The sequence below is a fragment of the Chryseobacterium sp. UNC8MFCol genome (assembly GCF_000482305.1).
GTDB classification, from domain to species: Bacteria; Bacteroidota; Bacteroidia; order Flavobacteriales; family Weeksellaceae; genus Chryseobacterium; species Chryseobacterium indologenes.
Genome location: NZ_KI535291.1, coordinates 1 through 115,343, shown reverse-complemented (window position 1 = coordinate 115,343; position 115,343 = coordinate 1). Strand labels below are relative to the sequence as shown.

The 115,343-nt window shown below is 38.2% G+C and carries 93 protein-coding genes, 1 rRNA gene, 2 pseudogenes and 1 riboswitch (1 of these 97 running past the window's edge); of the genes and pseudogenes, 15 read left to right on the top strand and 81 right to left on the bottom strand.

Going from position 1 to position 115,343, the window contains the following annotated elements; genetic code table 11:
• The 4 genes and pseudogenes from M030_RS24480 to M030_RS0118260 form a co-directional block, all read right to left on the bottom strand.
• Positions 1-471 (bottom strand): annotated as a pseudogene (locus tag M030_RS24480) (TraG family conjugative transposon ATPase); its annotated part reaches 1,493 nt to the left of the window's first position; the annotation flags it as partial.
• Positions 472-479: 8 nt separating this feature from the next.
• Positions 480-836 (bottom strand): DUF4133 domain-containing protein, encoded by a 357-nt coding sequence (locus tag M030_RS24475; protein WP_034722851.1) that lies wholly within the window; start codon positions 834-836, stop codon positions 480-482.
• Between the two features lies 1 nt (position 837).
• Positions 838-1,677 carry a DNA adenine methylase gene (locus M030_RS0118265; protein ID WP_051585167.1) on the bottom strand — a complete coding sequence of 280 codons (840 nt, stop codon included), beginning with the start codon at positions 1,675-1,677 and terminating at the stop codon, positions 838-840.
• A 26-nt stretch (positions 1,678-1,703) separates the two neighbouring features.
• Entirely contained in the window at positions 1,704-2,012 is a 309-nt protein-coding gene (locus tag M030_RS0118260; protein ID WP_002981486.1) for a DUF4134 domain-containing protein, read from the bottom strand.
• 563 nt (positions 2,013-2,575) lie between these two features.
• On the opposite strand from M030_RS0118260, the gene M030_RS0118250 reads away from it, so the two are divergent.
• Positions 2,576-3,775 carry an alcohol dehydrogenase catalytic domain-containing protein gene (locus M030_RS0118250; protein WP_027374817.1) on the top strand — a complete coding sequence of 400 codons (1,200 nt, stop codon included), beginning with the start codon at positions 2,576-2,578 and terminating at the stop codon, positions 3,773-3,775.
• Positions 3,776-3,890: 115 nt separating this feature from the next.
• Here M030_RS0118250 and M030_RS0118245 read toward each other — a convergent pair whose 3' ends face one another.
• The 12 genes from M030_RS0118245 to hxlB form a co-directional block, all read right to left on the bottom strand.
• Positions 3,891-4,796, bottom strand: a complete 906-nt coding sequence (locus M030_RS0118245; protein ID WP_034722849.1) for a helix-turn-helix domain-containing protein — start codon at positions 4,794-4,796, stop codon at positions 3,891-3,893.
• Positions 4,797-4,910: 114 nt separating this feature from the next.
• Positions 4,911-5,165: a SemiSWEET transporter gene (locus M030_RS0118240; RefSeq protein ID WP_027374815.1), complete on the bottom strand. Its 255-nt coding sequence runs from the start codon at positions 5,163-5,165 to the stop codon at positions 4,911-4,913.
• A 53-nt stretch (positions 5,166-5,218) separates the two neighbouring features.
• Complete coding sequence (gene uvrA / locus M030_RS24470; RefSeq protein WP_051585165.1) at positions 5,219-7,783, bottom strand: excinuclease ABC subunit UvrA; 2,565 nt, start codon at positions 7,781-7,783, stop codon at positions 5,219-5,221.
• 17 nt (positions 7,784-7,800) lie between these two features.
• Entirely contained in the window at positions 7,801-8,694 is an 894-nt protein-coding gene (locus tag M030_RS0118230) for a bestrophin family protein (protein ID WP_027374814.1), read from the bottom strand.
• Between the two features lie 148 nt (positions 8,695-8,842).
• Positions 8,843-9,994 (bottom strand): iron-containing alcohol dehydrogenase, encoded by a 1,152-nt coding sequence (locus M030_RS0118225; protein ID WP_027374813.1) that lies wholly within the window; start codon positions 9,992-9,994, stop codon positions 8,843-8,845.
• A 290-nt stretch (positions 9,995-10,284) separates the two neighbouring features.
• Positions 10,285-11,931, bottom strand: a complete 1,647-nt coding sequence (gene pgi / locus M030_RS0118220) for a glucose-6-phosphate isomerase (RefSeq protein ID WP_027374812.1) — start codon at positions 11,929-11,931, stop codon at positions 10,285-10,287.
• Positions 11,932-11,994: 63 nt separating this feature from the next.
• Complete coding sequence (locus M030_RS0118215; RefSeq protein ID WP_034722848.1) at positions 11,995-12,870, bottom strand: AraC family transcriptional regulator; 876 nt, start codon at positions 12,868-12,870, stop codon at positions 11,995-11,997.
• A gap of 14 nt (positions 12,871-12,884) precedes the next feature.
• Positions 12,885-13,613: a 6-phosphogluconolactonase gene (pgl, locus tag M030_RS0118210; protein WP_027374810.1), complete on the bottom strand. Its 729-nt coding sequence runs from the start codon at positions 13,611-13,613 to the stop codon at positions 12,885-12,887.
• Positions 13,606-15,126, bottom strand: coding sequence for a glucose-6-phosphate dehydrogenase (gene zwf, locus M030_RS0118205; RefSeq protein WP_027374809.1), 1,521 nt, complete (start codon positions 15,124-15,126; stop codon positions 13,606-13,608). Before zwf ends, pgl begins: the two co-directional genes overlap by 8 nt.
• An 11-nt stretch (positions 15,127-15,137) precedes the next feature.
• Positions 15,138-16,535, bottom strand: coding sequence for an NADP-dependent phosphogluconate dehydrogenase (gene gndA, locus M030_RS0118200; RefSeq protein ID WP_027374808.1), 1,398 nt, complete (start codon positions 16,533-16,535; stop codon positions 15,138-15,140).
• A gap of 131 nt (positions 16,536-16,666) precedes the next feature.
• Positions 16,667-17,296: a 3-hexulose-6-phosphate synthase gene (gene hxlA / locus M030_RS0118195; protein WP_027374807.1), complete on the bottom strand. Its 630-nt coding sequence runs from the start codon at positions 17,294-17,296 to the stop codon at positions 16,667-16,669.
• A gap of 38 nt (positions 17,297-17,334) precedes the next feature.
• Positions 17,335-17,898 carry a 6-phospho-3-hexuloisomerase gene (gene hxlB / locus M030_RS0118190; protein ID WP_027374806.1) on the bottom strand — a complete coding sequence of 188 codons (564 nt, stop codon included), beginning with the start codon at positions 17,896-17,898 and terminating at the stop codon, positions 17,335-17,337.
• A gap of 426 nt (positions 17,899-18,324) precedes the next feature.
• Here hxlB and uvrB point away from each other — a divergent pair, with 426 nt between their 5' ends.
• From uvrB to M030_RS26020, 3 genes are all read left to right on the top strand, one after another.
• Positions 18,325-20,265, top strand: coding sequence for an excinuclease ABC subunit UvrB (gene uvrB / locus M030_RS24465; protein ID WP_228375310.1), 1,941 nt, complete (start codon positions 18,325-18,327; stop codon positions 20,263-20,265).
• Positions 20,266-20,451: 186 nt separating this feature from the next.
• Positions 20,452-21,816, top strand: coding sequence for a Na+/H+ antiporter (locus tag M030_RS24460; RefSeq protein ID WP_316931430.1), 1,365 nt, complete (start codon positions 20,452-20,454; stop codon positions 21,814-21,816).
• Positions 21,813-22,031 carry a hypothetical protein gene (locus tag M030_RS26020; protein ID WP_316931429.1) on the top strand — a complete coding sequence of 73 codons (219 nt, stop codon included), beginning with the start codon at positions 21,813-21,815 and terminating at the stop codon, positions 22,029-22,031. The genes M030_RS24460 and M030_RS26020 overlap by 4 nt, the downstream gene beginning before the upstream one ends.
• A gap of 119 nt (positions 22,032-22,150) precedes the next feature.
• Here the strand turns inward: M030_RS26020 and M030_RS24455 are convergent, their stop codons facing one another.
• The 7 genes from M030_RS24455 to M030_RS0118145 form a co-directional block, all read right to left on the bottom strand.
• Positions 22,151-22,945: a hypothetical protein gene (locus M030_RS24455; RefSeq protein ID WP_051585163.1), complete on the bottom strand. Its 795-nt coding sequence runs from the start codon at positions 22,943-22,945 to the stop codon at positions 22,151-22,153.
• Positions 22,946-23,072: 127 nt separating this feature from the next.
• Complete coding sequence (locus M030_RS0118170; RefSeq protein ID WP_027374805.1) at positions 23,073-24,278, bottom strand: hypothetical protein; 1,206 nt, start codon at positions 24,276-24,278, stop codon at positions 23,073-23,075.
• Between the two features lie 28 nt (positions 24,279-24,306).
• Entirely contained in the window at positions 24,307-24,708 is a 402-nt protein-coding gene (locus tag M030_RS0118165) for a hypothetical protein (protein WP_027374804.1), read from the bottom strand.
• A gap of 46 nt (positions 24,709-24,754) precedes the next feature.
• Complete coding sequence (locus M030_RS0118160; protein WP_155860275.1) at positions 24,755-25,324, bottom strand: hypothetical protein; 570 nt, start codon at positions 25,322-25,324, stop codon at positions 24,755-24,757.
• Between the two features lie 49 nt (positions 25,325-25,373).
• The gene (locus M030_RS24450) at positions 25,374-25,670 is read right to left on the bottom strand and encodes a DUF3408 domain-containing protein (protein ID WP_051585161.1); all 297 of its coding nucleotides are present in this window, start codon (positions 25,668-25,670) and stop codon (positions 25,374-25,376) included.
• Between the two features lies 1 nt (position 25,671).
• Positions 25,672-26,079, bottom strand: coding sequence for a DUF3408 domain-containing protein (locus M030_RS0118150; RefSeq protein ID WP_027374802.1), 408 nt, complete (start codon positions 26,077-26,079; stop codon positions 25,672-25,674).
• Between the two features lies 1 nt (position 26,080).
• A complete protein-coding gene (locus M030_RS0118145; RefSeq protein WP_027374801.1) occupies positions 26,081-26,848 on the bottom strand; it encodes a P-loop NTPase in 768 nt (255 codons plus the stop codon).
• A 695-nt stretch (positions 26,849-27,543) separates the two neighbouring features.
• On the opposite strand from M030_RS0118145, the gene mobA reads away from it, so the two are divergent.
• Both mobA and mobB read left to right on the top strand, forming a co-directional pair.
• Positions 27,544-27,972, top strand: coding sequence for a conjugal transfer protein MobA (gene mobA / locus M030_RS0118140; protein ID WP_027374800.1), 429 nt, complete (start codon positions 27,544-27,546; stop codon positions 27,970-27,972).
• On the top strand, positions 27,969-29,240 hold the full coding sequence (gene mobB / locus M030_RS0118135) for a conjugal transfer protein MobB (protein WP_027374799.1): 1,272 nt from the start codon (positions 27,969-27,971) through the stop codon (positions 29,238-29,240). Before mobA ends, mobB begins: the two co-directional genes overlap by 4 nt.
• 183 nt (positions 29,241-29,423) lie before the next feature.
• Here the strand turns inward: mobB and M030_RS0118130 are convergent, their stop codons facing one another.
• Together M030_RS0118130 and M030_RS0118125 are read right to left on the bottom strand one after the other, a co-directional pair.
• Positions 29,424-30,110: a hypothetical protein gene (locus M030_RS0118130; protein WP_027374798.1), complete on the bottom strand. Its 687-nt coding sequence runs from the start codon at positions 30,108-30,110 to the stop codon at positions 29,424-29,426.
• A 199-nt stretch (positions 30,111-30,309) separates the two neighbouring features.
• Complete coding sequence (locus M030_RS0118125) at positions 30,310-30,564, bottom strand: hypothetical protein (RefSeq protein ID WP_027374797.1); 255 nt, start codon at positions 30,562-30,564, stop codon at positions 30,310-30,312.
• A gap of 181 nt (positions 30,565-30,745) precedes the next feature.
• On the opposite strand from M030_RS0118125, the gene mobC reads away from it, so the two are divergent.
• Both mobC and M030_RS0118115 read left to right on the top strand, forming a co-directional pair.
• Positions 30,746-32,725, top strand: coding sequence for a conjugal transfer protein MobC (mobC, locus tag M030_RS0118120; RefSeq protein ID WP_027374796.1), 1,980 nt, complete (start codon positions 30,746-30,748; stop codon positions 32,723-32,725).
• Positions 32,726-33,004: 279 nt separating this feature from the next.
• Positions 33,005-33,706 carry a hypothetical protein gene (locus tag M030_RS0118115; RefSeq protein ID WP_027374795.1) on the top strand — a complete coding sequence of 234 codons (702 nt, stop codon included), beginning with the start codon at positions 33,005-33,007 and terminating at the stop codon, positions 33,704-33,706.
• A gap of 50 nt (positions 33,707-33,756) precedes the next feature.
• Here M030_RS0118115 and M030_RS0118110 read toward each other — a convergent pair whose 3' ends face one another.
• The 6 genes from M030_RS0118110 to M030_RS0118085 form a co-directional block, all read right to left on the bottom strand.
• On the bottom strand, positions 33,757-39,096 hold the full coding sequence (locus M030_RS0118110; protein ID WP_027374794.1) for an N-6 DNA methylase: 5,340 nt from the start codon (positions 39,094-39,096) through the stop codon (positions 33,757-33,759).
• Positions 39,083-39,520 (bottom strand): DUF1896 domain-containing protein, encoded by a 438-nt coding sequence (locus tag M030_RS0118105; RefSeq protein ID WP_027374793.1) that lies wholly within the window; start codon positions 39,518-39,520, stop codon positions 39,083-39,085. The genes M030_RS0118110 and M030_RS0118105 overlap by 14 nt, the downstream gene beginning before the upstream one ends.
• 174 nt (positions 39,521-39,694) lie before the next feature.
• The gene (locus M030_RS0118100; protein WP_027374792.1) at positions 39,695-41,779 is read right to left on the bottom strand and encodes a type IA DNA topoisomerase; all 2,085 of its coding nucleotides are present in this window, start codon (positions 41,777-41,779) and stop codon (positions 39,695-39,697) included.
• A gap of 5 nt (positions 41,780-41,784) precedes the next feature.
• Positions 41,785-43,170 (bottom strand): DUF3945 domain-containing protein, encoded by a 1,386-nt coding sequence (locus M030_RS24445; protein WP_051585160.1) that lies wholly within the window; start codon positions 43,168-43,170, stop codon positions 41,785-41,787.
• A 71-nt stretch (positions 43,171-43,241) separates the two neighbouring features.
• Entirely contained in the window at positions 43,242-43,541 is a 300-nt protein-coding gene (locus M030_RS0118090) for a helix-turn-helix domain-containing protein (protein ID WP_027374791.1), read from the bottom strand.
• A 240-nt stretch (positions 43,542-43,781) separates the two neighbouring features.
• Positions 43,782-44,624: an RteC domain-containing protein gene (locus M030_RS0118085; RefSeq protein ID WP_027374790.1), complete on the bottom strand. Its 843-nt coding sequence runs from the start codon at positions 44,622-44,624 to the stop codon at positions 43,782-43,784.
• Between the two features lie 481 nt (positions 44,625-45,105).
• Here M030_RS0118085 and M030_RS0118080 point away from each other — a divergent pair, with 481 nt between their 5' ends.
• Together M030_RS0118080 and M030_RS0118070 are read left to right on the top strand one after the other, a co-directional pair.
• The gene (locus M030_RS0118080) at positions 45,106-45,708 is read left to right on the top strand and encodes a Crp/Fnr family transcriptional regulator (RefSeq protein WP_228375281.1); all 603 of its coding nucleotides are present in this window, start codon (positions 45,106-45,108) and stop codon (positions 45,706-45,708) included.
• Positions 45,709-46,334: 626 nt separating this feature from the next.
• Positions 46,335-47,312 (top strand): DUF6602 domain-containing protein, encoded by a 978-nt coding sequence (locus tag M030_RS0118070; protein WP_027374788.1) that lies wholly within the window; start codon positions 46,335-46,337, stop codon positions 47,310-47,312.
• An 816-nt stretch (positions 47,313-48,128) separates the two neighbouring features.
• Here the strand turns inward: M030_RS0118070 and M030_RS0118065 are convergent.
• The 30 genes and pseudogenes from M030_RS0118065 to M030_RS25790 form a co-directional block, all read right to left on the bottom strand.
• On the bottom strand, positions 48,129-49,706 hold the full coding sequence (locus tag M030_RS0118065) for a recombinase family protein (protein WP_027374787.1): 1,578 nt from the start codon (positions 49,704-49,706) through the stop codon (positions 48,129-48,131).
• A gap of 501 nt (positions 49,707-50,207) precedes the next feature.
• Entirely contained in the window at positions 50,208-50,624 is a 417-nt protein-coding gene (locus tag M030_RS0118060; protein WP_027374786.1) for an EamA family transporter, read from the bottom strand.
• Positions 50,625-50,627: 3 nt separating this feature from the next.
• Positions 50,628-51,200, bottom strand: a complete 573-nt coding sequence (locus M030_RS0118055; protein WP_034722844.1) for a phosphatase PAP2 family protein — start codon at positions 51,198-51,200, stop codon at positions 50,628-50,630.
• Positions 51,201-51,216: 16 nt separating this feature from the next.
• On the bottom strand, positions 51,217-51,915 hold the full coding sequence (locus tag M030_RS24440; protein WP_042723208.1) for a phosphatase PAP2 family protein: 699 nt from the start codon (positions 51,913-51,915) through the stop codon (positions 51,217-51,219).
• 3 nt (positions 51,916-51,918) lie between these two features.
• Positions 51,919-55,032 (bottom strand): efflux RND transporter permease subunit, encoded by a 3,114-nt coding sequence (locus M030_RS0118045; protein WP_027374784.1) that lies wholly within the window; start codon positions 55,030-55,032, stop codon positions 51,919-51,921.
• Positions 55,029-55,949, bottom strand: a complete 921-nt coding sequence (locus M030_RS0118040; RefSeq protein ID WP_157761370.1) for an efflux RND transporter periplasmic adaptor subunit — start codon at positions 55,947-55,949, stop codon at positions 55,029-55,031. Before M030_RS0118040 ends, M030_RS0118045 begins: the two co-directional genes overlap by 4 nt.
• 7 nt (positions 55,950-55,956) lie before the next feature.
• Positions 55,957-57,243: a TolC family protein gene (locus M030_RS0118035; protein ID WP_027374782.1), complete on the bottom strand. Its 1,287-nt coding sequence runs from the start codon at positions 57,241-57,243 to the stop codon at positions 55,957-55,959.
• A gap of 53 nt (positions 57,244-57,296) precedes the next feature.
• Positions 57,297-57,722, bottom strand: coding sequence for a PepSY-like domain-containing protein (locus M030_RS0118030; RefSeq protein ID WP_050009682.1), 426 nt, complete (start codon positions 57,720-57,722; stop codon positions 57,297-57,299).
• Positions 57,723-57,785: 63 nt separating this feature from the next.
• On the bottom strand, positions 57,786-58,538 hold the full coding sequence (locus tag M030_RS24435; protein WP_034722842.1) for a membrane protein: 753 nt from the start codon (positions 58,536-58,538) through the stop codon (positions 57,786-57,788).
• A gap of 55 nt (positions 58,539-58,593) precedes the next feature.
• Positions 58,594-60,420 (bottom strand): LTA synthase family protein, encoded by a 1,827-nt coding sequence (locus M030_RS0118020; protein ID WP_228375279.1) that lies wholly within the window; start codon positions 60,418-60,420, stop codon positions 58,594-58,596.
• Positions 60,421-60,618: 198 nt separating this feature from the next.
• Positions 60,619-61,896 (bottom strand): sensor histidine kinase, encoded by a 1,278-nt coding sequence (locus M030_RS0118015; protein ID WP_042723206.1) that lies wholly within the window; start codon positions 61,894-61,896, stop codon positions 60,619-60,621.
• Positions 61,884-62,558, bottom strand: a complete 675-nt coding sequence (locus M030_RS0118010) for a response regulator transcription factor (protein WP_027374778.1) — start codon at positions 62,556-62,558, stop codon at positions 61,884-61,886. Before M030_RS0118010 ends, M030_RS0118015 begins: the two co-directional genes overlap by 13 nt.
• A gap of 95 nt (positions 62,559-62,653) precedes the next feature.
• Complete coding sequence (locus M030_RS0118005) at positions 62,654-63,004, bottom strand: DUF190 domain-containing protein (RefSeq protein ID WP_157761371.1); 351 nt, start codon at positions 63,002-63,004, stop codon at positions 62,654-62,656.
• Positions 63,005-63,014: 10 nt separating this feature from the next.
• Positions 63,015-64,319: a voltage-gated chloride channel family protein gene (locus M030_RS0118000; RefSeq protein WP_027374776.1), complete on the bottom strand. Its 1,305-nt coding sequence runs from the start codon at positions 64,317-64,319 to the stop codon at positions 63,015-63,017.
• A 32-nt stretch (positions 64,320-64,351) separates the two neighbouring features.
• A riboswitch (Fluoride riboswitch) is annotated at positions 64,352-64,417 on the bottom strand.
• Positions 64,418-64,437: 20 nt separating this feature from the next.
• Complete coding sequence (locus tag M030_RS0117995; protein WP_027374775.1) at positions 64,438-64,902, bottom strand: hypothetical protein; 465 nt, start codon at positions 64,900-64,902, stop codon at positions 64,438-64,440.
• A 29-nt stretch (positions 64,903-64,931) separates the two neighbouring features.
• On the bottom strand, positions 64,932-65,897 hold the full coding sequence (locus M030_RS0117990) for a YncE family protein (protein WP_027374774.1): 966 nt from the start codon (positions 65,895-65,897) through the stop codon (positions 64,932-64,934).
• A gap of 61 nt (positions 65,898-65,958) precedes the next feature.
• Positions 65,959-66,945, bottom strand: coding sequence for a YeiH family protein (locus tag M030_RS0117985; protein ID WP_027374773.1), 987 nt, complete (start codon positions 66,943-66,945; stop codon positions 65,959-65,961).
• A 75-nt stretch (positions 66,946-67,020) separates the two neighbouring features.
• Positions 67,021-67,914: a LysR family transcriptional regulator gene (locus M030_RS0117980; RefSeq protein WP_027374772.1), complete on the bottom strand. Its 894-nt coding sequence runs from the start codon at positions 67,912-67,914 to the stop codon at positions 67,021-67,023.
• A gap of 8 nt (positions 67,915-67,922) precedes the next feature.
• Positions 67,923-68,546 carry a class I SAM-dependent methyltransferase gene (locus tag M030_RS0117975; RefSeq protein WP_027374771.1) on the bottom strand — a complete coding sequence of 208 codons (624 nt, stop codon included), beginning with the start codon at positions 68,544-68,546 and terminating at the stop codon, positions 67,923-67,925.
• A gap of 6 nt (positions 68,547-68,552) precedes the next feature.
• The gene (locus M030_RS0117970) at positions 68,553-69,251 is read right to left on the bottom strand and encodes a VIT family protein (protein WP_027374770.1); all 699 of its coding nucleotides are present in this window, start codon (positions 69,249-69,251) and stop codon (positions 68,553-68,555) included.
• 5 nt (positions 69,252-69,256) lie between these two features.
• Positions 69,257-69,730, bottom strand: coding sequence for a DUF305 domain-containing protein (locus M030_RS0117965; protein WP_051585158.1), 474 nt, complete (start codon positions 69,728-69,730; stop codon positions 69,257-69,259).
• A gap of 128 nt (positions 69,731-69,858) precedes the next feature.
• The gene (locus M030_RS0117960) at positions 69,859-72,147 is read right to left on the bottom strand and encodes a multicopper oxidase domain-containing protein (RefSeq protein WP_027374768.1); all 2,289 of its coding nucleotides are present in this window, start codon (positions 72,145-72,147) and stop codon (positions 69,859-69,861) included.
• Positions 72,148-72,161: 14 nt separating this feature from the next.
• Complete coding sequence (locus M030_RS0117955) at positions 72,162-72,617, bottom strand: heme-binding domain-containing protein (protein WP_027374767.1); 456 nt, start codon at positions 72,615-72,617, stop codon at positions 72,162-72,164.
• A 1-nt stretch (position 72,618) separates the two neighbouring features.
• A complete protein-coding gene (locus tag M030_RS0117950) occupies positions 72,619-73,272 on the bottom strand; it encodes a DUF3347 domain-containing protein (RefSeq protein ID WP_027374766.1) in 654 nt (217 codons plus the stop codon).
• Positions 73,273-73,278: 6 nt separating this feature from the next.
• Positions 73,279-75,399, bottom strand: coding sequence for a heavy metal translocating P-type ATPase (locus M030_RS0117945; RefSeq protein ID WP_027374765.1), 2,121 nt, complete (start codon positions 75,397-75,399; stop codon positions 73,279-73,281).
• Between the two features lie 17 nt (positions 75,400-75,416).
• Positions 75,417-76,295: a DUF3347 domain-containing protein gene (locus M030_RS0117940; protein ID WP_027374764.1), complete on the bottom strand. Its 879-nt coding sequence runs from the start codon at positions 76,293-76,295 to the stop codon at positions 75,417-75,419.
• A gap of 137 nt (positions 76,296-76,432) precedes the next feature.
• On the bottom strand, positions 76,433-76,825 hold the full coding sequence (locus M030_RS24430) for a hypothetical protein (RefSeq protein WP_034722840.1): 393 nt from the start codon (positions 76,823-76,825) through the stop codon (positions 76,433-76,435).
• Between the two features lie 130 nt (positions 76,826-76,955).
• A pseudogene (locus M030_RS24425) lies at positions 76,956-77,345 on the bottom strand (arsenic resistance protein); the annotation flags it as partial.
• Between the two features lie 1,214 nt (positions 77,346-78,559).
• Entirely contained in the window at positions 78,560-78,817 is a 258-nt protein-coding gene (locus M030_RS0117920) for a hypothetical protein (protein ID WP_155860274.1), read from the bottom strand.
• Between the two features lie 189 nt (positions 78,818-79,006).
• A complete protein-coding gene (locus tag M030_RS25790) occupies positions 79,007-79,168 on the bottom strand; it encodes a hypothetical protein (RefSeq protein WP_185097400.1) in 162 nt (53 codons plus the stop codon).
• 68 nt (positions 79,169-79,236) lie between these two features.
• Here M030_RS25790 and M030_RS0117910 point away from each other — a divergent pair, with 68 nt between their 5' ends.
• Positions 79,237-79,461 (top strand): hypothetical protein, encoded by a 225-nt coding sequence (locus M030_RS0117910; protein WP_027374761.1) that lies wholly within the window; start codon positions 79,237-79,239, stop codon positions 79,459-79,461.
• 32 nt (positions 79,462-79,493) lie between these two features.
• On the opposite strand, the gene M030_RS0117905 is transcribed toward M030_RS0117910, so the two are convergent.
• From M030_RS0117905 to M030_RS0117895, 3 genes are read right to left on the bottom strand one after another with little or no spacing between them, the layout of a single operon-like run.
• Positions 79,494-80,312 carry a GLPGLI family protein gene (locus tag M030_RS0117905; protein ID WP_027374760.1) on the bottom strand — a complete coding sequence of 273 codons (819 nt, stop codon included), beginning with the start codon at positions 80,310-80,312 and terminating at the stop codon, positions 79,494-79,496.
• A 48-nt stretch (positions 80,313-80,360) separates the two neighbouring features.
• A complete protein-coding gene (locus M030_RS0117900) occupies positions 80,361-80,540 on the bottom strand; it encodes a bacteriocin-like protein (RefSeq protein ID WP_138403009.1) in 180 nt (59 codons plus the stop codon).
• Positions 80,541-80,583: 43 nt separating this feature from the next.
• Positions 80,584-80,829 (bottom strand): helix-turn-helix transcriptional regulator, encoded by a 246-nt coding sequence (locus M030_RS0117895; protein WP_027374758.1) that lies wholly within the window; start codon positions 80,827-80,829, stop codon positions 80,584-80,586.
• Between the two features lie 502 nt (positions 80,830-81,331).
• Between M030_RS0117895 and M030_RS0117885 the strand changes: the two genes are divergently transcribed.
• Positions 81,332-81,748, top strand: coding sequence for an EamA family transporter (locus M030_RS0117885; RefSeq protein WP_027374757.1), 417 nt, complete (start codon positions 81,332-81,334; stop codon positions 81,746-81,748).
• Positions 81,749-82,067: 319 nt separating this feature from the next.
• Here M030_RS0117885 and M030_RS0117880 read toward each other — a convergent pair whose 3' ends face one another.
• The 9 genes from M030_RS0117880 to M030_RS0117840 form a co-directional block, all read right to left on the bottom strand.
• Positions 82,068-82,700: an MgtC/SapB family protein gene (locus tag M030_RS0117880; protein WP_027374756.1), complete on the bottom strand. Its 633-nt coding sequence runs from the start codon at positions 82,698-82,700 to the stop codon at positions 82,068-82,070.
• Positions 82,701-82,834: 134 nt separating this feature from the next.
• Positions 82,835-83,680 carry an SH3 domain-containing protein gene (locus tag M030_RS0117875; RefSeq protein WP_027374755.1) on the bottom strand — a complete coding sequence of 282 codons (846 nt, stop codon included), beginning with the start codon at positions 83,678-83,680 and terminating at the stop codon, positions 82,835-82,837.
• A gap of 18 nt (positions 83,681-83,698) precedes the next feature.
• Positions 83,699-84,526 (bottom strand): 50S ribosomal protein L11 methyltransferase, encoded by an 828-nt coding sequence (gene prmA / locus M030_RS0117870; RefSeq protein WP_027374754.1) that lies wholly within the window; start codon positions 84,524-84,526, stop codon positions 83,699-83,701.
• A gap of 359 nt (positions 84,527-84,885) precedes the next feature.
• Positions 84,886-85,599 carry a 3-ketoacyl-ACP reductase gene (locus M030_RS0117865; RefSeq protein WP_027374753.1) on the bottom strand — a complete coding sequence of 238 codons (714 nt, stop codon included), beginning with the start codon at positions 85,597-85,599 and terminating at the stop codon, positions 84,886-84,888.
• Between the two features lie 341 nt (positions 85,600-85,940).
• The gene (locus tag M030_RS0117860) at positions 85,941-87,530 is read right to left on the bottom strand and encodes a calcineurin-like phosphoesterase C-terminal domain-containing protein (protein WP_027374752.1); all 1,590 of its coding nucleotides are present in this window, start codon (positions 87,528-87,530) and stop codon (positions 85,941-85,943) included.
• Between the two features lie 43 nt (positions 87,531-87,573).
• The gene (locus M030_RS0117855; RefSeq protein WP_027374751.1) at positions 87,574-89,019 is read right to left on the bottom strand and encodes a SusD/RagB family nutrient-binding outer membrane lipoprotein; all 1,446 of its coding nucleotides are present in this window, start codon (positions 89,017-89,019) and stop codon (positions 87,574-87,576) included.
• Between the two features lie 10 nt (positions 89,020-89,029).
• The gene (locus M030_RS0117850) at positions 89,030-92,002 is read right to left on the bottom strand and encodes a SusC/RagA family TonB-linked outer membrane protein (RefSeq protein ID WP_027374750.1); all 2,973 of its coding nucleotides are present in this window, start codon (positions 92,000-92,002) and stop codon (positions 89,030-89,032) included.
• A 486-nt stretch (positions 92,003-92,488) separates the two neighbouring features.
• A complete protein-coding gene (locus M030_RS0117845; protein WP_027374749.1) occupies positions 92,489-93,235 on the bottom strand; it encodes a glycerophosphodiester phosphodiesterase family protein in 747 nt (248 codons plus the stop codon).
• Between the two features lie 141 nt (positions 93,236-93,376).
• Positions 93,377-96,472: a TonB-dependent receptor gene (locus M030_RS0117840; RefSeq protein ID WP_027374748.1), complete on the bottom strand. Its 3,096-nt coding sequence runs from the start codon at positions 96,470-96,472 to the stop codon at positions 93,377-93,379.
• 240 nt (positions 96,473-96,712) lie between these two features.
• Between M030_RS0117840 and ligA the strand changes: the two genes are divergently transcribed.
• From ligA to M030_RS0117825, 3 genes are all read left to right on the top strand, one after another.
• Positions 96,713-98,719, top strand: a complete 2,007-nt coding sequence (gene ligA, locus M030_RS0117835; protein WP_027374747.1) for an NAD-dependent DNA ligase LigA — start codon at positions 96,713-96,715, stop codon at positions 98,717-98,719.
• Positions 98,720-98,810: 91 nt separating this feature from the next.
• Positions 98,811-101,522 carry a T9SS type A sorting domain-containing protein gene (locus tag M030_RS0117830; protein WP_027374746.1) on the top strand — a complete coding sequence of 904 codons (2,712 nt, stop codon included), beginning with the start codon at positions 98,811-98,813 and terminating at the stop codon, positions 101,520-101,522.
• A gap of 262 nt (positions 101,523-101,784) precedes the next feature.
• Positions 101,785-104,400, top strand: coding sequence for a T9SS type A sorting domain-containing protein (locus M030_RS0117825; protein WP_027374745.1), 2,616 nt, complete (start codon positions 101,785-101,787; stop codon positions 104,398-104,400).
• Between the two features lie 178 nt (positions 104,401-104,578).
• On the opposite strand, the gene M030_RS0117820 is transcribed toward M030_RS0117825, so the two are convergent.
• The 8 genes from M030_RS0117820 to rrf form a co-directional block, all read right to left on the bottom strand.
• Complete coding sequence (locus M030_RS0117820) at positions 104,579-106,294, bottom strand: ATP-binding protein (RefSeq protein WP_027374744.1); 1,716 nt, start codon at positions 106,292-106,294, stop codon at positions 104,579-104,581.
• A 5-nt stretch (positions 106,295-106,299) separates the two neighbouring features.
• Positions 106,300-107,409 carry a histidine kinase gene (locus M030_RS0117815; protein WP_027374743.1) on the bottom strand — a complete coding sequence of 370 codons (1,110 nt, stop codon included), beginning with the start codon at positions 107,407-107,409 and terminating at the stop codon, positions 106,300-106,302.
• 57 nt (positions 107,410-107,466) lie between these two features.
• Positions 107,467-108,516 (bottom strand): porin, encoded by a 1,050-nt coding sequence (locus tag M030_RS0117810; protein ID WP_034722838.1) that lies wholly within the window; start codon positions 108,514-108,516, stop codon positions 107,467-107,469.
• A gap of 93 nt (positions 108,517-108,609) precedes the next feature.
• Positions 108,610-109,167 (bottom strand): potassium-transporting ATPase subunit KdpC, encoded by a 558-nt coding sequence (gene kdpC / locus M030_RS0117805; protein WP_027374741.1) that lies wholly within the window; start codon positions 109,165-109,167, stop codon positions 108,610-108,612.
• 11 nt (positions 109,168-109,178) lie between these two features.
• Positions 109,179-111,218 carry a potassium-transporting ATPase subunit KdpB gene (gene kdpB, locus M030_RS0117800; RefSeq protein WP_027374740.1) on the bottom strand — a complete coding sequence of 680 codons (2,040 nt, stop codon included), beginning with the start codon at positions 111,216-111,218 and terminating at the stop codon, positions 109,179-109,181.
• Positions 111,219-111,391: 173 nt separating this feature from the next.
• Entirely contained in the window at positions 111,392-113,086 is a 1,695-nt protein-coding gene (gene kdpA, locus M030_RS0117795; RefSeq protein ID WP_027374739.1) for a potassium-transporting ATPase subunit KdpA, read from the bottom strand.
• A gap of 438 nt (positions 113,087-113,524) precedes the next feature.
• Positions 113,525-114,847, bottom strand: a complete 1,323-nt coding sequence (locus M030_RS0117790; protein WP_027374738.1) for a sigma-54-dependent transcriptional regulator — start codon at positions 114,845-114,847, stop codon at positions 113,525-113,527.
• Positions 114,848-115,185: 338 nt separating this feature from the next.
• Positions 115,186-115,293: ribosomal RNA gene (gene rrf, locus M030_RS0117785) — 5S ribosomal RNA — on the bottom strand.
• Positions 115,294-115,343 lie beyond the last annotated feature (50 nt).

Sequence of the window (115,343 nt, the reverse complement as noted above, 5' to 3'; positions counted from 1 at the left end):
CTGGCTCACCAATTCCAGAAAACGCCGCATTCCTTCCTTATCCTTTATTTCTTTGTGAACAAGATTACCTTTGCACAAGCTGCTAAAATTACTCTGGGACTGCATCCGAGCCTTTGTCGTTTTCGTCAGAAAAATATAGGAGTAGTGGTTCAGAAACGGCCGCTCATTAAAGTGAAGCTGAAAAGAACGCGATAAAAAACTATGTTCACTTTTTTCCAGATCCGGCTGATAGTTTTCCTTTAGATACCAGTCCTGTTTGTGCAGGATACTATATTCCGGCAAAGTCTTGATCGCTTTACTCCAGGAGGAATGAATTGATTCGTACACATCCGTGCCCACTGTAAAAATTTCCGGTAGCCTTAGACGGAAACACACCGTAAGGTCTCCCTCTTTCGAAATGATGCAATCATTCTCAATTGCAAGGAGGGGAAAACGGCTTTCCAACGTAGTTGTTTTAGAGATATTTCTCATGATAACCATTAAGATTTAGTGTTAAAATTTTGATTTTTCTTACCTCTCGCAGCTGGGTAATTTAGGTAAGATTGCACGGGTTTACGGGTGATGATATATTGTGGATGCTTTCTTTTTGCACCTAATTTCATCAGTCCATGTTCACCGTATTTGTTGTTCAGGCTGAAAGTTTTCCAGATGTTCAGGGAAGCGGAAATAAATCCTACCGAAAGACAGACATACATATTTACATCCGCCATATACAGCACCATGACAAGGATAAGTACCAGTAATAGCCCACCGGCAAATCCAAAAAGATACTGGGCTTTCAAACCTTTGAATTCAACTGTACAGCCGATACCCTTATTTATATTCCAGGTCCTCATTTCAGTATGATTTAAAATTTAGCGTTCCTTGCACGATATCCAGGTCATAGTTGGCGGTAAGTACTTCGATCTTTTTCTTGGGTACTTTTCCCGAATGTTTATCGACCAGCACTTCTTTCTGCATTTTGACAGTGTGCCAGTCAAGATCGCGGCTGAATTTGTTCAGGATATCACTCGGGTAGCTGCTCAAAAGAAACTTTCCCTTAGCATGGGATAGACACAATAGCAGAGATTCAAAATCATGTTTGCTATACCCATCGTAATGACCGCAGTCACTGTTAAAATAAGGCGGATCACAGTAGTGAAAAGCCTTTTCGTGATCACGTGAATTGATGATCCTAATGGCATCCGTATTTTCGATCTGAACATTTTGAAGGCGTATCGCATAATCTTCACAGAATGACGCACGCTTATTGCTCAATCTTTTGGAAGAGGTATGCTCCCGTACATCGTAACCCCATGAATCGCCGATTTTTGCGCTGAAAGACTGGTTACATAAAACCCAGACTGCCCAGGCCCGTTGTAATCTGTCAAAGAGATGGGGATTATTATAGATCACATGCGCATCACTATGGAGCGACCTGCTATGTAGTGTGATCCTTATCATTTTTTCCAGTTCAACAAACTGATTTTTCACCATCTCATAGAAGTTGATCAGCTCCCGGTTGTAATCGTTGATCACCTCAACCTCAGACCTTGGTTTCGACCAAAAAATTGCGCCTCCTCCCACAAACGGCTCTACATAGGTATAATGGGGTGGAATAAGGGGAATAATGATCTTCGCAAGCTGTTGCTTTCCGCCATAATAGGTCAATGGCGTGGCCATCTTATTATTTGCCATAATTGAAAAAATTTAAGAGGGTTAGCCTAAAGGAAAAATGATCTTAAGATGGTCGCTGCAACGATCAGGAAGATACATGCGCCGAACCAGCTTGCCGCTGTCTTTGAGGTATCGGGGTCACCCGAACTGAATTTGTTGTACACTTTCACACCGCCGATCAGCCCGACCACAGCACCGATCGCGTAGATCAGCTTGGTGGCGGGATCAAAATAGCTTGTAACCATCTGTGTGGCCTCCTGAATACCTGCAGCGCCATTTCCCTGCGCAAAAGCCCCATTGCTGATAAGCGAAATAAACAGCAACGCCAGCAGAATTTTTTGTCTTGATTTTTTCATGTTTCATTACATTTTAAGTTTGTAATACCCGCCTATGCGGGCTTGGAAACAAAGGTGTTGCAGATAGTATCAGAGTTGGGGGCTGGTGGTATGAGAGGTACTAAGTTTGCCGTTGTTTTCCTAATGTGAGTACCGGGAAACAAAAAAACCGTCAGGCTTTAGAAGCTGGCGGTTATGCATTTTTTTGAAAATGATTCCAGTAATTTCTTTTACTGATTCATATCTTACTTATTCGCGTTTAGTATTCATTACAGATTTGGTTTATCCCAAAAATAAAATTCTGGTAAGTCATTATTCCCAAACATTACTGGATAAATTTTATACTAAAATCTTACAAAAATAGGTCTCGCTCCATAAATTATAAGTGCTTTAAAAAGCAAGGTTTCTACTATTCTCATCATAACTGGATCACAGAACAATAGAACGATCCTTGATATTAGAATAAGCATTCTCCGTTACTGAGTTCAACATGTTTTATCGGACTAAATATTGCTTAATTTTAATATATAATCCTCACAGAATGAGGGAATACAAACATTTATAAACCATCAAAATAAAACATTATGGCTAGTAACAGAGGAGTGGTCTACAAAGGCCCATGGAACTTAGAAGTAAATGAAATTGCCTATCCCACATTCCAGAACCCCAAGGGAAAGGACATTCATCATGCGGTAATCATTAAAGTGGTCTCCACAAATATTTGTGGCAGTGACCAGCACATTTTTAGGGGACGTTTCTCAGTACCTGTGGGACACGTATTGGGTCATGAAATCACAGGCGAAGTAGTTGAAATTGGAAAAGACGTAGAATTCATCAAGGTAGGTGACATCGTTTCAGTCCCTTTCAACGTTTCCTGCGGACGGTGCAGAAACTGTAAAAATGGAAATACCGACGTCTGCGAGACCGTTAATCCGGATGCTCCTGTTGGCGCTTATGGGTTTGACCTGGGAGGCTGGTTAGGTGGCCAATCTGAATATTGTCTTATCCCCTATGCTGACTTTCAGCTCCTTAAGTTTCCAGATAGAGAACAAGCGCTGGAAAAGATTTTAGATCTCACATTAGTATCTGACATTCTCCCAACAGGATATCATGGCGCGTATGCTGCTGGTGTTACAACAGGATCTACTGTTTATATTGCTGGTGCTGGACCAGTGGGACGCTGTGCTGCAGAATCAGCAAAGCTTCTTGGAGCTTCCTGCGTTATTGTGGGAGATATGAACAAGGAGCGGTTGGAACTTGTCAAACAGGCGGGAATGGAAACTGTTGATCTTACCCTTGATGCCAGTGTAGCAGAACAGATCGAACAGATTCTCGGAGTACCGGAAGTGGATGCCGGTGTGGATGCCGTAGGTTATGAGGCACATGGACATGGTGATGAAGACTACAAAAAAGAAAATCCCAATGCAGTTATCAATGATCTTTTCGATGTTGTCCGCGCAAGCGGAGGTATAGGGATTCCAGGTATCTATACTCCTTCTGACCCAGGAGGACGTGATGAGAACGCTAAGCACGGTAAACTGACTGTCGACTGGGGAAAAGGTTGGCTTAAGTCATTGCATATTCAAACGGGAATGGCTCCAATTGGACGTTACAACTATCAAATTATGCAGGCCATTCTATGGGGCCGTATCTCGATGAAAACGATCATGAACCCGCAGGTTATCAGTCTTGACGAAGCACCACAAGCCTATAAAGACTTTTCGGATGGTTCAAGCAAAAAGTTTATTATCGATCCACATGGCATGATAAAAAACCGTTCGTAAACTCATGTAGAGCGAAAATAAAAAGTAAAGGTGGGGCATCGAATAAATGTCCCACCTTTTTTTAATTTCTCAGCTTAACCAATTACATACCTATTTAACGCGCACTTTGCGTTAATCAGTGTCTATATTGGCCCGGAGAAAGCCCCTCAAGCCTTTTAAAAATTTTAATGAAATGATTCACATTATTAAAACCTGATGCATAACAGGCTTCGGTCACAGTAACGGAACTGTCAGCCATTATTTTTTTTGCATGGTCTATGCGTGTACGCAGAACAAATTCCAGTGGAGTTATGCCCAGTATATTTTTAAAATATTGATAAAAAGATGATTGGCTCAAACAGCATTCTCTTGCCATCTTTTCAACAGTTATTTTTTCCGTAAGATGCTTATGCACATAATTGATTGCCGGTTGAATTCGATTGTCATACATTGATTGATTGCTGTTCACTGACAAACGGTTCTGGGTCTGAAGAAGCCTTAATAGAAGTACTTTAAGAGACAGGTCCGCAATTGCCTCTTTTGCAAAACCTTCCTCCATACTAAGGTTAACAAGCTTATTGAGACTTGCTACCAGCTCCATGCTATTCTCGAAATGCTGATGCGAAAAATCAAGTTTCCATTCAAAAGGTGCCTGATGATTTGAATATCTCTCATTTAGATAGTCAAGATTTTTGTGAACAGTATTCCAGTCCAGTGTAAGAGTGATACATTGCACGGGACGATTTTCATCTGCGTCTGGAAAACCTACATTCATGGTTAGTCCGTCAGGAAGGATCACACTTTGACCGGGCAGAAAGTCAAATGCCTCCTGACCCTCCACGGACATCACTTTTTTACCTCTCATCATACTTGAAACCACCAATCCACCACTATATGAAAGTATTACATTGTCACTTTTATGAAATGTTTCAAATATGTTGAGCTCACAGTTCGGAAGATTAAAAGTCCTCCGGTGCTCCAGTCTGGAATCCAATTTAGAACTGTCGCTTAAATTTACGGGAGTTATCCGATAAGATTTCATACTTAAGTCTTTATATATTTACTATTGACCAAATAAAATTTACTTAATCCCAATTTTCGCAGCCGCCAGATTTGATCGCAGTGTGCCATACATTTCGGATCTGCACCTGTTAAATCACTTTCTGGAAATAATACAGTAAGCCAGGAGGGATAAATTGACCAGAACGGCAAAGGCATTCGATAGGATGATCTGCCAATCTTGTTTCATGATTCCATACCAGACCCACAGGGAAAGGCCTGAAAGTAAAACAATAAGTGTTAAGATTGAAATGTCATCCGCATTTCTGGTTCTTATCACCTTTATCAATTGGGGCATCATTGCAAATGAAGTTAAGACACCTGCAATGAGTCCAATTACGTCTGTATTCATACGACATATTTATTTTGTTAATAGCGGACATTTCGTCCTTTAATTTTCATTTTTTAAACATAGGCAGCCAAATATTTAGCTGTTTTGCTTTGCTTATTCTTAGCTACATCCCTGGGAGCTCCTTCAGCAATTATCTTTCCGCCATCTTTACCCGCACCGGGTCCCAGATCTATAACCCAGTCACTGGAAGCCACAACATGCATATCATGTTCAACCGTAATCACCGTATTTCCGGCATCAACCAAAAAATTCAGCTGACCTATCAATTTTTCCACATCAGACGGATGCAGTCCTGTCGTTGGTTCGTCCAAAACGTACAAGGTTTTCCCTTTTTGCGTACGCTGCAGTTCCGATGCCAATTTGATACGCTGTGCTTCTCCCCCGGATAATTCTGTGGCCGGCTGTCCAAGACGTATATAACCCAAACCGACCTGTCTGAGGACTTCAAGACTTTGCCTTAAAGACCTGTCGCTGCTGAAAAAATCCCAGGCCTGATCCACAGTCATGTCCAAAACTTCGGCAATATTTTTATCGTCATACTTTACTTCCAGTGTTTTGTCATTATACCGGGTTCCCTTACAGGTCGGACATGGTGTATAAACACTGGGAAGGAATAACAGTTCTACCATAACAAATCCTTCTCCTTTGCAGTGTGCACATCGTCCCTTGGCTACATTAAAAGAAAAACGTCCCACATCATACTTCCTTTTTTTGGCTAGCTCAGTTTCAGCAAATAATTGCCTTACCCTGTCAAACAGCCCCGTATAAGTTGCCAGATTTGAACGTGGTGTTCTGCCAATTGGCTTTTGGTCAACTCGTACCAGCCGTTTGATGTGTTCCATGCCGGTTGTGATAACGCCTGAAGTATGAATATTGGTTTCCTGTGATAGTTCAGGCTGTTCATCACTACTTTCCTCCATATCCTGTCCCAAATAATCCGATATCAGCTCTACCAGTGCCTGACTTACCAGACTGCTTTTACCTGACCCTGAAGTACCTGTAATACTGGTGAGAACGCCCAAGGGAATTGACACGTCCAGGTTTTGGATATTATTTCTGGTGACATTGATCGCACGCAGCCAGTGTTCAGCTTTCCTGACAACCTCTTTGGTGACAGGAACCGGATCAATATAATGACGGGTTACCGACCTTTCTACAGATTGCAGTCCTTCCAGGGGACCGCTATATAATATTTCCCCGCCATTGGCTCCCGCCTGTGGCCCAACATCCACAACCCAGTCACAATGCCGGATAATGTCCACCTCATGCTCTACGATAAACATTGAATTGCCTGCATCTTTCAATTTTATCAAAACAGCCAACAAGGCTTCTGTATCTGCAGGATGAAGACCCGCAGAGGGTTCATCCAGAACGTAAATTACGCCAAACAGATTTGAGTGTACCTGTGTCGCCAGCCTTAACCGCTGTAACTCGCCGGGGGAAATACTTGGCGTGCTCCGCTCCAGCGAAAGATACCCCAGACCGAGATCAATCATGATTTTTAGCCGTGCAACGAGATCGATCGCAATATTTTGGGCAACGATAGCTTTCTCAGGATGTTTATCCTTATCTTTAGATAAAAATCTACCCTCCGCATATGGGGTAAAAATGGCCATCAGCTGAGATAACGACTGATTGGATAGATCAGCGATGTCGAATCCCTCAAATTTTACAGCCAAAGATTCTTTTTTTAATCTCTTTCCGTGACATTCCGAACATTCCGTATTCAGCATATACTGTGATACCCGCCTCTTCATCATCTGACTGTTGGTATTTGCAAATGTTTGCAGAACATAGCGTTTGGCACCGGTAAAAGTTCCCATATAACTTGGCGGCAATTTCATTTTCACTGCCCGGTTTACCTCCGCTGCAGACAGCCCTGAATAAACGGGTACTGTAGGTGTTTCATCGGTAAACAGGATCCAGTCCCGTTCTTTTTTCGGCAGATCCTTCCACGGCTTATCGACATCAAATCCTAAAGTCATCAAAATCTCCCGGAGATTTTGCCCTTGCCAAGCCGAAGGCCAGGCAGCCACAGCCCGTTCACGTATTGTCAGGGAATCATCCGGTACCATCGATTTTTCTGTGACATCGTAGATGCGTCCGATACCATGGCATACAGGACATGCTCCTTCCGGCGTGTTGGGAGAAAATCCTTCTGCATAGATGATAGACTGTTTGGGCGGATAATCCCCTGCCCGGGAATATAACATCCTCAATAAATTGGAAATAGTCGTTACACTTCCCACTGTAGAGCGGACGGTAGTTCCTCCCCTGCTCTGTTGCAGGGCAACAGCCGGGGGAAGTCCATGAATGGCACTGACTTCCGGAACATTCATTTGATTAAATAAACGTCTTGCATAGGGTGAAACTGATTCCAGATATCTTCGCTGTGCTTCCGCATAGATCGTACCGAATGCAAGAGAAGATTTACCGGAACCCGATATCCCCGTAAACACGACAAGTTTATTTCTCGGAATATCGACATCAACATCTTTTAGATTGTGTTCCTTGGCTCCCCTGACACGTACAAAACCCTCGGAATTCTGTTCGCTTGGACTTTGATCTGAAAGGCCTCTCTTATTAGAGCCTTCTGTATTTTTACCAAAAATTTTCATAAAATAATGCTTTAAGGTTACATAAGATAAAATCCCTGCGGCTCAATCGGATCTGGGATTTCCTTCTCATTTAATAGTTGACGGATATTGATCTTTATCGTTCGTGAAAGTGCGGTCATAGGCGTATCCGTAGGGCTGTTGCTGAAAGGATCCTGAAGCCTATGCGCTAGCATTTCCAAGAAAAAAAACATCATCGAAACCGAAATAAGAATGACAACCTGCAGCACAATGTTTAAGTGGAACGAGGATGACAGACTCAGAAAAACGGCAAACAAATAGATGGCGGCATGCAATATCTGCCCAAATGTGGGTGGAAAAACGGTATTTTTAATCCGCTCTGCCCTCCCCATCGATGCTACCAGATCATTTAATGTTTTTTCTATCTGAAGCAGAGCAAATTCATTCAGCAGGTTTTCATCGTAAAGTTTTTTCAAGCATCCATTCTGTAATTGACTGATCGCAAGGGGAACATTTGAATGTTCTCGGAGCTTTTTAATTTCCTCTTCGCTGAGCAAATCTTCCAGAACAGGCCAAATTTCCTGCCGCCTCAATGATCTTTCTAAGGCTCTGCACCAGCCAATCTGATAATGGGAAATTTTAGCCACATCTACGTTTTCAGTTTTCACATAAAGCTGGAGCTGCAGGATCAGAGAACGGCTGTCATTTACGATTGCTCCCCAGATGGTACGGGCTTCCCACCACCGGTTATAGGACTGGTTGATTTTATACGATAACAGAATCGAGATCGCAATACCCAATGTTGTCGCTATCTGAATGGAAATATCCGGCGCATAATCTGGTAAATAATATGGTAATAGACCAAAAGTAACCCCCAGAAGGGCAACTGTAAACAATTGTACCTTAATTTCATTTAATAGAAATTTAAATGGAACTCTGCGGTTTATTATCATGGGACTTTCTATTTAACATTATTATTACTATACAATTCAAAATAAGAATTTCCGATTCCAATTTAATAAATATAGCTCCAAAATATCAAATGGAGGAAAGTGATCCACCCTAAATTAAAGGGTAAACCACTTTCTTCATCAAACTTGTTTAATTCTGATAGATATCGCCTTCAAAAGAAGCATTGTAAAGATCTTTTAAGTCCTGTAAAGTCGGTTTACGCGGATTGAAACCTGTACATGGATCTTCTAAAGCATTTTTGCTGATGAAATCCAGATTTTTCTCCCAGTCTTCACGGGAAATACCGAATGCTTTAAGTGAACCTATGTTGTTGACGGACGCTCTAAGTTTCTCAATTTCCTGAGCCAGCTCCTCTGCTGATGTCCTGCCAACAATTTTGGCCAGATCAGGGTATCTGTTTGTTGCTGTCTGATTGTAACGGATCACATTTGGAAGGAATATCGCGTTGGCTGCACCATGGGGAATACCATAAAGGGCACCAACTTGATGCGATAATGAGTGTACAATACCCAACCATGCATTATTAAAAGCTAAACCTCCCATAAATGAAGCATCGTGCATGTTTTGACGAGCCTTGATATTGCCCGGATTATTCACCGCTTCTTCCAGATTCTGAAAAACAATTTCCAGACCTCCTTTTGCCAGTACATCTGCATAGTTGTCTTCAATATTCGACACATAGGCTTCCACACAATGTGTCAAAGCATCCAGCCCCGTATTTGATGTGATGTGAGCCGGCATTGAAGCACATATTTCTCCATCTACAATTGCAATATCCGGAGTTAGCTCGTAAGAAACGATCGGATACTTCACCCCTTTTTCTCTATCAGTGATAACCGCCAGACCTGTTGTTTCTGTTCCGGTACCACTTGTAGAAGGGATCGCTACAAATTTAGCCTTCTGGCGTAATGTCGGAACAGTGAAAGGTTTTGTCATTGCCTCAAAATCGGCATCGGGATATTCATAGAAGACCCACATCATTTTTGCCGCATCGATTGCAGAACAGCCCCCAAGACCAACAATCCAGTCCGGTTCAAAATCACGCATCACTGCAGCTCCCTTAAGACTTGTTTCCGAAGACGGATCTTCTTCAACACCGTCAAAAACAGCAGTTTCAAGTCCTGCTTCGTTTAAATAGGAAAGTGCTCTATCTAAGGTCCCACTTCTTTTCATTGATTGTCCACCAGTTACAATGATCGCTTTCTTTCCTGAAAGGTTCTTTAATTCTGATAAACTTCCAGCTCCGTGAAATACTTCGCTGGCAACAAATAACTTGCTCATATTTTATTTTAAATTTCTTATACAAAAGTACTGCAATGACAGACGCTGATGTTATACATTGAATATTATATGATATACATTTGCTCCCTTATGAATAAACAACTGAAATTAAAACAAAAAGGCAGACAACAACCATTATTCTATTCAAAATCAAATACTTTACACTGAGCACAACATTCATTTTTATACATTTAATCACTGACATACAGCATATAGCGTACTGTATTAAGTATAAAAAGCAGAAGTTTATTACTTCTGCTTTTTATACTCGGAGTAAAACCTATCCTGAATCAGCGCCAGGACTTATATTGATTGATCAACCCATTGGTAGATGAGTCGTGGCCCTGAACCTGGTGATCCTCCTGAAGTTCAGGTAAGATAGCATTAGCTAATTGTTTACCAAGTTCAACACCCCATTGATCAAAGCTGAAAATGTTCCAGATGACTCCTTGCACAAAAATTTTATGTTCATAAAGAGCGATCAGTTTACCCAATGATTTTGGCGTTATCTTTTTCAGCAAAAATGAATTTGTCGGACGGTTTCCCTGAAATACCTTGTATTTACGCTGCTGCTCGATTTCATCAGCCGATTTTCCTGATCCCTGCAATTCGGTTATCACTTCCTCCGCTGACTTTCCGTTCATCAGTGCTTCGGTCTGCGCAAAAAAATTGGACAATAGTATTTTATGATGTTCTCCCAGCGGATTTAAACTCTGAGCAGGCGCGATGAAATCCGAAGGTATCAGCTTAGTCCCCTGATGAAGTAACTGATAAAACGCATGTTGTCCATTGGTACCGGGTTCGCCCCAGACTATAGGTCCTGTCTGATAATCAACTACATGACCGTTACGGTCGATATATTTACCATTGCTCTCCATATCCCCCTGTTGAAAATAGGCCGCAAAACGGTGCAGGTATTGATCATACGCAAAAATACCCAAGGTCTCAGCACCATAAAAATTGATATACCAGATCCCCAAAAGAGCCATGATTACCGGAATGTTCTTTTCAAAGGGAACATGCTGAAAATGCTCGTCGGCCTCATGGGCACCCTCCAATAACGCCTGGAAATTATCATATCCTATTCCAAGACTGATGGATAGTCCTATTGAGGACCATAATGAATATCTGCCCCCTACCCAGTCCCAGAACACAAACATATTACGCGTATTGATTCCGAACTTTTCCACCTCAGCTTCATTCGTACTCAGCGCAACAAAATGTTTTTCGATATCTTTTATTTCAGCCCCCGCCTCAAGCAGCCAAGAACGCGCACTATGGGCATTGGCCATGGTTTCCTGGGTGGTAAATGTTTTGGAAGCAATAAGAAAAAGTGTAGTTTCAGGATTAACATGCTTAAAGACCTCAGAAATGTGCGTACCATCGACATTCGATACAAAATGCAGATTCAGAGGCGTTTTATATGCTTTTAAAGCCTCCGTTACCATGACGGGGCCGAGATCTGACCCACCGATCCCGATATTGACAACATCAGTTATCGCCTTTCCCGTATATCCGGTCCAGCTTCCCGAAAGTACATCCTGTGTGAAATTTTTCATCTGGTCCAGTACTTCATGAACCTGGGGTATGATATTCACTCCATCAACAGTAACTACCGCATTTTTTGGCTGGCGCAGTGCTGTATGCAGAACAGGCCTGCCCTCCGTTGCATTGATCTTGTCTCCAGCGAACATTTTATCAATCGCCTGGTCTAGTTTCACCTCTTTTGCCAGCTCCAGCAAAAGGTTCAGCGTCTCTCCAGTAATTCTGTTTTTTGAATAATCAAACAGTACATCGCCCCATTGCACTGAAAACGTGGAGAAGCGATGGGGATCTTCTATAAACAAATTGCGGATCTGCACATCTTTTATCATCTGGAAATGTGCCGTAAGCTTCTGAAAAGCCGCTGTATCTTTTAAATTAACCGTTGGTAACATATGCTTAAGATTTATGTTACAAACCTAGTTCAATTCTCCGGCGGTCACGCAACCAACTTATACCTATGTCTTATACATTTGCGCCAATTGCTGCTGCAGGTCCGTGGGTGTTTCATCAAGCTTAGCCTTAACAAACTTATTAAGTGCAGCGGGTGAGTTGAAGCCAAGTTCGAAAGCAATTTCTTTATGGGAATAGCTGGAGAGCAGCAACAGCTGCTTGATCTCATTCATGATCCTTGCGTGGATGGTTTCGATCGAGGTCAGCCCCGCGGTTTTCTTGGTGATCTCATTTAATTTTTTGGGTGAAATCAGCAATTTTTCCGCATACCAGCTTACTGTACGTTCTGTCTTGTAATACCGCTCCAGTAATTCTAAAAATTTCCCATAGAGTTTTGTATTTTCATTGGTCAGTTTATTCTTGTCCCACTTCGTGTGGACAAACTCGACCAGCTTAAGTAACGTTATCTTGATGTAAAACCGTGCCTGTTCTTTCTTTACCGATGTTAGGTCATGGTATAGTTTTTCTATCTGATCCAACAGCAACTCTACTTCCTTGGTCTCCGCTACGGGCAGTTCAATATGATTGAGTTTGACAGAAATGTTGTGATTGTAAATACTCAGCTCATTTTTAAGGATATCCGAACAGAACAGCACTTCATCAAACAGGATCATCTTGCCCTCAAAGTTGCTGCTGATCTGTTCTTTTGATGATAGCTGTCCAGGAAATATAACACAGATGTTATTTTCCGTCACATCGTACCGACGGTCCTCTACCTGCATTTTCATTTTGCCTTTTTTAACAAATAATAGACAAAAATGGTCTTTTGTATGCGGTTCCCTATATTCCTCCAGTGCATTCCTGTCCAATTCAAAAATATGAAAGGGCGTGATTGCCCTTTCAGAATTATGCTGAATATCTTTCAGATGATGTGTGATCATATTTATTTTTTATATTAAATATTGCCGTGCAAATATTTTGCTGCTTTTTTGTCTACCAAAAATAATAATTCTCCCTGAGATGGCGCAAGCAATTGTGCCGGGTATATTCTGGGGTTATAAGGTCCCTCGATAACCTCTTTGAGAGCTTCCGCCTTCGTTTCTCCAAAAGAGATCACGAGTAGTTTTCGTGCCCTGTTAAGAAAAGGGGCCGTCAGTGTAATCCTGTACATCTGCTGCTGTTCCAGATAATACGCAGTGACCCAATTTTCTGTTTCATCCAACGCCTCGGTTCCCGGAAACAACGAGGCAGTATGCCCATCTTGTCCCATTCCAAGAAGGATGAGATCCATTCTGCCATCACTTCCCAGCATTTCTTTTAATAATACATTATATACAGCAGCAAAATCCTCTGCTGTTATACCGTCCCGGTACATGGGAAAGACATTGACCGGCCGAACAGGCACTCTGTCCAAGAGCTGCTCATAGGACATCCTGGCATTGCTCAGGTCATTGTCAAGTGGCACCCACCTTTCATCTCCCCAGAAGATCAGTACTTTGGCCCAGTCGATCTGGTTTTTATACTGATCTTCCGATAATAACCTATACAGGCCTTCCGGTGAAGATCCGCCCGTCAGTGCAACAGCAAAATATCCTTTCTGCCTAATCGCTTCATTTGCAGAACTGATAAAAACCGCTGCAGCTTCTTTGAAAATTTCTTCTGTGGTCGCAAATATATTAAGCATCTTGTTCCTTTTTAAATTTTTCGGCAGAAGTAGATAACCAGTGATGCCCCTGTCTCTTCAATAAATCATCCGCAGCTGCAGGCCCCGCACTTCCAGCAGCATACGTGTCCATCTTTGGCGAATTTCCGCTTTCCCAGGCGGCCTGAATATTAGAGATAACATCCCAGGCCTCCTCCACCTGATCCGAACGCATAAAAAGAGTAGAATCCCCGTCAAGAGCATCCAAGAGTAAGGTTTCATAAGCTTCAGGAGTTTCCGATGAACATTCAAAATAGTCGAATACCATTTCAGCCGGTTTCAGCTTCATGTCCAGACCTGGTTTTTTGGTCATGAACGACAGCCTGACGTCCATTTCTGGCTGGATATTGATCACCAGTTTATTGGGGAACAGAATATTCAGATCATCTCGAAATGTCGTGCACGGGACGTCTTTGAAACTGATCACGATGGAAGATTTTTTTTCCTGCATGCGCTTGCCCGTCCGCATATAGAACGGTACCCCGCGCCAGCGTTCATTGTCAATGTAAAACTTCATCGCAACATATGTTTCGGTATTTGAGTTTGGATTCACTCCGGGTTCTTCCAAATAGCCAGGTTTCTTTTTACCGTCAATCTCTCCCTCGATATACTGTGCTCTTACCGTATAATGTCCGATATCCTCAAGATTCATCCTTCTGACACTTTTGAGCACATCTACTTTACGGTCCCTGATCTCTGACGATTCAAATGCAGCGGGAGCTTCCATGGCAATCATGCAGAGAATCTGCATCAAATGGTTCTGGATCATATCACGGAGAGCACCCGACCCATCATAGTATCCGCCCCGGTCTTCAACGCCGACAGTCTCCGCAACGGTAATCTGTACAGAATCGATATAATTATTATTCCACAATGGCTCAAAAATGGTATTTCCAAAACGGAAAGCCAGGATATTCTGTACATTCTCTTTTCCAAGGTAATGATCGATCCGGTAGATCTGCTCTTCCTTAAAAGTCTGCGAAAGGAGCTTATTGAGCGCTACGGCCGAAGCCTTATCATACCCAAAAGGTTTTTCAATGATCATCCTGTCCTGATCAACATTCTCGGTCAGACCTGCATTTTTTAAGCTATTCGATACCGTTTCAATAAAACTGGGTGCCACTGAAAGGTAAAACAGACGGTTGGATCTGATCCCCAAGTTTACATCAATGGTATCAAGTTCATTTTTCAACCGGATAAAAGATTCCTCCTGTGTTATATCAAATCTGATAAATTTAATTTTCTCACTGAAATTATTCCATTGTTCCTGGGAGAATTTTTGGATTCTTGAAAATGTCCTGATATTTTCAAGGATATAATTCCTGAATTCTTCCTGTGTCTGTTCCGTTCTTCCCAGTGAAAGAACTTCAAATTCCTCGGGAAACCAACCCTCCAGGAACAGATTGAAAAATGCAGGAAATAATTTTCTTTTCGCCAAATCTCCTGTTGCCCCAAAAACTACGATAGAGGTTGGCTTTTTATCATTATTTTTCATTTTATTTAATTTTAAGATTCCCAACGGGTATGGTATACGCCTTCCTTATCAGTTCTTTCATAAGTATGCGCTCCAAAAAAATCCCGTTGTGCCTGAATAAGGTTCGTAGGCAAATTTTCTGCACGGTAAGCATCGAAATATGACAGTGCATTCATCCATGCCGAAACAGGTGTACCATTCTGAATGGCATCCCGAATGATGGACCGGATACCTGCCTGTGATGCATTTAACTTGGCAGCAATCTCCCTGTCAAGCAGAATATTTGCAAGATCCGGCTGTAAAGCGAACGCCTTTCGGAAGTCTTCCAGAAGTGTCGCACGGATGATACAGCCCCCGCGCCAGATTTTACACACGGTCTCCAGATTCAGTCCATAACCATAGGTATCAGATGCCATCCTAAGCTGGGCAAGCCCCTGTGCGTATGTGCTAATAATGGCGAAATAAAGACCGGCCTTCAGATGTTCCAGATCAACAGGATCAACTTTTGACGTATTTTGCCAGGTCAGCAGTTTCGATGCCTTAATCCTTTCCAATTTATATTTAGACATGTCCCGCATATTGACAGCAGCGTCGATCACAGGCACGGGTACCTGAAGATCCATTGCATTTTGAGATGTCCATTTACCTGTCCCTTTGGATTTAGCCCAGTCTGAAATCAGTTCCACCAGGAAAGTATTCTCTTCTTTTCGCTTTAGAATAGCTCCGGTAATTTCAATGAGAAAGGAATTCAGTTCTTCCCTATTCCACTGTTCAAATGATTCCTGTATCACTTCATGCTCCAGATGATAGACATTCTTCATTATATCATAGGTCTCTGCAATAAGCTGCATAATTCCATATTCTATACCGTTATGAACCATCTTCACATAGTTGCCCGCTGAGCCATTACCCAAAAATTCAACGCATGGTGCATCATCAACTTTTGCAGCAATTGCTTCAAAAATGGGGCGTAATCGCTCATAAGCTACCTTATCACCTCCGGGCATCATACTCGGCCCCCTTCTGGCCCCGCTCGCACCACCTGAGATTCCCATACCAAAAAAGTGGATTCCCTTTGACGAAAGCTCCTGATACCTCCTGTCGGTATCAGAAAAATAGGTATTGCCCCCATCGATTATTATATCGCCCTCATCCAGCAAGGGAAGTAAAGTTCCTATTGCCCCGTCAACAGCAGAACCCGCAGGAACAAGGAGCATTATTGCTCTCGGGCTTTCCAGAGATTTAACAAAGGATTCCGGATCAACGGTTGCAAAAATCTGATGGTCTTTCTGTGCTTCATTCTGCAATGAACCGGCCTTCTCCTGATCCATATCCAGCCCGGCCACAGCAAATCCATGATCCGCCATATTGAGCAATAAATTTCGGCCCATCACACCCAGGCCTACTATACCAAAATTATATGTCTTCATTTTCTAAATCTTTAAATATTCTATTTATATCATTCTTCACTACAGTTAAAAGTTGAGCAGATTAGATTTGCAGTATAAAGTCTTCCCTGTTAGTACAGAGAAGACTTCGAAGGATAGTCCGACTTTCTGATTTATGCTGTGATGGCTTCTTTCAGGGCTTTAGCTGCTGCAGCTGGATCCTGGGCACCATAGATGGCTCCCCCGGCAACAGCTACTGCTGCACCAGCAGCCACGACATCTTTAATCGTGTCAAGATTTACACCACCGGCAATCGAAAAAGGAACCTGTGCCTCACGGCCCTCACCGATAAGTTTTTGCACGTTATAACCCGGCTGAGCCTGTTCATCAAGGCCGGCATGCAACTCAACAAATGCCACACCAAAGGCTGTAACTTCTTTGGCACGTTGTACACGGTCTTTTACGCCGATCGTATCAACTACTACTTGTTTACCGGCTTTTTTTGCAGCTTCTACTGCACCTTTGATCGTGGAATCATCAACAGCACCCATTACGGTTACCAGATCCGCACCTGCATTGAATGCCATTTCTGCTTCTAATGCACCTGTATCAGCTGTTTTCAGATCCGCAAAGACCAATTTATCAGGATGCGCGGATTTCATTGCGGTGATCACTTTTAGACCTTCAGCTTTGATTAAAGGTGTTCCCAGCTCGATGATATCCACATAAGGTGATACTTTTGCAGCCAAATCAAGGGCTGCTTCTGTAGTCAATAAGTCAATCGCTACTTGTAACTTAGTCATAATATAAAATTTTAATATTTATTTAATTGTATTTCTCGTTATTCAAGATTGGCATGTTTCGGCCAGAGCTCCTCTTTTGTCAGGCCTGAATCTCTCCACAGTGTCATAAATACAGCATCAAGGACCCAAAGGACAGACTGTTCAAAGAGACTTCCAGCATACTGACGGGACGCTGATTCTCCAAAGTCCGTCTTCACCGCCGCATTAACAAGCACCACATGGTCTGAAAGGCTAGCAATTTTGCTATTCGAATCCGCTGTAATGCCTATTACAGTTGCATATTGTTTTTTTGCCTTTTCAGCGGCGATTACAAGTGTCGGCGTGCTTCCAGAACCGGAGCCTACCAGCAGAAGATCGTTCTCTAAGATTGCGGGCGTAGTTGTTTCACCCACAACATATACATTTAAGCCTAGATGCATAAATCTCATGGCAGCCATCTTCAGTGCTAAGCCTGTACGTCCGGCACCTGCAAAAAATATACGGTCCGCTTTCTTTAAATTGTCTTCCAGTGTCTGTAGCGATACCGGATTCAGCACTGATGAAATCGCTTTAATTTCATCCAGGATTATATTTAAATTATTTATTGAACTATTCTCTTCCATTTTCTGTAGTAAGGATATTTTATCATCAGATCTTCTGATTTGATAATACAAAGGTATGTTGCCTGAGACGCATGATATTATACATATAACATTATATAATATACATTTGCGACCTTCCTGACCACTGTAAAAGAGCGGGTTATATTTTAATAATACTGTATTGTATAGGGAGTGGTGTCGCTGAACTCAGAAAAAAGATAACTGTGCCTGATCAATAACAGTCCGACGCACATTATGGTCTTACCAAACTATTTTATGTCTAGTAGTCAAACATTAAATTCCAGAGCTTTAGTTTACGGATCAATGAAACATTGATTTTCCCGGAACACCGGCAAACCGTGAATTAGTTTTTTAATTATATTTGTGTTACAACTAACTAACAGGAAACTTATGTCAAAAGGCCTTTTTATATTACACTCATAGTATATTCCCGCAGGAGACCAGCCGGATGCTATCGCAAGACTTGTTTCGGGAATTGAATCTGGAGCTACCCACCAGACACTCAAAGGTATCACAGGTTCAAGAAAGACCTTTACAATGGCAAACATTATCCACCAGCTAAAGCGTCCGACCTTGATTCTTGCACCTAACAAGACCTTGACTGCTCAGCTATATGATGAAATGAAGCAATTTTTTCCAGAGAATGCTGTTGAGTTTTTCGTCTCATATTATGATTATTTTCAGCCTGAGATGTATCTGCCCGGCAGTGACCGTTTCGTTGAAAAAGATTCTTCCATTAACGAACATTTGGAAAGACTCCGCCTTTCCACCACAAAATCCCTTATTGAACGCAGGGATACTATTGTTGTCGCATCGGTTTCGTCCATTTATGGGCTTGGAGCACCCAGCGATTATAGCGCATTACAGGTTCGCCTGTCGCTGGGAATGACAGTTCAGATAGACCAGCTGGAGCAGGGCCTGGCACATTTACAGTACAGCCGTACGGAGCGTGCCCTGAAACGTGGTAACTACCGGATCGAAGGAGATATCATAAAAATTTTTCCCGCTGATTCAGAATACAGGGCCATACAAATCGTTCTTAGTTACGGGATAATCACTTCACTAAAGTTTATTGATGCCGCTTCAGGCAAAGAGCTTGAAGATATAACAGCGTATTCAGTTTCGCCCAAAACTCTAATTGCACCTTCAAAAATACAGGCAACAGCAGCAGCGGACCAGATTATGACCGAACTTGATGAGCGTGTTGCACAGCTCAACAACGAAAATAGACTAGAAGAAGCTGACCGTCTTTACCAGCGTATTACCGATGATGTGGAAATGCTCCGTACTGCCGGATACTGTTCTGGTATGGAGAACTACGCAAGCTTTTTTAGTGGCCGTGATCCCAAACTGCCGCCCGTTACCCTTCTGGATTATTTACCGAAGGATGGCCTGCTGTTTATAGATGAATCACACGTTATGATTCCGCAGATTTCGGCAATGTACAAGGGCGATCAGGCGCGTAAAGATACCCTGATAGATTATGGTTTTAAACTTCCTTCATCAAAAAACAACCATCCCCTTAGTTTTGAAGAATTTGAGAAGATCAAACCGCAGACTATCTTTGTTTCGGCCACCCCCGGTAATTATGAGCTGAAAGTTTCAGAGGACCGCGTTGTTGAACAGGTTGTCAGACCCACTGGACTCCTCGATCCCATTGTGGAGGTACGGCCATCAGCAAATGATATTGACGATCTGCTGGGCGAAATAAAAAAATGTGTGGATTCGGGCAACCGTGTTTTGATCACCACGCTGACAAAAGCCGCCGCCGAAGAACTCAGTGGCTATATCCAGAGCGAAGGTTTCCGCGTGAGATATCTACACTCGGATTTTAAGACCTTAGAAAGAACTGAAATTCTCAATGATCTCAGAGCCGGAGAATTCGACATCCTGATAGGTATCAGTCTGTTGCGGGAGGGGCTCGACATTCCGGAGGCTTCACTGATTGCAATACTTGATGCTGACAGGGCTGGATTTCTGCGGTCAGCAAGTGCACTTATACAGATGATTGGCCGTGTAGCACGTAATGTCAACGGAAAAGCTATTATGTATGCCGACAAGATCACCCCGGCAATGAAGGCAGCTATTGACGAAACCGAAAGTCGCCGAAAACGCCAAATTGCTTTCAACGAAGAAAATCATGTTTGTCCCGTTTCCTCCAGCCGTAGACCAAATGCGGAGGAACCCCGCGAAGGAAAAAACTTCACCCACACAGAAGCATTTTGTCAGAATCTTGAGGAGCTCTGCGAAAGGATAACTGAACTGGAACGTCAGCTTGTTGCTGCATCAGACGATCATGATGAAAAACTGACAGATGAAATCCGCCTTAAATTAGACGGTCTCTATAGACAGTTCATCTATATCTAAGTATTCGCATCCGATAGTTTTTAACGATACTGAGGGGCTTAGATCCCGCTAAATATATCATACAAAGATGCAATAACGCTGCACTATATAGAATTGCACATTAAAATAATGTGCAATTCTATATAGTGTTGAATTAGTTGTAGGATCCTTCTACACCATCAAGTTTAGGAATATTATTTTTGCAAAATGGAAGAAAAATTTATTTTTTATCTGATCCTTGCAGTATTGATTACTCTTTTGATTATTCTGGCAAGAAAGATCAGGATCGCTTATCCTATTTTACTAGTATTGGCAGGATTAGCTGTTAGCTTCATTCCCAGTGTCCCGGTTATAACAATTGATCCCGAGCTAATTTTCATTATATTCCTACCTCCCCTGCTCTACGAATCAGCATGGAATATTTCATGGAAAGAGCTGTGGAAATGGCGCAGGATTATCAGCAGTTTTGCCTTTTTGGTTGTATTCTTCACTGCCTTCGCAGTTGGAGTTACCGCTTGGTATTTTATTCCCGGTTTTACCCTGGCCCTGGGTTTTTTATTGGGTGGAATTGTATCGCCGCCGGATGCCGTAAGTGCGGGGGCAATTCTTAAAAATGTGAAAATACCCAAAAGTTCCGCCGCTATTCTGGAGGGCGAAAGCCTACTGAATGATGCCTCGTCATTGATCATATTTCATTTTGCCATAGCCGCAGTAATGACCGGACATTTTGTTTGGTATGAAGCTTTGGGAAGCTTTTTCTGGATGGTGATCGGTGGCGTGGGAATTGGTATTCTGACAGGAAAAATCTTTATGGAAGTACATAAAAAACTGGATACAGATGTTAATATAGATACCATTTTAACGCTCATTGCTCCCTACATTATGTACCTTGCGGCTGAAGAAACTCACGCTTCCGGTGTATTGTCTGTTGTATCGGGAGGACTGTTTCTGTCCTATAACCAGCATAAGTTTTTGAGCAGTTCTTCCAGATTACGGACAATAAGTGTGTGGAACTGCCTGGGCTTTATACTAAACGGTACAGTCTTCATGATGATCGGTCTTGACCTTCCCCAGATTATTGCAGAGCTTGAAAATGTAAGCATTTCAAAAGCTATCGGATATGGTGTCTTGATTACCGGCGTTGTAATACTTATCCGGTTTATCTCTTCTTATGCCGCCGTAATTGCGACATTCATTGCAAGAAAATTTACGACGGTCGCAGCTGCCCAGAACCACGGATGGCAATTCCCGGTTTTCTTTGGCTGGTCAGGGATGCGCGGAGTGGTTTCTTTAGCTGCAGCACTTTCTATTCCGGTTTATATGGATAACGGTCAGCTTTTCCCGGAAAGAAGCCTCATTTTATTTGTCACTTTTGTAGTCATCCTATTAACTCTTGTTGTTCAGGGATTAACTCTCCCCCTTCTCATTAAAAAACTGAACTTACCTTCCGAAGAAAACGAAATGTCCGAAGAACAGATCAGCGCCAGTCTTTTTAAGGAAATGACAGCGGAACTGTCCATTACCTCCAGGACAAATACGGTGATAAAATCCAGGATTATCCCCATGTCATGAACATGGTAGCAAAGTGGGAGAAAAAATATAATGATGTCGAAAATGTATGCCGAACTGCTCCGTCCAAAAATCTCTATATAGATCTTTTGGAATTTCAAAGACGATGGCTGCTGAAAAAAAATGCAGAATACAAAGATCTGGATGAGGATATAATAAAAAAACATCTGATGCGTCTTGATCTTGAAGAAGAAAGACTACAATATTCATCTTTCTAGAATTGTAGTATAGTTGAATATTTATTGATCTTTTAATTGCAGGAATCAGTAAGGCACTGATTCCTGCATTAATTGTCATTCAAGTTTTTAACTTTTCGAGTAAAGTAATAACCTCGTTCCTATAATTTCCGCCTTTTCTTATGTTCTTTCCTTTCATTGTCTTTAACTGCTTCCCTGATCGGCTGTTTAAGTCTATTTTCCGAGATAATTTCATCAATTCCAGATTTATTCCACGACACCAACTCAGCCTTAAAGTCAAGTCTGAGGCCTGTTTCTTTCAAACCTTCCATTTCCTCCCATCCATTTCTTCGGTTCCAGCCCACCGGATCAAGGGTTCTTGAATAAGGAATTTCAACAAAAATTAAATCTATGGGGTAGTCTAGTATTTTATCCCATTCTCGATCTCCTATTTCAAAATTTTTGGGATCGTAAGGAAAGGCATAGACATTTTTATCCTCCACATACCAATCCTCCAGATCATCAAAACGTATACCCATTGTTGATAGAACATCTTTAGGCCTTAAAAGATCAATCCTTGCATCAGCATAAAAGATGTGCCCTCCAATTTCAACCGTTGGAAGTTCTCCATGTTTAATTCTTCTTGTCAGTGCCTCCTGATCGACCATGAGCTCAAAATCGGTCAGCAAAAGAATTTCCTCAACAGCCTTATTATACTTTTCTGCCATCTCCCTAGGGGCAAGCGTTACAAACTGTGGAGGAGTTATAGTTAAATTCTGTCTACTCGTCTTGTCGAAATGATCAAAGCGATATCCTTCTTCCTCCAGATCGATCATATCTTCTAATGTGTAACGGTTTTCGGGGTTGGCCCTTTCCCGAAATTCGAATTTCTCCACATCAACAATAAACTCGATTCCGTAATCTGGATCTGTATAGATCGGTAGTTCTTTTTCCATAACTCAGCTTTTATTATTTTTATTAATTTAATTGCTGAGCTAAATTCTTCCGTAGAGCTAACTTTTGGTGAATTGCAGAACATTGAGGTACCATTTTTCCTGAATTTTCCTATCCAATTCCAAAATTTCAAAATTTTGGCCGCTTTCTTTTCTTGGGATTCTCTATTGCTGATTTTTCATTTTTGATCAATAATTTTTTAGCTTCTATTTGATCTTGCGAATGGTACAGTTCAAGATATTTATTAATTGGAAGAAGCCTGCTCAATATAGAATTACTGGATATATTATTGGCTTTATCGACAAAACAGTCAATATGTTTCATTGCTTCATCTACACCTGACTGCTTCATATTGCTGGCTGAATGTTCAGATAAAGGGATGATCACCTGTGCATTATACGGTTCGTTGTTTTTTTCATAGATTATGGTCAGGTCTTTACCAGGATAGCCAGTGTCATTGCTACTCGCAATAATATAATTTCGGTATTCTTGCAGAGTAAAATCAGGATCATTTTCTGAGATCTGGATCAAGGTCTTCAGATCTGGATTTTTAACCGTAAAATCACTGTTTAGCAAAGCGGCACCATTGATCTGCTGATGTGACGGTTCGGCAATATGAAACATTTTAAGATCCTGGTAATATAGTTCAAGATCTGTGAGGAAATGAAAATTATTGATAACTGCAATTGGATCTAAGTTTGTAAGATCCGGAACTTTAAACTCTATTGAATTTTCGACCGTTTGGTCTCGAAGCAGATCGACGATACGGCCGTCATTCGTATTGCAGTATAAGTAATAGCAACTTTCATCATCAATAAAATAATCATACCGATACGCTGTTAATTTGATACTATCCAAATCGCCGTTCAGTGGTCGAAGTGAATTAGCAATGGCATCTATTTCATAAACTATACCCGCAATATCAATTTTTACGCGTTCACCAGATACCCTTCGTCTGAGGACCTCCTGATCCACGATGATGTCAAAATCAGTTTTATTTTTAATGTCATCCACACTACAGCCGTATTTCCGCATCATACCTTCCGGATCAATCTCAGCAATTCGTGGAACGCTTACTTTTACTGTTGACTGCGCAAATTCTTCCTTACTTTTTTCGGATTCATTAAAAATATCATCAGCGGGACCAAAAGATCTTTCCGTAAGAATATTTTTATTTATTTTACTGTAAAAAAATTCGTAATGGGTAAGATGATCAAGCATTTCGTTGAAAAACAACAGATTATTTGGATCATTTTTTTCAATTAGAACTAATCTATCAATATCAAATTGAAATTTGGTACCGCATAGTTCAATTTCAGGTAGGTTTGCTTCCATACTTTTTTTAATATTTAACAATATATAATTAGATCCCTCTACCCTTTTTCCGGGATTTACTCGGGGACTCAGCCTCATTATTTTCCAACCTTCTCAAAGCGACCTCAGATAAGATCTGGCCCACAATTTCTTTAATCGGCACGGGAACAGAAACAGAGGCATCTTGCTGGAGGTCTTTTTTATTGGTCACTTCTGCTAACCAATCAATATAACTTCTGGCATCATCCATATTAACCGGTTCCATTTTCCTGTATCCTGCACTTTTAGAATCATCAAGTCCGATGTAAAATCCGTAATCGGGAAAATCAAGCTTATCATAAACGATGATAATATTGTTCATTGATTTTTGGGAAACATTATTTTTATGACTGGCTATTATCCGGCCTTTGTATTCTTCGATCATATAATCGGGATCATCCTTTGCTATCATAGCTGCTTTTTTTATTGTTACTTAACAATGCCTTAAAAATTCAGTGTCAGATAAAGTCTCCGATATCAAAATTGTCCAAGGCATTATTCTGGTGCTCTTTCGGAATGTCATTATGCTTTTCCGATAACCTCTTATCCAAAAGCCTGGCAATCTTCTGCGAAGCCCCATCGATGGACTGTTGCATCATCGCAAGAAACTCCGTCCCCTCCATTTTATGGAGGATGTTACTTGTTTCTTTTTCCTGGACTGCATCCAGATTGTCCTGCTTCAACAGGTCCCCAACTTTTGTAAGTTCATCTAAAGAAACTGCCTGCCCAAAACGATCATCATCCGGTGGAATATTCTCGGTGTCGTCAGGTTCCTCATTCTTAAAACTGGAGGCATCTTCTTTTTCCCGTTCATTTCCTGTTGGATCTTCGTTGCCCTGATCCGCCTTATTTGACAACATTTGTCCGATTAACTTTTTCCTGTTGGCAAGCCAGACGGGTGCTTTTTCCTTTTCAGGAATTGTGACCTTACCTATGACATCCGGTTCAGCTATCTGCTCAACCTTTCGAAATATTTTCCGCTGTGGTTTTATGAACCTAACCTTATCGACCAGCAATAGTATTATCACGACAATTAGGCAGAACAATATTACGGTCTGTATTAAAGTTTCCATGATCTTAAAAAAGTGGCTTTGATTTGTCCTTGAACTCCCTGACGAGCATTTCTTCAAAAAGCGTGAAATGATGCCTTAATATATTATCCAGCAGCGCATATAACGGTATTTTATCCTCACCGATCACATTGGCGATCCTGGATAATCTGGTATGATGCTCTCCACTGACATAGATGCTCTTATCGCCACGTTTTTCCATCAAAGTATCTGAAAGGAAAAGCGATTCATAACTCACATTTTCATAAGTTACCTGCTGATGAACTTTAACAGTAACTTCAACCTTTCTATTTTGCTTTTTCATTTTATAAAATGGGTTTAAATTTTTTATTGAAATAGTCAGTAATCTCATCACCATATTCTCGGAAATGATTTTCCAGTATATTGTCTATATAAGAATACAGCGTTATTTTGTCCTCACGTGTCAACTGAACGATGCGCAGGAGCCGTTCGTGATATTCCGATCGGATATATACAACCTTTCCACTCCTTCCGGTTGGAAAACGGTTGACAAGAAACAGTTCTTCATAATCCATTTTTTTACCGGATCTTGGTCTGGACTTCTCAACTTTAGCCGTGGGAATTAAATCTTTATCGGTGCTTTCCTCCGGATTTGCCGCTGGTAAAGGCTCATCGCCACTCATAATGTTCATCAGGTACTCCTCATCTATGATGGGTTTCTCAAAATCTTTACGATCTTTCTTTATTGCCATCTCAGATATGAATTATTTTTAAAAATTCTTTGACAAATTCATCTACACGCGTAGCTTTCAAAGTCTGTAAGTCGGCAGGTAGCAGCGTGGACTTGAAAACATAGCTTCCTGTGTCATCAATTTCTTTCCGAAACCGCTTACTGTCCATGATCCTTGTTGCCATGCTCTTCAGTGATAATCCCTCTATTACAGTTTGATAAGAATCATAAAGACCTGTCTTTTCCCTGCCATCAACCTGATTCCAGAATAGAAAAAGTGATTGTTCAAGGGCATTTTTGTTCTGTGCGGGAAGTTTCAGGAAAACCTCACTGAATGCCAACGTACTCTCAACGACCAGTCGGTCTGCGGTAATTGGCGAAAAAATGTAGTTCATACCCTTTAAAGCACCGATAACGCCCTGTGTATTGGCAGTTCCTGGGAGATCGAAAAAAATAATATCCGGCTGAACGGAGCTGCTTTCACAGTAGTCAAAGGCTTTTTCAAGTGCGTTCTCCGCCTTACACTTTATGATCGGATAAGCTTTCTTATTGATCGTATGGAATTGTTTAACTGCCAATCTTTTATGAAAATCACTATCCATAATGGTACGCTTATCTCTTTCACGCATACCAAGAAGGCTGTGCTGTGGAAAATCGCAATCAAGTACCACGATATTATATCCAAGACGATAATGTAGAACACTCGCAAGAAGAATCGTCATTGTCGATTTACCAACTCCGCCCTTTTGCGCATAAATGCTCACCTTTAAGGTTTCTTTCTTTTTTTCCATATTATATTATTTTATAGCTTTTTAATTTTACAGTTGTATCAAAGAGCAAGACCCTAAGTTTACAGATGCATCGTAAAACAGGTGTATAGTCAGTATTACTGGTTTAAAAAAGACCTTACATAAAGGCTCATATCTTATTTGTAAATCATATGTACTTCTTAAAATATAGTAGGCTGGAAAAAAAACTTCCTCTATTTATGACCTCATATTTTACCAGTTTTATGCTTTTACGCTTTTATAGTTTTATGCTTTTATAGTTTTATGCTTTTATAGTTTTAAAACCTAATGCTTTTATTTTTTTACAATTACTTATTTTGTAAGAGGGTAAATTGACCATAGTTCTTACCGACATGCTCTATGCAAAAGAAGGCAACTGTAGGGGCTGTAAAGCAGAAGCTTTACTACCTTACCTCTTTTTACCTACGGTTTCCGAAAGCTCTTTATGATGCGAGCTTTATTCTATTCTTTCTCATATCTGTTCCCAAGAACAGAGCAAGTTGTGTTTTGAGGCACTCAAAACTCGTTTTGTGCCTCAAAACTACTTGCTCTGCCGAGGGCTGGGCAATCCTCCGAAGTCGGATTTACCTTTAAAATGTTTTAGCTGTTTTGTATGAATTTTTAGGAAAATAAAGGTCTTCTGTAGCTAGCCAATAAAACAATACTTGACTTTATAGTAAGTTCTGAAAAAAAAGGATATGAAAACAAATGGTAAAGGAGGTCGAAAACCTAAACTTGAAAAAGCGATTCATAGATACGTTTTTAGGCTTACGGATAAAGAAAATGTAAAATTTCTTAGCCTATTTGAGCAGTCGGGACTAGATAATAGAGCGAAGTTTATCGTTTCCGTACTTTTTCAAAGAAGGATTAATTCAGTTATTGTAGATCAAGGGGCTGTCGATTATTGCACTAAATTATCGCAATTTTTTGCACAGTTCCGTGCAATTGGAGTCAATTACAATCAGATCGTAAAGATCCTGCACACTAATTTTAGCGATAAAAAAACCGTTCATTATCTCGGAAAGCTTGAACAGCAGACTAGAGATCTGGCCGGAATCTGCCGCGAAGTTTTACTGCTCAGCAAAAAGTTTGAAGCTGAATATCTCACTAAAAAAGATAAACTATGATTGCAAAAATAGGTCGCGGATCAAATATATATGGTGCTTTAAATTATAACCTCTCCAAGGTTCATCAAAATGCTGGTACAATTTTACACCTCAACAATATGTTCGAAACTCCCAGCGGAGATTATACGACTCCGCAGCTACTATCCTCATTCATGGCCAATTTAGCTGCAAATATAAAAACAGAGAAGACGGCAATCCATATCTCGCTAAATCCTGATCCCATTGATATCATATCAGATGAAAATTATGTCAGAATTGCAGAGGAATATATGCGAAAAATGGGCTATAGCGATCAACCTTATGTTGTATTCAGGCATAATGATATCGAACGCAGCCACATCCATATTGTTTCAACAACAGTGGACAAAAATGGAATCAAAATATCCGATGTTTTTGAGAAGAAAAGATCAATGGAAATCTGTCGCAATATTGAAAAAAAATACAATTTAGCAGGTGCCGACGAAAAGAAAAGTTTTAATGAAAGTCTTACTTTCCAACCAGTAGACCATACTAAAGGTAATATTAAAAGCCAAATTTCGGCTGTTGTGAGAAACCTATCCAAATACTATTATTTTCAAAGCCTTGGTAGTTATAATGCATTGCTATCACTATTTAATATCGCCGTCGAACCTCTAAAAAAGGAATATAATGGTGATGTAAAGGAAGGTTTAATGTATTTCGCATTGGATAAAAATGGAGAAAAGGTGACCAATCCCTTCAAAGCATCCCTTTTCGGCAAACAAGCAGGCCTCATAGCACTTCAAACACATTTTATAAAAAGTAAAGAACTTGCTGCAGAAACTAAAGAAAAAAGCAAAAATATCATTGCGCAAGCCATTAGTATAACCCGAAGTGAAAAGGACTTTAAAGAGTATTTAATAGACCACGGGATCAATCTAGTGGTCCGAAGAAATGATCAAGGCCGATTATACGGAATTAGCTTTATAGATCATAATTCGCGCAACGTATTCAATGGCTCTCATCTCGGTAAGGAATTTTCGGCAAATTCATTCAATGCGTTGTTTTCAAGTAGCCAAAGTCCTATAGTAGTAGAATATATAGATGATTCACAAAAAAAAGACACTTCAAAGCAATCAAGATCAGCTAACTATTCGCTCCATCCACTATTCGACTTTATGATAAATAACGAATCTGTTTTTAGTGATTGGGGACTTCTTGATCAGCTTTTACTTCATGGGATCACAGAAGATCCAGAAGAACATCTATTTGAGTTTAACATGAAAAAAAAGAGAAAGCGCAAAAGATAAGCAGCAACATCAAAAATAATCCTTAAAATATGTTGGACGGCCTTGGGCATCCTACTCTATAACAGATTCAAAGCAGTATATTTCTACAAAACTAAAAAAAAGGAAGTCCTAAATTCGGACTTCCTAATTATCTCTATGAAATACTTTTTCTATAAAAAGGAATAGCAAGCAATTGAAAACATATTACACAAAGAACAGACCTTCGGCTTGGAAGCCATTTGGTTGTACAGTCGGCAACTTTTCTAATTCAGCTTTTTCGCCCCTCCTTACATAGTCCCTAATGATGGAATCACCACCTGAACCTTGAACATATTTACCTGTTGCTCTTTCAACCCATCCATGAACTACTACGCCAACAAATTTTTTGTATTCTGTTTTACTTGCAAGAGGGCTGGTATCTCGAAAGTTTTCTCGAGCATTACCTGTAAGATTAGCTTGAGGATGCCTAGAGTGATCATATTTCCACCAAACTGCTAACGATATTTCTCCAAAACTGATCTCTCTCCATATTACGACGCTTTGAAATCCAAACAAATTAACAAAAATGTACCCTTCATCTTCCTTCTTATTCTTGTCAAACTGCAAAAGATTTTTGTTTTGTTTTAGAAGTTCATTTAATCCTGCTATCAATAGATTCCGATAGGGATTCTTTGTCTTTGCGGTTGCCTCCTTTATCTCAGTCATCTCATAAACCAAAGAAGGAACATCAGATTTATTTAATAAATTCTGAAAATGTTTCCAGCTATGAAATCCGTTTTGTTTTGAGGCAAGTTCCAAAGCCTCATGATGAGAAATATTCTGATTTTTTTTAATAGATTTTGCGATACGCTTAATATAATCAGCAGTATGCCCATTTACTTTTTTTTCCATGTTTTAACAATATATCTTGCATAGAAATGATGTCACCTGTCAGCCAAAACCCCTTACAAGAAATTTGTTAAAGTGGTATATAAAGTTAGATACAGTGCTAAAATAGCTTCGCTATGACAAGTGGCAAGCTTCTGTAAAGCTCCAAACAAATATAGCAAAATATTATGGTATTATTTTTCCTTTCAGAGCTACTGCCAAATTAGAATCTATATCTAAGAGCAATCTGACGCCAGATATCTTCGGCTAAATCCTGATCTTCACCATGTTCAAAATTCCATTTGCCGTTTTCCTTTTTTAGTCTCTGTACCAGTCCATCCAAGAGTATCTGAAATTCCGACATATTCTTAGTCAAATCTCTCTTCAATAATAAGACTTGAAAATCACGATTTTTAAAGGTGATTCTGAATACCTGTTTATTAAATTGCTCTTCAAATTGTCCTATAGTATCAAACATAATCCACTTCCGAAATTCAGTCTAATTATAGGAATTTTATCGCAGATAAAAAACTTAATGGCTAATCTAAATCTTACAATATTTTAAAGCTATTGGAAATTATAGGCAAATGTATACCATCTTATGCATTAGCAGAAAAATTGTTCGTCAGGACTAATATCTATGGTGAAACTTTTCATATATGCAAGAAGACGATTTAAGAGGCCTCGCAAAAATTATGGCTTTCATGCGAGCTGTAAGCATTCTCCTAGTTTTAATGAATTTCTACTGGTTCTGTTACTCCTTTTTCTTTGAACAGGGATGGACGCTCGAAATTGTCGAGCGAATTCTCAAAAATTTCCAAAAAACCTCTGGTTTATTTACTAATTCAACATACAGCAAACTATTTGCCCTAATCTTATTGGCACTGAGCTGTTTGGGAACTAAAGGCGTGAAAAACGAAAAAATTAAGTGGAAAAATATCAATACATGTCTATTTCCTGGATCAATTCTATACTTACTCAATTTCCCACTTCTTGAAATATCAGGCGTTCTGTATATCCTTTCTACATCTGCAGGCTTTATCCTGCTTATGGTTGCAGGACTATGGATGAGTAGGCTGCTTAAAAACAAATTGATGGATGATCCTTTCAATAATGAAAACGAAAGCTTCATGCAGGAGACAAAGCTTTTAGAAAATGAGTTTTCCGTTAACCTGCCGACAAAATTTTATTATCGTGGAAAATGGAATGACGGATGGATATCGGTGGTGAACGTCTTTCGCGCATCTATCGTGCTGGGGACTCCCGGAAGTGGTAAGAGCTACGCTATAGTCAACAACTATATTAAGCAACATATCGAAAAAGGATTCTCGATGTACATTTACGATTTCAAATTTGATGATCTTTCAATAATCGCTTACAACCATCTCCTGAAACACAGTGACAAGTACGATGTAAAACCCAATTTCTATGTGATCAACTTTGATAATCCACGCAAAAGCCATCGGTGCAATCCCTTAAATCCTAAATTCATGACCGACATCTCTGATGCGTACGAAGCATCTTACACCATCATGCTAAACCTCAATAAGACGTGGATTCAGAAACAGGGAGATTTTTTTGTCGAGTCACCAATCATCCTACTGGCCGCGATTATCTGGTTTTTGAAAATCTATGATAATGGAAAATACTGTACTTTTCCGCACGCAATCGAACTACTTAATAAAAAATATGCTGATATTTTTACAATACTAACAAGTTATTCTGAGCTCGAAAACTACCTTAGTCCCTTTCTTGATGCTTGGGAAGGCGGAGCACAAGATCAACTACAAGGCCAAATTGCCTCCGCTAAGATCCCGCTATCAAGAATGATCTCTCCGCAGCTCTACTGGGTTATGTCTGGGGATGATTTTTCATTGGACATAAATAATCCGAAGGAACCCAAAATCCTATGTGTAGGAAACAATCCCGATAGGCAAAACATTTATTCAGCAGCATTGGGTTTATACAATTCCCGAATTGTGAAAATGATCAATAAGAAAGGAAAACTTAAAAGCTCAGTTATTATTGATGAACTACCAACCATTTACTTCCGCGGACTAGATAATCTCATTGCAACGGCCCGAAGCAATAAAGTGGCAGTATGTCTCGGTTTTCAGGATTTTTCTCAATTGGTCCGGGATTATGGTGACAAGGAAGCAAAAGTAATACTTAATACCGTCGGAAATATATTCTCAGGCCAGGTCGTGGGTGAAACAGCCAAAACACTTTCAGAAAGGTTTGGAAAGATTGTCCAAAAACGTCAATCGATATCTATCAACAGAAATGATACCAGTACATCGATATCAACACAATTAGACAGTTTGATTCCAGCGTCTAAAATATCTACTCTTTCCCAGGGAATGTTTGTAGGAGCAGTTGCTGACAATTTTGGTGAGAAAATAGAGCAAAAGATATTTCATGCCCAAATCGTAGTAGATACCGAAAAGGTAGCCTTAGAAAATAAAAATTATAAGCCTATTCCAGAGATCCGTTCTTTTATATCAGAAACTGGCGAGGATAGGATGGACAAAGAAATTGATCAAAATTATCGCCAGGTCAAACTAGATATTTCAAAAATTATTGCACTTGAACTTTCGCGAATTCAAAATGACCCTGAATTAAGACATTTGATAAGATAAACGCGATATTAAAAATGTAATAAAGTGAGTAATATTAATCAATAGCCTAAGATAGAGCAATATTTTATTAACCGACAAAATACTCATTGTGTCACTCCGTTTTGAATCTGCAATACATATAATTTAATACAATCGTAAATTATCTAAAGCAGAAGCATTAAGTCGTTATCTTTGTAATGAGTTAGAATTTTCATAGCTGTACTCAAAATTTTACCAATTAAAAAGTACGAAGTTTTGTGCCAAAAATAAATTATTGCTAATCATTAATCAAAAAATAAAATGCTCGATAAACTACTCAATTTGATCAGTGAAAAACCTGAGATTTTAATTTCACTCTCTAGCGGAGTGTTATTGCCAATAGTTTTAATATGGCTAACCAATCATTATAATTTAAAACAAAAAAATAAAGAAAAGGAGCTTGAATTCAAGTATAATGATCTCAATGATTTAAAAGTACAAGAGAGGTTAGTTTACAGCTCCTTATCCAAGATTTTATTCGACGTTCAACAACTGCATGTAGCATTGTCTGGAAATTGCATAGACAATAACTGTATTGATAATGCATTGACAAAATTTGAAGATTCTGTAGCAAGATGTCATGGGGATTTATCTAAAAACCTACTTTATATGCCTTCAAAAGTTATAAATCTCATTTATCAATTTTATAGTAAGATAAGCGATCTGAAAATAAAATTAAAAGAGTTCAATGAATCAAAAAAATATGAAATGGCCCATGTTTCGGTTTATGTTGACTCCCAAGAGTTAGCCGAAACCTTGATAGAAATACAGGAATTAATTGTTAAAAAAAATAATAATACAATAAGTGACTTTGATAAAACCCAACAGGAAATGATGAAGTACTGTTGCGGTAGAAAACCGCCTCAAGATTTATTTGATCAATACGTCACCCAATTAAAGGTGATGAAACCTGAATTATCTGAGCAGGAAATTGAAAAAATGACTAGAAGATGGAAATCGTAACTTTTATTCACTCAATACTAGCTTATTAGTACGGTTAGTCACCTACATAATTATGTTGGTCCTCGAAATTTAAAGTTAGGGCAATTTTTAATATCTATTTTGATTTCTGCCTTAACATCTAGACCTCGATCATTATCTCCTTTTATGTCCAATGATGACTGTATTTTTCTTTCCACACCAGCGAGTTCAGTTTTCAGAGCTGCAAGCACTTTTTCTTTGTTCCAACTGCCATTCACAATATCATTTAATACAATCTGGTCAGCTTTTAGCTGATTTATCTTCTTTTTCTCTTCGTCAATGAGTCCAGGAAGTTTTTGAAGGGCACTAATAAAATTTAAGCTTGCCCGCTCGGGATCGCTTGCCATAATACCATTATTGTGCGTATACTTGATATTTCCTTCACCACAGACGAAGAACCTGTTATCTCTTTGAATAGGGCTAGATTCATCTTTCTCTTTCTGTGTCATTTCCGTTTTTACAAGCACTCTAAAGCCATACAAAGAGCCTATCTCTTGGTAATCACCGCCGGTCCTTGAAGCCGCTGCAAGTTTAGCCAGCTTTGCACCAATTTCTTTAACATCTGGATCCTTGCGCAAGCCATCCAAGACGATCGGGTTCAAAACTTTTCCGTCTTGCGACTTTTGGACACGATTTCGATAGTTTTCCCAGTCTGCATTTAACCTTGCTAACCGGGACTTTCTCCCTTCAAGTTCTTCTTGCAGACTTTCCAATCTTGAACTAGAACTCCATTTTGATCGTAAGAAAGCATGTTTTTCACTTTCAAGAACAGAAATTTTCTTTTCGACTTTCGCTTTTTCCAATAGATCGGTATTACCTGACAATAAAGCCACATACTCGGAAAAATTCATACCCGAAACTTCATCCATTCCCCCTTCATCAAGTATCCGTACTGCGATGGTATTACTCTTTAACTGTCCGATAAAACGCTGCTTATTTGCTAGTGTATTAAATTTGTAAGCATCCAATGATTTTTCTACAGCATAAATAAAAACATCGACCTTATTGTCAGCAAAAAATTTAGCAATCTCATTGCCTTTTCGTACAGCCCGACCGTCTCTCTGCTCCAGATCCGAAGGCCGCCATGGAATATCCAGATGATGCACAGCTACTGCCCTCTTTTGGGCATTTACCCCCGTTCCGAGCATTTCTGTCGATCCAAAGAGGACCCTAATTTTCCCTTCATTGGTAGCTTTGATCAGTTCTTTACGCTGATCCTCCGTTTTTGCTTCCTGAATAAAGCGGATCTCCTCTGCCGGTATCCCATGATCTTCAACAAGTTTCCGCTTAATCTCGCTGTATATGTTCCACTCGCCCGGTTTAAAAGTGCCGAGGTCTGAGAAGACAAATTGAGTGCCTTTTTGCGCATTGAAATTTTTATAATATTTTGCAATATTTGCTGCACAAACAGAAGCTTTGTTTCCTGGATCGTCCGTATACCGCGGAGATATAAGCCGCATATCAAGGGACATTTTCCTTGCAAAATCTGTCGCGATCAACATCTTTGCTTTCTGCTCTGTCGGCGTTAGTGGAGCTCTACCAAGTAACTCAGCATTGCCACTCTTTGCAAACTCCATCAACTTTTTAATGAAAACTTCCTGATCCGGGGTCGGCGGTATATTGTAGAGTATCTCATTTTTTATGGGCCTATCAATTCCGATATCAGCCGCAGTGCGGTAATCGGTGATTTCACTGTAAAATTGGGACAGTTCGGGCACTTTTATAAAATGTCTGAACCGCTCCTTCTGAACGATATTATTGGCAACAGAGAATTCATAATCTATCGATTTACGGGCATAAATAGCAGCCCATGCATCAAAACAATTAATCCCCTGTCTTTCCAGCGCTTTTGGTCTTAAAAATTTAAAAAGGCAGTATAACTCTGTAAGTGAATTTGAAATAGTGGTTCCAGAAAGAAAAGTTGCACCAAGATCTTTCCCATTTCTTTCCTGAATTGTACGGATGGCAAAAAGGAGGTTGAGTGCCTTTTGGCTACCTTGTACATTGCCCAATCCAGCGACGCGCTCATGACGCGTATTGAACATGAGATTTTTGAATTTATGGCTCTCATCAACAAAAATATGATCAATACCCATCATTTTAAAGTCGACGACGTCATCCTTTCGGTTTTCGATATCATGCTCCAGTGTCTTAAGCTTCACAGCTAAGTTTTTCTTCCGGATTTCTACACCTTTCATCATTGCACCAGATACATCTTTCCCCTGACTGCGCAGTGCGTCAAGATTTTGCTCCACAGACATCAGTTCCGCTTGAAGTATCTCTTTCTGCAATTCTGTTGATTGGGGGATCATACCAAACTGGTCATGTGTGAGGATAATGCAGTCCCAATCATTGTTCTTGATATCGCCAAAAATCTTAAGCCTTTTCTGGGGTTTGAAGTCCTTTTTACCGGGGTATAATATCTTTGCGAAAGGATAAGCTTTTCGATAGGTTTCTGCAATCTCGTGAACATTGGCCTTTAGCGCTATGATCATTGGCTTGTGAACTAGCCCCAACCTTTTCATTTCTTGCGCTCCTACACACATAATAAGTGTCTTGCCTCCCCCAACTTCATGATCACAGATACCGCCGTTATTACTTTTAAGCATGTAAATAGCATCTTTCTGACTTTGATACAGATCCTCTATGCCTACTGCCCTGCGGTCAAGCCCTGGAAATGTTTGATGGCTACCATCATAATACGGTCTGACATGACAATTAAAAAGCTCGTTATATCTTCCGGTAAGTTCCCTTTTAAAATTATCGTCCTGCTGATAAAGCCAATCAGTAAATTCATGCCGGATCTCATCAATTTTGCCATTGGCCATCTGGATAGCATCCATATCCTTGACCTTGATGGCATTCCCATCCGCTAAGTACTCAGTTTTGGTGATATCCGGAGTGGTATTAACAAGAGCATGCCGCAGAAGGTTCAAACCATCAAATGTCCGGTTCTCAGATTTAATAGCGTATTTTTCTGAAATCCTAATATTGCTGGATTTTGCATTTACAGAAAAATCATCGCTGCTCTCTGAATAGTAAATCCGTACATCGGTGTCAAAGAGATGGCTTGCGAAACGGTTATAAATTTCTGTGTCGATCCACCGCTCCCCCAAGTTAAAATCTAGCTCCTCAAATTTAATCGGTTCAGGAATGACTTTTTCAAGCGCTTCCAGACTCTGCCGGGCTTCCATGTCTTCTGGATGGTTAGCAAGGTAATCATTCAGTTGCGTCGCTTTTAAAACAACATTTCCAGCAAGAAATTTCTGAGATACTTCCAATTCACCAGATAACGGATTGAAGAAAATTTGGCCCTGCAGATCTTTCCGTAATTCGTTTTCGGAAAGGCCGCTCACCTGAATCATAAAAGCAAGATCTACGGAGCCCGTTTGATTAAGTGAAGCCGACAAAGCCTCTGAAGCGCTGCTTACAGCAACTTCTGCCGTGGAGAAACTAACTGGATGTGTAAAAATATCTGCCTTATGGATGACACCACCAACCACCCGCTCAAGAAAAGGAACTTCATTTCCGGAAGAGTCCATTTTAATGAATCTAATATTTTCGGCTATATTTAAATTTCCATACCGTCCAGTAAACTCATCATATGTCCTATTTAAAAGCTGTCGCCCCTCTTTATCCTCCGCTCTACTTCTAGCTTCAATTTCATACAGCGAATGGTAGCTATCCCTTAGGTTGATATAGCTCTGGATTCGCTCCTGATCCTTTTTGGATAATTCAAGTGGATGAAAAATATAGCTCCCATCACGACGGTTAATTTTTAGTTTCCCGATACTGCTACCCGAAATAATTATAGTATCTTCACGGTAAAATGCCTTCACTTCACCGTCAAAGGCTCTTACCTCATTTTTTAACACCGCATTGTCAGGTAGTTCATGAAATAACGATGCGACCTCTTTAGGTTTCGTTAAGTTTGTTGCTAGAGGCTTTTTTTGCACACTTTCTTTCTGATCCGATCTACTTGCCCGTCGCGGTTTATTATGACTTGTATTGACTTCATCTGCATCAAAAAAGGAAAGCTGCTGAAAATTTGTAATCTTACTTTGGCCTGTGCTTTTCCTACTTTTCTTTGCCTTTTTAACCGATAAATCATCAATAATCTGATCGGAAAAAAGGCTTAGTTGAGTCACTGTTTCAGAATTACTAGCATCAGGTTTTACGCTTTTTGGAGTATTTAGAATTCGTTCTGATGTCAATTTATTACCAACCTCTTTCATGCTGTGTTCATCATAAAGCTCGCGGTTGAAATACTGCAGGAAAGCCTCTGAAAGCTTTAGATGAACATCCTTTGCAATTCCAGCAACTCCACCATCATGCACATGCACCGTTGTCGGCTTCCCATATTGATCAGTATCCTGAAAAGAACGCGTAGCAATAATGTAGTTTGGATTATAAAAAAAGAGGTTGCAGTTTTCTGTAGTCCCCATAAAATCGCGTGCACGAATAGAAAAGGACCGAGGTTGTGTTTTTTTTTGCAGAACAATGAGGTCTGTCCCCACAGACGTACCACTTTCTTCAAATAGATTATTTGGTAACCGTAGCGCAGCCACCAGACTGTGCTCACGCATCAATGCTTCACGGATCGGATAGTTGGAAGGACTGTTCAGAACCCCTTGCGAAGTTATAAATGCTAGCAGCCCTCCTTCGCGCAGTTTATCGGTAGCTTTTAAAAAGAAATAATTATGAACGCTCTGCGCAGCAAATTTCCGGACCTTATCTGTGCCCCTTGAATAAGTTAGATCAAATATTGAAGTAGTTCCGAACGGAATATTACCGATAACGACATCATATCCTGTATCTCCTTCTCCAATATTCTCAAAGCTGTCTATTCTGATTTCAGCATGGGAACCATACAAATTTTTCAGGATTTTCCCCGTTATTAAGTCCTGTTCATAAGCACAAATATTTACATGATCCAGTTCTCTAAAGGGTTCAATAAAAGCTCCTACACCGGCCGATGGCTCAAGCATGCTACCAATATCTATTCCCGTTTCCAGTATTGCCTTTGCTATGCTGCCGCTAATCTCTTTCGGTGTGTAAAATGCATCTAGAATAGAACCCTTAATTTTTGCCACATAGTCGGCATACTTACTTTGATCTTCTGTATTTTCTCTGATGAGCGTAAATAATTCCTGCGTCATCGCAAAATAAGGCCGATCAGAAACCTTCCAGCCATTGATGTCATCCGGTAATGAGACGGGATTTAAGATAAATTTCAAGCCTCCAAATCCCGCAAAATTACGTAGCAGCAGTTTTTCGTGCTCGGTTGCTTCCCGCCCCTCCTTTTCAATACTGAAACTTGTTCTGATGGCATCAATGTTCTGCCGTAAATGGCGTTTCTTATCGAATACCATTTTGCTCAATCCAAATAGCAATAAAACCTGTTAGCTCCGTATACAGCAGATCGTAATCAGTTGTATAGGCGAAATCATCAGTCAATTCATAATGCTCAAAGCATTCCTGGCATTTTGGAAGGATCTTCAGTGCAAAATCGCGATAATCAAGTTCATCAAAAACATCAGAAAATTCGTAGGACAGCACCTCAAACAGAGAATCAAATTTAGAAAAGTGCAATCCCTCATAAAGAATACCGTCGGCGATCTCATTACATTCGTTAATAGGATTGCCTGCCCTAAATGCGCCATCGTATGCGTTTGCTGCCCACCTGGCGCGCTGCTCAATAAAATTTGTATCAGCAGATCTTTCAGGAAAACTTGAATCAATGTGATCCTGCAACTTTAATTTGTAATAGGAATAATCCTGGTTATGCTTTTTCATATCGCTATAATTTTTATAAGTTTTATAGCGGTAAACCTAGCTTGGTTGAGCTGCACTGTTGGCATTGTGTCCTATTCGTTCCTATCCTTGCATCGATATTCCTAAAACCTTATAAAAAAAGAAACCCGGAACCATTTAAGGCTCCAGGCTTCACTAACCAAATCACATCATGAACTATTTGTATTTATGTTTCTTTTTTTCTTCAAATTCAAAAGTGGTCGAACCAGATCCGTCCAGTAAGATATAAGCACTAAATGGTTTCTTATTTCTACCCACCATTTTTTTTATTAAAGGTGTCCGCCGTTTTGTTAAAAGCGCTTCAATTTCTTTGTATTGCAACTGGACGCCGCATATGTTCCGGAATAATTTCCAGCCACAATTCTGATCTGTACATCTGATTATTTTTTCTCCGAGAATTACTGAGGAAGTGCATTTTGGGCAGTTGAGATGTACGGTATTCGATGATTTTCTTTTAATATTCAGCAGCTCATCAGTAACCTGCTGTACCATCAGCTCTACCTCAGCATGAAAAATCCCAGAATCCAGTTCACCATTTTCGATTTTCTCAAATGCAATTTCCCACTGCGCAGTCATTGCCGCATCAGCAATTTTCTTATCAGCTACAATTTCATAAACAAGCATTCCCTTATCTGTAGGGACAATAGCCTTGCTTTCTCTTCTGACGTACCCGCGGTCAATTAAGGTTTCAATCACGGCAGCCCTTGTTGCCGGCGTTCCAATACCTAAGCCTTTGAGCATCTTGCGCTCCTGTTCATTTTCTACCGTAGCGCCAATATTTTCCATCTTATGAAGCAAATCAGCTTCCGTGTATAGCGTTGGAGGCTTGGTCTTCTTTGGAAGTACCTCTAAACTGTCTATTTTAACCTGGATTCCTACTTGCAGATCTGGAAAATCAGTGACCAGATCATCACCTTCCTCATCAAAATCACCGTTAACAACTTTCCATCCTGCAGAAACAATTTTGACAACTTTCAAATTGAAATCATAATGGAGAATACCAAATTTCACATCTGTGATTTCTTTATGGCATGTAGGTGAAACGGCTTCAAGCACGCGCCTGGCGATCATATCATAGAGAGCATCCTCATCAGCGTTCAATCGGGTCGGAATATTTTCCGTAATCAATATACCATGATGGTCTGTGACTTTTACATCATTTACAATGTGTCTGTTGTAGCGTTCCCACTTGATTGTGTCAACAGCATCTTTGCAGGAAGATCGAGAACCTAAGGCTAGAATCAGCGCAGGTATTTCAGGCCAGACATCTTCGGGAATATATTTGGATCCCGTTCGAGGATAGGTTATAAATTTTTTTTCGTAAAGTTGCTGGGCAACTTCCAGGGTCCGCTGAGCAGAGTAGCCGAGCTTTTTATTCGCCTCTTTCTGCAGTCCTGTCAGATCAAATAGAAGTGGCGCTTGACTTGTGCCAGCTTTCTTTTCTACCTGTTTTACTTCTGCCACTCCGACACGTTCCAGGGTCCTCTTTACTGATTCAGCTTTTTCTTTATCTTCAAACTTATCTGTCGAAAGACTCTTAATACGAGCACCTTCTTTTATAGATGAAAGTTCAAGCTGAAAGTAGTTTTTAACCTCAAATGATTCACACGCTAGAAAACGCTGACAAATTAGTGCAAGAGTGGGCGTCTGTACCCTTCCAAGAGAAAAAAGTCCATCACCCAAGGCAACGGTCAGCGCCTGCGTAGCATTTATTCCAACAAGCCAATCGCATTCAGACCGCTGCTTACCGGCCAGAAAAAGACCATTGAAATCACTTCCCGGCAAGAGATTTTTGAATCCATCGATGATGGCCTTTTCGGTAAGGCTGTTAATCCAAAGCCGTTCAAAGGGCTTTGTGCAGCCCAGATATTGGTAGATAAACCGGAAGATAACTTCGCCCTCACGCCCTGCATCAGTCGCCACGATTATACTTTCGCACCGCTTAAATACAGACTCAACTACTGCAAGCTGCCGTTTCGATCCCTCATCGTCAATAAGGCCTTTACCCGACTTTATTTTTCTTCCTATTAATTTGAATCTTGATGGAATAATGGGAAGGGATTCCCTACTGAATCCCTTAATCCCATAATCTTCCGGCATAGCGGGACCTACCAGATGTCCCAGTGCCCAGGTCACCAGAAAACCTCCGCCTTCACAATATCCGTCTTTTTTGTCTGTTGCACCTACGATACGTGCAAGCTCATAAGCTACTGAGGGCTTTTCCGCAATAATTGCTTTCATCAGGATCAATTCATTTTTTGTTTTCTGGTATTTTCCTTCTTCACAGTACCGTTCTGAACCGCATTTTTATTCGCAGAAGTCCCCTCTTTTTCTTTCCCCTGCCCCTGTTTCTGTATCTCTGTCTGTTTTTTAGATTTCTCCTGATTGGGATGATCAAAATCGAATTCTAATCTTCCGCTCTCTTTATTTTGCCAGACATAGCCCGAGTAAAGTTTTGTGCCTTCTTTATTGACAATATCTTTCACATGAATCACTTCACCATCCTGCAAAAGCTTCTTTTCCTTTTCATCCAAAATTTTACCTCTAAATTCATCAGGGATGCCCTCAACCTGCGCCTGTTGTTGGCTCTCCCCCTGTCCGACAAAAACAAGTTTTTTCGCGTCGGCGTTATATTGTAGATGCTGATTGAAGACTTCTCCCGTTTTCGAGTTTACCATACCTTCCACAAGGACCTGTTTACCCTCCAGCAGTTCAGCTTTTTGCTCCGGACTAAGTTTCACACCACCAAATTTTTCACTGATCTTGATCAGATCTACTGGAAAGGACACAACCTCATTGGTTAATTTGTCAATACTGATGAGAGCCTTCACCTTCGAACCGTCGGAATAATTTGTAAGTTCCGCAACGCGCCCCATGTTTCCTGTTTTCTTTAAATTATCCCGATCCTCAGCTGTAAAAGAATGGCCATAAAACTGATTTTTAAGATCTGGTTCCACTCGGACTCCATGAGCCATCACGACAACTTTGTCCTGTACTTTACGTAATGAGAGACGTGCATCTCCTTTCATCACAACACCATCAAAATTCCCTTCAATTCGGTAAATCCCATCAGTTTTATATCCTTTCAGCAGTTTCTCCAGTTGTCCGTTTTTTTCAAGCAGTTCACGATTTAAATTCAGTTTTTCAAGTGATGTCCAGTCGATCTCCTGAGCATTGTACTTTTGAGGTCTACTCTCTGTTGTAGGTGCTGTGCCCTCCGATGTTTGATTTGTTTCCATATTTTTATTATTTAACTTATTGTCATATTTGATTTCAAGCGCATCAAGAAGCTTATTACCCTCGGGAGTGGGATGGTCAATGGCTTTCTGTAGCTTCTTAGCAACTTCATCCAGATTAATTTCAGGTGACCTGAAAAACCGGAATGATAATGGATCATTGAGCCGGCGCCAGAAGTTCGAAAAGAAATTGCTTATAGCGTCCCCCTTATCCACACGCATAAAATCCAGAAGATTTGACTTCTTAGGTGTAGAGGTTTGCAGATTCCCTTCCTCATCCACACCCTTTACCGCCTCGATACGATTCTTTTTTTTATCAAGTACTAAAAGAATATCGGAAAGAGATTCAAGTACTTGCTGCGGCTGGTTTTCTTTAGAAATAGTTTGTTCGTTCATAATAGAAAGTCTTTAAGTGCTTGAAATTATTGGAAGGATTCTAAGAAGGAATTCCGCTCTCTTTTGCTTTCCTACATAGGCGTAAACTTTCCGCCATGGTAACTGTCACGGATAAACTGGTGGACGTCAGAACTCTTGTAGAAAACTTTTCCGCTTATTGTAAAGTATTTGATCTTACCAATGGTACGATAGCGTTGCAGACAACGGTAGGTTATCTTTAACATTTGCAGAACGTCCTGGTTGTCCAATAATTCTTCGCCGTCGATGCTGAGCCTTTTTTTCTCTCTAATTTCGATATCACCGGCAAGGACGTCGAATCTTTTCATGATTCTTTCCATCCAATTCAAAAATTCAACTCTGTCAATATTCATAGCCTTTTGCTGTTTGGTTTACAGAGCCAAAATTGGCCTTGTTTTTCCGGCAAAATCTAACAGTGCACATACCCATATGCTAGTCAGATATAGTTTTTTTTTGCAGGCTTTCTTTGTATGACTGTTGCCTGGGAGAGTGGATTAGAAACATCTACATGGGTAAGATATGACTAGGTATGGGTAAAAAAAAGAAGGATAACCCGTTGGATTACCCTTCTTATATATTAATTCTCTTTCAATCTATAAATCATTGTCCATATATTGTTCAAGATTGTATTTTAGCGAATGTAAAAAACGAGCTCTTTGACCTGCTCTAAATTTCATCTGGTAAAACGCATGATGAATGTCACCGAGACTTACCTCGAATATATCCTCAAAAAGCTGGCTGATCTTTCGAATTCCAACACGGCCATTTGAAACACTTCTTGAAATGTGAAGTGCATAAATAAGCTCAATGAGAGCATTCTTTGAATCAGTCCAAGAAAATTCGGCATCTTCACTGATATCGAAATCATCGTTATTTGTAGGTTCAACTCTGCCAAATTTTCCCGAAAGGTAAGAATGATAAAGATCGTAAGCCTTGATCTGCGCGACCTTATAATCGTAGTAAGTCGAGAAATCCCTGTCAACCTCAAAGAAGAAGCTATCGACTCCATCAAAGTAGTTTATATTTCCTAGTCTATAATAGAACTCATCTTTGTCTGACCTACCGGTACGGTAATAACTGTAGAAATCTGAAGAAGCTATATTTTTTTTATATTCCTTGTTGAGTAACTTAAGCTGCTCCGTATAGTAAGCTTCGGTCAATTCCGAATTTAAAGGGCTATATGCTTCAATTTTTACTACCTTATTGTAAAACATAAGCCTGCCCAGAATTTCGGGCTTTACTCTTTTAAAGAAAGTAATTTCGTCCAAAATACTTTCAAAACCTTTCTGATTGATTTGTGCTTTTAATTCAGATAGAGTTTTATCAAGAAATGAAACCATGTGAAAAGCTTCATTAATTGCACTTTTGGTGCTCCTTGATATATTTATCTCTTCCTTTTCAATAGTTAATAAAATGTTTTTATATGCCTGTTTCATATGATTGTTTTTTAAAGTGATTATGCCCCACACTTTAAAATATATCCCGCTGTGTTGAGATAAAACAAAAATAAATATACACTATAATTTATTTCTTAATCATTGATTATGAAGGGTTTTAATTATTCGCAGTAAGTTAATTATTATCCGCTCGCATCTAACTAAGATTTGAGTACATAACAGAAGTTGCTTAATTTGGCAGATAAGTTTTAGGTATTACAATAAAAAATAATAATACTATAAAGAAATACATATAGCGTATTTGTATTAATTCTAGAAATACAGTGTACTTTTTCTAACAGATCTTTTTCATAGGTCAAAAATTGCAGTGTGGTTTTCATAATAACAAATTAAATACTATTTCCCACTATTTTTTTTGACAAAAAGCAAAAAAAATCAGGTTTAATTGAAATTTTAATCGTAAATTACCTTTATCATTAATAACCACCAATCCAACTTCTACAAAGTGTAAATGAAAAATATGGTAAGTACATTGGAAGAAAATTCAGCAAAAGAAACTCTCTTAAAGTTTCTTGATAGTATTCATTCCATGTCGCCAGAACTCCGAGACGCTTTATTCTTAAATACATATTTGCAAAAAGTAAACAAGAAGCATATTCTACTTAATATCGATGAAATCCAGAAGTCACTTTTCTTTGTTGTCAAAGGTTTAGTACGCTCCTACTACCTTGACAGTTTTGGAAAGGATATGACGTCTTGGCTACTCTTTGAAGGGGATCTAGCAATTTCTGTATATAGCTTTTTCAGTCAGAAACGATCTTTTGAAGTTTTGGAAGCTATAGAAGAAACAAGTTTTCTTGTACTTAGCCATGAGAAGCTCATGCAGCTCTATCAGCAGTTTCCCGAATTCAATTATATCGGAAGAATTCTTACTGAGACCTATTATATAAAAGCAGAAGAGAAGGCCAATGAATTACGTGTTTTTAGTGCAACAGAACGCTATCAGCATTTAATAAGAAAATACCCGAATATCGTTGCCCGCGTCCCTTTAGGTATGATTTCTTCGTACCTCGGAATAACGCAGTCTACATTAAGCAGAATCCGTTCAAAAAAGGTACTTTAACATATTTAGCACATTAATTTTGTTCGCTAAATTTTTTTTTAGGACACTCTAGGAAAAGATAGGTTAGGTTAACTATCACAGGCCGATCTAGTTTGTGACTTTTGTAGTATAGCAATTATTTCTAAAAACGGAACGGATATTATTTTTTATCCTCCAAATATTTATTCTAACGAATTCACTTAAAACTATTTATCAAATTAGTAACATGAAAGTTGGACAGCTAACTTGTGAGATGCTAGAAATACGTTATACCTGTTCACTTACCCAAACCAAAATCTTAAACTAAAATTAAAGAAGATGAAAAAAAGACGTAAACGACCACCACCTAAGTTGCTCAATCCCCGTAGAAGAGAAAATTCAAAACAGTTAATGCCCCACAAATCTGTTAATCTCAACTACACCCGAACCTAATAAGCAATTTGCAAAAATTTAAAAATCTATGGATAAACAATTGAAATATGATCCACAGTTTTTGAAGATAAAACAAAATATAGAGTTGGTCCTTTGCCAACTCTATAAATTCCTTAAATACTACCAAAAGTTAAAAACATGCCATACAAGAGGTAGACAAGATTTTTCAAATTCAAAAAACAAAATTTGTAATTTAGATAGCTAAATATTGAAAAATGGCACATGATAATTCTCCACTAAAGAGCCAGATTCCTAATCAAGGTTGGAAACAATTTCTTATAGCAAGGGATGAAATGCTTTCCGCATATGATAATGCAAAGGAGCACTCCAATAAACGGCAGGTAAAGACAGGTCATGGTAACGTAGCAGAATCAGCGTTCCGCAAATGGCTCACCAAATTTTTACCAAAGCGGTATGGTGTTACAGCCGGTTACATCATTTCGCCTGGAGTACCAAATGCTGAAAATTTTATTCACTATGACGTAATTATATACGACCAGCTAGAATCACCAGTACTGTGGATAGAAAACAATGCCGATTCTTCTGAACTAGGACGATTCATGGCAATTCCTGTGGAATTTGTTCATGGAATAATTGAGGTTAAATCTGCATTCAACAAAAAGGCAGTTAAAAAAGCGGTAGAGCAATTGACAAAACTCAAACCGCTATTAGCTTGTACGGAGCCTGCGAACCACCCCATGAAATTATATCTTCCGCCAAACTTCTTTTTTGCGACGGTCTTTTATGAGCTTCGAAAGAAAGACGAAATGGACTTCGCTGCTCTAGATGAATTAGTTGAAGCCACAGCAATGAGGGGATTTTATGGAGGTTATATACTCCGTGGTGAAACCATAGAAAAATATTATAGCGGCAAATTAATACTGCTTAGAGAGTCTCAAGAAAGAGTAAGAGATAATCAATCTCTTTTGTTTTATGCACACTCGAAAAGCTATAAGGTAGCAGATGGTACTTTTAGAAAAATACAGCTCGATTATGCAGAATCATACTTTTCAGAATTTGCTTTCGATATAATAGCTTTATTAAAAGGAACATATAATCCAAATGTATTGTCCAGTATGTACGGTATGGGATCAACGCAATGGGAAAATGGCAGTGCAGTAGATATAAGATATTTTAAACCCGAAGACGTTAAAAAATTTGACGAAGAAACTGCCAAGTTCTTTAGAAAATAAGAATCATCTTATCTCAAAGCCAGAAAGTGAACTCAACAATTTTATTGTGCTGGTCCAATAAATTTCAAATTTGGCATAGCGCTAAAATTGTATTGGAGTTGCTATAGCAACTCCAATACAAAAATTAAATCATGATTTGATCGTTAAACAAATAACTCTAAAGGATTCGAACTCAAAAATATAAAAATAGTATGCTGTATATCAATACTTTACAATATTTATTACAATTTATGCATTGATAAAAGTTCGAAAAATAAATCCTTTTAACATAAGGCTACAGGATTCGAACACTTTTTTAGAAAAATATAAATACCTATAAATCAAACACATAATCGCAAAATCCAGTTTAAATCCATAAGTAAAGAGTTCGAAGATAATCCTTTCAGGTTCACTTAATGACACCATTAGGACAATTTAGGCCAAATGGTGTCATTTTATTTATAAATCCTTGTTATTCAGTCTATTTATATTACTTTCCACCCTTTTACCTTATTTTTTAAAGCAAAATTTTTTTCTTAAAAAACAAATATTTTATCTTTTTTAGACGATTTTTCGATTAAAGCTCCATATCGTTGCTACGAACCTGACAGGATTCGAACCTTTTCAAAAATATTAAATAACTGAAAATCAACTATATATTAAAATAATTTTGTTTCTGTGGTACAAAAGGTTCGAAAAGTCAAGCCCACAAAGTTATCTGTACAGGATTCCGAACACTTCAAAAGTTCCACAAAAACCTGTTTTCCAGCACTTTATATAAATATAATTTAAAATATCAGCTTTACTCTGAAAAATCAAAAACTAATCAATCAATTTTTAGATATTTTTTAAGTTTTGTTCATACCCTAAAAAATATAATTCTTTAAAAAATTCAACTATTGCTTGCTCTGTCTGCTGACCGTGGATTTCTTTTATTTTCGAAGCTGAAGCAGTTAATCCAAATATAGTCTGAACACTTTCTGATAGCATTTTTTCAATATTCCCTTCTATTACTTTTACTTTATCCGGAAAAAACAACCTGATAATTCTCTGTTTGGTTATAGTATCTGAATTTTCATAAAACTCCCCTAAGTGGTTAATTATGTAATCAGTTCCCTTTTCTGTATGTTTTTCAGCCACTATTTTTAAAGCCTGCTGTCTCAATTTATCAGTATTATCTTTTAAAGATTCCTGACAACGACTTCTTATTAGTATATAATCATCATAGTCAATATTCCCATTTGAAAATAGCTTTTGTGCATTGAATCCCCTATCAATCAATTTTTCCATTTCTTTCTTTATCTCCTCTTTTTTCTGAATATAATCATGATGTTCTTCACCGTAAATTTCCTTTGAGATACTATTGGTAAGTTCTAAAAATGGTTCTACCACTCTATTATTCTTAAGGAATGAAAGAAAACTCAAATTGATAACGTCAGCTCTTACCCGGTATGAACAACGTCCCATACAATGGTAATAATAATATTTTTTAGTATGTCCCTGCGAGCCACTTCCTCTAAGCGTATTTCCACAATTAGGACATTGTAGGACACCTCTAAAAATTAAATTTTCATTGACTATCCTTTTTGAAGTTAGTTTCTTAGGATGGTTTAAATCTGCGTCTTTTATTATTCTTTGAACATGATCAAATAAAACGACAGGTATAAGACGCTCATGAGTACCCTCAACAATTCTTTCAGATTTATCTTCGAATGCCGGAATTTTTATTTTACCACAATAAATAGGATTTCTTACCAACCGATAAAAAGCACTTCTACTACAACTAAGCCCATTTGATACCGCATCCTTGTATATTTCAGTTAAACAATATTTATTTTGTCTCACTATAGCTGTAAAAGCCTCACGGATAATATATGCTTCCGGTTCGTAGAGGGCTATATATTTTTTCCCATCAGATGTGATTTTATTTCTATATCCTATAGGAGCCTTATTGATCCATCTTCCTTCCAGTCTTGCTTTTTGCATTCCCAAACGTACATTACGGCTTCTTTTATCGTTTTCTACTTCAGAAGTAGCCCAATACATTGCCAACATAATTTTACTTTCCGGGATTGAGAAGTCTATCTGCTGTTCAATTGCCTGAATTGAGACTTTCATATTCTGCAATCTTTCTAACATCTTATAAGCGTCCATAATATTGCGGCTGAATCGATCCCAATAAGTAAAGAGAATAAGTGAAGATTGGTTCTTAGTGAGCTTAAGTTCAGCGAACAACTTGTTCCACTCCGGTCGGTTAAATGTTTTTGCAGAATAGTCTTCGAAAATAGTTTTGGCAATAATGAGATTGTGATCTTTACAATAATGCACAAGTCGATCCAACTGGCTGCGTTGGGAATATCCTTTTACAGCCTGTTCATCAGTACTGACTCGTATGTACAGATAAACGGCTTGCATGGCGTAGTATTAATTAAAGTCCTTTAGTTAAAGTTCCTATATAATTTAAACGAAAAACAGAAGAATTTATTTGACTAGTTTATGTACATATTTTAACAAAAATTTTATGCTTCGGTTATATTCTGTTTTACCGGAATAGTATGACTAACGATGGAGAAAAAGACTCATATCTGACCTATACTGACAAGCTTTATTTACATAAACATTAGAATGGATGACAGGACAAAGTAACAGCTAAATGATTTGATCAACAGTTATGTTTTAAGTTATAAATACTATTAACCATGTCTAAAATTGCGATTCGCATTGGAATCAATAATGTTGACAGGTATACTCAACTGGAGGGTGCTACAAGAGGAGTTCTTCATTTCTTCCAATGTGCATAAAACACAGCTATGAAACCAAACTTTTTACCGATGATAACGGGCTAACCGCTCAAGTTCTTTTAGCACTAAATTTAATCATTAAATATTTTCATTTTATTACGTTATCAAACATTGCTCACTCCAAAATCAATAATACAGTTCCACCAATAATTAATAAAGCCCCGATTGCCGTTTTTAAGGTCAATGTTTCGCCTAGGAATAATACCGATAACACTATGGTTAGTGATACACTAAGTTTATCCACTGGTGCAACTTGCGACACTTTGCCTATTTGTAACGCTTTAAAATAGAATATCCAGGAAAGTCCTGTCGCAATACCAGATATCACGAGGAAAATCAAGTTCTGTTTTGATAATGTTGTAATTCCTCTTGTTTCGCCTCTGGCTAAAACTATTCCCCACGCAACAATTAATATAATAACAGTTCGGATAGCAGTCGCAAGGTTAGAGTTAACACCTGTAATACCGATTTTTGCAAATATTGCTGTAAGCGATGCAAACAAGGCAGAAAGCAATGCATATATCCACCACATAATTTAATTTTTTAAAAAGGTCGGTTTAAAGCTTCTATATATCCAAAAGAATAATGTTCCATTCAAGAGCCCAAGCATTATGGGCACAACAACATCTGTGGGATAATGGACTCCAAGATATATTCTGCTATAGGAAACAAAAAATGCCCACGGAAATAATATATAAGGCATCCAACTTATATTTTTATAAGTCGCTTTGCTAAGGTAAGTCGCAAGCGAAAAAACATTTAATGTGTGAGCAGATACAAAACCATATTGCCCTCCTGTATAACCATTAACGTAATGCAAAAGATTTTGCAATCCTTCTGTATGACTGGGTCTTAAGCGTTCAAATAGTGGACGAATAATAGATGCTGCCAATTGGTCGCTTAACGTAATTAATGGGAGAATAAGGAAAATAATCCACCAGCTTTGCTTTTTATATTTTAAAATCAATATAATTAAAATAGCAAGATAAAACGGAATCCAGCTCAACTTTTCGCTGGCAAACCACATTATCTGATCCATAAAATCTGTGTGATGACCGTTGATCCACAGTAATATTTGTTTATCTTTTTCTAATATCCAATCAATCATTCTCTTTATATTTTAGTTAGTCTTTATAATCAGAAACTCTTTTAGGTTTGCCCCACTTGTACCGATGTGTCCAATAGGCTATTTTAGTAGAAAGAATGCCAATACCTGCCGCAACCAATACATCACTTATGTAATGCTTGTTATTTGCCATTCTTAATGCACCAACTCCTGATGCTAAACCGTATGAAACATAGGGTACCCATTTATACCGATAACCATATTCTTCAGATAATAAAGTTGCAGCTGCAAATGCCTGGGCAGTATGACCGGAAGGAAAAGAATTGTAAGCACTTCCATCGGGTCTTAAGGTTTTTGTTGTGTTTTTCAGAAGTTCAACCGATGCAAACATAATCAGTTCGCTTTTTAGTAAAATGACCGAGCGATTAGCAATATCTGTTTTGGGTTTCATTCCGATGGCTTCAAATCCATAAGTTAGTGCTATGGGTGAAAATTGAAGGTAGTCATCCAATCTTGTTCTGAATTTTGGTATAGCTTCATTTCGTTCTTCAACAAATTCATTTTTTACAGATTCGCGACCGCTGCCATTAAATGCTATCCCTGTTAGGATAAGTCCTGATGGAATGATAAGTTGTTTAGGTTGAAAGCGAAGTGGTTTGTACGAGTAAATACTATCCATTTTCTGGGCATCTACATTTGCTGTAAATAAAATGGAGCATATCAATGTAAAACATAATCTTGACAAAATATTTTTCATAAATCAGTCTCTTTTATTTGTTCTGTATATTAATCTGATAAAACTTGGGAAAACAAAAAGCAATAAAGGGATTCCTGCCACAAAACCACCAATTACGGCGATTGCCAATGGCTGTTGCATCTGAGCTCCAAGACCAATTCCTAAAGCGAGCGGCATTAATGCCAGGATGGCACCGATAGCCGTCATTAGTTTTGGTCGGATGCGTAAAGCAATCGCATATTGAATGGACTGGTCAACACTGGCACCCGATTTTAAGTTGGCGAAAAACTGGTTTACCGTGAAAATGGCATTCTCTGCAATGATGCCTACAATCATAATAATGCCAGTATAACTTCCCACATTCAAAGGGATACCCGTAACATACAACGCCATCAGGCAGCCTGAAATTCCTAATACAGAAACCAGTAGAATCGATAATGAAATGAGCCAGTGACGGAACAAAAACAGCAATACGGCAAAGACCAATAAAGATGCTGTAATCAGGATTAACAGTAATTCTTTGAAAGAAGACTGCTGTTCTGAATAAGCTCCTCCATACTCTATGGTATATCCTTGGGGCAACGATAGTTCTTTTGCAAATGTTTGCTGTATTTCTTGAATGGTACTACCAAGATCCCTGTTGTTCAATCTTGCGGTGAGTACTACATTGGATTTCAGGTTTTCCCGGCGCAGTTCAGTTTCACCATCAATCATTCGTACTTCACAGAAAAATGATAATGGTTTAGTCGTACCATCGGGAAGAAATATCAGGTCATTTTTTATCTTTTCCAGGCTGTTGTCCTTAAAATCAGTAAACCGCATCAATATTCTCCGCATTTGTTCTCCATCCTGAATACTGCCGGACTGTACGTCACCTGCCATCGCCAGCTGAGCAGGGTTTAGCGTTGGCCCATTGGCATTAATCCCTAACGGAACCCCACCCGTATATGCCGTAAGCTGCGTTTGAAAATCGGTAAGTGATATATTAAACTGTGCCAGCTTTTCCACATTGGGAGTAAATACCATTGAGGGGCCTGCCTGTACCAGACCATTCTCTATATCTGCAATGCCATTGATATGAGTAAGGATATTTCCTGCCTGAGCGGCTAATTGTTCCAGCTTCTTCTGGTCATCACCAAAGATTTTAATTTCTACAGGGCTTGGCGTACTCATCAGGTCACCTAGTAAATCAGAAATTCTTTGCCCGAACGATACGTGCAATGAAGGTTGCGTGGCTTCGATTTTCTTTCTTAGGTCATCAATCACATCCACCGTTGTATGCTGATGATTGGGTTTTAGCTGAATAGAATAATCGCCGAAATTTTGTGGAACGGTTCTGAATGCCATTCGCATCCCTGTTCTTCGGCTGTAGGTTTCTATTTCTGGGTGATGAATAAGTAGTTGCTCTACTTCACGCAGCATACGGTCGGTTTCTTCAAGGCTGGTACCACTTGGTGAGTAATAATCCATCACAATGGTACCTTCATCCAGGTCGGGAAGAAATCCTGTTTCCAGTTTGCCTGAAACCAGCCACGCACCGCCAGCCAATACAAGCACAAAAACAATAGCATAAACGGGGCGATGAAATAAATTGGTCAGCCATTTTAATTGATGGGTATTGACACTATGCGGGTGTTGCGTTTTTGAAGAATGTTTAAACCCAATAGCCAGGTGCAATACTGGCAACACAAACCAGGTAACAAGGAAGGAGCAAACCAATACAATCTGCATTGTATCTGATAACTCTTTGAAGAAACTGCCTGCCAAACCGCTCATCATCCGGAACGGAATAAAAATAACAATGGTTGATAAGGAAGAACCCACCATCGCCGGAAACAGATCTTTGATGGCTTGTTTTACAATGCTGTAATTATCTTTCTCGGGATGTTCTTCGTGGGTGCGGTAAATCTGTTCAATGATAACAATCGCATCGTCTATAATTAGACCAATGGCAGCGGCGATTCCTCCAAGCGACATTACATTGATGGTAAGTCCCGATGAGTATAAAAACAGCAGCGATGTAGCTATCGTAACTGGGATGGTAAGCAACACCACCAAGCTTGCACGCCAGGAACGAAGGAATACAATCATTACTAAAATAGCAAGGAGTAAACCTTCGTATATCGTCTTTACCACGCTGTGTATACTATCTCCCACAAAAGCAGACTGATCGTAATAGGTTTTCAGTTCCACACCCGGAGGTAATATTTTTCTGATTTCATCCGCTTTAGCTTGCACATTTTTTGAAAAGTCCAGCAGGTTGATGCCTTGCTGTTTTACAAGGTCTATTAATACAGCATCGTTTCCATTCGCATTGACAATCACAAACTCTTGCTGTTGTTGCAATTCAATTGCAGCAATGTCTTTCAGCTTGATAATCCTGTTGCTGTCGGACCTGACGATGACGTTCTCCAACGCTTCGATATCATTGACACGTGTTTCGGTAAGGCTGAGATACAATCTTCTAAAATCAGAGAGGTTGCCGTTCGATTCTATAAAATTTGTATTGTTGAATACCGTAATTAAAGTACTGGGGGTAATACCCAAGGAAGACATTTTAACTGCATCTGGCTTTACCACATATTCTTTCACTTTGCCTCCTCTAACAATGGCGTTTGAAATACCAGGTACTTGTGAAAATAGCGGCCGTACATGCAAGTTAGCATAGTCTTTCAACGTAACCAGATCAGTACTCTTACTTTCAAGGGTATAGCCATATACAGGAAAAAGCGATTGGTTCATTGCTTCGGCAGAAATAACAACACCCGGCGGAAGCATAGCTTTGATTTCGTTGATACGGCTTTCTATCTGTGTCTTGGCGGCATAGATATCCACATCCCAGTTGAAATAAACCTCAATTACAGAACTCCCTCTGCTGGTACTGCTTTTCACAGTCGTTACTCCCTTTACCCTTTTTACCGCACTTTCTATAGGTTTGGTTACGGTTATCATCATCCTGTCAATAGGCTGCTGCCCGTTATCTACAATCAGGTTGATCTTGGGGAAGGTAACTTCCGGGAAAAGCGCTGTTTGCATCTTTGTATAAGAATAAACACCAGCAACCAACAATATCAACGCGATAAAAATGATGGGTTTTGAAAACTGGCGGAAATAGTTCTGATACTCCATATTGTTCATCGTTTTTTTATTTTGACTAAAGCCGTATCCGACAATCCGTAGTTTCCTTCGGTCAGTATCCTATCAGTTGAAGAAAAAGCAGGTGAAATAATTTCTACATTATCTTTGTTTCTCATTCCGATCATAACCGGTAATTTTATGGCTGTAGTATCGTTTGCCAGTTTCATCACCCAAAAGTGTTGCAGTAAAGCATCGCTTAAAACGGCTGTTTTTGGTAACACCTGTGCGTGCTGTCTGCTGTTGGTAGTAAGCAATACAGAAGCGACCAATCCTTCGGGCAGGAATATGTTTTTTGAGGGTTTTAGCAAGTATGCCTGTGTTTGATCAATTGCATTTAGCGTAGTAAGCGGCTTTACAATAGTGGCATTTAACTTAGAACCATCGGGTAAAACCAGCAAACAGTTCCTGTTTCTTTCTGCGGAATTATGAAACTCATAAGGCATATTGAGTTGAAAGGCAAGATCATTATTCTGTACAATTGTGCATAAAGGATTTCCTTCCATCACATATTCCCCGATTTGTTGACGGTCTATTATAGTAACCATACCTGAAGTGGGCGCTTTGATGCTTATTTTTCCAAAATTGTTTAACATATTATCACCACTCAAACCATCATTACCAATGGCAGACCTTTCTTTGGTTTCTATTTCAAAGAGTACCTGTCCTTTTTGGACAGCATCTCCATATTTGGTATACACGTGTGTAATAAATCCCGCAATAGGCGCAATAACCTGACTGCGTTTTAAGTAAACTGATGTAGCGGTGAGTTTTGTCTGTTCTTCCATCGGTCTGGTAGCTATTGTTGTATAATCTACTGTAGCAACGGGTTTTATGTCGGCTGGATTTTGCTCCGCTGTATGATGACAGGATGTAATAATTAATCCTGAGAACAATAGGATTAGAGTGGTATATTTCATTGTTTTTCTATTTATTCCAGTAGTTGTAAGCATTGATCAGTAACTGACGGTTGGTCTGCATCGTGATGAAATCTTTTTCCAAACCAATAGCGTTCTTTATCGTATTGACATAATTGATAACAGAAATTTGCCCTCTTATCAGTTCCTGTTTATAGTATCCTAACAGCTTATCATATTCTTTTACCTGGGTTTCGGTCAGCCTGATTCTTTCTTCGATAGCATTTATTTGCTGTAAGAAATTGTTTTTCCGTACCGAATTTTGATTAAGGAAATTTTCTTTATACGCTTGCGTAGTTTGAAGTAAAAAGTTTGTTCTGGTACGATTAATCGCTTTCTGCCTGCCATCAAATAAGGTCATCGTAAAGGAAACCCCTGCACTGATACCGATACGCCTGTAAATGAGCGAAGCATCTGTTGTATTAAACCCACCGTTTGCAAACAAATTCCATTGTGGTTTATATTTAAGTTCAAATATTTTTTGCTGTGCAACAAGTCTGGAGCTATCTAGATTGTATTTTTCGGTAAATGAAGATTCCGTATTATCATTGTTTAAAAACAAATCTAAAGGTGTTATTTTCTTTGATGAATTACTATCTGGTATACCTGCAAGTACATTCATATCCAATATATTCTTGCTGTAAGATGCCTGCATTGTTTGCTGCGCAATAAGTTGAGTTTGAAGTTCTATATCGAGCAATGACAGGTCTGAAAGCTTGATTACGCTACTGTTTACCAACTTCGTTGTGAGCTCTTTCTGATCTTTTAGAATGTTGATGTATTTCGTTAAGAAATCAATCTGGTGCATATCCTGCAGACAAAGGATGTACTGGTCGGTAATTATTTTTTCCAATTCAAAATTGGTCAGGCGTATATTATTTTGGTTTATTTTTATGCCAATACCGGCTTCATCTGCAATAGCAGAAAACCTGGACTTCATAAATAATGGTTGGTTTACTTGTACCAATCCTTGGTATAAGCCTCCATTCGTAAGCCCTGCATCCTGACCATAATAGCTATCAGCATTTCCCGGGCTTAACTGAAGCGAAGTTTTACCATTATTATTGGCTACAACCGGTGCCATAAGATAATTGGCTACGATACCTACCTGTGGTTTGGTATACACGGACTTTAGCCTTTCTAATTCGAGACGTGCAGCTTCTGATTGAAACTGGTTGTCCTTTATTAGCGGGCTATTGCTTTTCGCAGTTTGTATATAGTAATCAAGGGTTTGCTGAGCATAACTCATTGCAGGAAATAGGAATGCTATACCTAACAGAAATCTAAGAACAATCATTATCGGGATACATTTTTATTCAAGTTTAAAAGATTTGAAAAAAGCAGTTCTGGCTACTGAGCAACCTTTATAAAGTGGCCTTTAGAATCGAAAATCAGGTCTTTTTTGCCTACCTCGGCTTCATAGGTAAGATTACCTTTAGCATCAGTAATTTTTGCGGACTCCGCTATTTTCTTACTGGGATAGTTTTGATGGATATACGCTCTGGCTTTTTCAGGAAGCATATTAACGGGAATAGCCTTTTCAGTTTCCAAAATATTGCCTGAAGGGTTGATGAGAACAGAATAGTCTTTATGGTCTTGTATAAAGCCTGCTTCAAAATTGTCTTTTTCCTTTTCCCACCTAATGGTTTTGATAGTTGGAAACTCTTTTTGCAATGCCGATTTTACAACGGCAGGAACTTCCTTTTCTGAAACTTTTTGCGCATAAGTAAAGCTTATGCTTGCAGTAGCTGCCAATAGAAATGCTAACTTTTTCATTGTACTATTTTTTAAAATTTTATAGTACAAAGCTCATAAGTGATTTAGCAATATTTCTGAATTTTAGACGGTAGAAGATTTTTTTCTGAAAGAATTCAGATGAGAAAATATTACCATCATCGATAATAAAATCATAGACACGATAGAAGCATTTGCTGTTCCGAGATTTAATCCTCCATTTGAAAGGGGTTTGGTAAGAAAATCTCCAAAAGTGGCTCCGAAGGGACGGGTAAAAATGAAGGCGATCCAAAACAATAATACGTGATTGAGCCTTGTAAAATAATGCAGCAGGACAACTACTATAATAATGCAGCCTGTAATCAATGCTCCATTTAAATAACTCAACCCGAGATTATCACTTAAAAAATCTCCGAAAGCAGTTCCTAAACTGTTAGAAAACAATATTGCAATCCAGTATAAAACTTCTTTTCTTTTTTGGAAAATTGGATACACCTCAAGATTATGATACGATTTGTACCAAATAAAGAGCGTGAGAAAAAGAAAAGTTATAAGCATTACGCTTCCTAAAAAATATCCTGCGCCCAAGGTTCGGTCAGTAAAATCAGAAATTTCTGTACCCAATGTGGTTGTGGCAATGATGACCATCCAAAATACAACCGGAATATACTTTTTTAAGGTTAGCTGTATCGACAATATAATGGTGAAAAATATAGCAGTAATTAGCATGCCGGTTCCGTATCCTAATTGCAAAGTCATAGATATAAAATCACCCAAAGTTTCTCCCAAAGTGGTAGCGACAATTTTCATCAGCCAGAAAAGAACCGTTACAGACGCAACTTTATTTAAAGTTTTCATTTTTCCTGTAAAGCTCGCACAGGATTTAGCAGATTTTCTGAATTTTTAGAAGAATTTATTTTTGAATTTCTTTCATTTTCCCTTCTTTAAACCTTTCGCTTGCAGTTTGATAGTAGGAAATGGTTTCATTAGTAAGTTCACTATTTTTAAATTGATCCTCTCTCATCTCCCCGGATTTTTGATCAAAGTTATATTGAACTGTTTTTTTACGGTCGTTAATTTGGGTAAAAATATCTCCTTTTAGCAAACCAAGTGTACGATAATTACCTATGAAAGCACGTTCTTCCCCAATCTTCGTTTGGTTAATATCTTTACCATATAAAGCAGTATTGTAATCCCACCCTAAATAACCGAATAGTGTTGGCATTAAATCAATTTGAGACATCAATCTATCAATTTTCTCAGGCTTTTGATTTAAATTATAAATAATTGCAGGTATGTGATGCTTGTTTATGTTGATTTCCCATTTTCCTGCGCTACTGGCACAATGGTCCGCTACTATGACAAAAACTGTATTTTTAAACCAAGCTTTTGTTTTTGCAAGAGCAATAAATTTTCCTAAAGCATAATCAGTGTATTTAACGGCAGCGTCACGCTCTCCCTGAGGAAGATTTATTTTTCCATTTGGAAAAGTATAGGGCTTATGATTAGATGTTGTCATCACAAATTGAAAGAAAGGTTTTTTTTCTTCAAAGTTGATATCTGCATATTTTATGGACTGTTTGTAAAGATCTTCATCACAAACGCCCCAAGCATTTTCAAAACTTACTTCACTGTCTGGAATACGGTACCGTTTGGTAGCTATATCTTCTGAAAGTGTGTTGCCACGATCCCTGTCAACAATATCAAAACCCTGACCCCCGAAAAAATTGTTCATATTGTCGAAATAACCATCACCACCATAAATGAAATATGGATGATAATTTTTGTTTCTTACAATTGTGGCCACAGAAAAAAGATGTTGATTATCGGGACGCCTTACAATACTGTTTCCAGGAGTGGGCGGAATGGATAAGGTGAGTGCTTCCATTCCCCTCACAGTACGTGTACCAGTCGCAAACAAATTGGTAAAAAATATGCTTTCTGCGGATAGTGCATCATAGTTTGGCGTAAGATTTTGGGTATTACCGAATGATTTTAAAAATTCAGCACTAAAACTCTCAATGGTTAATAAAATAATATTAGGCCTAATAAGTGTTTCGCCTTCGGTTTCTCGTAAAATTTCTGTGTTGCTTTTTGACAAATAGTGCTGGTTGTTTTGCAAAAGTTTTTTTCTTAGAACCAGATAGGCTTGCCTTTGATTTATTGTTGGATAAAAAGTTCCATAATCAAGCTCATTCGATCTGAATGCAGCAAAAAATGAAAACACCCCATTTTTACCTAATTCATTTACCGTAAGATTATTTCCGTTATCAGCCCAATTATTTTTTAAAAAGAAGCCAAGGCTAAAGGTTAATATTAATAGGCTTACACTCATTATCAATCTTTTTAGAAATGGCATTTTATTCGTAAAACTATAAAGGAAAAATTTTTTTTCTTGAAATAAATAGAAACTTAGAACAATCAGAATTAATAATATCCCTATAATCAGCGGAAGTGGATAGGATTGATTGATATTAGTAATAACTTCATAAGTGTATATAAGATAGTCGACAGCAATGAAATTGAATCTTACCCCAAATTCATCCCAAAATGGGATTTCTGCCATCAAACTGAAATACATCAATAACAAAACAATAAAGCAATAACAATAGGTGAATGTTTTATCCAGCAAACTACCAATCCATTTTTTGGGAAGAGCAAGAAGAAAAATGTTATATGTTGTTATGAAAAACAGACCCGTTGTGATATCGAATGAAAATCCTAAAAAAAGTATTTTCATAATATTGGCAACAGTAAAATCAATATTGTGTACCGAATATAAAAGCAACCCTACTCTTAAAAGCAGCGATAAGGTAATGTATAGCGTGAACAGGGAAAAGAGTATAGAAAACCGGCTTTTGAATATTTTTAACAAATACATACTTTTTCATTTTATGCGAACAAAGTATATATATGATTTTGTAGATTTTCTGAATTTTTAGAAAAGCACTGTAAAACAATGCAGATTATTTTTAAACTCGTATTTGATATCCCATTTGTATTGTTCCACAATCTCCTTCACGATAGCCAAACCTAAGCCTGAACTTCGTGTATCGGTGGTTGCCTTGCCAAATCTTTTAAAAAGAATAGCATTGTCAAGTTCTTTATAAATTCCTGTGTTGATTATACTGAATTTGGCATCTTCAATTAGAATGGTAATATTTCCATTTTCTAAATTATGCCGTATAGCATTTAGTATAAGGTTATTTATTAATATCTCTGTTAAAACCCTGTTGGCGTTAATTTCAATGATAGCATTTTCTTCGATTTCTATCCGTAAATTTTTATTTTCTGCCTGTTCCTCAAAATAGCCAATAACATCATTGACCAATTCGTTTACCGTAAATGTTGAAACCTCTGCATATTGCCTGTTTTCAATTTTGGTGAGGAGCAATAGGTTTTTATTGATACGGGATAGACGCAGCGAGGCTTCGTACAAAGACTGCAAAACAACGGATTGTTGCTGGGTAAGTGAAGTATCCTGTAAAAGTAAATCGAGTTTGGATTGAAAAATTGCCAAAGGAGTCTGCAACTCGTGTGAAGCATTTTGGGTAAAGGATTTCTGGGAGTTATATGATTTTACATTAGAAACAATCATTTTTTCAATTCCTGTGTTCAGTTGGTCAAATTCTTTTGTTCCGGTTTTATTGAATGATGGAAGCGATTGTTGTTCAATATTAAATTTATCAATCAGTTGTAATGTTTCGTAAAATGGTTTCCACAAACGGTTTGCAATAAAACGGGTTATGAAAAATATAACCAGCAGCATTCCTCCGAGAATGACCAGATAGACATAAATAATGGCTTTAATCAAATCTTCGGATTCTACCAGGTTGAGCTGAATTTTTAATACATAAGGCTTTCCTTCAATCTTCACATCCGAATATAGTACCCGATAAGGTTCCCATTCCGGTACTACTTCATCGAATATAGTTTCCTGAATAATCTTATTTTTGCGGTTTCCAGAAATGGTATCCGGTATAATTCTTACATCCCTGTTGAAGCGGTTCCATATATGAATATCAGAAGAACGAATCGTTTTAAGATGGTCAATTTCAAATTCTTTTTTTCGCAGGTATATCGCTTCATCCACGTCGTCCGTATATAGCTTTTCCATTACAAGATAGAAAAAAGGAGCACTCAACAACAGAACGAATGTTGCCAAAAAAGTATAATAGAGTAATGTTTTGTTTAGTAAGCCATTCACACGTCCCATTTGTAGCCCATTTTATAAACTGTTTTGATATAATCATCGCAACCAGCATCTGCCAGCTTCTTTTTCAAGTTTTTTACGTGTGCATACACAAAATCTACATTATCCAACATATCTGCCATATCTCCTGATAGATGCTCTGCTAAAGCTACTTTAGATACAATACGATTTTTGTTGCCAATTAAAAAAATAAGCAAATCATATTCTTTTTTTGTAAGTGTAATCACTTGATTGTTTACACGTACTTCTTTCGCAAGCAAATCAATTGAAAGTTCATTGATTTCTAAATGATTGGTACTGGAAAACTGTCTTCTTCGTATTACCGAATATATTCTGGCACTCAGTTCTGAAAGATGAAAAGGTTTTGGGAGGTAATCATCCGCACCTAATTTGAGCCCTATAATTTTATCATCTACAGCATCCCTTGCCGAAATAATAATGACACCATCCTGTTTACTTTCTTTTTTTAACGCTTCCAGAATTTCCAGACCTTCGCCATCAGGAAGATTCAAATCTAACAAAATGCAATCATATTCGTAAACGCCTGTTTTTTCAATAGCTTCATCAAAAGTAGAAGCAAATTCACAATTATATTGTTCCTGTTTTAAGTAAGTGGCAATACTTTCAGCCAATAACTTTTCATCTTCTATAATTAATATTTTCATCTGTTCATTCTATTAATTTTAACGATTTAATAAACAAAGTAAGCGATGGATTTTGAAGTATTTCTGAATGGATAAATAGCTTTTCAAAATGAGATTTATGCTAATTCAATAATCATGTCATTCAGTAATATCAAAGATACTTTCTGTAATTCTTCTTTATTCTCGTTCAAAAAAGCCTTTATCTTACTGGATTCATCTACTAACTCTAAACAAACAGGATTTTCAGATGACGGAATTTCAGAAATATTGTATTGGATAGAACCGTTATTTAAATATCCGCTTTTAGCAGTAAAAATATTGGCTTGATGGATAGCGTTTTGTTTCGCCTTTTTCAAAAGATATTCTCCAAGATTATTATTCCAAAGTTTCCTCCAAAAGTTCTGCCCAACTACTGATTGTCCGTATCTAAAGTATATTTTTGCAATGGCTAAATTTTCTGCGTTCATAATTTTAAAATTATAGTTCATTTAGTCTTTTTCCGGTGTAGTTTCCAAACCTGTTGTGTTTAGGCTCACCGATCATCTGTCTGCCATAAATACTGCTATGACCTGAGAATAAATAAGCAACAACGCACGCAATGGCTACATAAACCCCACAATCACTCCCGAAAAGTTCAATTGCCATAATACTACAAGCCAGAGGTGTATTGGTAGCGCCTGCAAAAACTGCTACAAAGCCCATTCCTGCCAAAAGCCCTGTTGGTAAAGGAATAAAATAGCCCAGCGAATTTCCCAATGCAGCTCCGATAAAAAATAAAGGTGTCACCTCACCACCTTTAAATCCTGCGGCTAATGTAACAATGGTAAAAATCATTTTTAATGCAAAATCGTAGGCTGGTAATTGCTGTTCAAAAGACGAAACAATGGTAGGAATTCCTAAACCGATATATTTTGTCGTTCCTAAAGCCCAAACTGCGGTTGCAACTAAAATACCTCCAACCAAAGGACGTAAAGGTGGGTAAGAAATTTTTGCTTTGAAAATTTTACCCACACGATGAATGGTTTTGCTGAAAATTGCAGCACATAGCCCGAAAGCTATTCCGGCAAGAATGGCGTATAAACCATTTAAAAATGAAAAATCAGGAATGGTCGGAATATGATAATGGGTATGTCCGGTTTTCCAAAGTTTGGTGACTAAGTCTGCGATGATTGCCGATGCAAATGCCGGAAAAATCGAATCATATTTTAGTCTGCCAATCAGAAAAACTTCCAGACCGAAAATGGCTCCGGCTAGCGGCGTTCCGAATACAGAACCAAAACCGGCAGCAATGGCGGCAATAATTAAAACTTTTCTTTCATTTAGATTGAGTTTTAGTGGCTTGGTAAATTGGTCGGCAATAGAACCTGCCATTTGTATCGCTGTTCCTTCTCTTCCCGCAGAACCTCCAAAGAGGTGGGTAGCCAAAGTTCCGAGATAAACAAAAGGCGCCATCCGAAAAGGAATGATTTCTTTAGGGTCGTGAATAGTATCAATCAGCAGATTATTTCCTGCTTCAACTTCTTTACCAAATTGATGGTAAATATATCCGATTACGAACCCTGCAACCGGAAGTAAGGCAATCAACCAAAGGTGATTTTCCCTGAAATCTGTAACCCAGCCTAATGTTTTTAAAAATAATGCGGACGCAGTTCCGATACAAGCACCTATTACAAGGCTAATGAATAACCATTTGATGATATAGGGAAGTGATGGATAAGCTCTAAAAAAAGCTTTTGTTCTGATAAAGGATTTTTGCCCTTTCGATTTTTGATGATAATGCATAATATATCCTGACTAAATGATTGAACATTCAATTTTAATCAGGCGCCATCAGCTTTTTAGGGCGGTTGGGTAAGGGAGACACCATTCCCTTTTTTTGAATAATCAAAGGTAATAAAAATCAATGACCTACGACATAATCTTTAAGAATTTTTGCTATTCCAAGCTCACAATTGATTCTGTTTTTTTCACTCATTGCTGGGAATGGAACACTTTTAATAAATAAATCTTCTGGTAAATTTGCTCTTTCTACCGCCATTAAAACAAAGTTTTCAATATCCTTCATTATAATGATAATACATTTGGGACGGTATATTCTTAATCTTTTCGAAAGCGAGTCAACACTTTCAGAACGTTGTTTTTGTCTGATTTTTTTATCCTTTCGGTCAATTACTTCAGTCACCAAATATTCAATTTTGCATTTCATTTCCTTAAAAAATGCTAAAAAATCAATATCGGTTTCAAAGTTTCCAAATTGCATTTCAAAGGCAGACTTTACACTCCTATACAAAGGTGTATTACATTTGTAAAAAGATTTTGTATCAGAAGCTTTTGCTTCTGTGATCAGTAAGATTTCTGTTGGCATTTCAAAAAGTAATATTTATTATCACCTGATCATTTCATTGACTGAACGATTTTATAGTTAGCCATGCTGACTTTATCCACACTTAAATCGTTGTTCAAAACATAAAGGAACTTTCCGTATTTCGAAAAAACGATGGCTTGTCTTGGTTCTTTAAAACCTTTGATGGTTTGGATATTCTTATTGGTTTTAACGTCAACTACTGAAATAGTATTATCAATTTTGTTACCGCTTAACACAAATTTTCCATCTGGAGACAAACTTGCTCCGTAATTATCTTTCCCAACAGGAATGCGATAAGCAATCTTTTTACTGGCGATGTCTACTATAAGCAGTTCATTTGTTCCGCTGTTCGCTGCATATAAGGTTTTACCGTCCTTACTAATCGAGATGGCCCGGATTTTATTGAAACCCTCCACTTCTCCTTCTATTTTTAGCGTTTTAACATCAACAACGGTGATATGGTCGTTTCCAAAATTGGTCACATAGAGCTTTGTATTATCAGGATTAAATTTCACCCCTTGCCTGGGCTGATGAAAGCCAGTAATGATATTCTTGACCTCAGATGTTTCTGGATTGACCAAGGTTACCGTATTAGTCGCTTCATTGTTGATAAACAGCTGTTTCCCATCTTTTGAGATAGCAGTCCCAAATGCACCATAGCCAACCGGGTATTTTTTAATCAGCTGATAATTGTCAGAATTATAAACCATCAGATATCCAAGACTACTATCGGTAATGTAAATTAGCTTTCCATCCGGAGAGAAAAGGATATTTCTGGGGTTGACAAAACCTTTGATTGTAGTTTTTAACTCGGCTTTGGATAGGTCATAAATTTTAATTTCTGTAGAATCACTGTAAGAAGCCGCCGCTATTTTTTCATCAGGGCTAACTGCAAGTGAATTATTTTTAATATCCCCATCGAATGGAACTTGTGCGAACGCTTTTATTGTAAAGCTTAAAAGTATCAGTGAAATTTTAAATGGTAGTGATTTCATATTATTTCTTGTTTAGTGAAGTATGATATTAATTTGTTCAAATACATTAAGCAATAGATTCTTAACTGGCAAAAGAAGTTACCGCCCATAATGCAGCAGCAGAAATGATGCCCCAAAGTACAACGCCCTGAATCAAAGGTCTAAAACCAACGCTCATCAGTAATTTTCTATTCAGACCGCAGCCAATTAAAAATAAAGTTAAGGTTAGCCCTGCTTTGGCAATACCGGTAAGGTAATGACTGAAATTCTGAACAAAAGGAATATAGGTATTGACAATCATAGCCAAAACAAATAAGCCTATAAAGTAGGGGATTTTCACTTTACTGCCTTTGTTTTTGAAAAGGAATGTAGATAGAAATGCTATAGGAATAATCCATAAAGCACGCGCCAACTTAACAGTAGTTGCTACTTCCAAAGCCTGAGTTCCGTATTTGCTTGCTGCTCCCACTACTGAACTGGTGTCGTGAATGGCAATGGCACTCCATAAACCAAACTGGGTCTGAGACAAATTCAGGGCGTGACCAATTATTGGGAAAATGAATAAAGCAATTGAATTAAGAATGAAAACCGTACCTAATGCCACTGATATTTGTTTTTCCTCAGCTTTAATGACAGGAGAAACAGCAGCAATAGCACTTCCTCCGCAAATAGCGGTTCCTGCAGAGATCAGATAGGAACTCTTTTTGTCAATTTTGAGGAATTTTCCCATCAAATATCCTATAACCAAGGTTCCAATAATAGAAACTATAGTGAAAAGGATTCCTTCTTTACCAGCCTTCATTGCACTGGTCACGTTCATTCCAAATCCTAAACCAACCACTGAAACCTGTAGTAGAATGTGCGTCGCCTTATGATTGAGATGAAGGTAAGGATGGCCAATGAACTGTGCGATGACAAGCCCCATCAACAATGCAATAGGCGGAGATATTAAAGGAGATAGGCAGAATACGACTGCTAACAAAAAAATAACTTCACGAGTTGTAATACTTCGATCTAGAAGACTTTTGAATCGATTAAGCTTATTGGGCTTTTGAGTGTCTTGTTCCATAATGACTTTATATTTTAATGATACAAATGTCATCATTTGGAAAGTCTGGCAGAAATTGCTATTCGTTATCTGTCATTACCTAAAGTTATAACTTATCGCAAATCTCATAAACAAATCAGAAAGATTTTCGCTGTCACCCTGATTTTGAATAAAGTTAAATTCTCGTTCTATACTTAGTCCTTTTACTTCTACAACAGTACATTCATTGTTTTTTAGTTCTTTGAAAATGGAATATATGGAAAGAAAAGCCAAGGCTTCTGAATTGAGCAGGTACATTTTGATGCTTTCCGAACTGTCCAACTGCATTTCTAAATTGAGATTACTTATTTTTATACCAGACTGTTTGAGAGCGTGTGCAATGACTTCAAGTGTCCCAGAACCCGCTTCACGTAAAAGAAAACTATACTTTATTAGATCTTCTACTTTTACAGATGATTTTTTTGAGATCGAATGTCCATTTTTTGCAACCAATACGAGTTCATCCTTTATAAAGGCGGAGTATTTGAATAAGGTGCTTCTCGATTTTCCTTCTATAATTCCTAAATCAATATTTTTATTCTGCAAAGCAATCTCTATTTGCTCTGTGTTTCCTGTAACCAACTGAACTTTTACCTTGTCGAACTTACGGTGAAATGCTGCCAATATAGGAGGCAGCAGGTATTGTGCTGCGGTAGTACTTGCGCCAATTCGCAGCGTTCCTGATTTGTTTTGAGTAAAAGCATTGAGATCAAATTCCATATTCTGATAGATTGAAAACAACTGTTCCGAATACTGTAATAAAGTTTCGCCTGCGGGTGTAAGTTTAATTTTTGTTCCGTTCCGGTCAAACAGTTTTACCTTGAAATAATTTTCAATCTCCTTAATGTGCTTGGTAACTGCAGGCTGTGTGATATACAGTTCTTCCGAAGCTTTGGTAAAGTTGAGCCTTTTGGCAACGGTAAAAAATACTTTCAATCTGAAATCAAACATCTGCTATTTTATTTTCTTTGAAATGTACAAAATAAAAAATTCTGAATTGTATTAAAAGGTGTAGAATGGTCGAGATATTTGAAACTCTTTAGCTCAAAAGATCTCTCAAAAACTTTTTTCAGTGATTCCTCGGTAAATTGTTTGGTATCGAGACCACTGCATTTGGTTGGACCATTATCGGAGAATGTTCCCATAATCAAAAATCCATCTTGAGTGATAGTCCTTTCAGCAATTGAAACATATTTTTTGACATTTTCTTCAGCCGTTAAAAAATGAAAAGCCGCTCTGTCATGCCACAGGTCATATTTTTGTCTTGGTATAAATTCAGTAATATCAGTTGCAATCCAATTTACCAGCTTACTTTTTTCTCCCAATCTGTTTTGGTTTTTTTGAAGTGCAGTTTCAGAAATATCTAGGACAGAAATATTCGTATAGCCCATCTCCAGAAGAACATCTACCAAATGGCTTTCTCCACCACCAATATCGATGATATGTGCTGAAAGAGGTAAGTTTAATTCCTTTATCAACTCAATGGAAGCTTTCGGATATTCTTGATACCAGCTTACTTCATTCTCGTTTTTGCTTTGGTAAATGGTATTCCAGTGTTGTGTTGAAGTTTTATCTGTATTCATTCTTATTTAAATATTTTTTATCCCAAATAAATGTCCGACTAAAGCTGTTGCAGCCATTGCTATTGTTCCCCAAAAGCACATTCTGAGAACCGCAACTATGATTTTTGAACCTCCTGTTTTTGCAGTAACTGCACCCAGCAACATCAAAAACACGATAGACAAAGTATATTGATAATAAACCATTGTTTTTAATGGAGCAAATATAGAAACTATAAAAGGCAAAATCCCCCCCGCTGTAAAAGACGCAAAGGATGCTAAAGCTGCCTGTAAGGGTTTTGCCTGTGTAATTTCGTTAATGCCCAGTTCATCTTTGGCGTGGGCCTCCAATGCATTGTGATTGGTCAATTCTTTTGCTACCTGCAAAGCTGTTTGCATACTTACGCCTCTACTTTCATATATTTTTGCTAGTTCTGCTAATTCCATTTCGGGCATTTCTTTTAACTCTTTCTCTTCTCTCAACAAGTCGGCCTTTTCGGTGTCTGCCTGCGAACTGACAGAAACATATTCTCCTGCGGCCATAGACATTGCCCCGGAAACCAAGCCCGCCAATGCGGCAAGAATAATCGTATTTCTTTCTGAACTGGCTGCTGCAACACCAATAGCAATACTTGTTACAGATAAGATGCCGTCATTTGCTCCAAGAACTGAAGCTCGTAGCCAACCTACACGATTGGTATAATGTTTTTCTAAGAAATTTGTATGCATTAGTATTACTGTAGTTCTTTAATTTTTTCCTTCATTTTTTTTATCTCTTCTTCTTGAGATTTTATGATATTTTCTGATAATATCTTCACTTCTGGATCTTTGATCTCAGCATGTTTGCTTGTCATAATAGCAGAAGAATGATGTGGAATCATTGCTTTCATATATTGAATATCGCTGACGAAAGTTTGATTTCGCAGAAAAATAAATGCAACGATAAATACAGTAATTCCACTACCAATGATAATGGAATTAAGTTTTTTATTATGATACATATTGCCCATCATCAATATCATTAACACGGCCATCGGAGACACCATTAGCAATGTCATGTACGTTCGGGTTAAACTTATATAAACATGAGCAATTTCGTCAACATTTAAAAACATGACGAGATACATGATGATAAATGAAATTATCAGTGTAAAAAAAAGCTTTCTATAAACAGTATTATCTTGTTTTTTGTGATTCATATTTTCCATTTTATTCTATTTTAAAGTTGTAATTGATTAAATGGAACAGCTAATTGTTATATTTTCAGTGGAAACAATTGCAGTTCCATTTATTTATAGTAAATCAAATAATTATCCAAAAACTTATAATATTATTATTAATACACAAGTGACAATCCGGCTCCCCATCCCATATCACTATCATAATGAGCCCGGATTCCGATGTTTTTATTGATAATGTATTTGAGTTCTCCCATATATTCTTTGTCGGTATTCACCATAAATCCTCCTCTCAATCTCTTAGAAATCGGAATGTCCTCACGCATCAATGCCAATCTTACAATACCGTCGTGATAAACCTCTGCCTGAAAATTGACCAGCATTGGTAAAGTGTACATTACACCTAAACTAAAGGCCCTTCGGGTATCTTTCTCATTGGTTTGGCCAAACAGGTTTTTTTCCTGCTGGTCAATTCCCATTTTACGGTATCGCCAGTCATAACCAATAAAAGGCATCAGCCACTGCATTTTTCCGATGTATCTGCCAAGATGAGTTTCCACTTCATAACCGTGCATACTGTTGTAGCCTAATCGCCATTCTGTACCCAAACTCCATCGGGCATTCTGCAACATAGCCTGACCGTCGTTTCCATTGGTCGCAAAATCATTTTCTGCCATAAAGTGAGGCATATTGCTTTCTCTTTGCAACATATTATAGGCTTGTTTCTTGTCTGGCAAATTTGGATTTTGATAATCACCGACCGAAAAAACACGGTTCATACCCGACATCATATGATAAAGGATATGGCAATGGAAAAACCAGTCTCCTTCTTCATTTGCGAGGAATTCAATGGTATCGGTCTCCATCGGCATAATATCGAGTACGTTTTTTAGCGGCGATTTTTCTCCTTTTCCATTTATTACCCTGAAGTCAAACCCGTGAAGGTGCATCGGATGGCGCATCATCGAATTATTATAAATGGTAATGCGTAAAACCTCACCTTTTTTTACGGGTATCTTGTCCGTTTCGGAAAGGATTTTATTATCCATACTCCAAACATAGCGGTTCATATTTCCGGTTAGTGTAAATTTCAATTCTTTTACAGGAGCCTCCTTTGGCAATGTAGTATTATATGGAGATTGCAACATTGAATAATTTAGAGTTGTAATATCTCCCAGGGCATTTGCATTGTATCTATTCGGGTCGGTGTCCATTTTCATTCCAGATTCCATATCCATATTATGCTGGCTGTGATCTTCTTTCTTTCCGGCTGGTCCCGTAATTTCGGGATACATCACTACGTTCATGTCCATTTTGTTCAGGCTCATCTTCATGCCCATATCATCCAGATCTCCGTTCATTTTCATCATACCGTTCATCATTTTCATTCCTTCAAAATATTTAAGACGGGGAAGAGGGGAAATCAACTGTTTAACACCATTTCCAACAAAATAACTTGCAGACTGTGTTCGGTCTTCGGTTGTTGCCAAAAATTCATAAGCCACGCCATCGGCAGGAATCGTAACCACAACATCGTAAGTTTCTGAAACACCAATAATCAACCGGTCAACATCTACAGGTTCTACATCATTGCCGTCATTAGCGACTACTGTAATCTTTCCACCTGCGTAACGCAACCAGAAATAAGAAGAAGCTCCACCGTTGGATATTCTTAACCTCACTTTATCGCCTGCTTTCAATGATTTGCCATCGATGGTTTTTAAATCTGTGGTATTGTTTCCATTCATTAGTACTTTGTCATAGTAAACATCGCTTACATCCATTGCCAGCATACGTTTCCATTCGTTTTTTAGCTTGGTTTTAAAATAACCCTCACGAATGGCTTCTGCATAAGACTGTGTTGAATTCTTCTTAATCGCCGCCCAGTCGTTGGCATTATGCAGCATTCTGTTGATATTTTTTGGATTGAGGTTGGTCCATTCGCTTAAAACAATGGGAACTTCAGGTAAATCATCTATTCCTTTTCTAAACGTCTTATCGTCCTTTCTTTTCTTCATTACAAAGTTTCCGTACATCCCAATCTGTTCCTGTAATCCAGAATGCGAATGGTACCAGTGCGTTCCGCTTTGTATAATAGGAAAACGATAGGTATAGGTAGCCCCGGGAGCTATCGGTTTTTGGGTAAGCCAGGGAACTCCGTCTTCTTTGTTGGGGAGAAATACACCGTGCCAATGCAGCGATGTGCTTTCTTTCAATTGATTATGAACAACAATTTCGGCTGTATCACCCTCGGTGAAAGTGAGCGTAGGCATCGGGATTTGACCGTTTACGGCAATCGCTCTTTTTTGCTTACCTGCATAATTGACAAGCGTATCTTTTACATACAATTCGTAATGCACCACTTTCTGTGCAAACAGGGTTTGTGCGCAAAGCAGTAGCAATACCGTTTGCAGCATTTTTATGGGTATATTCTTATATCTGTTCATTGATTTTAAAAATTTTATTTAATACTGTCTTCCATTACGCCAAACCATTTCACCAAAACTTGCTTATCCTCTTGCGACAATACTGCATTGCGATGAATTAGTGTATATGACGATAAGGGCATTTCTCCGTCCTTGACCTGTCCCGCCATAGCCCTGAACTTATTTCGCTGCTTGCGGGGGGAATACTCCCCAAAGTTGCTGAAGTTGAGTTCCTCCTTACCTTTTTTGATATGCTGCGCCATATACCATGACCCCGGCTGGATGCGGCTATACCACGGATAATGGGTATTGTTGCTATGACAGTCGTAGCAGGATTGGACAAGGACAGCCTTTACATTTTGGGGTACGGCATACACCTTTTCAATATGAGAGGCTGTCACTTCATCCGACTTGTTCTGTAACGGTTGAAAAAACTGTATGCCGATTAAGATAATAGTCAACCCCAATATGATTTTCTTCGTTAAGGACATATTAATTAAAGGTTTTTTCCACCATACCGCAGGTAATCATTTTTGAACCGTAATAAGGATTTTTGATTGCTTTGCTTTCGCTTAACCAAATAGCTCCTTTGCCATCATTGAACATTGGGCAATGATCCTGATAGAGTGCCTGCGGAGAACCGAACAGCGTAATAAGATCACTGATATCTTCACTTAATGATGCCAGATGCTCTCTCTGATGATCAATTTTACCTGCATTGTCGCCAATATGCTCTGCGTTTTCCTTTATATCATCTGTTATGTCCATGTATTTTTTGTGATTATCGGCAGGGACGGTTTTCATGTCCACTTTATTCAGGGTGGCAAACAGCTTTTTACCTGCATCGGCAGCAGCATTAGCATCGTCTGAAACAAGAGCGTTCTTCAGTGACAGATAATCAGCCACTATGGGCGCAATAGAAAAACCACCAGTTGCTGTTTCTCCTGCATTCTTACCGATGGATGTATCAGGCGTAGCTGGTAAGGGCACTGTGTCATTCACTTTTGACTGAGAAGGTGCCTGCTCGCCCGAAGTGGCAGTTGTATTATTTTCGGACAGCTCGTTGTTCTTAGTTGACGACTGATTACATGAAGCTGCTATAAATACTGTGATAACAGCGAAGATTGATATTGTTATATTTTTCATTTTTATTTACTTTTTGATTTTTAATAAACTTGCATTAATAGCCACTACAATGGTACTTATGCTCATCAGTACAGCACCCATTGCCGGGCTTAAAATAAATTTCGGATAGAGTACACCTGCGGCAAGAGGGATTGCTACCACGTTGTAGCCAACCGCCCATATCAGGTTTTGTACCATCTTTTTATAAGTAAGTTTGCCGAAGTCAATCAGTTTGACCACATCTCTGGGGTCACTGTCCACCAATATAATGTCCGCAGTTTCGGCTGCCACGTCTGTACCGGAACCTACGGCAATGCCAACATCTGCCTGTGCCAACGCAGGAGCATCATTTACGCCATCGCCTGTCATTGCCACAACTTCACCTTTGTTTTGAAATTCCTTTACTTTTTCCTGCTTATTGTGCGGAAGTACATTTGCCAAATACCCATCCATTCTCAATTTTCCAGCTACCGCAGCAGCAATCTTTTCATTGTCGCCTGTAAGCAAAAAGGATTTGATATTCAATCGTTTGAGGTCGTCAATAGCTTGCTTTGAACCCTCACGGATACTGTCTGCCAAAGTGATGATACCTGCTACTTTATTTTCGATTAAAACAAAGTTTACCGTTTCGGCTTCCTGATTGATTTCAGTTGGGATTTCGGGCAGTGAAAGGTGCTTTTCGGCGAAATAATTCGGTCCCGCCGCTACGACATTTTTCCCGTTTACAACACCTTTTACACCTATGCCCTGCATATAGCTAAAGTTTTCAGACTTCCATAGGGTGAGGCTCCTTTCTTTCAATGCAGCCATAATACCTTTTGCGATATGGTGTTCTGAATTTTGCTGTACTGCGGCAGCATACTGGATAACCTCATCGGCATTATATTCATCTGTTAAAGGGAAAACCTTTTCTACTGCGTGGGAACCTTTGGTAAGCGTTCCGGTCTTATCAAAAATGATGGTAGATAGCTTCCGGGTCGTTTCAAATGCCGTGCGGTTGCGGATAAGCAGCCCATTGGTCGCCGATAGCGTTGTGGAAATAGCGACCACCAAAGGGATAGCTACGCCCAATGCGTGGGGGCAAGCTGTTACCATTACAGTAACCATTCGTTCTAATGCAAAAGCAATATCCCCATTGCTGGCATACCAATAAATGAATGTGCCTATGCCTACGGCAATAGCAATAAAGGTGAGCCATTTTGCTACTTTGTCCGCAAGGTTTTGTGTATTGGACTTGGTAGCCTGTGCCTCTTGTACAAGATTGATAACCCTGTTTAAGTAACTGTCTTTTCCGACCGCTGTTACCTTAACTTTTACCGCACCATCGCCATTGATAGAGCCTGCAATAACCTTACTGTTGGCTTCTTTTTTTACCGGAACACTTTCTCCAGTAAGCATACTTTCATTGATGTACGAAAGCCCCTCCAGTACCAATCCATCGGCAGGAATTTTTTCTCCCGGTTTTATGATAACCGTTTCACCGCTTTGCAGGTCTTCGAGCTTTATCTTTACAGCTTCTCCGTTCCGCTCCACGGTAACATCATTAGGCAGTAAAGCCACCAACGACTGTAATGCCCTCGATGCAGCCATTTGAGAACGCATTTCGAGCCAATGCCCCAATAGCATAATGTCAATAAGCGTGGCTAACTCCCAAAAGAAATCCATCCCCTGCAAACCAAACACAACGGCTACCGAATAGATATAGGCTACCGATATGGCGATGGCAACAAGGGTCATCATGCCTATGGCTTTGGCTTTTATCTCGCCAATCATTCCTTTTAGGAATGGCAAGCCTCCATAGATATACATAACCGTACCCAACGCAAGCAGCACATACTTATCGCCACTGAAAGTAAAGCTAAAGCCTAACCACTGCTGTATCATGTGCGACAGCAGCAGGATAGGAATTGTAATGATGAGGCTTACCCAAAAACGTGCGAGGAAATCGCCCGTATGATGCCCCTCATGTTTATCAAAACTTTCTTTAGCATGGTCAGGGTGAGCATGTCCCGAATGCCCATGTCCTGATGTGTGTTCATGAGAGGCTGACGTACCGCCTATGGGAACCAATGCCATGCTGCAAAGGGGGCATTTTCCCGGTTCGTCTTTTAGCACCTGCGGGTGCATAGGACAAGTGTACTTGTTCATAATTGTAAGTTTAGGATTTACTTGCCAAGAATTTCAACTGTACTACCACAGGTAAGCATTTGTGAACCGTAATACGGATTTTTAACCGCATTCTCTTTGCTTAACCAGTTTGCTCCGCCATTATACATTGGGCAATGTTGATAATAAACGGGTACATCCTGTTTAGATACTTTAGCCAATGTGTAAATATTGCCCGAGAGTTTGGCAAAAGCATTTCTCTGTTTTGCAACATCTTTTGATTTTGATATACTTTCTGTATTGGCTGCTAAGTCTTTCATTATTTTCATCCAAACAGCATGCTCTTCTACCGATAGCTTACTCATATCAACTGGTTTAATGGATGCCGACAATTCAGCAGCTTTGGCGGATGCGGTCGCCGCATCTGTTTTTATCAAAGCATCTTTAACTGAAAAATAGTTGTCAAATACAGGTTTTAGTTGTGATTGATTTTGAGTAGCATTCTTGTTACCCTGTGCTGTCATTTCACTATGATTGTGATTGCCATGCCCGGCGTTCATATCCATTCCTGCCTCTTTGTTTTTGGCAGTTGGCTTCAACGCTCTATCATACTGGCAACAACCGGGTAATTTTGCATATACATCATCTGGCGCCAAGAACTTCTCGCTATCATAACCTGCTAAGGCGATACGTTTCAGGATTTCATCCTGATTTGTTTTGTCGCCGTCATAGGTGAGCGTAGCCATCTTGGTATCTTTGTTCCAGTCCACACTGGCTACCTTTTTTACGTTACCTGCTTTTTCGATGGTGGTTTTGCACATACCACAATTTCCGTAAATCTTTACGGTTTCTGTTTTCGCATTCTTGATTTGTGCGAAGCCGTTTATTGATGATAGTAATACAGCGATTACCATCACTATTTTTGATAATGATTTCATAATAATTACATTTTAAGAAATGGGGCATTAGCAAACCCATTTCTGTTTGAAATTTTAAATAAATGATACAAATTAGGGATTAAAAAAAGCCGGAACAGCTTTTGACAAGACGTACCTATGGCTGTCAAGTCATAATTTTAGCTTATTTTAGGGGGAAGCCAAATGGAGAAAAAGCCTGAAGAATAATAGGCTTCTTTGAAACCGAATTTTTGCTTTTTGGTTTCAGCAAAATAGTTCTTTGCTTTTAATTCTATTGCGATTGGTACACTTAAAGAATTTGGTGAAGAAACGCCGCACTTACACGAGTTATGCTTACAATTACCACCGCAGCCATTTCCATCTTTACATTTTTTACAGGATTTGGTTTTGCAACAATCCTTTTTTTCTGCTTTCTCGTGATGATTTTTTGAAAATTTCTGTTGTTCCGTTTTAATTGGAGCTTTTGAACAGGCATAGCTTATGTTGGGAGCCAATAGAAATCCCCAAAATAGCCATAGAACTATGGTGATATGTTTGTTCCAATTTTTCACTTAGACAAATTTATGAATTTATTTTTTTGTGATTATTAAATATAAACTGTAAAGTTTATACAAAGTTAAAATTGAATTTAGAAAAATTTCTGAATTTTATAACTTTGTGCTGATTTCTTTTTAAATCAATCTAATTATTGCAATATCTCTTCTTTAGCCACAAGCTGGCTTTTACCAATAAAATAAGCACGGGAACTTCTATTAATGGACCAATTACGCCTACAAATGCCTGCGGAGAGTGAATGCCAAAAACAGCTATTGCTACTGCTATCGCCAATTCAAAATTGTTGCCTGTAGCTGTAAAGGCTATTGAGGCATTTTTGTCGTAAGGAACTTTCAGCGTTTTATTGATATAGAAGCTAACAAAAAACATTAGTACAAAATAGATGATTAAGGGTATGGCAACTTTTATCACATCCATTGGCAATTCTAATATTTTATCGCCTTTCAGACTGAACATTAATACGATTGTAAACAATAAAGCATACATTGTAATGGGTGATATTCGGGGTATAAACTTATTAATTCCTTGATTACATCTTTGTACTTGGCCAATTTATCAGAACCCTTACTCAAATATGCTTTTGTCTTTAAAATTCTAAATTATTAGTTTTTATTGAAAGTCTTCGTCTTGTTCCAATCTCAGGCAAATATTTATCATCAATTGCTTCACCCAATAAACTTATTTCTCAAGTGCCTTACATAGCGTACTTCTCATTAAAAAATATAGCCAGCCCAACTAGGGGTAGCATCCTTACTCATTATTATAATGAATAGCTGGATCAAAAACAGCTTCATCATAAAGTTCAAATATGGTTTCCCGTAAACAAAAATAAAGGTAAAATTGAGTAAAGTTCAATAATTCCTTTATTAGTCTCAAAAATGAGAAAATGAAAACATAGTAGGGCTTTTCATCCAAATAATAATCATACAATGTTGCAAAAGTTACTGTTAAGGATAAACGCACTAAGAAAGTTTTATGGAAATTTTTAGCTAAATTTATAAAAGTACATTATTTCTTTTAAACGAGCTTGGAGTTGATAATAAATCAACTCCAAGCTGAAAATTACCTATTTTTACTATTATAATAGTCAAAATAACTTAATAAAATCATTATGGCAAGAGGATTCGAACTTGAATTACAAATCATAAAGTATTAAAAACCAATATATTGAAAATTAGAGCTCTTAAAATATTAGGACAAAAGTTCGAAAAATTGCTCCCGTCAACATATCGCAAAAGGATTCGAACTCTCCGAAAACCTACACAAACAACTCATAATCAAATATTTAATTTCAAAATCCAATTCAAATCTTGTATCAGACGGTTCGAAGATAATCCTTCCAAGTTCACTATTTATAAAAACCTATAAATCAGGGAATTTTATTATTTTCAGATATTTTTTAATTTCTCGTATAGCTCCAGTGCTAATTTAATTGACTTTCTGGTTTTATCTGAGATTTCAAAATCATTTACAGTAGATCACCATCTAATCTAATTTCTGCTTTATTAGTATTACTATTTCTTCAAAAGCTGAAACCATCCCCGGAGTGCATTTTACGTCTGAAGTTTCTGTAACATATTCGTTTCCTTCGTAGGTTTTCGTTTCGCCAGAATCATATTACAATTTTTTACATTGTAAATGATTTTTGATAAATCTGATAACAATTTTGACTCCACCTGTGCATTAAATACTCTGACTATTAACATAGTGGACATAAACAATATTTTTTTTTATTTGGAAATTCCTTCTGTAAAGACAATTTCATTATCTTTTTTCTTGAAAACCGACTGCAACTTTTCCTCTTCCGTTTCTTTCTTTTTTGGAAAAACTATTGGAAAACTTTCCTCAATATTTCTCTTGGTGAACATATAAGCTAAAGCAATAACCTCCATTTGCTTTTCAGGGATCTTATCTGTAATCGTTGCTAAATTTCTTAGATCAAGATCATCATACTGATCCTTGAATCTATAAAGAGTAGCTACTAGCATTTTTAAATTCAATAAGCTTTTTTCTTTGTTCCACATAAAGAAATAAGTATCAATTGTAGAAAATTGCCTTGCAGAAATATTTACAATTTTGTCTGCAGGTTTTATTACTCCTGGTATTTTTGGAAAGCGAAAGAGGTCACTCTTCTCTTTGAGAAATCCGGTATGCTTCTCTAATTCAGTAATAGAGACTTATTTCGTTAATCTTTTAAGATGAAGCCTAGCTTTTAAATCTGGTGCTTTTTGATAGACTATAAGAATCATATCAGCATACGCAGCAGCAAAATCTTCTACTGAGGTATTGGTATATAAATGAGCTATCTCCTGTAGCTGCCAATCGTTCAATTGGTTCATGATCTCGCCACAGTAATGTTTCCTTCCATTGCATTATTTTTACTGCAAATTCAAAAAAGAAAATTTCTATGAAAAGGACATTAAAATTATTTTACGAAATAAATGAACAACAGTATTATGTTTTATATCAACAGCTAGGAAAAGACCTTTTATTCAAAGTAAATCAAGTAAATCCTACAATGATATCACGCGTGATTGAAAGAGCAATATTCATTAACCATCATGAGCGAGGAAAGATAATTGAAGAAATGGAACAGTTTGTCAAAAATGGAAATAGAGAAGATGGAGAATAATCTCTAAAAAGTAAAGCACCTTGCCAGATGCTTTACTTATTTAAATTTATTGTACTAAATTCAATTGGATTGTTATCATGTATTTTACTTTCTTTTATTTTTGCATCTAAATCTTTTAGAAAGTTTTGTTTCTCTTCGTTAGATTTAAAAATTATATCCCCCGTAAAAGCTTTTTTTCTGAATCTCTCTAAATCGCTTTCTTTGGAAATTTTCTCATATTCATTGAAAGAAATTTCTCTTGCTTCTTTATAAGTAATGTCATTCAAAATATCGTAATTAGATTTCTTTTTCTCTACCGATACAATTTCAAATGAATGACTGTTTGTTTTATCAGATACTTTCAAAATAAGCCCAGGTAAACCATAAAATTTATATGGTCCATCTTGGAAAGGAATTTCCGGTGTAAACCAAGCCACCCATTCTCTTCCTCCAAAATTGGTCGTTGCTTTTTGAGCACTATACCCTCCGATCTTTTGCTTATCAGGCAATATTCTCCAATTTATCCTTCTTTCATCTTTAACTTTTAAAACTGGATTAGGCATATGGTTTGCGGTATAAAAGAAAATACCATCTTTATCCTTTTCTACCACATATTTTATTTTCATCGACGAATCAGGAAATGACATTATTCCTTTCTCCGATCTTGCAGTCATTGTAGAATCAGATATTATATGTTTTAAGCCAGTGAATAGAGATTTTTTATCTTTTTCAATATCTAAAACTACAAGCTCTTCGGAAATAGCATCTTTTTTCAAAGTATCGGTCACAAATTTATACTCATATATAATTCTAACATTCTGAGGTAAGAATAAGTTAGGTAATAACAACCAGATAAAAAAAATTTTGTTCATGTGTTAAAGATATAAAAAAGGTTACTTTTCAAGTAACCCTTAGTTAGTTTAGCATTTTGTTAATGATGTTCCAGAATCTACACAAGTTAAATCATTGGAATCTCCGTATACACCAGTGCTACACCCATTTGAACCACAACAGCACCATCTACCTGGTTCTACAAGCTTAATAAGTCCACCATTTACACCTTTTAAATTTTCTCTTGAAAGTTTTTTAAGATTTTTCATAATAAATATTTTAAAAATTGTCTGATAAATATAAACACTTTTTTTACTCACCATTACGGGAATGCGCATTTACTAAAAGTTTATTGTTACGTAGAATACAAGCAAGGTGAAAAAGATTTTTTGCTTCATAATATTCTTTAATTTGCTTAAGTTTCTTTTCAACTGAGCTCAAACTATTTGGCTTAATATCATTTTGTTTTAACCTTTCTGCTATTTCCTGCTGGCTTAGCCCATCCTTTAGATAGCAAATGACCAAATAATTAATAATTAATTTTTCAATGGAATCCATGTCATAAAATTAATATAGAACATTATTAATTCATTATGGAATTCCGTATCACTAAAAACATTATTTATGATAGTTTTACAATTAAAATCAATGAAAGAATTTATTAATGATTGCTTACTATTTAAAAGTAAGGATAGAGAAATTAAAATCATCGCAATATTTATGTGGATTTTCTTAATAGGAATCCTAATATTTAGTTTACTTGAGTTTTTTACTCAAATAAAAATCCCGGAACTCGTCCAATTCTGAGGGTCTTTTTTTGTGGTATATTTTTAATAGCAATACCTCAACAAGGATAGAGCATCCCAATTCATAACCTGAGTTATTAATGGCCTAATTCATTATACGGTTATATGTTTTAGAAAGGACTCATGAGGTATATTTCCTATGCTTATTTTTATGGAAGATTAAAATTTAAAGTAACATTAAATGTATTATTACTTTTATAACTACCTTTAAACTAAGATATAAGCATTTCAATAATTTTAAAATATTTTAAATTATGTGGTGGGTATACGCAATTCTCTCGGCTTTTTTTGCTTCATTAACCGCAATTTTTGCTAAAATTGGAATCACCGGGGTTAATTCAAATCTGGCTACCGCGATCAGAAGCATCATCATTTTATTTGTTGCATGGGGAATCGTTCTGGCTCGTAGCGAATACAAGGGAATTCCGGCCCTCTCGCGTCACAACATGATTTATATTGTAATTTCAGGACTGGCAACAGGACTTTCCTGGATATTTTATTTTAAAGCACTTCAAACCGGCAAAGTAACTCAGGTAGCTCCTGTTGATAAATTGAGTGTTGCCCTGACTATTTTCTTATCTGTCATTTTCCTTGGTGAATCTCTGACGATAAAAACAGTTATCGGCGCTTTACTGATTATTGCAGGAACTGTGATGTTAATCTTTGAATAATATTTTGCAAGCCGATATCCTCAACACTTCATTCAATGAAAACTACGGTTCACCTCCTTATTTTGTTGAATCAACTTAACTTTTACCTTTACTGGCGAGAATTCATCTTACATTTACATGGTAAACAAAAATAGACCATTAAAAAGTTAGTTTAATTAATTTAATGAAACATTGGTTAAGGATCAATAAAAATCTTTTTTGTGCTTCTTAAGCTCCTTGTAGCCATTCATTATGGCTAATCTATACACTTAATCAAGTTTGGTAGGATTGGTTCGTTCCAGTCCTATTTTTTATGATAATACCAAATTGATGTTTTTTATCAGAACTTAAATTCATCTATGGACGAATCATTCAGTAAAATTTTTGTACAAATGTCATGATTTTTGGCGGCTCCCTGTACACGCCATATGATAGTATATTTTTCTCCGTTTCTCATCTGTTTTCCTCTCATTGATTTCAGATTGTGCTCTTTAAAGAGATTTTCATATCTTTCCCTTACACCGTCCTCATAGGAAAGAGTCATCTGATAGGTATAACGGGTACTGATTTTATCGATCACATCCTGAATATATTTAAACATAATCAACAGTAAGAATACGACAACAGAACCTACGGTAGCCTCCTGATAATATCCGGCTCCGATAGTCATACCCAATGCGGCACATATCCAGATGGTAACAGCTGTGGTAAGACCCGAAACTCTGTTTTCCTCTTTAAAAATCACTCCCGCTCCTACAAAACCAATTCCTGTAATAATGTTCGCAGCTATCCGATCCGGACTGCCTGATCCACCCAGGTTCTGGGAAAGCATGGTAAAAATACAAGCTCCCAATGTTACCAGTATCATCGTTCGTAGTCCTGCGGACTTCAGCTGGTATTCTCTTTCAATGCCTATAATACCGCCTACCATCACTGAAAAAAGAATCGGAAGTATATCATCAAGTAAATCCATTTGCGTACTTATTTTGTCAGTATAAATGTATTTGATTTTTTCCAGGTACCCAAGAGGTGTTTTTGCTTCTTGACGGAACATAAAAATAAAAAACCGCTGTATAGTACAACGGTTTTTTATTTAATGAAAAAGTTTTATTTCAGTTTATATGAACTTCCATTCCATAGATAGGTTTTGGAAGAATGCTTTTTCTTTTCTCTGTCTTTGTCGTCTTTTTCCATTTCTTCCATTTTAAAGACGAAAGTATTTGGAATTCCGCCTTTATCATTTGGAAAAACATATACTTCACTGTGATAATAGACATCTGCATCTCCTACATTCATCAACTGAGGAAGCGCAATGAGCTTTTTGTCTTTAAAGAGGATATACTGATCATAGCTTGCAATACCGCACGCTTCACCGGAAACCATTGCTTTCAGGGTCAGCTCAACATTTTGTAATTGATGATTGCTTTCTATATTGAATGTTGCATAGCTCAGCTCCTCTCCTGTTCCTGTGTTGAAATATACCTCATCTACAAGTCTATGTCCTTCCAGTACCTTTACTCCGGCAATATTTTGTTTTTCAAAACCATCAAAGTCTTTGCTTTTCTGACTAACTGTTTTTGAAAGTCCAAAAAGGAAGTCATAACCATTCTTATTGCGGTAGCCTACACAGAGATTTCCTCCCCACACATAGCCTTCGGTGGTTGCATCCCCTTTCTGGTAGGAGATTTTATACCAGTTTGCTTTTCTTTCTCCCAACTGCAAAACAGGAACCGTCTCATCTTTCTTCAGAATCATTATCTGTTGATTGGTTGGTAACGAGTCTAAAATCGGAGAATTGGCCATCGGTTCTTTTCTGACTCTTGTCCAATCGGTAAAAATTTTCTGGGTTTTGTTTTCTTCAAACCCGAAGATTCCATCTGCATAAACTTCATTTTCCTGAGCTGCAAAAAACTGCAAAGTCAGCAAAAATAAAGCTGTCCATAAAGTTTTCATATTACTATTTTGTTTTTTTTATTTTTCCAATAACAGGCTTACCCATTCTTCACGCTGCAGTTGCTTTTTCAAGGTAAGACCGTTCTCTTTACAAACTTCAAGAATATCATCTACATCAAAGAAACATAATCCTGAAAGTAATAATTTACCTCCGGCATTCAGCACAGACACATACGTCGGGATATCGGAAATCAGGATATTTCTGTTGATATTGGCTAAAATAATATCATAATTTTCATTTCCCAGGTTTTCAGCTGTTCCCTGTTCTATATCAAGCTCAACACCATTTCTCACGGCATTTTCCTTTGAATTTTCAACAGACCATTCGTCAATATCAATTGCTTTTGTGTCTCCCGCTCCCTGCTGTTTTGCGTAGATCGCCAGTACAGAAGTTCCGCAACCCATATCCAGTACTTTTTTACCGGTAAAGTCAATATCCATCATCTGCTCGATCATCAGGTGAGTTGTTGGATGGTGCCCTGTTCCAAAAGACATTTTCGGTTGGATAATAATTTCGTGCATTCCCGGTACAGATTCATGGAATTCTGCTCTAATCATTACTTTATCATCGATATTGATGGGTTCAAAATTCTTTTCCCATTCTTCATTCCAGTTGATATTGGGCATTTCCTGGAAAGTATACTCGATTTTCACTTCTTCATTTTGAAAAAGCGGTAAAGCCTTCAGTTCTTCTTCATTAAATACATCTGTCTGGATATATCCTAAAATTCCTTCCAGCTCTTCCGTGAAACTGTCAAAACCTATTTCTATAAGTTCTGCCATTAATATTTCGTTCCATGGCTGAAGCGGAGAAATCCTGAAATCGAATTCTAAATAATTTTGCATGTGAATAATTTGCTGCAAAAATACTAATGTTATTATTGTTAAAAAAATGGATAGGATAAGTTTTGGTGAATGTGAAGGATTTTATTTTAATCAGGGGGATGAATTGTTTTTTATGGACAATTTTCTTTAAATTTTCAGGTTTTGGCTAAAGCCGAATGGTTAACGGAAAAATGAAAGCGGGGTAAAGCCCGCTCCTATCGGTGTATCTTATTGATTCAATCTCCGATGAATTCACAAATTCTACAGATTTCATGCTTTCACTAACCTGATTGATTAACAAAAAAAGCGGACTAAAGCCCGCTCCTATTGAATTCTATATTAAAATTGAAATCAAGTTGTGATTTCCAATTTTCAATTCATTAAGGGTTTGTAGAAAAAATAGATCCATTGGCAATCAAAGCTCTTCTGTTCATTTTCAAAATATCCCTTACCCATTCTGCAAAATCTTCAGGTTGTAATACTTTATCCGGATTTCCGTCTGTAAGTCCGCCCTGGATACTCATATCAGAAGCAATGGTACTTGGGGTCAATGTAATCACACGGATATTTTGCTTTCTCCATTCTGCCATCATAGATTGAGATAAAGAAACTACGGCTGCTTTTGAAGCGGCATAGGCTGACATGTTTGGTCCTCCTTTCAGTCCCGCTGTAGAAGCTACGTTTACAATATCTCCTTCACCTTTTGCTTTCATAAACGGATGTACAGCTTTAGCAGCATAGTACACTCCGAATAGGTTTGTTTTAATCACTTGTTCCCAGGTTTCAGACGGCATTTCTTCTATGGTTCCGAAGTCGCCGATACCTGCATTATTCACAAGGATATCCACACCTCCAAGCGATTCTGCCAGAGTAGCGATTCCTGAGTTCACAGCAGCTTCATCATCAATACTGAATATTGCGTAGGCTGAATTCACTCCCAGTTTTTTAATCTCTTCAACGGTATTTTTAAGGTTTTCTTCGTTTCTTCCTGTAATGGCTACGTTCACTCCTTCATTAGCCAAAGCTAATGCTACAGCTTTACCCAGTCCTCTTCCACCACCTGTTACGATGGCATTTTTTCCATTTATATTCATAGTGATAATACTTTTTGTTGCACAAAGTTACAAAAGAACATTTTTATGGAACGGAAAGAAAGGATATTTAATAGTTTTTTAATGGTTGGGAAGAGTATAAACCACATAGGCACAGTAGTATTTTGAGACAACAAGTTGCCTGAAATGACTTCACAGGTAATATAACATTTAAATCCGGGATCTCCCCCTTTGAGTTTTTATCAATTTTTCATTTTCTATGTTTCTATGTGATTTAATAAAAATTAATAGTTCGACATTTTAAACCTTCCCAAAATAAAGAAACCGATTTCAAAAGAACCGGTTTCAAAATCTAAAAAAAAGTATAGTAAAAAATTAAAAGTCTAAGGAATCTGGATTGAATTCTGAACATCAAAGTCTTCTGATGCAGTGAATTTATTTCCATACATATCAACTGCTCTCACCTCTACTTTATGTTTTCCCAGAGCAAGTTTCTTGGGAAAATCTGCCTCCCAGATATGTTTAGACATTTCAGGATTGGAAGGTCTTCTGCCCGGTAAGATCTTCTCAGTGGTATCCCATTTGAACACGGAAAGAGCAAAATTCGGATCGATGGTTTCGTCATACTCCATTTCTTCCCATTTTCCGTTGTCTATTCTGTACTCTACTTTATCTTTTTTGCTTCCCATAAAGAAATTGGCTAGTATTTTCGCAGAAGTTTTTGAGGGATAAGGAATTACTTTCGGAACGTATAATTTGATCTGATAATCTTCCGGTTTTCCGGCAGTTCTGTATTTCACTTTATACTGGTTATCGGTAAAACTAATAAAAGAATACCCTTTTGCGGTTCCGTCTCTCATTGTTGATGTCGGAAGTCCTGCATCGTCAGGTGTTCCGGAATACCAGTCACCACAGGTTGTTCCCACGTTGTACTCATGTAAATCTTTCATCCCTTTCCAACCTTCCTGTTTACCATAAAAAATCTGTTGCTGGATATGGGTATGGGCTGATAATAAGAGTACATTCCGGAAAGGATTTAGGAAATCGAATAACTTCTGACGGTCTGCATTTCTGAAACTGTCTTCATTCTTATGTTCCAGCGGAATATGGAAAGAGATGACAATCAGTTTGTTTTTATCTACCAGTTTCAGGTCATTTTCAATGAACTGCAGCTGATCTTCACGGAAGCCTCCCCAATATCCTTTTCCATCCCTGGGATCGGGGTACAAAATATCATCTAAAATAATAAAGTGTACATTCCCGTAGTTGAAAGAGTAATTGGCCGGACCAAAATTGGATTCAAAAGTTTCATCGGACAGTTTATCTTCTTTAGCATCATAATTCATGTCGTGATTGCCCATTACATTATACCATGGTAATCCAACTTCTTTCATCACATCTGCGTAAGGTTTTTGCAGGCTCAGGTTATCTCCTACCAAATCCCCCAAACTGATTCCAAGAACAGCATTTTTCTTAGTGTTCTTTACTTCATTCACAATTCCTCTTTTGAAATAATCAAGTTCCTTTTCGGTATAAGGCTGTGGGTCACCGAAAACCAGAATATCAAAATTTTTATTTTCGTTCTGTGGATAAAGCGGAAAGTTTACTTCTTTGGGAAGCTGTCCTGTTGGTGCTACTCCTTTATATTTAAAATCAGCGGGTGATCCTTTAGGTTTGTGATGATAATAAAACTGCGGAAGATTGTTGGAGTTTAAAGCAGTCTGATATCCTGAAGGCTTGATCACGAAAATAGTCTGATCTTCCTGAACCGGAAGGCTGTATCTCCCGTTTTTATCCGTAAGAATTACCTGAACGCCATTGGAAACAGCTACACCTTCAATTCCTCTTTCACGATTTTCTTTTTTCTGATTCTTGTTAGTATCTTCGTATACATATCCTGAAACAGAAGTTTGTGAGAATGCCATTGCTGAAACCAGCAGGCAAGGCACGATACATTGTATATTGATCTTCATTATTTTTAAATTTTTAGATTATTTTTACTCTTTACATTCTCAATTATTTGTTCCACCACATTTTCACATTGATATGATCTCCGCCCATTTGCTGAACGGCCGCCTGGTAATTGGCTGTGTTCAACACTTTAGGATTGGGAGGGTACATCAATCTTTGAGGCAGCTCTCCGTTATTCAGCAATCCGCCATTGTTCGGAAGCACCGGAAACCCTGTTCTCCTCTTTTCAAACCATTGCTGCTGGTCTACGAAGAAAAGAGCGATGTACTTCTGGAGCATAATCTTTTTAATATCTGCATTGAAGGCAACATTATCGTTATCAAAATAGTTAGCCGGAACTACTGATCCCCACTGTTCAATAGATGCCTTTACGCCATTTTCGTAGAAAGTTTTTGCGCTGCCGGTAATAATTCCTTTTAAGGCCAGCTCAGCTAAGGTAAACTGCAGCTCCGCATAGGGATAAATAAATATCTTCAGGGGAGCTTTTGCCAGGTTTTGATTAAGGTTGGAAGGCTGGTAGTTAAAAACAGTTCCGAAAGGATATCCTGAAGGCGCTCCTACATATCCGATATTGACATTATTAAGGTCCTTAGCCTGGGTAAAAAACATAGGACCGCGCGGATCATTATTTGCCTTTAAGGTCTGTAAAAAGAATTCAGATGCAGCCCTCCCTGTCGTAAAATCCTGAGGTCTTGCGATAGGCGGCATTAAGGGGGAAATTCCTGAAATGTCAAGTTTGGCAGCATCAGCATTAGTCTGAAAAACAGGATATACGGTCGGATTGTTGGCAATTTCCTGAATTCTTTCTTTTACATTAACCTCTCCGTCTCTGCTTAAAATTCTTGTCAGAAGCCTTAAAGAAAGAGAATTACAGAATTTCTTCCAATTGGTGATTCCGTTGACATCAGTATCCGCTTTATAAAACAAATCTCCTCCGGTCAGGGTTTTATTGGTAACAAAAAGACTATTGGCAGCCTTTAGATCATCTAACAGACTTACATAAATATCTTTTTGTTTGTCAAACTTTGGCTGAAGAATACCATTATCCAGTTGTGATGCCTGGGAAAACGGGATATCTCCGTAAGTATCGGTAAGATTGGAATAAATCCATGCATTCAGCACCATTGAAATGGCCTGGTAATTTTTATCACCTTCAGCAATGGCTGCTTTTTTAAGGTCATCTACCTGTTTCAGCCAACGGTAAGAATTATTCCAGAATCCGGCTCCTGTATTTTCTGTGATATAATAACGGCTCAGGGAATTTCCCTCATTCGGAAAATCCAGAGAAACCTGCATGATATCGAAAGTAAAGTCATTGGCCCTGTTATAGCCTACCGCAGCCATATTGTACTGGATCGGAACCAACAAAGAGCTGGCCACCGGCTCATTAATTCTGCTGGTATCTTTGTTGATTTCCTCAAGACTCCTGTCACATGAAACAGTGGTATTGAGAAGGGCAAGGAATGAACATATATAGATTAACTTTTTCATGTTTCTGATTTTAAAATTTAACGTTTAACTGAATTCCTACTGTTCTTGCGGTAGGCAACTGACCCATTTCAACACCGGGAGTGATGGTAGAGTCGTCAAGGGTAGCAGCTTCGGGATCAAATAGCGGGAACTTCGTCCACATCCAGAGATTTCTTCCAAATACGGCAAGGGTGATATCGGTCATTTTTAAAGACTCTGTTACTGATTTGGGGAAAGAATAAGAAATCCTGGCATCTCTCAGTTTGATGAAAGAAGTATCGAATGAATTGGTTTCGACATTGGCTCTCCTGTAATAATCTCCATAGTAAGTAGCCACGGGAATTCCTTTTGTATTTTGAGAAAAAGTCCCGTCAGCATTCTGAACCACTCCCTGCCCAACGATCAAACCACCAGGGTTGTCTCTTCCTGCAAGCGTATGGGTAAGTTTTCCCTGTTCAGACATTTTGTGATGAGACTGTGAGTAAGCCATACCTTTATACTGTCCATCGAATGAGAAACTGACTGTAAAGTTTTTATATTTAAATTCATTCTGAAGTCCTGCTCTCCATTTCGGGTATGCATTTCCTATCTTTTTCATTTCTGTAGGTTTAGCCGTTAGGCCATCGGCTCCATAGATCACCTGGCCATCCGGAGAATACATTAAACCGTATCCGTACATATCTCCCAATGAACCTCCTACAACTGCGTTATAATATACTACACCTCCCACGCTGGCCATTGTATAGGGCTGCCCCTGGAATTCATCCGGAAGAGAAAGTATTTTGTTTCTGTTCATAGACCAGTTGGCATTAATGTTCCATGAGAAATCTTTATTCTTGACCGGATAAGCATTTAGTACCAATTCAATCCCTCTGTTTCTCAATTCTCCTGAGTTGATAATTCTTTTGTTGTAGCCTGTTTCATATAAAACCGGGATAACAATGGACTGGTTTTTTGAATTGATCTGATATGCTGTAAAATTGAATGTCAATCTGTTTTTTAAGAGGGTAAAATCCAGTCCGCCTTCTATATTGGTAATCATTTCCGGCTTCAGATTGGGATTCGGGTATAACAGCGGAGACTCTACCGATCCTGAGAAAGTGCTATTTTCGTAATATTTATCAAGCATATAATTGTAGGTGTCATTTCCTACTTTCGACCATGATAATCTCAGTTTCCAGAAATTGAACTGATCTGATTTCAGTTTAAAGATATCAGACAGGACAAGTGATGAGGATATGGAAGGATAAAAATAGGATCTGTTGTGACGAGGCAGGGTGCTGCTCCAGTCGTTTCTGGATGTTACATCAAGAAAAATCATATCCTTATAACTGAAGTTGGCCAATGCATAGACACTGTTCACCTGATTATCGTTTGGTTTCGGAAGCCTGTTGTCTAAAGATGTCGCATTAGACAACTGATAAAGACCGGCTTTATTAAGCCCGATAGCCCTGTAATCACTCATGGTAGATTCATAGTACCTGATACTTCCTCCGGCGGAAGCTGTAATTCCAAAGTCTCCGAATTTATTTTTATATGTGAACAAGACATCATTATTAAGGTCCATATACCTGATATATTGTTCCCTGTAATAACCTTTCAGGTAATTGGCAGAGCTCCATGGTCTTCTTTGGGTACGCATTTCATTGCTCCATTCCAATCCTGATTTGAAAGCCACATCCAGATTCTTCGCAAATTGATAGCTTACGTTAATATTTCCCGTAAGGATCTTTTTATTGGTTGTATTCAGGTTTTCATAAGCGATCAGATAAGGATTATCAATATAAGAACTGAAAGGATGTACCTGATCCACCTGTTCCTGACCTTTTCTCCAAATCGGTTTGTACCAGTCAAGATCAACATTGGGATTCTGGAAAATCATGAAATAAGAGATCGACTGGTTATTATATCCCGTTGCAGGAAGATTATCACTTGTCGTCTGGCTAAAATTGACTTTGGTCCCGATTTTTACTTTGCTGCTCAGTTTATGATCTAAAGAGATTGCTCCGTTAAATCGATTGAAGCCTGTATTCGGCATCATCCATTCATTCTTCAGATAAGAGATGGAAGTCCTGAATGCAGTTGATTCATTAGATTGAGCAATCGATATACTGTTTGAATAGGTTGCTCCGGTCTGCCAGAAGTCTTTGATATTATTTTTATAAGGTTTCCAGAGTTTTCTTTCTTTACTTTGCCCTTCTATGGCAGGATCATACTGGAAATAGTACTGACCGTCAAACTTCGGTCCGAATGCACTACTCGTAGAGCCTGTATTGACTCCATCCGGTGAGGCTCCGTAGGAATAATAATAATTTCCGTTTTTATCTTTCTGCTGGGTTCCCTGTCCGTATTCATATTGATAATCCGGCCATTTTAAAACCGTATCAAAGCTCGAATAAGAATTTAGCGTAACCTGAATTTTTCCTTTTCTGGTCTTACCTGATTTCGTGGTAATCATAATAGCTCCCCGGGAACCGCGGGAACCATATAATGCAGACGCGGAAGGTCCTTTTAGGATGGATACGGATTCAATGTCATCAGGATTGATGCTGTTGAAACTATCTCCGTAATCGATTGGTAAGTCTCCCCCGGAGCCCGCTCCGTATGCCCCGGTGCCGGTACCTGTTCTTTTATCACTCAAAGGAACGCCGTCCACAACAATCAGCGCACCATTATTTCCCATATTCATTGAAATATCTCCACGAAGCGTAATACGGCTTGTTCCCAAAGGGCCGGCTCCGGCAGTCTGAATTTTTAATCCGGCTACTTTACCTTCCAGAGATTGTGCCCAGTTATTGTTCTGGGTTTGTAAAATTTCATCTGAATTAATAGTTTGGGTAGAATACCCCAAAGACTTGTCGTGTCTTTTGATCCCTAAAGCAGTTACCACTACTTCGTCAAGCCCTTTAATGGTGTCTTTTTTAGCTTTCTGCTGAGCCGTCAGATTGACGCTGATTATTCCTAACAGCGACAAAACCAACAGCTTTTGTGTCTCTTTACGCATATCCTTTTTGTTTGCGCAAAATTAAAACGACAATATGACTACGATTTTAATATGATTTTAACATTTTTTAAATGTTTATTGAATGGATTGTTAATTTTTTCTTAACAACTAAATATACCACTCTGTTTCACAGCGATTTAAGGAATTAAGTACTTTTAATATCATAGTCAGAACTTATTTACGTACCTTTATTGTCTTCCCTTGAGATAATACCACAAAACAAATGTAAAGTATTGAATTAAAAACAGATACAATAAAATTCCATTCCGGAAATATCCATACATCACCTGCAAAATGTATTACAGAGAAATATTTGGATAAAAAAAGCAATCTGTTCCATTATAGGGGCAGATTGCAGATATTACGTACATTTTTGGTTGGAGGTTAACCGCCCCGTCAAATCAAAGATTTGACACCACTCCGGAGGAGAGGGGAATGTCTGGTCTTTTGACTGAGGTATTTGTGATACACCCAGAAAGATTCGGGTTATTTATTTTTCAGTTGATCCGGGATATTGGTTGTGATAAATCCGATGCCCTGTTTTTTCAACTCATCATATACTGCCACATCATTTACCGTCCAGGAATTGGTGATCAGCCCTAATGTTTTGGCCTCAGCAATCCATGTTGGATTTTTCTGGAAAACACTGTAATGGTAATCCATACCGTCTAATCCTTCTTTTTTGATTTGTTCGGGAGACAGTTCTCCGTTCAGATACTGAACTTTAGCGGTTGGAGCAAGCTTTTTAATTTCTTTGCAGATATTCAGGCTGAAGGAAATAAACTCAGTCTGAGACTCCAGCTTCATATCTTTAATTGTCCTGATGGTTTTCCGGGTCAGCTCATTTTCCAGTTCAGGAGTTTTTGCCGGTTTTATTTCCACAATCAGTTTCAGGGAAGTGTCTTTCTTTCCTTGTTTTAAATAATCCTTTAATGTCGGAAATTTTTCACCGTTGGATAATTTCAGAGCCTCCAATTCTTTGAAAGATGTTTCTGAAATTTCCATTTTACCGTGATGTTCATCATGGTTGATCACCAATACTCCATCTTTGGTCATTCTCACATCAAACTCAGATCCGTAAATTTTCAGTTTCTGAGCATTTTCTAAAGATTTAAGGGAGTTTTCCGTTGTAGGAGGCTGAGCCTGGAAATATCCTCTATGGGCAATAATCTGGGTTTGTGCTTTCATCAATCCTGTACTTAAAACTGCTAACCCTAAGATAAAATTTTTCATAATATAATTTAGATAATTAAAATAAAGTTCGGAAACCTGTTGATAAAGGTAGGTATTATAACGATAGCCATTGAGACTTATTATAAAAAATACCCCACAAAAAGGAAGATTCCGGCTTTTGTGGGGTATGGTTTTGATGCGTTAGAAACTATACTTCGCTCCAATCTGGATCTGGTATGGATTTCCTGAAAGAGGGACTAAACCGTTACCGCTGATATTTTTATCGTATTCAAACTGTTTGGTTACCTGATTGAATCCTTTTATTCTGTATAAAGCGGTATTTCCGTATGATTCATTAACTCCCCAGCTTTTGTTCAGCAGGTTGGCTACGTTGAAAATATCTACAGAAAGTTCAAATGCACCGATTTTATCAAACTTAATTTTTTTGGCTATTCTTACATCCCATACTCCGAAGAATCCGTTTTTACCTCCGTTACGTTCTGCTATTTTACCATTGTATTCATTTACGTAATCTTTCAATGCTTTTCCTACTTGCGGATCATCCAAAATAGATTGTGCAATATTCGGGAAGATGTATGCCAGGTCGTTGGAATCTACGAAATCTCCGTTAACATTTCCCCCTGAAGTCATTGAGAAACGGGTTCCTCCGATCCCTGAATACCTTATTCCCAGTGTAAACCCTGCGATCGTAGGTGAGTTACCGTAGATTACGACTTTATTACGGAACTGATTGTCAGAATATGTCATTCTTAAATCTCTCGGGTCACTCTGAATCATGGTAGACAGTGTGGCTGAATTGGCTACGTTCCCATTGTAAGAGGTATTATCTTTAATGTCGGACCATGTATAACTTGCTGTGATTTCCCCGTCTTTCCAGTAACGGTAGCTCGTGTCAATCACAAAGGAGAACTGATTTACTTTACCGTCACTTACCAGCTCCAGTACTCTGCCGAAATTGTTATTGATTCTTCCTTCTTTCCAGTCTACTTTACCATCTTTTATACTTGTTGCCGGCACAAATACTCCTCTTCCTCCTTCATTATCGAGGGTGAAGACGGGATTAACTTTCATATTTCTGTCATAGTAGTAATAATTGTTTCTTCCCAATGCCATATACGCTGCAATTCCTGCTCTGAATCTTTCATTGAAGAAGTGGGTATAGGAAATGTTTGCTTTGTAAACGATTGGGATTTTAGCATTTTCACCGGTATAGTTAATTGTCGGAATCTGTTTATCAGCCAATGTAGGAACTGTGCCATAATTATTTCTATAGCTGTTAAAATCCGGAACAGGAACATCAGTACCCGTCACATCCACCGTTGCAAGGTGTTTTCCGTCAAATACAAGGTTATTGATGATCATGTAATTGTTGATATCAGACGAGAATATTCCGGCTCCGAACTTCAGGAAATCTTTATTTTCTTCGTTGATATTCCAATCAAACTGGAATCTGGGCTGGATCACGAATGACTTGATTTTGTTATCCGTTCTGATGCCCATTTCGTCATACAGCTTTTGATTAAATTCTGCTTTCGGATAACCGCCATAATCCAATCTTAAGCCGGCCATCACATCAAGACCTTTTGCAATTTTTGTCTGAAATTGACCGTAAACACCGATATTCCAGATATTGGATCTCACGGAAGGATCATCAACTAAAGGTACTTCCCTGTAGAATCTGTAAGGTTTAAGGCTTTCAAAATTGTAAAGATTGCTAGGATTATTTTTGCCATCTTCCCTGAAATAAAATCTCCCGTTCACTTCACTTCCGTAGATCGATTTTGAAGTAGTATACATCAGGTCTGCTCCGAAGGTATATTTTACTTTATCGGTGTTGTAGTACAAGTTATCTACGATCTGAAATACATTGTTTCTAAAGCTTTCCTGTGCAAAACGGTGACCTCCGATCTGGATATTGGTAGATCCTACGCCCTGAGACAGGATATTTTCTACAACAGCTCTCGGTACAGGTCCACCGAGCTCATCATTCTGATAACTGTTCTGGAATGTGTACAGATACTGAGCTTTCAACTCATTGGTCAGATTGGGTTTCAGGTTCGACCTCAATGTTAATAATAAACTGTTGTCAAGGTTTTTATCATTTCCGTAAGACTCAAAGAAATTGATGCTTGTATTATCACCTAATCCGTTTTTATTAAGATCGTGGGTAAAGTTATTTCTTAAGGTTAACAAATGTTTTTCATTGATCTGCCAGTCTAAACGTAAAAAGGCGGCGTCTGAATTTCTTACTTTATTAAAACTTCCGAACTGAGGAGTATTTCCCACTCCGTATTTTGCTCTGGCAATGTCCAGAAATTTATTAAGGGTTTCAGTGGTTGTATTTAATCTTAATTCATCTTCTTTTGATCCGATATCAGCAATAAGCAATGGTCTTGAATCCAGCTGATGGTCCCAGGCTACGAAGAAGTGTAATTTATTTTTGATGATCGGTCCTCCCAGTGAAAATCCGAACTGAGAAGTTGAGAAGTCATTCTGCCTCTTGGTTCCTTTGATATCGTAAGGGCTGGACAGCCAGTTTGTTCTTAAATATTCCCATGCGCTTCCTGAGAATTTATTGGTTCCGGATTTCGTAACGGCGCTTACTGTTCCTCCTCCGCTTCTTCCCAGAGTGACATCGTACTGGTTGGTTGTAATTTTAAATTCACGAACGGCTTCAATAGAAATTGAGAACGGGGCACCACTTCGGCTGGTCGTAGCCCCTGCTGAAGTAGGATTTTTTGCGGTCATCCCGTCAATCGTAAAGTTTGTGGAAGAGCCAAGCTGACCGGAAAGGTTTCCACCTTTACCACTCAGAGGCGACAACTCGGTTAGATTCGCAAAGTTTCTTCCGTTCACCGGAAGCATACTGATATTTTTCGCAGAAATGGCCGTAGCAGCTCCAAGGTTTCCGATTTTATTCTTAAGGTTTCCCGTGATCTTTACTTCTTCAATATTCTTTTCTCCTCCAAGATCCATGTTTACAGTAACCTGATCTCCGAAGTTTACACTGTAGCCTTCCTTTTTGTCATCATTGACGATAACTGTATAAGGGCCGCCCAAAGGAATTTCTTTAAAGATATATTCTCCTTTTGAATTGGTCTCTGTTTCCGTTCTGAACCCTGTAGATTCATTGACGATCGTTACTTTCACTTTTTCCTGGGCCTTACTTCCCGGTCCGGTTACTTTCCCTACAATAGAAGCCTGCGTGGTCTGGGCATACGCCATCGTTCCAAGCCCTAAAAACAATAATCCCAGTACAATCTTTACTTTTCTCATTTATGTAATTATTAGATGCGCAAAGATATTTAACTTTAAAAGGCATCTATTTAAGAAAACTTTAACATTATTTTAATTAAATTAAAACCCTATATTAACTTATTATAAATATCAATACACTGGCGATATAATCAATCTGTTGAAGCATGTTACGAATTTTTAATTTTCCGTTACTATTTAATTATGTTATTTTTTAAATGGGATTAGTTTATTTATTTTTGCTTAAAAGATAGAATAGTAATGTCTGAAAACATTCAACAAAGAATAGAGCAGCTCCGTAAAGAGCTTCACCAACATAACGAAAATTATTATCTGCTGGATACTCCTACCATATCTGATTACGACTTTGATATGCTATTGGAAGAACTTCGCGACCTGGAAGCAAAACATCCGGAATTTTATGATGACAATTCTCCTACGGTACGTGTAGGTGGTGGGATCACTAAAGTTTTCCCTACAATCCAGCATAAATTCAGGATGTATTCTCTGGATAACTCCTACGATTTTGATGATCTGGAAGATTGGGAGAAAAGAATTATTAAAACCATTAATGATCCAGTAGAGTTTGTAGCCGAGCTGAAATATGACGGTGCATCCATTTCCATTCTTTATGAAAACGGAAAACTGACCCAGGCTGTAACGCGTGGTGACGGATTCCAGGGAGATGAGATTACGCCAAACGTCCGTACAATTTCTGATATTCCACTGACATTAAAAGGAGATTTTCCTTCTCAGTTTTTTATGCGTGGTGAAATTTATCTGACAAGAAAAAACTTTGACAAGCTGAATAAGCAACGTGAGGAAGAAGGTCTTGACCCGTTCATGAATCCAAGAAATACAGCGAGTGGAAGTTTAAAAATGCAGGACAGCGGCGAGGTAAGAAAACGTGGATTATCTTCTGTACTGTATCAGTTTATTTCGGAGGAAGTTCCTGCAGAGACTCATTGGGAGTTGCTTCAGAAAGCTCAGAGCTGGGGTTTCAAAACGTCTCAACAGGCAAAATTATGCAGAACACTCGATGAGGTGAAAGAATTTATCACATTCTGGGATACGGAGCGTCATAATCTTCCCTTTGAGATTGATGGTATAGTTTTAAAAGTAAATTCATTACAACAACAGAGACAACTTGGATATACCGCGAAGTCACCACGTTGGGCAATGGCTTACAAGTTTAAAGCAGAAAAGGTAGAGACCGAATTACAGACTGTTTCTTATCAGGTGGGAAGAACGGGGGCTATTACTCCTGTCGCCAATTTAAAACCTGTTTTATTGGCCGGAACCATTGTAAAAAGAGCTTCTCTTCACAATGAAGATATTATCAAAAAGCTGGACCTGCACGAGCATGATTTTGTATATGTAGAAAAAGGAGGTGAGATTATTCCTAAAATTGTTGGGGTAAATACTGATAAAAGAACGGAGGAAAGCAGAGAAATAGAATATATCAAAAACTGTCCTGAATGTGGAACCGAGCTGGTAAAAGTTGAAGACCAGGCGATCCATTTCTGTCCTAATGAGCTTCACTGCCCGCCACAAGTGGTAGGAAGAATGATTCACTACGTTTCCAGAAAAGCACTGAACATCGAAAATCTTGGGAGCGAAACGATTGAGCAATTATACAGAGAACGGTTGATTGAAAATCCTGCAGATTTCTACGTACTGACGAAAGAGCAACTTCTTCCGCTGGAAAGAATGGCAGAAAAATCTGCCCAGAATATCATTACAGGAATCGAAAAATCAAAAGAAATTGCATTTGAAAAAGTACTGTACGGTATCGGAATCAAACATGTAGGGGAAACGGTTGCCAAAAAACTGGTAAAAAACTTTCCTACGATTGATGAGTTAAAAAATGCTACTGTTGAAGAGCTTTGTCAGGTTGAAGATATCGGAGCTAAAATTGCAGTCAGCATTGTCGATTTTTTCCAGAACTCCGAAAATGTTTTAATGATTGAACGTTTAAAATCTTACGGTGTACAACTGGAAAAAGGAGAAAGCACCAATGAGGTCTTATCCAATGTTCTGGAAGGTAAAACTTTCCTTTTCACCGGAAAGCTATCTCTGTTCACGAGAGAATCTGCAGAAGAGATGGTGGAAAAGCATGGCGGAAAAAACATTTCTGCCGTTTCTAAAAACCTCAATTATCTTGTGGTAGGTGAAAAAGCGGGAAGTAAGCTTAAAAAAGCCCAGGATATCGGCACTATTGAAATCCTTGATGAGCAACAATTCCTGGATTTGATTGAAAAGCAGTAAGGCATTCAAAATAATTATTAACAGGCCATTGTAATTTTACTACAATGGCCTATTTTCGCAACTGCAATAAAAAACATAAAAACTAAAAATTATGAGAAAAGCATGGGCGGTCATTTTTATGATCATGTTTTCTATCTTCAAAGCACAGATTATATCTTTTTCTGATCCTCATTTAAAATCAAGGCTATTGGCAGCCAATACAACAAACAGCATTGCAGCTAATCAAGATGGAGATTATATTAAAATAGACTCAAATAATGACGGTCAGATCCAATATAGTGAAGTTGTAGCTGTTGTTAAGCTGGATGTCAGAAGCAGTTTGATCAGTGACCTTTCCGGCCTGAGTCATTTCACGAATCTTAAAATACTATATGCCGCTGAGAATCCTTATGTATCGGTTGATATAGCTTTACCTAATCTGGAAGATCTATACCTTGGCGGTCCTAATCTGAACACCATAAATACTTTGTCATCACCAAATCTAAAATTTCTTTCAATACAAAAGTATGACAAGACAACCTTAGCTTTACATAATAATTCTATTAAGGGATTAGTTGTCACAGGTGGAAACAACCTTCAAAACATTGATTTACAAAACTGTACAGCTCTAAAAAACCTAACTCTTTACTCAGGTCCGGCAGTAAAAAGTATAATCGGTTCCAACATGCCCACTCTCGAAGCTGTGTTTATTTCAAACACGCCTGACTTATCACACTTTGATTTCAAAGGATCACCTAATTTCAGAACCATAAGTTTCAATACAACAGGATTACCTTTGCTAGATCTGACCAATTATTCTACGTTGGAAAACATACTTGCCAATGGTAATTCATTTTCAAGTGTCAAATTAGATGGATGTACATCTCTTAAACAGCTCAATATATCCAACAACCACATACCTACAATAAGCATGGTGGGTACTCCCGCTCTTGAAACACTCTCATTATCAAACAATAACCTCACTTCTGTCCCGTTAGACAATCATCCAAACCTTTGGAATATTGAGATGAAAAATAATCTTATTTCGAATTTGGTTTTGCCCAATTTACCGGCTTTAAAAGTTTTATCTGCTGATTCCAACCAGCTTACTTCACTTGATATATCCGGAGCACCCAACCTTGATATTCTGACTATCGGTTACAATCACCTCTCTAGTCTGGATGTAAGCTCATTAATCAATCTAACGGAGCTTAAATGTGAATACAATTCACTTACACAACTTGATTTATCAAATAATAAAGAACTATCAAGGATCACCTGTCATAATAATCCCAATCTGGAAAAAATATTCATGAAGAATGGAAAAGTTCAACCATGGTATTATCTGAATCTATTTCCCAACTCTTCCCTAAAATATATATGCTGTGATGAGGAAGAGTTTAATGAACTGAGTAATTATACTATTACACACGAAAGTCCCAATACAGTCATTAACACATACTGTTCATTTACTCCTGGAGGAACATTTTACACCATTCAGGGAAGCACAACATATGATAGTAATAACAATGGTTGTGACCCCAATGATCCCGGCAAATCTTTCCAACGTTTTACCCTTACAAACGGCAGTGTATCAGGAGCAATAATTAGCGGGACCTCCGGAAATTATTCTTTCCCGGTACAGGCAGGTACACATACAATCACACCTGTTGTAGAGAACCCGTATTTTACAATTACACCTGCAAGCTACACTGTTAATTTTCCTAGTCAGCCAAGCCCGGTTATAAAGAACTTTTGTTTGGCAGCCAACGGAACTCATAATGATCTTGAAATAATGCTCATTCCTGTAACGGATGCTGCTCCCGGATTTGATGCACAGTATAAAATTGTTTACAAAAACAAAGGAACGGCTTCACAATCCGGAAATATTGCATTTAATTTCAATAATAATCTAATGCTTTATAAGAGTGCTACAATCCCTCCTTCCTCACAATCAACCGGAGCTGTAACCTGGAATTTCACGAACCTTCTTCCGTTTGAAACCAAAGAAATTACAGTCACTGTTAAATTAAATACGCCAACACAAACTCCGCCTTTAAACGGTGGTGATATTTTACATTATGCGGCACAAATCATCGGAGCAACGGATGAAACGCCTGCAGATAATAATTTTGAGCTCAACCAAACGGTAGTTAATTCTTTTGATCCTAATCATAAAACATGTCTTGAAGGGACTTCCATTTCACAAACCCAGGTTGGAGACTATGTTCACTATCTGATCCGATTTGAAAATACAGGAACAGCCAATGCTAAAAATATCGTCGTAAAAGATGAAATTGATATTGCAAAATTTGATATTTCATCCCTGATCCCTATGAATGGCAGCCACAATTTTGTAACCAGAATTACAAGTCCGAATGTGGTAGAGTTTATTTTCGAAAATATTCAGCTCCCTTTTGATGATGCAAATAATGACGGATATGTTTCCTTTAAAATCAAAACAAAATCTACCCTGACTCCTGGTGACAGCTTCAGCAACACAGCAAAAATTTATTTTGATTATAATGCTCCTATTATTACGAATACCTATACTACGACCATTGCAACGACTTTGTCTACGGCTGAGGTTAAAAACAGAATAGATAGTGTAAGTATTTATCCTAATCCGGCAAAGGACATTTTATATATTCAATCTAAAAATGATGTTATTAAGGCGGAAATTTATGATTCAACGGGAAGACTGGTGATTTCAACGGGAGTATCCCAGAAGTCTGTTAGTATTTCTGAGCTTCCTAAGGGAAATTATACCATTAGATTGTTTACGAAGGACATAATTTCACATGTAAAATTCATCAAAGAATAAGAATAAAACCAAATTCTAACAATAGATAAGCCGTGAGTTTTCACGGCTTTTTTTATATCCGATACCCTTTTTGTTATTTGAGTATAATATCAATATCACTGCTTACAATTACGACTTATTCAATTATCAAAAATCACAATAAAAGTAATATTAAAAGCAAAATATACAATCAAAAACACATTATAATGAAAAATATTAAGCAATAAAAATCAAATTATAAACATTTTTCATATATTTACACAAACTAAAACATCACCAAACCATGAAAAACATTTATCTTTTTGTGCTCATCTTTGCACAATTATCTGTCACTGCACAGACCATTAACTTTCCGGATCCGAAATTCAAAGCAAAGCTACTCACGGCAAATACGGGTAATAATCCTTTTTCCTATGATCTCAATGGAAATCCGACGATCATAGATACGAACAATGACGGAGAGATCCAGGTAAGTGAAGCCCAGAATATCTCAAAGCTGGTCTTAACGAATACACTGATTAATGATATTACGGGAATTAAGAATTTTACCAATCTTACTTCTTTTAATGTAACAGGAAATTCATCGCTTACTATACTTGACCTGAGCAATATGACTCCGTTGAAAGAACTGACCTGCTTCAGCAACGGATTGAATACTATCAATATACAAGGTTGTAACCAGCTGGCATCTTTTTCCTTTTCTAATAATGGCGGAACTATCTCGAATCTTGGTTTTTTACAAAACATTCCTCTTAAAAAGCTTATAGTTTCAGCAAATTCACATTTGGAAAGTGCTGACCTCTCAAATCTTACAAGCCTGGAAGATATTTTTTTCGGGGAAAGCTCCAATCCCAATTTCACGACTTTAAACCTTACCAATAATATCAATCTGAAGAAAATATACATTATCAAACCCAATCTTACGTCACTTACATACAGTACACTCAGTAAGCTTGAATATGTCAATATCCAAAAAACAAAAGTAACTTCACTTGATTTTACCTCGTCGCCGCTGCTTAATGATATTTCTCTGGATAAGAATTCGTTACTGAACTCACTTAATATTCAGAATAATAACAATCTGGAATATGCAACCGTTGCCATGAGTCCGTTGCTTACTTCTATAAGTATTCATAACAAGCCAAATTTATTGGGATTAACTATATCCGGAACGGGGATAACAGCATTGGATTTAACGGGATTAACTGCAATGTTCAGTCTGTCTTTAGGAAATAACAAAATAACTTCCATGGACTTTTCCCCTGCTACCAATCTTATATTTTTGTCATTGGGTGAAGATTTTCTTACCAGTGTAGATATCAGTCAGAATCCGAAGATAAGCTCATTAAGTGCTCTTGGTAATTCCATTACGCATGTGAATGCTAAAAACGGGAAATCCAACCTGGAATATTCTGCCGGTCCAAAATCTATGACTCCCAGTTTAGCATATGTATGTTGTGACACCAATAAAATACAGAAGTTTTCAAATATGCTAGCTACCTATGGGCATACCAATGTCGAAATTAACAGTTACTGTTCTTTTGTTCCGGGAGGAACGACCTATACCGTTCAGGGAAATACAAAGGTTGACGTTAATAATAATGGTTGTGATGCCACTGATCCATATAAATCGTTTCAGAAATTTAACATTACGGATGGTACCAACTCAGGAAGTTATATTGCGAACAGCTCAGGAAATTATTCCTTAGCTGTACAGGCAGGTACCCATGTCATCACACCGGTTGTGGAAAATCCGGATTATTTTACGATCTCTCCTGCAAGTATTACGGCAGATTTCCCTACCCAGGCCAGTCCGTTAGCTCAAAATTTCTGTATCACCCCGAATGGAACGTTTAACGATCTCGAAGTCGTTATCCTTCCGATAACAACGGCCACTCCCGGTTTTCAATCCCAATATAAAATAGTCTACAAAAATAAAGGTAATACTGCACAGTCAGGAACGTTGGTATTTAATTACGAAGATACGATTTCAGACTACCAGTCTTCGACCCTTGCTCCTACATCACAATCTCCGGGAGTTTTGAACTGGAATATTACCAATCTTCTTCCTTTTGAAACCAAGGAAATTACGGTAACTATAAAATTAAATACTCCAACGCAGACGCCTCCTTTAAATTCAGGTGATATTCTACATTACACAGCACAAATCAGCGGAGCTACAGATGAAACACCTGCTGACAATAATTTCACACTCAACCGTACTGTAGTGAATTCTTTTGATCCCAACGACAAAACCTGTCTTGAAGGAACTTCTATCGCTCAGGCGAAAGTGGGAGATTATGTACATTATCTGATCCGATTTGAAAATACAGGAACCGCCAATGCCAGAAATATTGTTGTAAAAGATGAAATCGATACTACAAAATTTGATCTTTCCTCACTGGTTGCATTAAACGGAAGCCACGATTTTGTCGCTAAAGTTACAGGTCCGAATGTGGTTGAATTTATTTTCGAAAATATTCAGCTGCCTTTTGATGATGCAAATAATGATGGATATATTTCGTTTAAGATCAAAACGAAGTCCACATTAAATGCCGGTGATAGTTTCAGTAACACAGCCAAAATTTATTTTGACTACAACCACCCGATCATTACCAATACATATACCACGACGGTTGAAAATGTTTTAGGAACAAAAGAAACCAGCAAGAATAGCACTCAGTTTACGATCTATCCGAACCCTGTGAAAGATGTGTTAAACATCAAATCTAAAGAAGAAGTCATCAAGGCTGAAATTTATGATGCCACAGGAAGAATTATCAGATCAATGACTGTAAAAGGAAATTCATTGCATGTTTCAGAACTTTCTAAAGGAAGTTATATGATTAAAGTCTTCACAAAAGATAAAACAATGGTACAGAAGTTTATTAAAGACTAAACCGGTTACCACTAAAGGAAAAGGCTGCAAATGATTTGCAGCTTTTTTTATTTTCAATCTGTATTATTTAGAGTTTAATACTATGGAGGATTAATGCATTGAGTTTTATGCTAATCGTTTAGATGGATTTCTTATGATTCAAGAATCCTTCCCTCTATAAAACTGATAATGTAAGGTATTATACCACCGGTAATCTGAAAAAGAAAGTACTTCCGTGATTCAAAGAGCTTCTCACTCCTATGTCACCGTTTTGTTTTTCAATGAAGTTTTTTGAGATCGCCAGCCCCAAACCTGTTCCGTTCTGGTGCTCACCCGGAACCTGGAAATACCGGTCGAAAATCTGACGATGGTATTTTTCATCAATTCCATTACCGGTATCTGTAATGCTAAACTGAATGAAGGCATCCTGTCTTTCAACTACAATCTGAATATTTTCATCCTGGTAAGAATGTTTGACTGCATTGGTAAGGAAATTATTCATTACCCAGACTGTTTTATCAAAATCTGCATTCACAAAATCATTATCTTCAAGAAGATATTGTGAATGGATGGATATATTTTTCTGCTCAGCCAGTTTTTCTACATTTTTCACGGCAGTCTCCACAATTTCCTTTGGAGAACATTGCCCGACGGTCAACCGGATATTCCCTGATTCTACCTGTGAAAGATTAAGCAGTTCTCCCGTAATATCCAGCAGGCGTTGCCCGTCTTCGTTGATGCTCTTCAACAATTCCTGCTGCTGCTCATTCAGCTCACCGAATTTCTGATTTCCGAGAAGCTGAACTCCCATTTTTATGGCTGAAATAGGAGTTTTCAATTCATGTGATATGGTTGCTATAAAATTGGTTTTGGCAAAATCCAGTTCTTTAAAAGGGGTAATATTCCGCAATAGAATAACTTTACCGATGTACCTCTTTTCTTTTTCACCGGTTTTAACGATATTGATCGGGATAATATCCTGTTCAAAATAGTTTTCTTTATTATCACGAACAATTTTAATAGGGTCTTTCACCGGATGATCGATATTTTTCAGCAGCTCCCGCATCAGGTCATTATTTACCGCCACTTCATGGGCTGTTTTTCCTATAATATCTTCTTTGCGGAGATTGGTTATTTTCAAAGCTTCATCATTGATCATATAGATAAAATGGTTCTCATCCAGCCCGATTACGGCATCATGCATATTATTGACCAGTGTTTCAATCCTTTTTTTCTCCATGAGCTGCTGGGAAAGGCTGCTGCTTTCATATTCCTGAAGTTGCTCCGCCATCACGTTAAAAGACTGGGCAAGGCTGTTGAATTCATCACTTCCTTTAAAATGAACCCTTTCACTATAATTTTTATTGGCAATCTGCCGGATACTGAATGTAAGCTGATCGATAGGTTCCGCAATCGTTTGGGGTAAATTAAACAATAAAACAAAAGCAATCAGGAAACAAACCGTTCCCAAACTTACAATCCAAAAAGTAGCATTACCGGCTGTAATAATGGCAATATCACTTTTCCGTTCAATGCCTTTCATATTCAAAGACATGATCTTGGCGAGATCTTCACGGATCAGTTTTTCCTTGTCAGTGCCGGGTTCCTTCAAATAGCTGTTGAAGTGCAGATTCAGGTTCTGGGTAGCTTCTTTTTCTCCAAATTCCGTTAGATTTTTTTCCTGCAGCTGGTTATTCTTTTTGAAATCAGCTATGGCGATGGCACTATCTGTACTGATATGATCTAATGCGAGAAGCATATTCTTAGAAAACTCCAGACTATTGTAATTGGCAGTAAGGATTTTTTCTGTATCTGATTTTAATTTATTGATATACACAGACCCAATCACTGAAAGCAATACGATCAGCAAAAATAAAAGGCCTACGCCTAAGGTGAGTTTTGTTCTAAGTTTCATTACTTCTAAGATAAAATAATAATATCTACCTGTCGTTCATTCAATCTGTTCATCAGCGTATAAATCCAGCTATACCCCAACAGACGATGCCAGAATTTTGCATGGGGCTTACCAATACAAACTGTGGTAATATTGTGATCGATTACATAATCCAGAATTCCTTTGTGAACGCTGCTTTCTTTTATCCTCACCACTTTTGCCCCCAATTCCTGCGCTAAATTAAAATTATTAATCAGATACCGCTGCTTATCCAACGCTATTTTTTCCGGATTTTCAGAAGGTTTCTGAATATATAAAACCGTCCATTGGCTGCTGTAATAGCTTGCCAGCCTTGCGGTTTTCCGTATGATCGTTTTGGCAATCTTCTCGTTGCTGCTGATACAGGCCAGAAATTTTATGGGTTTAAAATTCTCGGTCTTGATTTCGGTTTCCACTTTTCTTTCCACGTGCGTGGCCACCTCTTTTAACGCAAGTTCCCTCAATTGCAGAATGTGTCCGCTTTGGAAGAAGTTGCTCAATGCCGTCTGAACTTTTTCTTTTTTATAGATCTTACCTTCTTTTAAACGGGTCAGCAGTTCATCGGCAGTAAGGTCAATGTTTACGACTTCATCCGCGAGGGCAAGGATTTTATCAGGAACCCGTTCTGTGACTTCTATGCCGGTTATTTTTTTTACTTCTTCATTGAGACTTTCAATATGCTGGATATTCATGGCACTGATCACATTGATCCCATTATCAAGAATCTCCAGAACATCCTGCCATCTTTTTTTATTTTTGGAACCTTCCACATTCGTGTGTGCCAGCTCATCTACAAGAACTACTTCAGGATGCTCATTGATAATAGCCTGAAGATCCATCTCTTCCAGATTTTTTCCTTTATAAAAAACAGATTTTCTCTCAATTTGCGGGATCCCTTCTGCCATAGCAACGGTTTCTTCTCTCCCGTGGGTTTCTATATAGCCTATTTTTACATCAATGCCGTTTCGTAAAAGGGAATGTGCTTCCTGCAGCATACGAAATGTCTTTCCCACACCCGCACTCATCCCGATATAAATTTTGAATTTCCCTTTTCGGGACTTCTGGATCAGTTCTAAAAAATCTGTTGCTGATGACATTGATTTTATTCTTTTTAATTTTACTTTAAACACTTTTTTCTTTGGTGAAGTGCATCATTAAAACCAAACCGCTAAGCTCGTTGTAACAAAAAAGTTTCCTTTTCTGAACTCATCATTTTTAGCAAAAATAGCATCTTTAGAAGTAAAACCTCTTGCTTCTGTACGGAAGACTACATTCTTCAATACTGCATAATCAACATTTAATGAATATCCAAATGTCTGAAATCCGTCCGGGGTTCCTGTATTGATAATCACTCCTTTTTTGTCATTGTAGTATTCTAATCTACCCGCCAATGCCCATTTCTGGTCAACCTGATACTTCATCTGCACATTGGGACTGTACCAGATATTGTACTGTTCGCTTCCCTTCACTTTCTGTTCTGCTCCTATATCAAATCCCAATAAAGCAGAAAACTGATCCGTCAGCTGAAAGCTTCCATAAAGATCGTGAAAATAACGCATTCTTTTATCTGCCTTTGCTTTATCATTTCCAATAAATGAGCTGCTGTTCAACGTGATTTTATCATTCGGCTTATAGGTCAACTGATGACCGAAAGAGATACTCTGATTTCCTTCCGGTTTTGCAATACGTTGCCAGCCATTCAGTACCAATCCGCTTAAAAACCATTTTCCGCTATCTGAGGTATAGGAAATTTTAGCTCCTGTCTCAAAATAAGGGGAATTTTCAGCGGCCAAACTTCTGGTCAGGTTTATATTATCCTTGCCAATAGCACTCTCCCAACCAATATGGGAAGGCATGATTCCTGCGTCGATCCACAGATTTTTTGTTTTTGATATTTTAATTCCAATATTGGCTTCGTTTACGTAGCGTAATGCATTTTGTTCTGCCGCCATATTGTCCTGCGCATAGGTTCCCGCCATTAAGGCTACATTGGCACGAAGATTTTCACTCTGATAATTTGCTTTGATTAATCCCAGATTCAGGTTGAGCTCATTATGTCTGTTGTATGAGTACAAGAAATTTTGACGGAGATGGTTACCGGGTTCATTAAAATCATAGGTATAAAATAGTTCCGCATATGCTGAAAAAGTTACTTTATTTTCTGTTTTTAATGAGTCTGATGATTGTGCTTTAGAAAAAAACATTCCCAAGATTGCACTTATAGTTAGATATTTTTTCACGTTAGTTGTAAGGTATGTTAATCATGTCAAGTCTTACAACATTGACATGATTATTTATTATTTTAATTGATCCAAAGCGATATTAAGCTTCAGAACATTGAGTTTTGATGGCCCGAAAAGTCCTAAGAACGGTTTTTCAGTTTGTGTATTGATTACATTTTTGATTTGCTCTTCGGAAAGATGTCTCGCCTTAGCAATTCTCTTGGCCTGATACAAGGCGCCTTCCCGAGAGATATCAGGATCCAGCCCGCTTCCGCTTGAAGTGACCAGCTCAACCGGTACTTTGGCATTTCCCATTTCAGGGTTTTGCATTTTTAAAGTATCTATTCTTTTTTGTACAGTTTGCAGGTATTCTTCATTGCTTGGTCCCTTATTACTTCCCCCACTTCCTGCTGCATTATAGTTAACAGTTGAAGGGCGGCCATGAAAATATTGGTCTGATTTAAACTCCTGGCCAATATTAGCATAGAACTTCTGTCCTTTATGATTGATAATTTCTGCATTTCCCTGTGTAGGCAGTATTTTTGAACCTCCATACACAATCCCCAGATAAATTCCTACGACAATCAGCATTACCAAAGTCAGCCTCAATGCTGAAACAATATGATTTTTCATTTCTTTAAATTTTAATAGAATAAACTAATCAGTAAGTCGATGATTTTGATCCCGATAAACGGAACAATAACTCCTCCCAAACCATAGATCAAAAGGTTTCTTCGTAGCAGAGCACTTGCCCCGATCGGCTTATAGGCTACCCCTTTTAACGCTAACGGGATCAGGAACGGAATAATCACTGCATTGAAAATAACAGCAGATAAAATAGCCGTTTCAGGACTATGCAGATTCATGATATTCAGCTTCTGAAGTGAAGGAATAAAAGTGATAAACAAGGCCGGAATAATGGCAAAGTACTTCGCTACGTCATTGGCAATACTGAATGTTGTCAGCGTTCCCCTTGTCATCAGCAATTGTTTACCGATCTCCACAATCTCGATCAGTTTGGTAGGATCATTATCAAGGTCGACCATATTACCGGCTTCTTTTGCTGCCTGCGTTCCACTGTTCATAGCAACTCCTACATCTGCCTGGGCCAGTGCCGGTGCATCATTCGTTCCGTCTCCCATCATCGCTACCAGTTTTCCTTCCTGCTGTTCTTTTTTGATATAGTTCATTTTATCTTCAGGTTTGGCTTCTGCGATAAAATCATCTACCCCTGCTTTTTCTGCAATAAATTTGGCTGTCAGTGGGTTATCTCCGGTTACCATTACGGTTTTCACTCCCATTTTTCTTAATCGTTGAAAACGTTCCTGAATTCCGGTTTTAATAATATCCTGTAATTCAATTACTCCCCATACTTTTTCATTGACAGCTACCACCAGGGGAGTACCTCCATTTTCAGAAATTCCGGTTACTGCATCCTGGGTTTCCTGCGGGAAAGCATTTCCGGCTTTTTCAGTCAGTTTTTTTATCGTATCATAAGCTCCTTTTCTGATCCTTGTATCTTCAAAATCGATCCCTGATGTTCTGGTTTCAGCAGTAAAATCAATATATGTAGGATTAGGAACCAGTAAATCTTCGGATTTCAATGCACTCAATTCAATGATTGATTTACCTTCCGGCGTTTCATCTGCTACAGAGCTCAATGCAGAAGCTTTGATAAAGTCTTCCATCTTGATTCCTTCTGCAGGGTGAAATTGGGTTGCTTTACGGTTTCCGATGGTGATTGTACCTGTTTTATCAAGTAATAAAACGTCAATATCCCCGGCTGTTTCTACCGCTTTTCCGCTCTTTGTGATGACATTGGCTCTTAAAGCTCTGTCCATTCCTGCAATTCCGATTGCAGAAAGGAGACCACCGATAGTTGTGGGAATAAGACAAACGAAAAGTGAGATAAATGCCGCTATGGTAATCGGAGTCTGCGCGTAATCTGCAAAGGGCTTTAAAGTGAGGGTAACAATTATAAAGGTCAGGGTAAACCCTGCCAGCAATATGGTTAATGCGATTTCGTTTGGTGTTTTCTGTCTTGAAGCTCCTTCTACAAGAGCAATCATTTTATCTAAAAAAGATTCTCCGGGTTTAGTCGTTACTTTTACTTTGATTCTGTCTGAAAGGACCTTCGTACCACCGGTTACGGAACTTTTATCTCCTCCGGCTTCACGAATGACGGGAGCACTTTCGCCGGTAATGGCAGATTCATCAATTGTAGCGAGACCTTCGATAATCTCCCCATCCATCGGAATCTGATCTCCGGCTTCGCAAAGGAAAATATCTCCTAACTTCATCTCGGCAGACATCTTCAAAACGGTTTCCACCTGAAATCCCTGCTTATTATCAACGACAAGTTTGGCGGGAGTTTCTTCTCGGGTTTTTCGAAGCGTATCTGCTTGTGCTTTTCCTCTGGCCTCTGCAATTGCTTCTGCAAAATTGGCAAAAAGAACCGTGAAAAATAAAATAATAAATACTAAGAAATTATAAGAGAAACTTCCCTGGGACTGATCGCCCGTCAGGCTGAACATGCTGACGATAAACATGACAACAGTTCCGATCTCTACCAGAAACATCACTGGATTTTTAAACATAATTTTCGGATTCAGTTTTACGAAAGACTGTTTAATTGCCTCGTTAACCAAATCTCTTTGAAATAATGTTTGTGATTGATTTTTCATTTTTTTGAAAGAGTTTTTATCATTAATCAATAACGACCATCAAGGCAAACCTTATAAGGGGGATAAAGAGATGGATTATATTAAGTGAACGTTTCAGTAAGTTTTTAGACTAGTCCCCTACTTTCCGGCTTCCTTAATGGTTGAATATTGATCTTAATTTTTAATGTTTACAATTATTTTGAGAAATACTGTATCTGTTCTGCAATAGGTCCGAGTGTAAGTGCAGGGAAAAATGACAGCGCAGCGATGAGTAAGATCACGGCAAGCGTCATGAAACCAAAGGTAGCTGTATCTGTTTTCAGGGTTCCCGAACTTTCCGGAATAAATTTTTTCTGAGCCAGTAAGCCTGCAATTGCTACAGGACCAATGATTGGGACAAACCTGGATAGCAACAGTACAATACCTGTAGAAATATTCCACCACGGTGTATTGTCTCCCAGCCCTTCAAATCCGGAACCGTTGTTAGCGGAAGAAGAGGTAAACTCATACAACATTTCACTGAACCCGTGGAATCCGGGATTATTGAGCGTTTTTGTCCCAAATTCCGGCAAGTAAGCCGTCAGAGCCGTTCCTACAAGAATTAAAAAAGGATGGAATAAGGCAACGATCATTGCAATTTTCATTTCTTTTGCTTCGATCTTTTTTCCCATAAATTCCGGTGTTCTTCCTACCATCAGGCCACTGATGAATACGGCGAGAATAATAAAGATAAAATAATTCAGGATTCCTACTCCACAACCTCCGTAGAAACAGTTGATCATCATCGCCAGCAGCTCATTCATTCCGGAAAGAGGCATGGTACTGTCATGCATTGAATTCACCGATCCCGTTGAAATCACGGTTGTTGCGATACTCCAATATCCTGAAGCAGCGCTTCCGAAACGGATTTCTTTACCTTCCATCGCTCCCAGGCTGCTGTCTGCACCCATTTTTGTGATCAAAGGATTTCCTCCGGTCTCATTCACTATATTCGGAACGGTAAGCGCAAGAAAACCAACCGTCATTACGGTAAAGATGACCCATGACAGCTTTCTCCTGTTTAAATAAAAGCCTAACGCAAAAACCAATGCAAACGGAATAATCATCTGAGTGACCATTTCTGTCATATTAGTTACATAATTAGGATTTTCAAGAGGATGTGCCGAGTTGGTCCCGAAAAATCCACCTCCGTTGGTTCCCAAATGCTTGATCGCCACAAAACCTGCTACCGGACCTCTGGAGACTTCAATTTTTTGGCCTTCCAAGCCGGTTATTTGATCTTTACCCTCAAAAGTCATCGGAGTTCCGTTAACAGAAAGAATGAAAGCAACTATAATACTGATCGGAACTAAAATTCTGATCATTGACTTGGTAAAATAATCATAAAAATTTCCAAGTTCTGTAGCCGTTTTCTCTTTAAATGCTTTAAAAAGAACGGCCATAGCTGCCATTCCGGTTGCCGCCGTTACAAATTGTAAAAACATTAAGTACAACTGGCTTAGATAGCTTACGCCGGACTCTCCGGAATAATGCTGCAGGTTACAATTCACCAAAAATGAGATGGTCGTATTAAATGCTAAATCCGGTGACATGTTTGGATTCCCGTCGGGATTCAGGGGAAGCCAGGCCTGGGTCATTAAAAGTATGAACCCGATGATAAACCAGACAAAATTGATGGCAAGCATGGCATACATATTCTGTTTCCAGTTCATCTGGCGGTTGGGATTGATACCTGATATTTTATAAATTAACTTTTCAATGGGCTGAAATATTGGGTCCAGAACAGTTTTTTTATATCCATAGACATTAGCAAGGTATTTACCTAAAAGTATTCCGATCACTAATGTAATAGCAAACATGGCTATGATGCCTAAAATCTCTGTATTCATGATCGTTTAAAATTTTTCAGGTTTTATTAAAACATAACAGATGTACACAAAGGCGAGAATTGAAAGAAAAAATAAACTCCACATAATTTTATATTCTATCAAAAAATTCAACTGATTTATATAAAAGCCAATACAATACTGCAAACAGCAGAATTAAACTTATAAGCATCATATCTTTATTATTAAGGTTAAAAGGATCAACAATACGTACGATACAATCAGCAAACTAAAATTAGCATGCTCCCGTTTTTTAAACGATTTTCTTGAAATTGTCATTTTAAAATATTTTATTCAAAGACTATATGCCAAAAGAAAGTCCATTATTGAAACACAACAGATAAACAACTGAATTACAAAACATTAAAACCAAAATCAACACCTTATAAAAACACAAAAGCCTATCAAAATGATAGGCTCTTTATTAAAATGATAAAATATTTATTTTAATCCGTATTCTTCCAGTTTACGGTATAAGGTGGCAATTCCGATCTCCAACAACCGCGCCGCTTCCGCTTTATTGCCTTTCGTATACTGTAATACCTTTTGTATATGTACTTTTTCAAGAGACCGGATACTTAGAGAATCATTTTCTGAAACAGTTTTTTCAGAATAATGAGGAAGACTCTCGGTATCCAGAGTATTATTATCCATCAAAATAAGACTTCGTTCTACGGCATTTCTTAGTTCCCTGATATTTCCCTTCCAGTCATTCTTTTCCAATATTCTGTAATAATCCGGACTTACCTGAATTCCTGATAAATGAAGCTTATGAGAAAACTGATCTATAAAATTCTTTGCCAGCATTTTTAAATCTTCTTTTCTTTCTCTTAGAGCAGGAAGATTAATCTCAAAAACATTGAGTCTGAAATACAGGTCTTCCCTGAAGTTTCCCTGTTTTATTTCGTCTTCGAGGTTCCTGTTGGTGGCAGCAATTAATCTGAAGTCAGATTTTGAAACCTTTGTTTCCCCCATTTTGATAAATTCCTTTGTTTCCAGTAGCCTTAACAATTTTGCCTGAAGATCAATAGGCATCTCTCCAATCTCATCTAAAAATAAAGTACCGCCATTAGCTTCTTCAATCAGGCCTTTCTTATCTTTCAAGGCTCCTGTAAATGCTCCCTGTTTATGTCCGAAAAGCTCACTCTCAAGAATTTCTCTACTGAATGCCGAACAGTTGATAGCGACAAAACTATTTTTATTTCTGTCGCTGGCATCATGAATCGCATTCGCAAAAACTTCTTTTCCAGTTCCGGTTTCACCCGTAAGTAATACCGCTGCATCTGTTAATGCAACCTTTTCAGCCAGTTTCTTTGCCTGTAAAATAGCAGGTGAGTTTCCTATGATTTGGGCAAATCCCCTGACTGTGTTACGGGGAATAATTCTGGATTTGTTATCTTTAACCTTCTCTAATGCCTTATATACCAATGGGATAATCTTCTCATTATCATCTCCTTTCACAAGATAATCGTAAGCCCCGTTTTTCATAGCCTGGACAGCATCAGTAATGTTTCCAAATGCAGTCATCAGTATAATTTCAAGGTGCGGATATTTCGTCTTGATTGACTGTACCAACTCGACACCAAATGCATCAGGAAGCCGGACATCACACAACACCACATCAAAATCATACTGCTCAAGCATTGTCATTGCAGAGCGGGATGTAGAGGCTTCTTTTACATTAAAATTTTCTTGGGAAAGGATCATGCCCAATAACCTAAGGAGCTTGATCTCATCATCGATGATCAGAATGTTTCCTGACATTATATTTATTTTGGAAAACGTATACAAACTTATCAATTTTATTTGACTAAAAGCCAGTAATTATGGAAATAAATTTCATCATTACATAGATTTTTAGAAGCTGTTTTCGGCTATCTGCTCATATTCTACACAGAAATAATTGCAAAGGAAGACAATATCAGGAATACGATCTGTAAATAAGTTGAAAATTGAAAATTGAGAATTGAGAGTTGAAAATGATCAATCAGGAATGATCTAGTGGATTAGGGCTTACTGCCTATTGCCTGTAACCTGCTTAGGTATAAAGCAAAAAAAAGTCTCATACATTGCTGTATGAGACTTTTTAAAAATAAAATAAAAACTGGCGGCGGCCTACTCTCCCGCGTTAGCAGTACCATCGGCGCTGGTGGGCTTAACTTCTGTGTTCGGAATGGGAACAGGTGAGCCCCACCGCTAAAACCACCCTAAAGGTTGTATATAAGATGTCAGTGGTAAGACTTCAGATGTCAGACCAATG

What these genes read in the sequence shown, in the direction of transcription:
- M030_RS24475 (WP_034722851.1), bottom strand. Translation starts at nt 836, where the DNA reads ATGAGGACCTGGAATATAAATAAGGGTATCGGCTGTACAGTTGAATTC.
- M030_RS0118265 (WP_051585167.1), bottom strand. Translation starts at nt 1,677, where the DNA reads ATGGCAAATAATAAGATGGCCACGCCATTGACCTATTATGGCGGAAAG.
- M030_RS0118260 (WP_002981486.1), bottom strand. Translation starts at nt 2,012, where the DNA reads ATGAAAAAATCAAGACAAAAAATTCTGCTGGCGTTGCTGTTTATTTCG.
- M030_RS0118250 (WP_027374817.1), top strand. Translation starts at nt 2,576, where the DNA reads ATGGCTAGTAACAGAGGAGTGGTCTACAAAGGCCCATGGAACTTAGAA.
- M030_RS0118245 (WP_034722849.1), bottom strand. Translation starts at nt 4,796, where the DNA reads ATGAAATCTTATCGGATAACTCCCGTAAATTTAAGCGACAGTTCTAAA.
- M030_RS0118240 (WP_027374815.1), bottom strand. Translation starts at nt 5,165, where the DNA reads ATGAATACAGACGTAATTGGACTCATTGCAGGTGTCTTAACTTCATTT.
- uvrA (WP_051585165.1), bottom strand. Translation starts at nt 7,783, where the DNA reads ATGAAAATTTTTGGTAAAAATACAGAAGGCTCTAATAAGAGAGGCCTT.
- M030_RS0118230 (WP_027374814.1), bottom strand. Translation starts at nt 8,694, where the DNA reads ATGATAATAAACCGCAGAGTTCCATTTAAATTTCTATTAAATGAAATT.
- M030_RS0118225 (WP_027374813.1), bottom strand. Translation starts at nt 9,994, where the DNA reads ATGAGCAAGTTATTTGTTGCCAGCGAAGTATTTCACGGAGCTGGAAGT.
- pgi (WP_027374812.1), bottom strand. Translation starts at nt 11,931, where the DNA reads ATGTTACCAACGGTTAATTTAAAAGATACAGCGGCTTTTCAGAAGCTT.
- M030_RS0118215 (WP_034722848.1), bottom strand. Translation starts at nt 12,870, where the DNA reads ATGATCACACATCATCTGAAAGATATTCAGCATAATTCTGAAAGGGCA.
- pgl (WP_027374810.1), bottom strand. Translation starts at nt 13,613, where the DNA reads ATGCTTAATATATTTGCGACCACAGAAGAAATTTTCAAAGAAGCTGCA.
- zwf (WP_027374809.1), bottom strand. Translation starts at nt 15,126, where the DNA reads ATGAAAAATAATGATAAAAAGCCAACCTCTATCGTAGTTTTTGGGGCA.
- gndA (WP_027374808.1), bottom strand. Translation starts at nt 16,535, where the DNA reads ATGAAGACATATAATTTTGGTATAGTAGGCCTGGGTGTGATGGGCCGA.
- hxlA (WP_027374807.1), bottom strand. Translation starts at nt 17,296, where the DNA reads ATGACTAAGTTACAAGTAGCGATTGACTTATTGACTACAGAAGCAGCC.
- hxlB (WP_027374806.1), bottom strand. Translation starts at nt 17,898, where the DNA reads ATGGAAGAGAATAGTTCAATAAATAATTTAAATATAATCCTGGATGAA.
- M030_RS24460 (WP_316931430.1), top strand. Translation starts at nt 20,452, where the DNA reads ATGGAAGAAAAATTTATTTTTTATCTGATCCTTGCAGTATTGATTACT.
- M030_RS26020 (WP_316931429.1), top strand. Translation starts at nt 21,813, where the DNA reads ATGAACATGGTAGCAAAGTGGGAGAAAAAATATAATGATGTCGAAAAT.
- M030_RS24455 (WP_051585163.1), bottom strand. Translation starts at nt 22,945, where the DNA reads ATGGAAAAAGAACTACCGATCTATACAGATCCAGATTACGGAATCGAG.
- M030_RS0118170 (WP_027374805.1), bottom strand. Translation starts at nt 24,278, where the DNA reads ATGGAAGCAAACCTACCTGAAATTGAACTATGCGGTACCAAATTTCAA.
- M030_RS0118165 (WP_027374804.1), bottom strand. Translation starts at nt 24,708, where the DNA reads ATGATAGCAAAGGATGATCCCGATTATATGATCGAAGAATACAAAGGC.
- M030_RS24450 (WP_051585161.1), bottom strand. Translation starts at nt 25,670, where the DNA reads ATGAAAAAGCAAAATAGAAAGGTTGAAGTTACTGTTAAAGTTCATCAG.
- M030_RS0118150 (WP_027374802.1), bottom strand. Translation starts at nt 26,079, where the DNA reads ATGGCAATAAAGAAAGATCGTAAAGATTTTGAGAAACCCATCATAGAT.
- M030_RS0118145 (WP_027374801.1), bottom strand. Translation starts at nt 26,848, where the DNA reads ATGGAAAAAAAGAAAGAAACCTTAAAGGTGAGCATTTATGCGCAAAAG.
- mobA (WP_027374800.1), top strand. Translation starts at nt 27,544, where the DNA reads ATGAAAACAAATGGTAAAGGAGGTCGAAAACCTAAACTTGAAAAAGCG.
- mobB (WP_027374799.1), top strand. Translation starts at nt 27,969, where the DNA reads ATGATTGCAAAAATAGGTCGCGGATCAAATATATATGGTGCTTTAAAT.
- M030_RS0118130 (WP_027374798.1), bottom strand. Translation starts at nt 30,110, where the DNA reads ATGGAAAAAAAAGTAAATGGGCATACTGCTGATTATATTAAGCGTATC.
- M030_RS0118125 (WP_027374797.1), bottom strand. Translation starts at nt 30,564, where the DNA reads ATGTTTGATACTATAGGACAATTTGAAGAGCAATTTAATAAACAGGTA.
- mobC (WP_027374796.1), top strand. Translation starts at nt 30,746, where the DNA reads ATGCAAGAAGACGATTTAAGAGGCCTCGCAAAAATTATGGCTTTCATG.
- M030_RS0118115 (WP_027374795.1), top strand. Translation starts at nt 33,005, where the DNA reads ATGCTCGATAAACTACTCAATTTGATCAGTGAAAAACCTGAGATTTTA.
- M030_RS0118110 (WP_027374794.1), bottom strand. Translation starts at nt 39,096, where the DNA reads ATGGTATTCGATAAGAAACGCCATTTACGGCAGAACATTGATGCCATC.
- M030_RS0118105 (WP_027374793.1), bottom strand. Translation starts at nt 39,520, where the DNA reads ATGAAAAAGCATAACCAGGATTATTCCTATTACAAATTAAAGTTGCAG.
- M030_RS0118100 (WP_027374792.1), bottom strand. Translation starts at nt 41,779, where the DNA reads ATGAAAGCAATTATTGCGGAAAAGCCCTCAGTAGCTTATGAGCTTGCA.
- M030_RS24445 (WP_051585160.1), bottom strand. Translation starts at nt 43,170, where the DNA reads ATGAACGAACAAACTATTTCTAAAGAAAACCAGCCGCAGCAAGTACTT.
- M030_RS0118090 (WP_027374791.1), bottom strand. Translation starts at nt 43,541, where the DNA reads ATGAATATTGACAGAGTTGAATTTTTGAATTGGATGGAAAGAATCATG.
- M030_RS0118085 (WP_027374790.1), bottom strand. Translation starts at nt 44,624, where the DNA reads ATGAAACAGGCATATAAAAACATTTTATTAACTATTGAAAAGGAAGAG.
- M030_RS0118080 (WP_228375281.1), top strand. Translation starts at nt 45,106, where the DNA reads ATGGTAAGTACATTGGAAGAAAATTCAGCAAAAGAAACTCTCTTAAAG.
- M030_RS0118070 (WP_027374788.1), top strand. Translation starts at nt 46,335, where the DNA reads ATGGCACATGATAATTCTCCACTAAAGAGCCAGATTCCTAATCAAGGT.
- M030_RS0118065 (WP_027374787.1), bottom strand. Translation starts at nt 49,706, where the DNA reads ATGCAAGCCGTTTATCTGTACATACGAGTCAGTACTGATGAACAGGCT.
- M030_RS0118060 (WP_027374786.1), bottom strand. Translation starts at nt 50,624, where the DNA reads ATGTGGTGGATATATGCATTGCTTTCTGCCTTGTTTGCATCGCTTACA.
- M030_RS0118055 (WP_034722844.1), bottom strand. Translation starts at nt 51,200, where the DNA reads ATGATTGATTGGATATTAGAAAAAGATAAACAAATATTACTGTGGATC.
- M030_RS24440 (WP_042723208.1), bottom strand. Translation starts at nt 51,915, where the DNA reads ATGAAAAATATTTTGTCAAGATTATGTTTTACATTGATATGCTCCATT.
- M030_RS0118045 (WP_027374784.1), bottom strand. Translation starts at nt 55,032, where the DNA reads ATGAACAATATGGAGTATCAGAACTATTTCCGCCAGTTTTCAAAACCC.
- M030_RS0118040 (WP_157761370.1), bottom strand. Translation starts at nt 55,949, where the DNA reads ATGAAATATACCACTCTAATCCTATTGTTCTCAGGATTAATTATTACA.
- M030_RS0118035 (WP_027374782.1), bottom strand. Translation starts at nt 57,243, where the DNA reads ATGATTGTTCTTAGATTTCTGTTAGGTATAGCATTCCTATTTCCTGCA.
- M030_RS0118030 (WP_050009682.1), bottom strand. Translation starts at nt 57,722, where the DNA reads ATGAAAAAGTTAGCATTTCTATTGGCAGCTACTGCAAGCATAAGCTTT.
- M030_RS24435 (WP_034722842.1), bottom strand. Translation starts at nt 58,538, where the DNA reads ATGAAAACTTTAAATAAAGTTGCGTCTGTAACGGTTCTTTTCTGGCTG.
- M030_RS0118020 (WP_228375279.1), bottom strand. Translation starts at nt 60,420, where the DNA reads ATGAAAATACTTTTTTTAGGATTTTCATTCGATATCACAACGGGTCTG.
- M030_RS0118015 (WP_042723206.1), bottom strand. Translation starts at nt 61,896, where the DNA reads ATGGGACGTGTGAATGGCTTACTAAACAAAACATTACTCTATTATACT.
- M030_RS0118010 (WP_027374778.1), bottom strand. Translation starts at nt 62,558, where the DNA reads ATGAAAATATTAATTATAGAAGATGAAAAGTTATTGGCTGAAAGTATT.
- M030_RS0118005 (WP_157761371.1), bottom strand. Translation starts at nt 63,004, where the DNA reads ATGAACGCAGAAAATTTAGCCATTGCAAAAATATACTTTAGATACGGA.
- M030_RS0118000 (WP_027374776.1), bottom strand. Translation starts at nt 64,319, where the DNA reads ATGCATTATCATCAAAAATCGAAAGGGCAAAAATCCTTTATCAGAACA.
- M030_RS0117995 (WP_027374775.1), bottom strand. Translation starts at nt 64,902, where the DNA reads ATGCCAACAGAAATCTTACTGATCACAGAAGCAAAAGCTTCTGATACA.
- M030_RS0117990 (WP_027374774.1), bottom strand. Translation starts at nt 65,897, where the DNA reads ATGAAATCACTACCATTTAAAATTTCACTGATACTTTTAAGCTTTACA.
- M030_RS0117985 (WP_027374773.1), bottom strand. Translation starts at nt 66,945, where the DNA reads ATGGAACAAGACACTCAAAAGCCCAATAAGCTTAATCGATTCAAAAGT.
- M030_RS0117980 (WP_027374772.1), bottom strand. Translation starts at nt 67,914, where the DNA reads ATGTTTGATTTCAGATTGAAAGTATTTTTTACCGTTGCCAAAAGGCTC.
- M030_RS0117975 (WP_027374771.1), bottom strand. Translation starts at nt 68,546, where the DNA reads ATGAATACAGATAAAACTTCAACACAACACTGGAATACCATTTACCAA.
- M030_RS0117970 (WP_027374770.1), bottom strand. Translation starts at nt 69,251, where the DNA reads ATGCATACAAATTTCTTAGAAAAACATTATACCAATCGTGTAGGTTGG.
- M030_RS0117965 (WP_051585158.1), bottom strand. Translation starts at nt 69,730, where the DNA reads ATGGAAAATATGAATCACAAAAAACAAGATAATACTGTTTATAGAAAG.
- M030_RS0117960 (WP_027374768.1), bottom strand. Translation starts at nt 72,147, where the DNA reads ATGAACAGATATAAGAATATACCCATAAAAATGCTGCAAACGGTATTG.
- M030_RS0117955 (WP_027374767.1), bottom strand. Translation starts at nt 72,617, where the DNA reads ATGTCCTTAACGAAGAAAATCATATTGGGGTTGACTATTATCTTAATC.
- M030_RS0117950 (WP_027374766.1), bottom strand. Translation starts at nt 73,272, where the DNA reads ATGAAAAATATAACAATATCAATCTTCGCTGTTATCACAGTATTTATA.
- M030_RS0117945 (WP_027374765.1), bottom strand. Translation starts at nt 75,399, where the DNA reads ATGAACAAGTACACTTGTCCTATGCACCCGCAGGTGCTAAAAGACGAA.
- M030_RS0117940 (WP_027374764.1), bottom strand. Translation starts at nt 76,295, where the DNA reads ATGAAATCATTATCAAAAATAGTGATGGTAATCGCTGTATTACTATCA.
- M030_RS0117920 (WP_155860274.1), bottom strand. Translation starts at nt 78,817, where the DNA reads ATGCTAGTAGCTACTCTTTATAGATTCAAGGATCAGTATGATGATCTT.
- M030_RS25790 (WP_185097400.1), bottom strand. Translation starts at nt 79,168, where the DNA reads ATGAACCAATTGAACGATTGGCAGCTACAGGAGATAGCTCATTTATAT.
- M030_RS0117910 (WP_027374761.1), top strand. Translation starts at nt 79,237, where the DNA reads ATGAAAAGGACATTAAAATTATTTTACGAAATAAATGAACAACAGTAT.
- M030_RS0117905 (WP_027374760.1), bottom strand. Translation starts at nt 80,312, where the DNA reads ATGAACAAAATTTTTTTTATCTGGTTGTTATTACCTAACTTATTCTTA.
- M030_RS0117900 (WP_138403009.1), bottom strand. Translation starts at nt 80,540, where the DNA reads ATGAAAAATCTTAAAAAACTTTCAAGAGAAAATTTAAAAGGTGTAAAT.
- M030_RS0117895 (WP_027374758.1), bottom strand. Translation starts at nt 80,829, where the DNA reads ATGGATTCCATTGAAAAATTAATTATTAATTATTTGGTCATTTGCTAT.
- M030_RS0117885 (WP_027374757.1), top strand. Translation starts at nt 81,332, where the DNA reads ATGTGGTGGGTATACGCAATTCTCTCGGCTTTTTTTGCTTCATTAACC.
- M030_RS0117880 (WP_027374756.1), bottom strand. Translation starts at nt 82,700, where the DNA reads ATGGATTTACTTGATGATATACTTCCGATTCTTTTTTCAGTGATGGTA.
- M030_RS0117875 (WP_027374755.1), bottom strand. Translation starts at nt 83,680, where the DNA reads ATGAAAACTTTATGGACAGCTTTATTTTTGCTGACTTTGCAGTTTTTT.
- prmA (WP_027374754.1), bottom strand. Translation starts at nt 84,526, where the DNA reads ATGCAAAATTATTTAGAATTCGATTTCAGGATTTCTCCGCTTCAGCCA.
- M030_RS0117865 (WP_027374753.1), bottom strand. Translation starts at nt 85,599, where the DNA reads ATGAATATAAATGGAAAAAATGCCATCGTAACAGGTGGTGGAAGAGGA.
- M030_RS0117860 (WP_027374752.1), bottom strand. Translation starts at nt 87,530, where the DNA reads ATGAAGATCAATATACAATGTATCGTGCCTTGCCTGCTGGTTTCAGCA.
- M030_RS0117855 (WP_027374751.1), bottom strand. Translation starts at nt 89,019, where the DNA reads ATGAAAAAGTTAATCTATATATGTTCATTCCTTGCCCTTCTCAATACC.
- M030_RS0117850 (WP_027374750.1), bottom strand. Translation starts at nt 92,002, where the DNA reads ATGCGTAAAGAGACACAAAAGCTGTTGGTTTTGTCGCTGTTAGGAATA.
- M030_RS0117845 (WP_027374749.1), bottom strand. Translation starts at nt 93,235, where the DNA reads ATGAAAAATTTTATCTTAGGGTTAGCAGTTTTAAGTACAGGATTGATG.
- M030_RS0117840 (WP_027374748.1), bottom strand. Translation starts at nt 96,472, where the DNA reads ATGAGAAAAGTAAAGATTGTACTGGGATTATTGTTTTTAGGGCTTGGA.
- ligA (WP_027374747.1), top strand. Translation starts at nt 96,713, where the DNA reads ATGTCTGAAAACATTCAACAAAGAATAGAGCAGCTCCGTAAAGAGCTT.
- M030_RS0117830 (WP_027374746.1), top strand. Translation starts at nt 98,811, where the DNA reads ATGAGAAAAGCATGGGCGGTCATTTTTATGATCATGTTTTCTATCTTC.
- M030_RS0117825 (WP_027374745.1), top strand. Translation starts at nt 101,785, where the DNA reads ATGAAAAACATTTATCTTTTTGTGCTCATCTTTGCACAATTATCTGTC.
- M030_RS0117820 (WP_027374744.1), bottom strand. Translation starts at nt 106,294, where the DNA reads ATGAAACTTAGAACAAAACTCACCTTAGGCGTAGGCCTTTTATTTTTG.
- M030_RS0117815 (WP_027374743.1), bottom strand. Translation starts at nt 107,409, where the DNA reads ATGTCATCAGCAACAGATTTTTTAGAACTGATCCAGAAGTCCCGAAAA.
- M030_RS0117810 (WP_034722838.1), bottom strand. Translation starts at nt 108,516, where the DNA reads ATGTTTTTTTCTAAAGCACAATCATCAGACTCATTAAAAACAGAAAAT.
- kdpC (WP_027374741.1), bottom strand. Translation starts at nt 109,167, where the DNA reads ATGAAAAATCATATTGTTTCAGCATTGAGGCTGACTTTGGTAATGCTG.
- kdpB (WP_027374740.1), bottom strand. Translation starts at nt 111,218, where the DNA reads ATGAAAAATCAATCACAAACATTATTTCAAAGAGATTTGGTTAACGAG.
- kdpA (WP_027374739.1), bottom strand. Translation starts at nt 113,086, where the DNA reads ATGAATACAGAGATTTTAGGCATCATAGCCATGTTTGCTATTACATTA.
- M030_RS0117790 (WP_027374738.1), bottom strand. Translation starts at nt 114,847, where the DNA reads ATGTCAGGAAACATTCTGATCATCGATGATGAGATCAAGCTCCTTAGG.